General features: G+C 59.4%; 110 protein-coding genes, 7 tRNA genes and 1 pseudogene (1 of these 118 cut by a window edge). 43 read left to right on the top strand and 75 right to left on the bottom strand.

Annotated features, from left to right (window positions below; genetic code table 11):
• Positions 1-43, top strand: partial view of an AraC family transcriptional regulator gene (locus J3A65_RS09075; protein WP_245341501.1) — the 3' portion only. Its footprint begins 773 nt before the window's first position; 43 of the gene's 816 nt are visible here — the last part of the coding sequence; its start codon lies beyond the left edge, outside the window; its stop codon occupies positions 41-43.
• Between the two features lie 21 nt (positions 44-64).
• Complete coding sequence (locus J3A65_RS09070) at positions 65-2,644, top strand: HWE histidine kinase domain-containing protein (protein WP_209900799.1); 2,580 nt, start codon at positions 65-67, stop codon at positions 2,642-2,644.
• Positions 2,645-2,748: 104 nt separating this feature from the next.
• Here J3A65_RS09070 and J3A65_RS09065 read toward each other — a convergent pair whose 3' ends face one another.
• The gene (locus J3A65_RS09065) at positions 2,749-3,012 is read right to left on the bottom strand and encodes a hypothetical protein (RefSeq protein WP_062457099.1); all 264 of its coding nucleotides are present in this window, start codon (positions 3,010-3,012) and stop codon (positions 2,749-2,751) included.
• Between the two features lie 219 nt (positions 3,013-3,231).
• Here J3A65_RS09065 and J3A65_RS09060 point away from each other — a divergent pair, with 219 nt between their 5' ends.
• Entirely contained in the window at positions 3,232-3,918 is a 687-nt protein-coding gene (locus tag J3A65_RS09060; RefSeq protein WP_209900796.1) for a fumarylacetoacetate hydrolase family protein, read from the top strand.
• Between the two features lie 22 nt (positions 3,919-3,940).
• Positions 3,941-4,468 (top strand): gamma carbonic anhydrase family protein, encoded by a 528-nt coding sequence (locus tag J3A65_RS09055; protein WP_209900794.1) that lies wholly within the window; start codon positions 3,941-3,943, stop codon positions 4,466-4,468.
• 9 nt (positions 4,469-4,477) lie between these two features.
• Here the strand turns inward: J3A65_RS09055 and J3A65_RS09050 are convergent, their stop codons facing one another.
• The 3 genes from J3A65_RS09050 to J3A65_RS09040 are packed head-to-tail and all read right to left on the bottom strand — an operon-like array spanning position 4,478 to position 6,649.
• A complete protein-coding gene (locus J3A65_RS09050; protein WP_062457108.1) occupies positions 4,478-4,900 on the bottom strand; it encodes a Fur family transcriptional regulator in 423 nt (140 codons plus the stop codon).
• On the bottom strand, positions 4,897-5,724 hold the full coding sequence (znuB, locus tag J3A65_RS09045; protein WP_209900791.1) for a zinc ABC transporter permease subunit ZnuB: 828 nt from the start codon (positions 5,722-5,724) through the stop codon (positions 4,897-4,899). Before znuB ends, J3A65_RS09050 begins: the two co-directional genes overlap by 4 nt.
• Positions 5,717-6,649 (bottom strand): metal ABC transporter ATP-binding protein, encoded by a 933-nt coding sequence (locus tag J3A65_RS09040; protein ID WP_209900789.1) that lies wholly within the window; start codon positions 6,647-6,649, stop codon positions 5,717-5,719. The genes znuB and J3A65_RS09040 overlap by 8 nt, the downstream gene beginning before the upstream one ends.
• A gap of 151 nt (positions 6,650-6,800) precedes the next feature.
• On the opposite strand from J3A65_RS09040, the gene J3A65_RS09035 reads away from it, so the two are divergent.
• Positions 6,801-7,742: a zinc ABC transporter substrate-binding protein gene (locus tag J3A65_RS09035; RefSeq protein ID WP_245341639.1), complete on the top strand. Its 942-nt coding sequence runs from the start codon at positions 6,801-6,803 to the stop codon at positions 7,740-7,742.
• A 93-nt stretch (positions 7,743-7,835) separates the two neighbouring features.
• On the opposite strand, the gene J3A65_RS09030 is transcribed toward J3A65_RS09035, so the two are convergent.
• The 9 genes and pseudogenes from J3A65_RS09030 to J3A65_RS08990 all read right to left on the bottom strand — a co-directional run bounded on the left by J3A65_RS09030 (position 7,836) and on the right by J3A65_RS08990 (position 17,514).
• Positions 7,836-8,177 (bottom strand): RcnB family protein, encoded by a 342-nt coding sequence (locus tag J3A65_RS09030; RefSeq protein ID WP_209900785.1) that lies wholly within the window; start codon positions 8,175-8,177, stop codon positions 7,836-7,838.
• Positions 8,178-8,319: 142 nt separating this feature from the next.
• Positions 8,320-9,926: pseudogene (locus J3A65_RS09025) on the bottom strand (glycoside hydrolase family 43 protein).
• Between the two features lie 84 nt (positions 9,927-10,010).
• On the bottom strand, positions 10,011-11,057 hold the full coding sequence (gene mgrA / locus J3A65_RS09020) for an L-glyceraldehyde 3-phosphate reductase (RefSeq protein ID WP_209900783.1): 1,047 nt from the start codon (positions 11,055-11,057) through the stop codon (positions 10,011-10,013).
• Positions 11,058-11,124: 67 nt separating this feature from the next.
• The gene (locus J3A65_RS09015; RefSeq protein ID WP_209900781.1) at positions 11,125-12,261 is read right to left on the bottom strand and encodes a Gfo/Idh/MocA family oxidoreductase; all 1,137 of its coding nucleotides are present in this window, start codon (positions 12,259-12,261) and stop codon (positions 11,125-11,127) included.
• A gap of 26 nt (positions 12,262-12,287) precedes the next feature.
• Positions 12,288-13,049 (bottom strand): sugar phosphate isomerase/epimerase, encoded by a 762-nt coding sequence (locus J3A65_RS09010; RefSeq protein WP_209900779.1) that lies wholly within the window; start codon positions 13,047-13,049, stop codon positions 12,288-12,290.
• A gap of 103 nt (positions 13,050-13,152) precedes the next feature.
• Positions 13,153-14,325, bottom strand: a complete 1,173-nt coding sequence (locus tag J3A65_RS09005; protein ID WP_209900777.1) for an ABC transporter ATP-binding protein — start codon at positions 14,323-14,325, stop codon at positions 13,153-13,155.
• Between the two features lie 4 nt (positions 14,326-14,329).
• Positions 14,330-15,238 (bottom strand): carbohydrate ABC transporter permease, encoded by a 909-nt coding sequence (locus tag J3A65_RS09000; protein WP_244476162.1) that lies wholly within the window; start codon positions 15,236-15,238, stop codon positions 14,330-14,332.
• Positions 15,239-15,284: 46 nt separating this feature from the next.
• Positions 15,285-16,187 (bottom strand): sugar ABC transporter permease, encoded by a 903-nt coding sequence (locus J3A65_RS08995; protein ID WP_062457134.1) that lies wholly within the window; start codon positions 16,185-16,187, stop codon positions 15,285-15,287.
• A gap of 97 nt (positions 16,188-16,284) precedes the next feature.
• Positions 16,285-17,514: an ABC transporter substrate-binding protein gene (locus tag J3A65_RS08990; RefSeq protein WP_062457138.1), complete on the bottom strand. Its 1,230-nt coding sequence runs from the start codon at positions 17,512-17,514 to the stop codon at positions 16,285-16,287.
• A 353-nt stretch (positions 17,515-17,867) separates the two neighbouring features.
• Between J3A65_RS08990 and J3A65_RS08985 the strand changes: the two genes are divergently transcribed.
• The gene (locus tag J3A65_RS08985) at positions 17,868-18,911 is read left to right on the top strand and encodes a LacI family transcriptional regulator (RefSeq protein ID WP_209900775.1); all 1,044 of its coding nucleotides are present in this window, start codon (positions 17,868-17,870) and stop codon (positions 18,909-18,911) included.
• Between the two features lie 54 nt (positions 18,912-18,965).
• Here J3A65_RS08985 and gndA read toward each other — a convergent pair whose 3' ends face one another.
• Complete coding sequence (gene gndA / locus J3A65_RS08980; protein ID WP_209900773.1) at positions 18,966-20,399, bottom strand: NADP-dependent phosphogluconate dehydrogenase; 1,434 nt, start codon at positions 20,397-20,399, stop codon at positions 18,966-18,968.
• A 163-nt stretch (positions 20,400-20,562) separates the two neighbouring features.
• Between gndA and J3A65_RS08975 the strand changes: the two genes are divergently transcribed.
• Positions 20,563-20,964 carry a hypothetical protein gene (locus tag J3A65_RS08975; protein ID WP_062580617.1) on the top strand — a complete coding sequence of 134 codons (402 nt, stop codon included), beginning with the start codon at positions 20,563-20,565 and terminating at the stop codon, positions 20,962-20,964.
• Between the two features lie 3 nt (positions 20,965-20,967).
• Here the strand turns inward: J3A65_RS08975 and J3A65_RS08970 are convergent, their stop codons facing one another.
• The 8 genes from J3A65_RS08970 to J3A65_RS08935 all read right to left on the bottom strand — a co-directional run bounded on the left by J3A65_RS08970 (position 20,968) and on the right by J3A65_RS08935 (position 28,388).
• Positions 20,968-21,681 (bottom strand): PAS domain-containing protein, encoded by a 714-nt coding sequence (locus J3A65_RS08970; RefSeq protein WP_162237989.1) that lies wholly within the window; start codon positions 21,679-21,681, stop codon positions 20,968-20,970.
• A gap of 171 nt (positions 21,682-21,852) precedes the next feature.
• Positions 21,853-22,788, bottom strand: coding sequence for a lipid A biosynthesis lauroyl acyltransferase (locus tag J3A65_RS08965; protein WP_209900770.1), 936 nt, complete (start codon positions 22,786-22,788; stop codon positions 21,853-21,855).
• Between the two features lie 6 nt (positions 22,789-22,794).
• Positions 22,795-23,823, bottom strand: a complete 1,029-nt coding sequence (locus J3A65_RS08960; protein ID WP_062457160.1) for a zinc-binding dehydrogenase — start codon at positions 23,821-23,823, stop codon at positions 22,795-22,797.
• A 62-nt stretch (positions 23,824-23,885) separates the two neighbouring features.
• Entirely contained in the window at positions 23,886-25,172 is a 1,287-nt protein-coding gene (locus tag J3A65_RS08955; protein ID WP_062457163.1) for a beta-ketoacyl-ACP synthase, read from the bottom strand.
• Between the two features lie 11 nt (positions 25,173-25,183).
• Entirely contained in the window at positions 25,184-26,380 is a 1,197-nt protein-coding gene (locus J3A65_RS08950) for a beta-ketoacyl-ACP synthase (protein WP_209900768.1), read from the bottom strand.
• 102 nt (positions 26,381-26,482) lie between these two features.
• Positions 26,483-26,956: a 3-hydroxyacyl-ACP dehydratase FabZ family protein gene (locus tag J3A65_RS08945; RefSeq protein ID WP_062457169.1), complete on the bottom strand. Its 474-nt coding sequence runs from the start codon at positions 26,954-26,956 to the stop codon at positions 26,483-26,485.
• A gap of 22 nt (positions 26,957-26,978) precedes the next feature.
• The gene (locus J3A65_RS08940) at positions 26,979-27,263 is read right to left on the bottom strand and encodes an acyl carrier protein (protein ID WP_092662234.1); all 285 of its coding nucleotides are present in this window, start codon (positions 27,261-27,263) and stop codon (positions 26,979-26,981) included.
• Positions 27,264-27,422: 159 nt separating this feature from the next.
• The gene (locus J3A65_RS08935; RefSeq protein ID WP_062457172.1) at positions 27,423-28,388 is read right to left on the bottom strand and encodes a nucleoside hydrolase; all 966 of its coding nucleotides are present in this window, start codon (positions 28,386-28,388) and stop codon (positions 27,423-27,425) included.
• Positions 28,389-28,587: 199 nt separating this feature from the next.
• Here J3A65_RS08935 and J3A65_RS08930 point away from each other — a divergent pair, with 199 nt between their 5' ends.
• On the top strand, positions 28,588-29,373 hold the full coding sequence (locus J3A65_RS08930) for a TSUP family transporter (protein ID WP_062457174.1): 786 nt from the start codon (positions 28,588-28,590) through the stop codon (positions 29,371-29,373).
• Between the two features lie 31 nt (positions 29,374-29,404).
• Here the strand turns inward: J3A65_RS08930 and cobU are convergent, their stop codons facing one another.
• The gene (gene cobU / locus J3A65_RS08925) at positions 29,405-29,926 is read right to left on the bottom strand and encodes a bifunctional adenosylcobinamide kinase/adenosylcobinamide-phosphate guanylyltransferase (protein ID WP_209900766.1); all 522 of its coding nucleotides are present in this window, start codon (positions 29,924-29,926) and stop codon (positions 29,405-29,407) included.
• A 298-nt stretch (positions 29,927-30,224) separates the two neighbouring features.
• Between cobU and J3A65_RS08920 the strand changes: the two genes are divergently transcribed.
• From J3A65_RS08920 to J3A65_RS08900, 5 genes are all read left to right on the top strand, one after another.
• A complete protein-coding gene (locus J3A65_RS08920; protein WP_200933893.1) occupies positions 30,225-30,368 on the top strand; it encodes a hypothetical protein in 144 nt (47 codons plus the stop codon).
• Positions 30,369-31,029: 661 nt separating this feature from the next.
• On the top strand, positions 31,030-32,025 hold the full coding sequence (locus J3A65_RS08915; RefSeq protein ID WP_092662231.1) for an ABC transporter substrate-binding protein: 996 nt from the start codon (positions 31,030-31,032) through the stop codon (positions 32,023-32,025).
• Positions 32,026-32,229: 204 nt separating this feature from the next.
• The gene (locus tag J3A65_RS08910; protein ID WP_062457186.1) at positions 32,230-33,138 is read left to right on the top strand and encodes a proline/glycine betaine ABC transporter permease; all 909 of its coding nucleotides are present in this window, start codon (positions 32,230-32,232) and stop codon (positions 33,136-33,138) included.
• Complete coding sequence (locus J3A65_RS08905) at positions 33,131-34,183, top strand: glycine betaine/L-proline ABC transporter ATP-binding protein (protein WP_209900764.1); 1,053 nt, start codon at positions 33,131-33,133, stop codon at positions 34,181-34,183. The genes J3A65_RS08910 and J3A65_RS08905 overlap by 8 nt, the downstream gene beginning before the upstream one ends.
• A 165-nt stretch (positions 34,184-34,348) precedes the next feature.
• A complete protein-coding gene (locus J3A65_RS08900) occupies positions 34,349-34,699 on the top strand; it encodes a hypothetical protein (RefSeq protein WP_209903405.1) in 351 nt (116 codons plus the stop codon).
• A gap of 132 nt (positions 34,700-34,831) precedes the next feature.
• Here the strand turns inward: J3A65_RS08900 and J3A65_RS08895 are convergent, their stop codons facing one another.
• Complete coding sequence (locus J3A65_RS08895; RefSeq protein WP_062457192.1) at positions 34,832-34,990, bottom strand: entericidin; 159 nt, start codon at positions 34,988-34,990, stop codon at positions 34,832-34,834.
• A gap of 294 nt (positions 34,991-35,284) precedes the next feature.
• Between J3A65_RS08895 and J3A65_RS08890 the strand changes: the two genes are divergently transcribed.
• The gene (locus J3A65_RS08890; protein WP_209900762.1) at positions 35,285-36,061 is read left to right on the top strand and encodes a formyl transferase; all 777 of its coding nucleotides are present in this window, start codon (positions 35,285-35,287) and stop codon (positions 36,059-36,061) included.
• A gap of 21 nt (positions 36,062-36,082) precedes the next feature.
• Here J3A65_RS08890 and J3A65_RS08885 read toward each other — a convergent pair whose 3' ends face one another.
• Positions 36,083-36,976: a LysR family transcriptional regulator gene (locus J3A65_RS08885; protein ID WP_062458089.1), complete on the bottom strand. Its 894-nt coding sequence runs from the start codon at positions 36,974-36,976 to the stop codon at positions 36,083-36,085.
• Between the two features lie 214 nt (positions 36,977-37,190).
• Between J3A65_RS08885 and J3A65_RS08880 the strand changes: the two genes are divergently transcribed.
• A complete protein-coding gene (locus J3A65_RS08880) occupies positions 37,191-37,400 on the top strand; it encodes a hypothetical protein (protein ID WP_209900760.1) in 210 nt (69 codons plus the stop codon).
• 219 nt (positions 37,401-37,619) lie between these two features.
• Entirely contained in the window at positions 37,620-38,648 is a 1,029-nt protein-coding gene (locus J3A65_RS08875; protein WP_062458093.1) for a GlxA family transcriptional regulator, read from the top strand.
• Between the two features lie 71 nt (positions 38,649-38,719).
• Here J3A65_RS08875 and J3A65_RS08870 read toward each other — a convergent pair whose 3' ends face one another.
• On the bottom strand, positions 38,720-39,568 hold the full coding sequence (locus J3A65_RS08870) for a response regulator (protein ID WP_174196706.1): 849 nt from the start codon (positions 39,566-39,568) through the stop codon (positions 38,720-38,722).
• A 173-nt stretch (positions 39,569-39,741) separates the two neighbouring features.
• Positions 39,742-42,330, bottom strand: a complete 2,589-nt coding sequence (locus J3A65_RS08865; protein ID WP_062457201.1) for a mechanosensitive ion channel family protein — start codon at positions 42,328-42,330, stop codon at positions 39,742-39,744.
• A 157-nt stretch (positions 42,331-42,487) separates the two neighbouring features.
• Between J3A65_RS08865 and J3A65_RS08860 the strand changes: the two genes are divergently transcribed.
• Positions 42,488-42,739, top strand: coding sequence for a GlsB/YeaQ/YmgE family stress response membrane protein (locus J3A65_RS08860; protein WP_062457205.1), 252 nt, complete (start codon positions 42,488-42,490; stop codon positions 42,737-42,739).
• 22 nt (positions 42,740-42,761) lie between these two features.
• On the opposite strand, the gene J3A65_RS08855 is transcribed toward J3A65_RS08860, so the two are convergent.
• The gene (locus J3A65_RS08855) at positions 42,762-43,319 is read right to left on the bottom strand and encodes a DUF924 family protein (protein ID WP_062457209.1); all 558 of its coding nucleotides are present in this window, start codon (positions 43,317-43,319) and stop codon (positions 42,762-42,764) included.
• Positions 43,319-43,816, bottom strand: coding sequence for a heme-degrading domain-containing protein (locus J3A65_RS08850; RefSeq protein WP_113166480.1), 498 nt, complete (start codon positions 43,814-43,816; stop codon positions 43,319-43,321). Before J3A65_RS08850 ends, J3A65_RS08855 begins: the two co-directional genes overlap by 1 nt.
• Before the next feature lie 202 nt (positions 43,817-44,018).
• Between J3A65_RS08850 and J3A65_RS08845 the strand changes: the two genes are divergently transcribed.
• The 5 genes from J3A65_RS08845 (at position 44,019) to J3A65_RS08825 (ending at position 49,954) form a co-directional block, all read left to right on the top strand.
• A complete protein-coding gene (locus J3A65_RS08845; RefSeq protein ID WP_092662219.1) occupies positions 44,019-44,639 on the top strand; it encodes a TerC family protein in 621 nt (206 codons plus the stop codon).
• 318 nt (positions 44,640-44,957) lie between these two features.
• The gene (locus tag J3A65_RS08840; RefSeq protein ID WP_192086612.1) at positions 44,958-45,392 is read left to right on the top strand and encodes a hypothetical protein; all 435 of its coding nucleotides are present in this window, start codon (positions 44,958-44,960) and stop codon (positions 45,390-45,392) included.
• Positions 45,393-45,469: 77 nt separating this feature from the next.
• Positions 45,470-48,004, top strand: coding sequence for a protein translocase subunit SecD (gene secD, locus J3A65_RS08835; RefSeq protein WP_209900758.1), 2,535 nt, complete (start codon positions 45,470-45,472; stop codon positions 48,002-48,004).
• A 76-nt stretch (positions 48,005-48,080) separates the two neighbouring features.
• Complete coding sequence (locus J3A65_RS08830) at positions 48,081-48,521, top strand: YqaA family protein (RefSeq protein ID WP_174196710.1); 441 nt, start codon at positions 48,081-48,083, stop codon at positions 48,519-48,521.
• Positions 48,522-48,595: 74 nt separating this feature from the next.
• Complete coding sequence (locus J3A65_RS08825; RefSeq protein WP_092662213.1) at positions 48,596-49,954, top strand: APC family permease; 1,359 nt, start codon at positions 48,596-48,598, stop codon at positions 49,952-49,954.
• Between the two features lie 28 nt (positions 49,955-49,982).
• Here J3A65_RS08825 and J3A65_RS08820 read toward each other — a convergent pair whose 3' ends face one another.
• Positions 49,983-50,663: an HAD-IA family hydrolase gene (locus J3A65_RS08820; RefSeq protein WP_209900756.1), complete on the bottom strand. Its 681-nt coding sequence runs from the start codon at positions 50,661-50,663 to the stop codon at positions 49,983-49,985.
• A 136-nt stretch (positions 50,664-50,799) separates the two neighbouring features.
• Here J3A65_RS08820 and J3A65_RS08815 point away from each other — a divergent pair, with 136 nt between their 5' ends.
• Complete coding sequence (locus J3A65_RS08815; protein ID WP_092662210.1) at positions 50,800-51,570, top strand: SDR family oxidoreductase; 771 nt, start codon at positions 50,800-50,802, stop codon at positions 51,568-51,570.
• Between the two features lie 13 nt (positions 51,571-51,583).
• Here J3A65_RS08815 and J3A65_RS08810 read toward each other — a convergent pair.
• The 4 genes from J3A65_RS08810 to J3A65_RS08795 all read right to left on the bottom strand — a co-directional run bounded on the left by J3A65_RS08810 (position 51,584) and on the right by J3A65_RS08795 (position 57,183).
• Positions 51,584-51,659, bottom strand: a tRNA-Thr gene (locus J3A65_RS08810).
• Between the two features lie 155 nt (positions 51,660-51,814).
• The gene (locus J3A65_RS08805; protein ID WP_209900754.1) at positions 51,815-54,997 is read right to left on the bottom strand and encodes a multidrug efflux RND transporter permease subunit; all 3,183 of its coding nucleotides are present in this window, start codon (positions 54,995-54,997) and stop codon (positions 51,815-51,817) included.
• A gap of 146 nt (positions 54,998-55,143) precedes the next feature.
• Complete coding sequence (locus tag J3A65_RS08800; protein WP_209903403.1) at positions 55,144-56,316, bottom strand: efflux RND transporter periplasmic adaptor subunit; 1,173 nt, start codon at positions 56,314-56,316, stop codon at positions 55,144-55,146.
• 72 nt (positions 56,317-56,388) lie between these two features.
• Positions 56,389-57,183, bottom strand: coding sequence for an alpha/beta hydrolase fold domain-containing protein (locus tag J3A65_RS08795; protein WP_113166473.1), 795 nt, complete (start codon positions 57,181-57,183; stop codon positions 56,389-56,391).
• Between the two features lie 163 nt (positions 57,184-57,346).
• Here J3A65_RS08795 and J3A65_RS08790 point away from each other — a divergent pair, with 163 nt between their 5' ends.
• The gene (locus tag J3A65_RS08790; protein WP_192086618.1) at positions 57,347-58,285 is read left to right on the top strand and encodes a LysR family transcriptional regulator; all 939 of its coding nucleotides are present in this window, start codon (positions 57,347-57,349) and stop codon (positions 58,283-58,285) included.
• An 8-nt stretch (positions 58,286-58,293) separates the two neighbouring features.
• Here the strand turns inward: J3A65_RS08790 and J3A65_RS08785 are convergent, their stop codons facing one another.
• Positions 58,294-59,055, bottom strand: coding sequence for a BA14K family protein (locus J3A65_RS08785; RefSeq protein ID WP_209900752.1), 762 nt, complete (start codon positions 59,053-59,055; stop codon positions 58,294-58,296).
• A gap of 188 nt (positions 59,056-59,243) precedes the next feature.
• On the opposite strand from J3A65_RS08785, the gene J3A65_RS08780 reads away from it, so the two are divergent.
• A complete protein-coding gene (locus J3A65_RS08780; protein WP_209900750.1) occupies positions 59,244-59,528 on the top strand; it encodes a hypothetical protein in 285 nt (94 codons plus the stop codon).
• Between the two features lie 37 nt (positions 59,529-59,565).
• Here the strand turns inward: J3A65_RS08780 and J3A65_RS08775 are convergent.
• From J3A65_RS08775 to J3A65_RS08750, 6 genes are all read right to left on the bottom strand, one after another.
• Positions 59,566-59,641, bottom strand: a tRNA-Lys gene (locus J3A65_RS08775).
• Positions 59,642-59,824: 183 nt separating this feature from the next.
• A complete protein-coding gene (locus J3A65_RS08770; RefSeq protein ID WP_209900748.1) occupies positions 59,825-60,739 on the bottom strand; it encodes a PhzF family phenazine biosynthesis protein in 915 nt (304 codons plus the stop codon).
• Between the two features lie 252 nt (positions 60,740-60,991).
• Entirely contained in the window at positions 60,992-62,236 is a 1,245-nt protein-coding gene (locus J3A65_RS08765; RefSeq protein ID WP_209900746.1) for a PLP-dependent aminotransferase family protein, read from the bottom strand.
• Between the two features lie 170 nt (positions 62,237-62,406).
• Complete coding sequence (gene eno / locus J3A65_RS08760) at positions 62,407-63,681, bottom strand: phosphopyruvate hydratase (protein WP_113110927.1); 1,275 nt, start codon at positions 63,679-63,681, stop codon at positions 62,407-62,409.
• 128 nt (positions 63,682-63,809) lie between these two features.
• The gene (gene kdsA, locus J3A65_RS08755; protein ID WP_209900744.1) at positions 63,810-64,655 is read right to left on the bottom strand and encodes a 3-deoxy-8-phosphooctulonate synthase; all 846 of its coding nucleotides are present in this window, start codon (positions 64,653-64,655) and stop codon (positions 63,810-63,812) included.
• Positions 64,656-64,659: 4 nt separating this feature from the next.
• A complete protein-coding gene (locus tag J3A65_RS08750; RefSeq protein ID WP_245341498.1) occupies positions 64,660-65,700 on the bottom strand; it encodes a VOC family protein in 1,041 nt (346 codons plus the stop codon).
• 27 nt (positions 65,701-65,727) lie between these two features.
• Between J3A65_RS08750 and lexA the strand changes: the two genes are divergently transcribed.
• Positions 65,728-66,447 (top strand): transcriptional repressor LexA, encoded by a 720-nt coding sequence (gene lexA / locus J3A65_RS08745; RefSeq protein ID WP_184655098.1) that lies wholly within the window; start codon positions 65,728-65,730, stop codon positions 66,445-66,447.
• Here lexA and J3A65_RS08740 read toward each other — a convergent pair.
• On the bottom strand, positions 66,428-68,977 hold the full coding sequence (locus J3A65_RS08740; RefSeq protein ID WP_209900741.1) for a ComEC/Rec2 family competence protein: 2,550 nt from the start codon (positions 68,975-68,977) through the stop codon (positions 66,428-66,430). The genes lexA and J3A65_RS08740 overlap by 20 nt on opposite strands.
• Before the next feature lie 293 nt (positions 68,978-69,270).
• Here J3A65_RS08740 and gltA point away from each other — a divergent pair, with 293 nt between their 5' ends.
• Complete coding sequence (gene gltA, locus J3A65_RS08735; protein ID WP_062457278.1) at positions 69,271-70,560, top strand: citrate synthase; 1,290 nt, start codon at positions 69,271-69,273, stop codon at positions 70,558-70,560.
• A 35-nt stretch (positions 70,561-70,595) separates the two neighbouring features.
• Here gltA and lpxB read toward each other — a convergent pair whose 3' ends face one another.
• The 15 genes from lpxB to J3A65_RS08660 form a co-directional block, all read right to left on the bottom strand.
• Positions 70,596-71,774, bottom strand: coding sequence for a lipid-A-disaccharide synthase (lpxB, locus tag J3A65_RS08730; RefSeq protein ID WP_209900740.1), 1,179 nt, complete (start codon positions 71,772-71,774; stop codon positions 70,596-70,598).
• On the bottom strand, positions 71,774-72,661 hold the full coding sequence (locus J3A65_RS08725) for an LpxI family protein (protein WP_209900738.1): 888 nt from the start codon (positions 72,659-72,661) through the stop codon (positions 71,774-71,776). The genes lpxB and J3A65_RS08725 overlap by 1 nt, the downstream gene beginning before the upstream one ends.
• Complete coding sequence (gene lpxA, locus J3A65_RS08720) at positions 72,661-73,476, bottom strand: acyl-ACP--UDP-N-acetylglucosamine O-acyltransferase (protein ID WP_062457287.1); 816 nt, start codon at positions 73,474-73,476, stop codon at positions 72,661-72,663. The genes J3A65_RS08725 and lpxA overlap by 1 nt, the downstream gene beginning before the upstream one ends.
• Complete coding sequence (gene fabZ / locus J3A65_RS08715; RefSeq protein WP_062457291.1) at positions 73,473-73,937, bottom strand: 3-hydroxyacyl-ACP dehydratase FabZ; 465 nt, start codon at positions 73,935-73,937, stop codon at positions 73,473-73,475. The genes lpxA and fabZ overlap by 4 nt, the downstream gene beginning before the upstream one ends.
• Positions 73,927-74,994 carry a UDP-3-O-(3-hydroxymyristoyl)glucosamine N-acyltransferase gene (lpxD, locus tag J3A65_RS08710; protein ID WP_062457294.1) on the bottom strand — a complete coding sequence of 356 codons (1,068 nt, stop codon included), beginning with the start codon at positions 74,992-74,994 and terminating at the stop codon, positions 73,927-73,929. The genes fabZ and lpxD overlap by 11 nt, the downstream gene beginning before the upstream one ends.
• Before the next feature lie 51 nt (positions 74,995-75,045).
• Positions 75,046-77,409 carry an outer membrane protein assembly factor BamA gene (bamA, locus tag J3A65_RS08705; protein WP_062580420.1) on the bottom strand — a complete coding sequence of 788 codons (2,364 nt, stop codon included), beginning with the start codon at positions 77,407-77,409 and terminating at the stop codon, positions 75,046-75,048.
• Positions 77,410-77,605: 196 nt separating this feature from the next.
• The gene (gene rseP, locus J3A65_RS08700) at positions 77,606-78,727 is read right to left on the bottom strand and encodes an RIP metalloprotease RseP (RefSeq protein ID WP_062457300.1); all 1,122 of its coding nucleotides are present in this window, start codon (positions 78,725-78,727) and stop codon (positions 77,606-77,608) included.
• Positions 78,728-78,768: 41 nt separating this feature from the next.
• Positions 78,769-79,602 (bottom strand): phosphatidate cytidylyltransferase, encoded by an 834-nt coding sequence (locus J3A65_RS08695; protein WP_209900735.1) that lies wholly within the window; start codon positions 79,600-79,602, stop codon positions 78,769-78,771.
• Positions 79,602-80,345: an isoprenyl transferase gene (locus tag J3A65_RS08690; RefSeq protein ID WP_062457306.1), complete on the bottom strand. Its 744-nt coding sequence runs from the start codon at positions 80,343-80,345 to the stop codon at positions 79,602-79,604. Before J3A65_RS08690 ends, J3A65_RS08695 begins: the two co-directional genes overlap by 1 nt.
• A gap of 51 nt (positions 80,346-80,396) precedes the next feature.
• Positions 80,397-80,954, bottom strand: coding sequence for a ribosome recycling factor (gene frr, locus J3A65_RS08685; protein WP_062457309.1), 558 nt, complete (start codon positions 80,952-80,954; stop codon positions 80,397-80,399).
• A gap of 54 nt (positions 80,955-81,008) precedes the next feature.
• Positions 81,009-81,728, bottom strand: a complete 720-nt coding sequence (pyrH, locus tag J3A65_RS08680) for a UMP kinase (RefSeq protein ID WP_062580417.1) — start codon at positions 81,726-81,728, stop codon at positions 81,009-81,011.
• A gap of 132 nt (positions 81,729-81,860) precedes the next feature.
• Positions 81,861-82,787 carry a translation elongation factor Ts gene (gene tsf, locus J3A65_RS08675; protein WP_062580415.1) on the bottom strand — a complete coding sequence of 309 codons (927 nt, stop codon included), beginning with the start codon at positions 82,785-82,787 and terminating at the stop codon, positions 81,861-81,863.
• 246 nt (positions 82,788-83,033) lie between these two features.
• Positions 83,034-83,819, bottom strand: coding sequence for a 30S ribosomal protein S2 (gene rpsB / locus J3A65_RS08670; RefSeq protein ID WP_209900733.1), 786 nt, complete (start codon positions 83,817-83,819; stop codon positions 83,034-83,036).
• Positions 83,820-84,023: 204 nt separating this feature from the next.
• Positions 84,024-84,737, bottom strand: a complete 714-nt coding sequence (locus J3A65_RS08665) for a pentapeptide repeat-containing protein (RefSeq protein ID WP_082476302.1) — start codon at positions 84,735-84,737, stop codon at positions 84,024-84,026.
• An 87-nt stretch (positions 84,738-84,824) separates the two neighbouring features.
• Positions 84,825-85,679, bottom strand: coding sequence for a cell envelope integrity EipB family protein (locus J3A65_RS08660; protein WP_062580412.1), 855 nt, complete (start codon positions 85,677-85,679; stop codon positions 84,825-84,827).
• A gap of 110 nt (positions 85,680-85,789) precedes the next feature.
• Between J3A65_RS08660 and J3A65_RS08655 the strand changes: the two genes are divergently transcribed.
• Genes J3A65_RS08655 through J3A65_RS08640 form a run of 4 tightly spaced genes read left to right on the top strand, consistent with a single transcriptional unit; the run spans position 85,790 to position 88,656 of the window.
• Complete coding sequence (locus J3A65_RS08655; RefSeq protein ID WP_209900731.1) at positions 85,790-86,260, top strand: RidA family protein; 471 nt, start codon at positions 85,790-85,792, stop codon at positions 86,258-86,260.
• Entirely contained in the window at positions 86,257-86,985 is a 729-nt protein-coding gene (locus J3A65_RS08650) for a glycerophosphodiester phosphodiesterase (RefSeq protein WP_113110937.1), read from the top strand. Before J3A65_RS08655 ends, J3A65_RS08650 begins: the two co-directional genes overlap by 4 nt.
• 9 nt (positions 86,986-86,994) lie before the next feature.
• Positions 86,995-88,200 (top strand): GNAT family N-acetyltransferase, encoded by a 1,206-nt coding sequence (locus tag J3A65_RS08645; protein ID WP_209900730.1) that lies wholly within the window; start codon positions 86,995-86,997, stop codon positions 88,198-88,200.
• Between the two features lie 24 nt (positions 88,201-88,224).
• Positions 88,225-88,656, top strand: coding sequence for an HIT family protein (locus J3A65_RS08640; protein WP_062580407.1), 432 nt, complete (start codon positions 88,225-88,227; stop codon positions 88,654-88,656).
• Here J3A65_RS08640 and J3A65_RS08635 read toward each other — a convergent pair whose 3' ends face one another.
• From J3A65_RS08635 to J3A65_RS08605, 7 genes are all read right to left on the bottom strand, one after another.
• Positions 88,657-88,998: an AzlD domain-containing protein gene (locus J3A65_RS08635; protein ID WP_062457341.1), complete on the bottom strand. Its 342-nt coding sequence runs from the start codon at positions 88,996-88,998 to the stop codon at positions 88,657-88,659.
• The gene (locus J3A65_RS08630) at positions 88,995-89,738 is read right to left on the bottom strand and encodes an AzlC family ABC transporter permease (protein ID WP_092662170.1); all 744 of its coding nucleotides are present in this window, start codon (positions 89,736-89,738) and stop codon (positions 88,995-88,997) included. Before J3A65_RS08630 ends, J3A65_RS08635 begins: the two co-directional genes overlap by 4 nt.
• Before the next feature lie 92 nt (positions 89,739-89,830).
• Complete coding sequence (gene clpA / locus J3A65_RS08625) at positions 89,831-92,368, bottom strand: ATP-dependent Clp protease ATP-binding subunit ClpA (protein ID WP_209900728.1); 2,538 nt, start codon at positions 92,366-92,368, stop codon at positions 89,831-89,833.
• A gap of 10 nt (positions 92,369-92,378) precedes the next feature.
• On the bottom strand, positions 92,379-92,732 hold the full coding sequence (clpS, locus tag J3A65_RS08620; RefSeq protein ID WP_062457349.1) for an ATP-dependent Clp protease adapter ClpS: 354 nt from the start codon (positions 92,730-92,732) through the stop codon (positions 92,379-92,381).
• Between the two features lie 408 nt (positions 92,733-93,140).
• Positions 93,141-93,344, bottom strand: coding sequence for a DUF3126 family protein (locus J3A65_RS08615; protein WP_062457352.1), 204 nt, complete (start codon positions 93,342-93,344; stop codon positions 93,141-93,143).
• A gap of 134 nt (positions 93,345-93,478) precedes the next feature.
• Positions 93,479-94,321, bottom strand: coding sequence for a serine O-acetyltransferase (gene cysE / locus J3A65_RS08610; protein ID WP_092662168.1), 843 nt, complete (start codon positions 94,319-94,321; stop codon positions 93,479-93,481).
• Between the two features lie 134 nt (positions 94,322-94,455).
• Positions 94,456-95,235: an alpha/beta hydrolase gene (locus J3A65_RS08605; RefSeq protein WP_092662166.1), complete on the bottom strand. Its 780-nt coding sequence runs from the start codon at positions 95,233-95,235 to the stop codon at positions 94,456-94,458.
• Positions 95,236-95,397: 162 nt separating this feature from the next.
• Here J3A65_RS08605 and J3A65_RS08600 point away from each other — a divergent pair, with 162 nt between their 5' ends.
• Both J3A65_RS08600 and J3A65_RS08595 read left to right on the top strand, forming a co-directional pair.
• On the top strand, positions 95,398-95,643 hold the full coding sequence (locus J3A65_RS08600; protein WP_062580399.1) for a zinc-finger domain-containing protein: 246 nt from the start codon (positions 95,398-95,400) through the stop codon (positions 95,641-95,643).
• Positions 95,644-95,656: 13 nt separating this feature from the next.
• Positions 95,657-96,820 (top strand): FAD-dependent monooxygenase, encoded by a 1,164-nt coding sequence (locus J3A65_RS08595; protein ID WP_209900726.1) that lies wholly within the window; start codon positions 95,657-95,659, stop codon positions 96,818-96,820.
• A 16-nt stretch (positions 96,821-96,836) separates the two neighbouring features.
• Here J3A65_RS08595 and J3A65_RS08590 read toward each other — a convergent pair whose 3' ends face one another.
• Complete coding sequence (locus tag J3A65_RS08590) at positions 96,837-98,030, bottom strand: cystathionine beta-lyase (protein ID WP_209900724.1); 1,194 nt, start codon at positions 98,028-98,030, stop codon at positions 96,837-96,839.
• A 350-nt stretch (positions 98,031-98,380) separates the two neighbouring features.
• On the opposite strand from J3A65_RS08590, the gene J3A65_RS08585 reads away from it, so the two are divergent.
• The 4 genes from J3A65_RS08585 (at position 98,381) to J3A65_RS08570 (ending at position 102,665) form a co-directional block, all read left to right on the top strand.
• A complete protein-coding gene (locus J3A65_RS08585) occupies positions 98,381-99,403 on the top strand; it encodes an amino acid ABC transporter substrate-binding protein (RefSeq protein ID WP_062457371.1) in 1,023 nt (340 codons plus the stop codon).
• 119 nt (positions 99,404-99,522) lie between these two features.
• Positions 99,523-100,716: an amino acid ABC transporter permease gene (locus J3A65_RS08580; protein ID WP_062457374.1), complete on the top strand. Its 1,194-nt coding sequence runs from the start codon at positions 99,523-99,525 to the stop codon at positions 100,714-100,716.
• A 3-nt stretch (positions 100,717-100,719) separates the two neighbouring features.
• Positions 100,720-101,877 carry an amino acid ABC transporter permease gene (locus J3A65_RS08575; RefSeq protein WP_062580393.1) on the top strand — a complete coding sequence of 386 codons (1,158 nt, stop codon included), beginning with the start codon at positions 100,720-100,722 and terminating at the stop codon, positions 101,875-101,877.
• Positions 101,878-101,891: 14 nt separating this feature from the next.
• A complete protein-coding gene (locus J3A65_RS08570; protein WP_209900721.1) occupies positions 101,892-102,665 on the top strand; it encodes an amino acid ABC transporter ATP-binding protein in 774 nt (257 codons plus the stop codon).
• Between the two features lie 93 nt (positions 102,666-102,758).
• On the opposite strand, the gene J3A65_RS08565 is transcribed toward J3A65_RS08570, so the two are convergent.
• A complete protein-coding gene (locus J3A65_RS08565; RefSeq protein ID WP_192086634.1) occupies positions 102,759-103,427 on the bottom strand; it encodes a hypothetical protein in 669 nt (222 codons plus the stop codon).
• A 606-nt stretch (positions 103,428-104,033) separates the two neighbouring features.
• Between J3A65_RS08565 and J3A65_RS08560 the strand changes: the two genes are divergently transcribed.
• The gene (locus J3A65_RS08560) at positions 104,034-104,219 is read left to right on the top strand and encodes a Flp family type IVb pilin (RefSeq protein ID WP_062457386.1); all 186 of its coding nucleotides are present in this window, start codon (positions 104,034-104,036) and stop codon (positions 104,217-104,219) included.
• Positions 104,220-104,535: 316 nt separating this feature from the next.
• Here J3A65_RS08560 and J3A65_RS08555 read toward each other — a convergent pair.
• The 5 genes from J3A65_RS08555 to J3A65_RS08535 all read right to left on the bottom strand — a co-directional run bounded on the left by J3A65_RS08555 (position 104,536) and on the right by J3A65_RS08535 (position 106,290).
• Positions 104,536-104,612, bottom strand: a tRNA-Arg gene (locus J3A65_RS08555).
• A gap of 35 nt (positions 104,613-104,647) precedes the next feature.
• Entirely contained in the window at positions 104,648-104,953 is a 306-nt protein-coding gene (locus J3A65_RS08550; protein ID WP_062458113.1) for an ETC complex I subunit, read from the bottom strand.
• Between the two features lie 72 nt (positions 104,954-105,025).
• Positions 105,026-105,102 (bottom strand) — tRNA-Pro (locus tag J3A65_RS08545).
• Positions 105,103-105,217: 115 nt separating this feature from the next.
• The gene (locus J3A65_RS08540; RefSeq protein ID WP_062457420.1) at positions 105,218-105,703 is read right to left on the bottom strand and encodes a DUF192 domain-containing protein; all 486 of its coding nucleotides are present in this window, start codon (positions 105,701-105,703) and stop codon (positions 105,218-105,220) included.
• A gap of 8 nt (positions 105,704-105,711) precedes the next feature.
• Entirely contained in the window at positions 105,712-106,290 is a 579-nt protein-coding gene (locus J3A65_RS08535; protein WP_062457423.1) for a cold-shock protein, read from the bottom strand.
• A 214-nt stretch (positions 106,291-106,504) separates the two neighbouring features.
• Between J3A65_RS08535 and J3A65_RS08530 the strand changes: the two genes are divergently transcribed.
• From J3A65_RS08530 to J3A65_RS08510, 5 genes are all read left to right on the top strand, one after another.
• On the top strand, positions 106,505-106,945 hold the full coding sequence (locus J3A65_RS08530) for a VOC family protein (protein ID WP_209900719.1): 441 nt from the start codon (positions 106,505-106,507) through the stop codon (positions 106,943-106,945).
• 193 nt (positions 106,946-107,138) lie between these two features.
• The gene (locus J3A65_RS08525) at positions 107,139-107,621 is read left to right on the top strand and encodes a hypothetical protein (protein ID WP_209900718.1); all 483 of its coding nucleotides are present in this window, start codon (positions 107,139-107,141) and stop codon (positions 107,619-107,621) included.
• Between the two features lie 177 nt (positions 107,622-107,798).
• Positions 107,799-107,873, top strand: a tRNA-Glu gene (locus J3A65_RS08520).
• A 149-nt stretch (positions 107,874-108,022) separates the two neighbouring features.
• Positions 108,023-108,097: transfer RNA gene (locus tag J3A65_RS08515), tRNA-Glu, on the top strand.
• Positions 108,098-108,248: 151 nt separating this feature from the next.
• A tRNA-Glu gene (locus J3A65_RS08510) sits at positions 108,249-108,323 on the top strand.
• A 40-nt stretch (positions 108,324-108,363) separates the two neighbouring features.
• On the opposite strand, the gene recJ is transcribed toward J3A65_RS08510, so the two are convergent.
• From recJ to J3A65_RS08490, 4 genes are all read right to left on the bottom strand, one after another.
• Positions 108,364-110,211 (bottom strand): single-stranded-DNA-specific exonuclease RecJ, encoded by a 1,848-nt coding sequence (recJ, locus tag J3A65_RS08505; RefSeq protein WP_209900716.1) that lies wholly within the window; start codon positions 110,209-110,211, stop codon positions 108,364-108,366.
• Positions 110,212-110,322: 111 nt separating this feature from the next.
• Complete coding sequence (locus J3A65_RS08500; protein ID WP_209900714.1) at positions 110,323-111,642, bottom strand: homoserine dehydrogenase; 1,320 nt, start codon at positions 111,640-111,642, stop codon at positions 110,323-110,325.
• Positions 111,643-111,737: 95 nt separating this feature from the next.
• Positions 111,738-112,958: an LL-diaminopimelate aminotransferase gene (locus tag J3A65_RS08495; protein ID WP_062457440.1), complete on the bottom strand. Its 1,221-nt coding sequence runs from the start codon at positions 112,956-112,958 to the stop codon at positions 111,738-111,740.
• 129 nt (positions 112,959-113,087) lie between these two features.
• A complete protein-coding gene (locus J3A65_RS08490) occupies positions 113,088-113,492 on the bottom strand; it encodes a hypothetical protein (RefSeq protein ID WP_092662150.1) in 405 nt (134 codons plus the stop codon).
• Positions 113,493-113,578: the final 86 nt, after the last annotated feature.

Raw genomic sequence — 113,578 nt, 5'->3', positions numbered from 1 at the left:
GGTGATGGGGACCTCTCCGCTGAAATATCGTCTGCAACGTTAGGCAAAATGGCGGGGGCCACCAATGGGCTATGAGTACACAGATGCCAGTCTGATCGTCTGCGATAGGGAGCCAATCACGCGACTCGAAGAGATCCAGAATTTCGCGTTCCTCGTTGCGATGTCGAACGACTGGACGATCGTTCGCGTATCCGAGAACTGCGAAACATTCTTCAACGTCAAACCGGAGAAACTCCTGGGCACGCGCTTCGACACGTGGATCAGTGAGACGGCGCTCCACGACATCCGGAACCGGATGGCGATTTTGGCGTCAACGACAGGAGAGAGAATCTTCGACGTGAAGCTGGTGCAGGGATTGCCCAACGTCGATCTGTCGATCCATTTTCAGGGCGATCTTTTGATTGTCGAAGGCGAACGGACACAGAAGACCGAACGGGTGGAGGCGGCTTCGATGGTTCGCGCAATGGCTGCGCGTCTGACCAAAGTTCCTTTAATCGAGAAATTCCACAGAGATGCGGTCCGACAGGTCCTGGCGATCACCGGCTTTGATCGAGTAATGATCTATCGGTTCGACACAGACGGCCATGGCGAAGTCATCGCGGAATCAACACGCGCCGGGGTGGACAGCTTCCTCGGGCTTCATTATCCCGCGTCGGATATCCCACGCCAGGCGCGCGAATTGTACCTGCGCAACCCCTTCCGCATCATAGCCGACGTCGCAGCACCGACCGTGGCGTTATTGCCTCCCGCGGACGCGGTCACGCCACCGCTTGACCTGTCGATGTCAATCAGCCGTGCCGTTTCTCCGGTCCATATCGAATATCTGCGCAACATGGAGGTTGGTGCCTCCCTATCCATTTCGATCGTCGTCGAGGAAAAGCTGTGGGGGCTTATCGCATGCCATGCCAATGGACCGCGCCTGCCAAGCTTCATCATGCGGACCGCATCGGAACTGTTCGGCGCGATGTATTCGATGATGCTGGAGAGCCGTCTGCGGCGCGGCAGCGAGGAGCACGAGCATCGCGCACGTGCTTTGGCTGATCGCGTCATTACGATGATTGCTGGTGATGAATCGTTGATGGAAGATGCTCAGTGGCTGCAGGACATGACGCGCGACATGTTGGATTGCGATGGTGTCGCAATTTACCGTCGCGGCAAAGCTCACCTTCACGGGGCCACTCCGTCGGAACATAATGTCATCTCTCTGGCGCATCATCTGAACGCCGCCTCGCCGAGCCGGGTCTTCACGACCGACAACTTGGCTTCGGTCCATGCGCCGTGCAGCGAAACAGCGGACCGCGCCGCCGGCATGCTGTCGATCCCCATCTCGCGGGTTCCGCGCGACTATATCTTGCTGTTCCGCCGCGAGCGGCTGAGCGAGATCAGGTGGGGTGGCAATCCTGCAAAGCCAGCGGAAGCAGGCACCGAGAGCGAACGCATATCGCCCCGCAAAAGCTTCGCAGCATTCGCCGAACTCGTCCGCGGCAAATCCAACCCTTTTTCCGATCGCGATCAGCGCATCGGCGAAGCGATCAGACAGGCACTGATCGAAGTCATCCTGCGCTATTCGGACGGCGCCAGCGACGAGAGACGACGTGCTTCCGAACGTCAGGAAGTGCTGATTGCCGAACTCAATCACCGCGTCCGCAACATCCTTGCCCTGATCCGCAGTCTCATGACGAAGACAAGCCATACAGCCGTTGATGTCGCGAGCTATGTCGAATCGCTCGGCGGACGGGTGCAGGCGCTCGCACGAGCCCATGACCGCGTCACGCGCCAGAGCTGGGGCCCCGCGCCGCTCGCCGGCATCTTTCAGGATGAGATCGCGGCACATGACGGCGTACGCGGTCGATTTACCTTGAAGGGACCGAACGTACTGCTGCAGCCACAGGCGATGTCGACCATTGCGCTGGTCGTTCATGAACTCGTCACCAACAGCTGCAAGCATGGCGCGCTTTCGGCAAACGGCCGCATAGAGGTGACCGTCGACTCGGTCGACGGCGAAGGCGTCTACATCAAATGGAAGGAAATCGGCGGCCCGGCCGTGGTTGCGCCGACACGGCGAGGGTTTGGTTCTGTCATCGTCGAGAAAACGATTCCGTTCGATCTGAAGGGAACGGCCGAGGTCCGCTTCCTGCTGGCCGGGTTGGAAGCGGATTTCTTCATCCCGCTGAATTATGTGATCATTGCGCCTGAAGACCCGGCGCCGACGCAGACGATGATTGAGCCCGATACCCTGAAAGCTACCAGCGTCCCCCCAAAGCAACTACTGCACGATGCGCAGGTTCTGCTGGTCGAGGACAACATGCTCATCGCACTGGAGGCCGAGGACTTGCTGTACGAGCTGGGCGCGGTTCAGGTTCACCTCGCCTCCACTATTGCCGAAGCCGAACAGTTGCTTGCCAAGCAGAGTTTCCAGTTCGCTATGCTGGACATCAATGTCGGTCGCGGCACAAGTTTCGATCTTGCGACCAAGCTCGGGCAAGCAGGAACGCCGTTTATCTTCGCGACCGGCTACGGCAACGAATTGGCGATCGCGCGCAGAAAGGAAAGTGAGGTCGTCATCCAGAAGCCCTATGAGCGTGATCATCTTGCGCGCGCCGTGCAACAGGTGCTGACGAAAGCGACTGTCGAAGATGGCTGACGAAAGCGCTCGCGCTCTCGTCATTCATCCGCTCTGAAACGACGTTCCCTGCTCCCACTGCGGTCAATGACCTCAACCGGCAGGTTGCCAGCATGACAGCCCGTTCAGTGAACCGACTGTCCGTCGTCCTCTTCGAGGAAGCTTTTGATGCCATCGCGTTCGGCGGTGGCGAGGAATTCTTCCCAGGCGTCCTTGTCGGTCGCGAACGTCTCTTCCCAGCTGGTCACGACTTCCGTCTGGCTGATGACCTCGAGCGTCCAGTCGCCATTGGTATCGGCCGGGCGATAGATATCGACGAGCACGGTGACGCCATCGTCTTCGAACTCACCGGCGAATTCTGAATGTTCGAGTTTGGGCTGTTTCGTCATCGGTGAAGAACCTTCGTTTTCGTGCTGTCTTTAGAGAGACGCCAGCTCAACACGCCGGCCCTAGTTCGGTTGCATGGCCGGCATATTTGCCGAATGCGCTTTCCCTTATAGCAAAGCGAAAATTCGCGCCAGCTGTACGGCTGCGCAGAAATCGGGCTAGGATTGTCGGCCGAATTGGTGGACAAAGGACGCATATTGATGACCGGAGGATTTTTTTCGATGCGCGCTACCGTGATCCCTGCCCCCAAGCCCGTGCTTCTTGATGTCGAGGGCGAGACCGAACAGTTCCCGGTGCGCCGGGTCTATTGCGTCGGCCGCAACTATGCCGACCACGCCATCGAAATGGGCCATGATCCCTCCCGTGAGCCGCCCTTCTTCTTCCAGAAAAATTCCGACAATCTCTATCATGGCGACACCTTTCCCTACCCGCCAGTCTCTTCCGATGTGCATTTCGAAGTCGAGCTGGTGATGGCGCTTTCCGGTGGCGGCGCCGACATTCCGGTCGAAGAGGCCCTGTCCAAGGTCTATGGCTACGGGATCGGCATCGACTTCACGCGGCGCGATGTGCAGGACAAGGCAAAGAAGATGAGCCGGCCGTGGGAAGCGGCAAAGGCGTTCGAACATTCGGCGCCCGTCTCCGCACTCGTCCCGGCCGCCAAGATCGGGCACCCGCAGGAAGGTGCGATCTGGCTTGAGGTCAACGGCGAACGCAAGCAGTCCGGCAACCTCAACCAGATGATCTGGAAGCTGCCGGAAATCATCGCCGAACTGTCGAAGCTCTTCGTGCTTGCGCCCGGTGACGTGATCATGACCGGAACGCCGGCCGGCGTCGGTCCGATCGTCAAGGGCGACACGATCACCTGCAGCGCCGAGGGTGTCGGCAAACTCTCTCTCACGGTGGTTTGAAGCACGAACCGGAGGTCAACAGATGCCGATCTACGCGCTTGGCGAATTCCAGCCAAAACTGCCCGCACCCGACCGCTTCTGGATCGCGCCGGATGCGAACGTAATCGGCAAGGTGGAACTGGGCGAGGATGTCGGCATCTGGTTCGGCGTGACGCTGCGCGGCGACAACGAGCCGATTACTGTCGGTGCGCGGTCGAACATTCAGGAGGGCGTGATGGTGCATACCGATCCCGCCTACCCCGTCGTGATCGGCTCGGACTGTACGATCGGCCACCATGCGATCGTGCATGGCTGCGTGATCGGCGACAATTCGCTTGTTGGCATGGGTGCGACCATCCTGAACGGCGCAAGGATCGGCCGCAACTGCCTGGTGGGCGCGAATGCGCTTGTGACCGAGGGGAAGGAATTCCCCGACAATTCACTGATCGTCGGCTCGCCTGCCAAGGCGATCCGTACGCTGGATGATGACGCTGTCGAACGGCTGCGGCAATCTGCGGCGCGCTATGTGGAGAACTGGAAGCGGTTTTCCCGGGACCTCAGGGCGCTGTGATCAAACGGACTATGCCGCGCATTTCTGGCAGATGCCGCGGATCTCGATCGTCGTCTTTGACGGCTTGAAGCCCTTGCTGGATGCCCAGTCGCTGAGGTGGTGATCGACCTCGTGATCGTGAAATTCCAGCACCTGGCTGCAGCTTTCGCAGATCGCGAAGGCAACCGTACCGTGGCCATGACCTTTTCCGCAGCACGCGCTTTCCCGGTGCGCACAGGCGACGAAGGCGTTGAGGCTTTCCAACCGGTGGACCATGCCGAACTCGGTCAGCTTGTCGAGCGCGCGGTAAACCTGAAGCGGTGCACGGAAGCCGTGGTCGCGCAGTTTGTCAAGGATCGTGTAGGCGCTGAGCGGCCCATCGGCACGGTCCAGTGCCTCAAACACCAGCGACTGGTTCTTGGTCAGGGCCGGATTGACGATCGGGGCGTTCATCCGCGCACTCCTTTATTGGTTACCCGCTCATTCGTTTTGCGGCCGAAGGCGGGAAGCAAACTCATGATGAAAAGTAGGAGTGCGGCCACCACGATGGAAGGGCCGGACGGCGTATCATAGGTCAAAGAGCCGAAAAGACCGCCGACAACAGCTGCAGCGCCGATCAGCGAGGCGAAGACCGCCATCCATTCGGGGCTTGCCGAAAATCGTCTGGCCGTCGCGGCTGGAATGATCAGCAGCGAGGTGATCAGCATGATGCCGACGATCTTCATGGCAATCGCGATGACCAATGCCATCAGAAGCATAAAGAACAGTTTTGCCTGCGCCGGCCGCATGCCCTCGGCTTCCGCCACGTCTTCGCTCACTGTCGATGCGATCAGCGGGCGCCAGAGGAATGCGAGCGCTGCGACGACGACGATCCCGCCACCCCAGATCAGTGCAATATCGGATGGCGTGACCGCCAGGATATCGCCGAACAGGAAGGCGATCAGATCGATCCGGACCCAGGTCATGAAGGCAACGAGGACAAGGCCGATCGCCAGAGCCGAATGCGAGAGGATCCCCAGCAGAGCATCCGCTGAGAGCGACTGGCGACGCTGAAGGAGGAGCAGCAGGCCGGAGACGAGGACGGCGACGCCGAATACCGACAGTAGGAGATTGACCTCGAAAAACAGCGACAAGGCAACGCCGAGCAGCGCAGAATGGGCCATCGTATCGCCGAAATAGGCCATGCGCCGCCACACGACGAAACAGCCGAGCGGTCCGGCTGTCAGCGCCACGCCGACGCCGGCGATCAATGCGCGAGTGAAGAAGTCGTCAAGCATGGGGCTTGCCCTCGCCGTGATGGTGGTGGGCGCGGTCGCCATCGTGGTGATGGTCGTGAGCACCATCGTGATGGTGCTTGTGGTCACCATGCTCGTGATGATGGCCGTCCTCGGGGTGGCAATGCTCCGTGATCGAGCCGTCGCGGTGCTGGACCCGGCCGTCCGGCAGGTGGGTATGGTCGTGATTGTGGCTATAGACGGCGAGCGCACGGCCGTTTGCGCCAAACAGCTTGGCATAGTCCGAACTCTGGCTGACCACTTCCGGCGTGCCACGGCAGCAGATATGACCGTTGAGGCAGATCACCGTGTCGGTTCCCGCCATCACCATGTGCAGATCATGCGAAATCATCAGGATGCCGCAACCGGTCGTGGTGCGGATCTTGCGGATCAGATCGTAGAGCGCTGCCTCACCGGCGAAATCGACGCCCTGCACGGGCTCGTCCAGCACCAGCAGGTCCGGCTTGCGGGCCAGAGCGCGGGCCAGCAAAGCGCGCTGGAATTCGCCGCCCGACAGGTGCCGGACTTCGGCGTCTGCCAGATGCGCGATGCCGGTCGCTTCGAGCGCTGCGATCGTATCCTGATCGGAAATCGAGCTCGTCAGCCGCATCAGGCGACGAACCGAAAGCGGCATCGTCCAGTCGATCGAAAGCTTTTGCGGCACATAGCCGATGCGCAGGTCGCGGCTACGGGTAACGGCACCCTCGTCTGCCTTCAGGACACCAATCGCCATCTTGGCGGTCGTCGACTTGCCGGCGCCATTGGGTCCGATCAGCGTCACCACTTCGCCGCGGGCAATCGACAGATCGACGCCGCGCACCAGCCAGCGATTATCCCGGAAAATGCCGGCATTCGACAGCGATACGAGTTTCGCTGCGGCCTTTGCATGATCTCCAAGCGGCAGGTCGGCCCGGTTTCTCATCAGCATGGTCGTCTAAAAATCCTGTTGTCAGGCCTCTTGCAGACCCTCATGGCACACGTTATAGCATAACGCAATTGATGTAATAACATTACGTCATTTCACAAGGAGCTATCCGATGAAATTTGCCGCAACCCTCCTCCTCTCATGCTCGGCCCTGATGACCGCATCGAACGCATTTGCCGATGCACCCAGCGTCGTGGTCTCGATCAAGCCGATCCATTCGCTGGTCGCCTCGGTCATGAAAGGCGTGGGCGAGCCGAAGCTGATCGTCGAGGGCGCGGCCTCCCCGCATACCTACAACATGCGCCCATCCAACGCGTCGGCCCTGCAGAAAGCCGACCTGATCTTCTGGGTCGGCCATGGCATGGAAGCGTTTCTGGAAAAGCCGCTTGAGGCGCTCGGCGCCAAGGCTGCCGTGGTAAGCCTGGAAGACGCGCCGGGCCTGACCAAACTGAAGTTCCGCGAGGGCGGTGTGTTCGAGCCGGAAGCCGAAGAGGAAGGCCATGATCACGGACATAGCCACGGCAGCGAGGATCAGGCCGCCGCCGCGGAAGATGACGGCGATCACGACCATGACGGCAACGATGTGCATCTGTGGCTCGACCCGATGAATGCCAAGGCGATGGTGGAGGATATTGAAAAGGCGCTTGTGCAGGCCGACCCGGAAAACGCGACGACATATCAGGCGAATGGCGCAGACCTGATGAAGAGGCTCGATGCACTCGATACGGAACTGAAGACCACGCTCGAGCCGGTCAAGGACAAGCCGTTTATCGTCTTCCACGATGCCTATCAGTATTTCGAGAACCGCTACGGCGTGAAGGTTGCGGGCTCGATCACGGTGAGCCCCGAATCCATTCCCGGCGCAGAGCGCGTGAAGGAAATCCACCAGAAGGTGGAGGAGCTTGGCGCCACCTGCGTGTTTGCGGAGCCTCAGTTCGAGCCGAAGCTGGTAAAAGTCGTGACGGAAGGAAGCAAGGCGCGTTCCGGCGTTCTTGATCCGGAAGCCGGCGCACTGACCGAGGGGCCTGATCTCTACTTCGAGTTGATGCGCGGCCTCGCAACGTCGTTGAAGACCTGCCTCTCGCAGGCTTCCTGATCTTCAAGACATTCGCGGTGCTGCGACCTGCAGTGCCGCGTGTTGAGAGAAACAGGTGGGGGACGTCGAACACTCGACGTCCCCCAACTCAATTTATCGGCCGGAAATGATGCTTGCGATCACGCCACTGGTGATGCCGACGAGCAGGAAGTCGTTATCCACCTTCACCCAACGCTGACCGCGCGGCGGGGCCGACAGGCGGTAGCGGCGATAGTCGCGGACTTCCGCCATATGGCGGCGCTCGGCCGGCGTCATGCGGTGACCGCGCACAAACCGCTTCTTGGTGACGACGACTTTCTTCTTCTCGATGACGACATGCTTGCCGGCCGGGCGGTGATGCTCCTGCCCCTTGCGCCAGTCCTGCGCCTGCGCCGTGGAGGCGATCGGGGCGACCAGAACCGTTGCGGCCAGCATGGCAATGATGAACTTCTTCATGGTTGTTTCCTCGTATTGAACACACGAGAGAATTAGAGCCCAACCGATGAACGCGAAATGAATACAAGATTAAACTTACGTAATGATCCTAGTGTCTTGGCGTCTGATCCTAACACCGGAAGTTAAGCGTCTCTCGCGCTTCTCACGCGACGGGCTCGTACGTGAAGTCGTCGAAATCAGCGTGTTGTCCACGACCAGAAGTATCGAAAGCGAACATGCCCACAAAGGCGCCGGTAAAGGATCCATGCTCGCCGCGTCCACCTTCGTCGGAGATCACAGAGGCGTCCAGCTTCGGTCCGACCGGCTCCCAGTCGTTGGCACCGCCAGCGCGCCAGAAGAACTGGAGATCATTGTCATCGACCTCGATCGCCAGATGCACCGGTCCGGCCGGCACCGGCACGCCGCTTCCGGCGGGCCAGACGAGCTTTGCATGCGGGAAGTCGCCGGGGCATGACAGCACCGTGACGACGCGGCCGAGCTTCTCGTGCAGCGTGACGGCGACGGCATGCAGCTTGTGGCGATTGTAGTAATGGGTAAGGCCTGCCACCTGCTGGTAGGTGTCGGGTGAGAAATCGACGACCGTCTCGGCGCGGAAGCGATGGTGCTCCTGCCTGCGGGCGACCAGCGCCTGCTCGAACCAGGAACCGATGCTCTCGCGGCCGATCAGGCGCAGATGGCCGGGACGTTCCGTCAGGCTGAAGATCCGCTCCGGTTCCGGTGTGCGCAGCCACTGGAACTCGCTCGGCAGTACTTCCGTGTCAAACCCGTGCGCGACACGGCCAACGTCCTGTGCCGCCTCGGCGCTGTTCGTTACGGGGACGTCGACGGCGGGAACCACACCGCCATGTTCGAGATAGAGCCAGTCGTCCTTCCAGACGCATTTCTGCAGCGCCGTCTCGCGCCCGAGCGGTGAGCGGCGATGCGGTTCGATCGGTCGGCTGCAGAGGTGGGTGTGATAGACCTCGCCTTCCGGCGTCTCCACATACTGCCCATGGCCGGACCGCTGCAGCTCCGCCTCCGGTGCATCCTTGGACGTGATCAGATGGTTATCGGGATGTAGCTCGTAAGGGCCGCCGATCGTCTTCGACCGGGCCATCGTTACAGCGTGATTATAGCCTGTGCCGCCTTCTGCCGTCGTCAGATAGTACCAGCCATTGCGCTTGAAGAGATGCGGGCCTTCGACAAGGCCGAGAGCGCTGCCCGGAAAGATGTTGCTGATGGGACCCTTCAACGTCTTCGTCTCGGCGTCCCATTCCTGCATGAGGATGCCATCGAACGCGGGCGATTTCGGCGCGCCGCCAAAGCTCTCGGTCCGGTGGTTCCACTGCATGTTCAGGAACCACTTTCGCCGGTCGTCGTCGTGAAACAGCGACGGATCGAAGCCGGAGGAATTGACATAGATCGGGTCCGACCATTCACCTTCAATCGTCGGCGATGTGACAATGTAATTGTGAGCGTCCTTGAAGCTGCCGTCGAACCGTTTCACGTCGGTATAGACCAACCAAAACAATCCATCCGCATGGGAGAGGCACGGTGCCCAGATGCCGCAGCTATCGGGATTGCCGCGCATGTCGAGCTGGCTTTTCCGCTCCAGAGGCCGCCGCACGAGCGTCCAGTTCACAAGGTCGCGGGAGTGGTGGATCTGAACGCCCGGATACCACTCGAATGTGGAGGTCGCGATATAATAGTCCTCGCCGACACGGCAGATCGATGGATCGGGATTGAAACCCCGATCGGATTGCGGATCATAGATTTCCTCCGGTGGTCGTAAAGTCTCAGGGCGCAGACTGCTCTCTCCTCAGTCTGCACCCGTGTCTCCCGCTGTGGGGAGGTTCACTTGCGGGCGGGACCCTCGCGTTCGGCCGACGCTGCCCAGAGGTTGATATCGGCCTCCTTGGCGTAACCGTCGATCTCGGACAGTTCAGCTGCCGTGAATTCCGGGTTCTCGAGCGCCTTGACGCAATCCTCGACCTGTTCCGGACGGCTGGCGCCGATCAGCGCCGTGGTCACGCGGCCGCCGCGCAGAACCCACGCAAGCGCCATCTGCGCCAGCGTCTGACCTCGCCGTTCGGCGATCGCGTTCAGACCTTTGAGGTTCTCGACATTCTTGTCGTTGAGGAAGGCCGGGCGCAGCGACTTGCCCTGGGCGGCACGGCTGTCTTCTGGAATGCCGCCCAGATATTTCGATGTGAGCATGCCCTGAGCCAGCGGCGAAAACACGATCGAGCCGACGCCGAGATCATCCAGCGTGTCGAGCAGACCGTCTTCCTCGACCCAGCGATTGATCATTGAATAGCTCGGCTGGTGGATGAGAACAGGCGTGCCCAGAGCCTTCAGGATCGCCGTAGCTTCCCGCGTGCGCTGCGAATTGTAGGACGAGAGGCCGACGTAGAGCGCCCTGCCCGAGCGAACGATGTGATCCAGCGCGCCGCAGGTCTCTTCCAGCGGCGTATCCGGATCGAAGCGGTGCGAATAGAAGATATCGACATAGGCGAGACCCATGCGCTTCAGGCTCTGGTCGCAGGACGCGATCAGGTACTTGCGGCTGCCCCATTCGCCATAGGGGCCGGGCCACATGTTGTAGCCGGCTTTCGACGAGATGATCAGTTCATCCCGCAGTCCATGAAACTCATCGCGCAGGATCTGGCCGAAGGCCGTTTCGGCGCTGCCAGCCTTCGGGCCGTAATTGTTGGCGAGATCGAAATGGGTGATGCCGAGATCGAAGGCTTTTCTGCAGATATCAACCTTGCGCTGGTGCGGCGTGTCGTCACCGAAATTGTGCCACAGGCCCAGCGAGATTGCCGGAAGTTTGAGGCCGGACCGGCCGCAGCGATTGTATTTCATGGTGTCGTAGCGGTTGTCCGCCGGGTGCCAAGCCATCTCTGAAAATCCTCCGAATGAAAAACGGCGCCGACCTCTTCTTCGGCGCCGTGCACGTCATAGAGTATCAGACAAGAAGCGCCAGCGCTTCATCGATGCCGAGCGCGGCCGGTTGAGTGCAGGTCGTTGTGGTCGCAACGAAATTGCCCTCTTTTCCGGATTTCAGGATCGAGGTCATGACGTCGACGCCATGCAGCGCCCGGTCGATCGAGCAGCGAATGTCGCGCCCTTCGATCAGTGCCATTGCCATGTCGGCCAGACCTGCGGTGCGATAGTTTGCACGCGGACCGTTCGTTGGATGCTCCTGGTTGTTTTTGCTGAAGGGGTGGTCCCATTCTTCGAGCGGCTGGATATCCTTGTCGCGGCCGCTTGCTTCCACCACGCCACCGAAGAAGTTCGGGTCGGGCACGTAGATCGAGCCTTCCGTGCCGTAGAGTTCCATATTGGCATGGCGATGCGACCAGACATCCCAGCTGGCCGAGAGGGTGATCGTGGCGCCTGCCGCGAACTCGAGCAGCGCGTGGATGTTGGTCGGGGTCTCGACCGGGATGCTCTGGCCCTTCAGAGGTTCGCTGGTGATCGTGCGCGTCGGATTGGCCATCGACGTCAATGCCGCGACCCGTTTGACGGGGCCAAGGAAGTTGACGAGGTTGGCGATATAGTACGGTCCGAGGTCGAGGATCGGCCCGCCGCCATTGAGGAAGAAGAAGCCTGGGTTCGGGTGCCACATTTCCATGCCCGGGCTCATGACATGGCATGTGCCCGACGTGATGCGACCAACGCCGCCATCATCGATGTATTTGCGGGCGAGCTGGTGCGCGCCGCCTAAAAACGTGTCCGGCGCGCAACCGATCGCCAGGCCCTTTTCCCGTCCGAGGGCCTGCAGCTGCTTTCCCTCTTCCAGCGTGATGGTCAGCGGTTTTTCGGAATAGACGTGCTTGCCGGCATCGAGAATGGCTTTCGAGACCTCGAAATGCGCGGCCGGGATCGTCAGGTTGACGATCACGTCCAGCTCGTCATTGGCGAGCAGCTCCGGAATGGTCTGCGCCTTGACGCCGTATTCTGTTGCCCGCTGCCGCGCCGCCTCGGGATTGAGGTCGGCGCAGGCCAGAACCTTGATCCCCTTGAACAGCGGAGACAGCGCGAAATAGGTCATGGAAATGTTGCCGCATCCGATGATGCCGACGCCAAGTTCCTTGGTCATGGGAAACTCCGATCCAATATCTGAATTCAGTAGGTCTTGAAGGCGGCCATCGAACGGGACGCGAGCCGCTCGATATCCTTCGGGTTGTCGTGCTCCAGCACGAAGTGCTTGGCGGGTGTCTTTTGCAGCGCCGTCATCAGATCCTTCCACGGCACGGTGCCATGGCCGACATCGGCCCATCCGTCTTCATCGGTATTCTCGCCCGCTGGTGCGATGTCCTTGACGTGAACCGCCGAGATCTTCTTGCCGTAGCTTTCGATCCAGGTGAAGGGATCGGCGCCGCCACGGACGACCCAGGCAATATCCGCTTCCCAGCTCAGGTCAGGACCGCCGGCAAAGATCTGTTCCTGTGGCGTGGAGCCATCCGGCAGCTGCTTGAACTCGAAATCGTGGTTGTGCCAGCCGAATGTATAGCCGGCATCCTGATAGCGCTTTCCGGCTTCCTGCAGGCGCTGACCGAAGGCGAACCAGCCTTCCGCGTCCGTGGGTCGCTGATCGGCTGCAAGATGGGGGCAATAGATGGCGCTGACACCGAGCGTCTTTGCGATCAGCAGTGCCTGGTCAGGCTCCTGTTCGAGGAGGTCGAGACCGAAATGGCCTGTGGGCATCGTGAGTTCGTTGGCATCGAGCTCTGCACGAAACTTCTGAAGACCGGCCTCGTCGAGCGTTCCGTAGAGACCGCCATAGCCCTCGACCTCACGGTAGCCGTGACTGGCCACGAGTTTCAGAACATCGGATAGCGGCGGGAAATTGCGGGCGCTGTAAAGCTGGAAACCGAGCGTCGTCATGTCATTCTCCTTGAAATGAAACTTTGGTCCGCGGAAAGCGAGAATATCGCTCCCACGGCTGGTCACCCTCTTGGGGAGAGGTGAACTGTTGAAAAGCTGCGGATCAGATCCGCTCCTCGGTCGCCGCATCGAAGAGCGACGCCATGGTCATGTCGAAGCCCAGCCGGACCTTCGATCCGACAGCGTAACGACGGGCCCCGCCGACGCGAACGGACAGAGTGTGAGCGGCGAGTTTCAGCCAGATGAGATTGTCTGCACCCATCGGCTCCTCGATGTCGACGATCGCCTCATGGATTTCCTCTCCGGCGATATCGGCATCGGCCTTGATATGCTCCGGACGGACGCCGAGGACGACCTTGCGCCCGGGCGTTAACGGTTCAGACGCGCTGTAACCGTCGAGCAGGAAGCTGACGCCGTTCGTCTTGAACACGGGACGGCCGCCCTCTTCCGCCAGCTCGCCATCCAGGAAATTCATCGAGGGTGAACCGATGAAGCCCGCGACAAACTTGTTCTTCGGTCGGTTGTAGATTGTGACCGGGTCGGCAAGCTGCTGGATGACACCGCTCTTCATGATGGCGATGCGGTCGGCCAGCGTCAGTGCCTCGATCTGGTCGTGGGTCACGTAGATCATCGTGTTCTTGAGCTGCTGATGCAGCCGCTTAATCTCGACGCGCAGCTCGGACCTCAGCTTGGCATCCAGGTTGGAAAGCGGTTCGTCGAACAGGAAGACGTCGACATCGCGCACCAGGGCACGGCCGATCGCCACACGCTGCCGCTGTCCGCCAGAAAGAGCTGCAGGCTTTCGCTGCAGAAGCGGTTCGATCTGCAGGATCGCCGAGGCACGCGCGACGCGTTTGGCGATGTCTTCCTTCGGCAGTCCGGCGACCCGCAGGCCGAAGGACAGGTTCTTTTCCACCGTCATCTGCGGATAAAGCGCATAGGACTGAAACACCATGCCGATGCCGCGATCCTTGGGTTCCTCCCAGGTGACATTGCGGCCCTTGATGAAGATCTGGCCATCGGTCTGCTCCAGCAGGCCGGCGATGCAGTTGAGGAGCGTCGATTTCCCGCAGCCGGAGGACCCGAGCAGAACCAGGAATTCACCATCGTGAATGTCGAGGTTCAGGTCTTCCAGAACCGTGACCGCCCCGAAGGACAGCGACAGGTCGCGGATCGAGACGCTGTGCTCGCCCGATACGGCAGAGGCTTCGGGCAACGAGGTTGCCCCTGGGGGAAATGCGTTGGTGTGTGGTGTCTGGACGGAAAGAGTGGTCATGGGGTCATCCCTTCACTGCGCCAGCGGCGATGCCGCGGACGAAAAGGCGGCCGGATACGAAATAGACGATGAGAGGGACAGCACCCGTCAGAAGCGTCGCCGCCATATTGACGTTGTATTCCTTCACCCCCTGCACGGAGTTGACGATGTTGTTGAGCTGCACCGTCATCGGGTAGCTGTCGGGCCTCGTGAAGACGACGCCGAACAGGAAGTCGTTCCAGATGCCGGTAACCTGCAGGATCATCGCCACCACGAAAATCGGGAGTGCCATGGGCAACATGATGCGCCCGTAGATCTGCCAGAACCCGGCACCGTCGATGCGCGCCGCCTTGAACAGTTCCTCGGGCAGCGAGGTGAAATAGTTGCGGAACAGCAGCGTCAGGATCGGCATGCCGAAGATGGTATGGACGATGATGAGCCCGGTCAGGGTTCCGTAGATCCCGATCTCACGCAGGATGATGACGATCGGATAGATCATGACCTGATACGGGATGAAGGCTCCGATGATCAGGATGGAGAAGAACAGCTCCGACCCTTTGAAGCGCCAGTTGGCGAGCGAGTAGCCGCTGACCGAGGCGATGAAGATCGAGACCACCACAGATGGCAAAAGGATGCGGACGGAGTTCCAGAAGCCGCGTGACAAGCCGTCGCAATTGAGGCCGGTGCAGGCTTCTGCCCATGCCTTTACCCAGGGCTCGAACGTGATCTCCATGGGCGGCGAGAAGACGTTGCCCATCCGTATCTCCGGCATGCCCTTCAGCGATGTCACGACCATCACGTAAAGCGGCAGAAGGTAGTAAAGCGCCGCAAGGCCGAGCGTGCCGTAGAGGATGATGTTGCGGCGTGAGAGCCTGCGCTTTGGTTTGCGACCACTCGGGCCCTCCAGTGCGCGTGACGGTGTTGTCGCCAGCACTGCGGCATCTGTGACGACGGTCGATGTGGTGTCGAAAGTGGAAACGTTAGCCACGCTTGCGCCCTCCGAATTCGAGATAAGCCCATGGGACAATGATGATGGCGACGGTCAGCAGCATCATGGTCGATGCGGCAAAGCCCTGGCCAAGGTTCTGCGCCTGAAACATGTAGTCGTAGACGTATTTCGCGGGCACTTCGGACGCGTTGCCGGGTCCGCCTGAGGTCTGCGCCACGACGAGATCGTAGAGCTTGACGATGCCGCTCGCGATGATGACCAGCGTGGTGATGAAGACCGGACGCATCATAGGGATGACGATGAAGAGGTAGGTCCGCCACATCGGAATGCCGTCGACGCGCGACGCTTTCCAGATATCCTCGTCGATGCCGCGAAGACCTGCGAGCATGAGGCACATGACGAGCCCCGTGCCCTGCCACAGCCCGGCAATCAGGATGCCGTAGATGACGATGTCGGGGTCATAGACCGGATTGAATTCGAAGGTCTCCCAACCGAGCGACCGGACGATGTGCTGGATGCCGAATTCGGGGTTCAAGATCCATTGCCAGACGAGGCCGGTGACGATGAAGGACAGCGCGAACGGATAGAGAAAGATCGTCCGGAAAACGTTTTCGAAGCGGATCTTCTGGTCCATCAGCGCGGCGAGCACAAAGCCGACAACGAGGCTGAAGATCAGCGACAGGATGCCGTAGATCGCGAGATTCTGGATGGAGATCAGCCAACGTGCCGAGCCCCACAAGCGCTCGTACTGATCAAACCCGACGAATGTTGCGCGCGGCAGCAGTCTCGAATTGGTAAAGGAGTAGATGACGGTCCAGACGGAACCGCCGAGGAAAATTACCAGCGCGACGAAGATCATCGGGATGGAGGCAATTTTCGAGTTCAGGTTGCGAAAAAGCTGATTTGGTCTGGCAGATTGATGGGTTTTCGCCATGTGTTGTCCTCGATCGGCTGCAGCGTGAAGGCCGCAGGTTTCCGGGCCGGCCCCGCGCTGATGCGGGGCCGGTCAAGGTCAGCGATTGAAAGCGGTGTCAGTCCGCAGAGCTGATGATATCGACGAAGCGCGCCTGAGCATCCTTCACGGAGATGGAGCTGCTGAAGAACTCCGACATCAGATCTTCCTTCTGTTTCTGCGTATCGGCAGAGACAAGCTGGTCGGTGCTGGTGGCGGTGTTACCCTTGGCGATGATCGCGATACCCTTCTTCATGCAGTCGTTGGCGGCTGCCATGTCGATATCGCCACGGATCGGAACCGATCCCTTTTTCAGGTTGAACGCGACCTGTAACTTGGGATCGACGATCGTTTCGGCGAGAACGTTCTGCGCCTCCGATTTTGCCTCGTCCTTCAGTAATGGGAAATAGATCGCATCGCCGTTGGTGGTGAGCACGTCGTTGATGCCGAGCCCTGGCAGGCAGGTGTAGTCGGTGCCGGCAGTCTTTCCTGCCAACGAGAACTCGCCCTGTGCCCAGTCACCCATGACCTGGCCACCGGCCTTGCCGGTCAGCACCATGTTGGTTGCCTGGTTCCAGTCCTGTACGTTCGAACCCTTGGCGAGTTCGCGTGCCTTGTCGGCTGCTGCAAAGATCTTGGCCATTTCAGGCCCTGCAGCAACCTTTGCGTCCTTGTCCTTGTAGACCTTCTCGTAGAGGTCTTTGCCGCCCAGCGAGATCAGCAAGGTATCGAACAGGCCATTGGCCTGCCACGGCTGACCACCCAGTGCCAAAGGCTGGATACCGGCCTTCTTGAGCGCGGGCGCTGCAGCGACGAACTCGTTCCAGTCCTTCGGAACGGCAACGCCTGCCGTCTTGAAGGCTGCGTTCGAGAGCCACAGCCATTGCCACGAGTGGATGTTGATCGGGGCACAATAGATCTTGCCTTCGAACGTGCAGCTGTCGAGCAGGTTGGCAGGCTTGATAACCTCTTTCCACTTACCCTTCTCAGCCACATCGCTCAGGTCCCGCATGAGACCTGACTGGACCAGTTCTTCCGCCTGTCGGCCGTGGTTGAACTGCGTGGCGCCCATCGGGTCACCACCGGTGATCCGGCTGATCATGATCGGCCGCGCGGTTCCTCCCGAACCTGCGATGGCTCCATCAACCCATTTGTTGCCGGTAGCATTGAAAGCGCCTGCCAGTTCCTTGACAGCTGCAGCCTCTCCCCCCGACGTCCACCAATGGGTGACCTCAAGATCGGCTGCCTGAACAAAGCACGGCAATGCCACGGTGGCAGCCATAACGGCTGCAAAAGCACGGATGCGCATGAGTCTCCTCCCTCACTGAAACGTTGCAGTAAAAGGCTAGGACAAACATCGATGGAGGGCAACCGAAAATCGCGTGAAAGATTTGGAGCAGGTTCGCAGCAATGTCCGACAGCAGCCCGCGTACTTCGTGTTGATGCACTTATCTCGTTACATAACAATGCTTTATAGAATTATCAAATTGATCCTTCTTCGCAGACGCAAAATAATTGTGCGTCTGCGTTGTAACGGGTATATCGACGGCAAGTCGTTGGTTTTCAGCGAAAATAGCACTGTATCGTTGCAGATTTTTACCGTATGAACGGTGCTTGTGGAGAAGGTCGCAGTCGCCGGTAATCTCCGAGAAAGCTGCAGCCATGGATGAAGACAAACGTAGATCCTTCGGGACGATCGGCAATCAACGCCCGACCCTTAAGACAATTGCCTACATGACGGGGCTGGGTATCACGACGGTGTCGCGGGCCCTCAAGGATGCACCCGACATCGGGGCCGACACGAAGGAACGCGTTCGACTTGTGGCCGGCCAGCTCGGCTATCACCCGAACCGGGCGGGCGTCCGGTTGCGCACAGGCAAGACCAATGTGATCGCGCTCGTGCTCAGTATCGAACAGGAACTGATGGGCTTTTCCAGCCAGATGGTTCAGGGCATTTCCGAGGTTCTCGGGGGCACGCAATACCACCTCGTGTTGACGCCCCACTCTTTCGAGAAAGACCCCATGGTGCCGGTGCGCTATATCCTTGATACGGGATCGGCAGATGGCGTGATCATCTCGAGGATCGAGCCGGACGATCCGCGTGTGCGGTTGATGACGGAGCGCAACCTGCCTTTCGTCACCCACGGCCGAACCAGTATGGGGATCGAGCACCCCTACCACGACTTCGACAACACGGCGTTTGCCTATCAGGCGGTCGAGCGGCTCGCCAAGCGAGGCAGGCGGCATATCTGTCTGCTCGCCCCACAGAGCAGGCTTGCCTACTATACCCATAGCCGCATCGGCTTTGAACGGGCGCTTGCCGATTTCGGCGTGAGCGAGGTGCCGATGGGACGGATCACGACGGAGACGTCGCTGGAGGATATCAGAGCCTATTCGGAGAAACTGTCGCGGCTTCCGCAACCGCCTGATGGAATCATTTCGATGAGCGGCTCTGCAACGATCGCGATCGCCTCAGGCCTTGAAGCTTCCGGTCGAAAACTCGGCCGGAATGTCGATATCGTCTCAAAGCAGTCGGCCGAATTTCTCAACTGGATCAGGCCGGAAATCCTTGCCGTAAACGAGGACATCCGTTGGGCGGGACGGGAACTTGCAAAGGCCTTGCTGGCCCGAATCGATGGGGCGGCCCCAGAGCTTTTGCAAAGCGTCAGCCAACCGGAATGGTCGATCAAGTCACCACAGGACTGATCGAATGCAAAAAGCCCGGCGCTTGGCCTGGCTTTCCGTGTTTGCAAGATAGCCTTAGGCGAAGTCGGCGAGCCCGCTGCCCCACGGGCCATGGTGCTTGTCGACGCCATCGAGACGATCGAAACCGTGGGCACCAAAGAAGTCGCGCTGCGCCTGGATGAGGTTCGCTGTCCCGCGACCACGGCGGTAGGCATCGAAGTAGGACAGCGCGGAGGAGAGTGCCGGAACCGGCAGGCCGGACATGACGGCATAGGAGACAACGCGGCGCAGTGCGCCATCGGTGTCTGCGACCATCTGGGCAAATGCCGGTGTCACGATCAGGTTTGCAACATCCGGGTCCTTCGAGAAGGCCGAGGTGATCTCATCGAGGAAGGCCGAACGGATGATGCAGCCATCGCGCCAGATCTTGGCGATCGTCGGCATCGGCAGGTTCCAGCCATACTCCTTGGAGGCGGCAGCCATGACGGCAAAGCCCTGCGCATAGGCGCCGATCTTGGCCGCAAGCAGCGCGTTTTCGAGATCGGCGAGGAACGCCGCGCTGTCTGCCGGCGCATCGATCGCTTTCGGCAGGCCAAACTGCTTTTCTGCGGCGAGGCGCTCGGTGCGCTGAGACGACAGAACACGCCCGGCGACGGCGGCCTCGATCGCGGTTGCCGCGACACCCATGTTCTGGGCTTCGATGACCGACCACTTGCCGGTGCCCTTCTGGCCGGCGGAATCAACGATCACGTCGACCATCGGCTTGCCGGAGATCGGGTCCTTTGCCTTCAGGACCTTTTCCGAAATCTCGATCAGGTACGAATTCAGGCTGCCGGTATTCCACTTGCCGAAGACGTCGCCGATTTCTGTGGCGCCCATGCCGAGACCATCGCGCAGGATGCCGTAGATTTCGGCAATCATCTGCATGTCAGCATATTCGATGCCGTTATGGATCGTTTTCACGAAATGGCCGGCGCCGTTTTCGCCGAGCCAGGCGACGCAGGGTTCATCATGGAATTTTGCGGAGATCGAGGTCAGCACCTTCTCGACGCGCTTCCAGCTTTCCTCAGCACCGCCGACCATGATCGACGGTCCATGGCGTGCGCCTTCTTCCCCACCGGATACGCCCATGCCGATAAAGGTCAGGCCGGAACCTTCGAGGTTTTCGAAACGGCGCATCGTATCGCGGAAGTTGGCGTTGCCGGCATCGATCATGATGTCGCCCTGCGAAAGATAGGGCTTCAGTAGCTCCATCTGCTGATCGACCGGATCGCCGGCCTTGATCATGATGATGATCGGGCGTGGGGGCCGGATTGCAGCGATGAATTCTTCCAAGGTCTCGCAAGGAACGATCTGGCCTTGCAACGCGCCCGCCTCGGCGTAGAATTTCTTGGTAACTTCCGCTGTCCGGTTGAAGACGGCGATCTTGTTGCCTTTTTCCGCGATGTTGAGCGCGAGGTTTGCACCCATAACGCCAAGACCGATAAGACCGATTTCTGCCTGTTCCACGGATATGCCTCCAGTTTTAATTTGACGCTGTTTTGGCATCCTCGTTTCCAAACGGCAAGGCTAAGACGAAAGCGAGCCCGTTTATTCGCGGATGCGCCGGCTCGTGCGATCAAGAGCATTTCCGAGTGACATGCCACTCGGCCTAGAACCCAAGGAGGCATTCATGACGGTCATGCCCGCACGCGTGATCCACCTCTCGATCGAGCGGAACTGGAGGGATGTCTACGCATTTGCAAGGCGTCCGGAAAACATGGCAAGCTGGGCTTCCGGCCTTGCCGCAGACCTGCGCGCCGAAGGTGAAGACTGGATCGGCGATGGCGGTCCGGTTGGAACAATCCGTGTTCGCTTCGCTCCCGACAACGACTTCGGCGTGATCGATCACAGGGTCACGTTGGAAAACGGGATGTCGATGGACAACGCGCTGCGTATCATACCGAACGGTGATGGAGCTGAAGTTCTGTTCACTCTTTTGCGCCAACCCGGTACCGACGATGCGGCGCACGAAGCGGATGCCGCGCATGTCCTCAAGGATCTGCAGTCGTTGAGGGCAATCATGGAACGCTGAGCGTCAGGCCGCAGGCCTCTTCCGCCGATCGGCGGTCTCTTGAATGACCAGGAGAACACCGATCATCGTTGAAGACCGCTGGAACGGCGACATGCGGCAGCGAAGCACAAGCGTCTCGCCTCCGACTTGATCTGCATAGGTGACCGACGTGCTTTCGCCTTCGAAGCAGCGGTCCAGGTTCGGCTTGAACTCGTTTCGAAATCGATGGAGACCGACAAATTCCCCGATATGCCGGCCGACGAGTTCCTCACGGGGAATGTTCAGCCGCTGCGCGTTCGTCTCGTTGGAATAGAGAATGCGATAACCGGGAGCGACGACAAGAATGCGGTCCGAAAGCTGGTTCAGGAGGGAATCGTCGAGAATGCCGCTGGAGACGGCTTGGTCGATCGGCGACGATTGGTCCTGCCCCTCACCGGGAGCTCCCGGCGCTTCCGCACAGGTCGTCTGCGGTGCAAGATACCGCTCGACCAGGGTCTGCAGGAGGTGAGCGTTGCGCCTAACGCAGCTGCGATCGTCCGCTTCCTCGTTCAGGAGGTCGAGCGCAAAACGAAACTGGGCTTGAATGCTGCCGGCATCGGATTCGGCGCTGCCAAAGATCGCCAGGAGCAAAGGATCAAGTTCGCGGTCGAGACTGGCTGTCAAAGCCTCGTCTTCGCGGTCGATCGCCTGCTGTAGCTCTCCATATTTCGACCAGAAAAGATCGATCAATGCTTGCAAGACAATGCCCTCTCCACACGAGCCTCACGTCAGCCGTGGCCCTCTGAGACGACTGCGTCCAATCTCGTATAATACATCACACGTTAAATGTAGTCTCAAAAACGGCCCCTAAAAATGGCCGGTAAATACCCGTAGACGCTTGCAACCCACGAGAATTGTGGCCTCAGGAAATCAATCTGTGACCGTTTTCTTGATGTGCCAGCGGTCGTGATACCACAGCCACTGTTCAGGGTATTCCCGCACCCAGGATTCGACCTTGTCGTTCAGGACCTGAGACGTGCCCTGAATGTCGAGATTGCCGCGTTCGTCGCGCGGAAGTTCGATGCGAGGCTCTATCTCAAGGCGAAAACGGTTGTTCGGGAGACGGATGCAGCGGGCCGGATAGACATCCGCATCAAACTGACGCACGAGCTTGGCAAGAAGCGGGTTCGTCTTAACCGGGCGTCCGAAGAAATTGGTCGACAAGCCTTTTCTGAACTTCTGGTCGACGAGGACACCCACCCCCCCGCCCGCGTCCAGGCGCCTTGCCAGCGAGAACGATGACCCCGCATGCGACGGCACGAGCTGCCCCATGCGGGCACTGCGGAACGAGAAGACCTTATCGGCGATGTAAGGGTTGTTCGGCGGACGGAACAACACCATGACCTCGAGACCAAAGGCCTTGCCGGCGACAGGCAGGAGCTCGAAATTGCCGGTGTGGGCGGTAAAGACAATAAACGGACGTGGGTTGTCGCGCAGGTCCAGGAAGATCGGGGTGCCCGAGACTTCCACCCTGCCCGGCTCTGCCTGTTCGGGGTCGAAATCGAACAGCCGGTCGAGGAAGACATATTCGGCGGCGAGCCTGCCCATATGTCCCCAGCTGGCGACAGCGATCTCCTGAAGCTCCGCCTCACCCTTTTCCGGAAAGGCGTTGCGCAGATTGGTCATCATCAGCTTGTGACGCCAGAATTTCGGCCCGATGTAGCGAGCGAAGCGATCGGCAAACCGGATCGCCGGATCCGCCGGAAAGATCTTCAGGAAATTCAGCAGCCCGAACGTGAGCTGCGCCACCAGCCACTGGCGGAAGTGGATCAGCGACAGAACGATCCGGGTGATGACCATCTTCATCCGTGGTCAGTCCATCCTCAGGACGATCTTGCCGAAGATCTGGCGGCTTTCCATGCGGGCAAGTGCCTTGTGGATTTCATCGAACGTGACTTCTGTGTCGATCACCGGATGAACGATGCCCTGGGCCATCTTTTGCATGGCATCGGCCATGTTCTCCATGCGGCAGCCAAACGAGCCGATGAGCTTCAACTGCTGCTGGAACAGCATCATCAGATTGAGGTCGGTGGAAACACCCGAGGTGGAGCCGCAAGTGACGAGGCGTCCGCCGCGCTTCATGCACAGCATGGAACCCGCCCAGGTATCCTTGCCGACATGTTCGAAGACGACATCAACGCCCTTCTTCTTGGTCAGCTTGCGCACGACGCCTTCAAACCGATCGACGCGGTAGTTGATGACATGATCGGCGCCGAGGGCCTTGGCCTTCTCGATCTTGTCGTCCGAACCCACAGTGGTAATAACCGTGCAGCCCATTTTCTTTGCCAGCTGGATGGCGGCAGATCCGATGCCCGAGCCACCGGCGTGAATGAGGATCGTCTCGCCGGGCTGGAGCTTGGCGTTGTCGAACAGCATATGCTCGACCGTGCCGAATGTGACAGGCGCGAGTGCTGCTGCAACGGCATCGACGCCCGGAGGTGCCGGAACGAGAAGACGGGCCGGAAGATTGGCCTTTTCCTGCGCGAAGCCATCGAGATGGAAGCCATGAACACCCGAGACATTTTCGCAAAGGTTGTCGCGCTTTTCGCGGCACGCCTTGCAGAGACCACAGGTACGGGCGCCGTAAATCGACACAAGCTGGCCGGGCAGAACATTCGAAACACCGGGACCGATGGCTTCCACGACGCCGGAGGCCTCGGCGCCGATCGTCAGCGGCATCTTGCGCTTGGCGAATGCCATACCGCGCCAGCCCCAGACGTCGATGTGATTGAGTGCTACGGCCTTGACACGCAACGTGACTTCGCCAGGACCCGGCGCCTCTGGCTCGGGAATGTCGACGGCTTCGAGCTTGCGGTCATCAATCAGTTGCAGCGCGCGCATAACAGGTCATCCTCCGCCCGTTTGGGCGTTCAAAAGTCTATCAAATCTCTTGGGGGCTCGCCTTACGCCGGTTCAAGCGTCATGACAAGGCTGGCGTTCTGGCCGCCGAAGCCGAAGGAATTGGACAGAACCGCCCTCGGCGCACCGTCCCGCTTCACATTCGGCACCACATCCAGCTCGATCGTCGGATCGGGATTGGTGTAGTTGATGGTCGGCGGCAGAGTGCCGGTCAGCATCGTCTGGATCGAGAATACGGCTTCGACAGCGCCGGCTGCCGTCAGCGTGTGACCGATCATCGACTTGTTCGACGACACCGGAATACCCTTCAAACCTTCGCCAAATACGGCCAGCATGGAGCTATATTCCATCTTGTCGTTTTCCGGGGTCGATGTGCCGTGGGCGTTGATATAGCCGATGCCGCTTTCGTCCATGCCCGCATCTTCAAGCGCCGCCCGGATCGTGGCGATCGCCGGGCCGCCGTCCGGGGACGAGCGCGTGCGGTGGAAGTGATCGGCCTTTTCGCCGAGACCCTTGACGATGCCGAGCACCTTGGCGCCGCGGGCAATGGCCGACTGCAGCGATTCCAGCACCAGCGTTGCCGCACCTTCCGCGATGACAAAGCCGTCACGATCCTTGCTGAACGGCTTGGACGCCTTTTCCGGCGGATCATTTTGCGTCGAAAGCGCAGACAGAAGCGAGAAGCGCACGAGTGCCTCGACGCTGACAGAACCGTCGGTCGCAGCGACCAGAGCCTTGTCGGTACGACCCTGACGGATCGCTTCGACGCCGAGCTGGATCGCGGTTGCACCAGAGGCGCAGGCGGTGGAAAGCGTTACGGGCAGGCCACGGGTACCAAACTTGTCGGCCAGGCGCTCCGAAATCGAACCGAACTGGACGGCTTCGAGAAAGACAGGATCAGGACGCTCGCGCATGGCCGTCAGAAAGCGATCGTAGGCATCGCCCTGCTGCGTCGATGGCGGTGCACGGTCTGCAAGCGCGAAACGGTCGGACCATTCCGGCTCGACTGGCGGAGCGGCCAGAAACAGCGGTCCGTCGAAATCACCGGACAAGCCGGCTTGGGCCAACGCTTCCGCCGTTGTCTCGCGGGCGAAGGCAAACGAGCGCTCGACCGAGTTTTCGGCTGGAACCTTGATGAAGTCCACCGTGCCACTGATGCGGGTCGAAAGGCCTTCGGTCGGAAAACGGGTGATCTTGTGGATGCCCGACGTGCCAGAGGTCAGCGCTGACCAGTTGTCATCAAGACCCTGTCCGAGCGAGGTGATGACGCCCATGCCGGTGACCGCGACGATGGGCCGGCCGAGATGATCCGTGAAGCGGTTGTCACTCATGACTGTCTCCTTCACGCTTCAGCAGAGAGGACAGCAATCCCCTCGCCGCGTGTATATCCAACTGTAGTGACAATCGCCTGCTTTGCCGGGGACGCCATCGGCGTCTCGTTTGCGGCGTCGAAGGCCGGGACCTTGGCAGTCGATTCGAGCGTCAGCGCTGCAAGGGCGATGCCGAGCGGGAACTGCGCTTCCATCGCGTGGCCCGTAACGCCGCCAAAGCCGCGGATCGCGGAACCCGGGAAAGCCTGCTCGAGCGCTGTCTTTTCGCGCTTCGCGAGATCGACCATGCCGCTCGCGCCGGAGAACACGACAGTTTCCGCCCCTTGCGTGCCGTGGGCGGTGAGCCGCGACATGCGCTTCTCGAGCCCGCCATCGTCGCGGGTGCCGCGATCGCCTTCGACGGCATCGATCGTTGCATAGATCCGTGCACCACGCGCCTGCGCGTAGCCGCGGGATTCGAGCACCAGGAAGGCGCCCACCGAACCGGTGATCATTCCGCCGCCATTGTCCGGCGAGCGAGACCACAATGGCTGCCAGCCGCCTGTCGCGTGGGCACGGATGCCCTCGACCAGCAGAAGAATATCAGCCCGTTCCGCCACGAAGGCGCCACCGACGAGACTGTGGCTCGACTGGCCCGCCTTGATGCGGTGGAAGGCGGTTTCGATGGCCGAGATACCGGCCGATTCTTCGCCCATGAAGGTGCGGGACGAGCCGGTGACCTTGTGGACGATCGAGATATTGCCCGCCATCAGGTTCGAAAGCTGGGCGAGAAACAGGGTGGGACGCAGCTCTGTCGTCAGCTTCTCATTGAGCACCATGTCGCGGTCGTTGCGCTTCAGGGCTTCGTCGACAATCAGCGAGTCGACCTTGATGTCGCGCTCACCGCCGCCGGCTGCAACGATCATATCCATCGAGGCGCAGGCATCCGCATCCGTCTTCAGCCCGGCGTCGTCGAGAGCGAGCCCCGCGGCAAACACGCCGAGACGCTGCCAGTTCTCCATCTGGCGCTGATCGCCGCGCTTGGCGATCTGTGCGGACCAGTCGATCTCAGGCATGGGATGGACAGGATAGGGTTTGAAACGCTCCGTTTCGACCTTGGGCTCGTCGATGGACGATCCCGTCAGAAACGCGACATGCGGCTCGATGCCGACGCCGAGCGAGGTCACGATGCCGACCCCGGTAATCACCACATCATTGTCAGACTTCATAACTGTCCTCTTTGCGCGGCCATTGACCAGCGACGACATCAGGCACGACGGGACACTTTAGAACCGGTCCGTCCGGGCCGCATTATTCCCGAAGGCTTTGCGTCAGGTGCCGGCTTGCATCGCCGCAATGAGGCCGATCTCTTCGGCGCGCTTGCGCACGATCGGCGCCAGCGGAACTTCACTGAAAGGCATGGTCCGCAGCTTGAGCTGCGCATCGCACACCTTCTTGCCGCCCGACGTAATCTTTGCCTTTGTCACCATGTAGCCGGAACCCTCATGCTCCAGAAACGCCTCGATGTCGAGCACGGCGTTCGGCTCGACAAACGCACGCATCTTGGCACTGTCCACCGACATCAGAAATGGCATCGCGGCGAAATCGGTCGCCGCAAGTACCAGCATTCCGGATGCCTGCGCCATGGTTTCGATCAAAAGCACGCCCGGCACGAGCGGCATTCCCGGAAAGTGCCCTTCGAAAACAGGGCTCTTTTCAGGAACGACCGAGCGTGCAGTCAGCGTCTTTCCCGCGAGATCAAGCGTTTCCACCCGATCGATCATCTGGAAATATTCAAGCAGCATGAACTTGCGTCGGCTTTGGGCTTTAGCCCTTTGCCGCCTTCAGTTCGTCGATCTTGGCGCAGAGGTTCTTCAGAACGAAGTATTCCTCCGTCGAGACCTTGCCCTCGTTCACTTCCTGGGTCCACTGCTCGAGCGGAATCTTGATCCCGAATTCCTTGTCGATCGCGAAAACGATGTCGAGGAAGTCCAGGCTGTCGATGCCAAGATCGTCGATCGTGTGGCTCTCCGGCGTGATCGTCTCGCGGTCGATCTCGCTGGTTTCAGCGATGATGTCGGCAACTTTGTCGAATGTAGCAGTCACGCCCATGTCCTTTTAAAAAGTCTGTATTCGGTGTTCCACATAAGGAAACCAATCGAAAATGCCAATGGGTTCCAACAAGACGGCGCCAATTTGCCGCTACATTGTTGCCTAAACATCGATTGCCGATCGGTCAGAATGCCAAACCACCCTCAAATTCGAAGAGGGCTAGGCCGGCCGACCTGCCGTCAGCGCGACACGGATAACGTCCAGGACCTTTTCGGGTTGGACACCGACCGCGACCTTCTGGCTTGGCTGACCATCCCAAGGACTATCGACGAACCGTCGGCCTGTGTCAGGCGCCTGGATCGTCTCGCCATCGGCAATGCCGCCGCAGACCACGCGGACAGGGCCGCTGCGGAGTTTGAACAGATCGGGCGCCACCAGATAGACGCAGGCACAGCTGTCGTGGATTGCCATTCCATCGAGACCCGCGCCCTGGCGGTAGAAATCGATATAGAACTGCGAAAGGTCGGACAGGAGTGTTAGCGCCTTATCGCCACCCTTGGCCAACTCAGCCATATCATCTGACGACATCATCGTCTTCATGGTGACGTCGAGGCCGAAAGCAATGACGTTCCACGGCGCGGTAAAGACGATATCGGCGGCATCCGGATCGCCGTGAATATTTGCTTCGGCTGCTGGCGTCACATTGCCATTGACGTCGAAAGCGCCGCCCATGATCACCACCTGCTTGGTCAGGCCTGCGATCTCCGGATCAGCCTGCAGCGCCAAAGCCAGGTTGGTCATGCGACCGACCGCGACAATGGTGATTTCGCCGGGATTGGCCCTGATCGTATCGATGATGAATTGCGATGCCTCGCGCGGATCGAGCGGCCAATCGATTTCGAGAGGCACGCCGATATTGCCGAGGCCATCCTCGCCGTGCACGATCGTTGGCGAGTGTTGCTCGACCCGCGACGGATCAAGCGTCTTGCCCGCCCCTTTGGCGATGGGCGCGTCGATGCCCCACTCCTTGTGCAGGAACTGGGCGTTGCGCGTGGTCAGTTCGATCGAGGCATTTCCGAACACCGTTGTCACGCCGAGAAGATCAATATCCGGATGGCGATGCAGAAACAGCAGCGCCATGGCGTCGTCTACGCCGGGGTCAGTATCGAATATGACTTTTTGCATGCGAATACCTTGAAATGCTCGCCGCCTGCCAGCGGCCGTTCATCGCGCAACATAGCGCCGCAACGGTTTACTGCAATGCAGCCGCAATCTGCAACCGCTGCCAGCGCCCCTCCTATTGCCGGATCACCGATTCGGTGCCACAAGCCGGCGCGCATCCCTTCGCCATTTCCCCTCCTCTCCTTCACGCAGAGCGCCAGCCTTGAGCGACATTGCATTTCAGCTGCTTTTTCTTCTTTTCCTCGCAGCCATCTTCGCGGGGTTCGTTGATTCGATTGCGGGTGGCGGCGGGCTGATCACCATCCCCGTCTTGCTCATTGCCGGCATTCCGCCGCTGGAATCGATCGCGACGAACAAGCTGCAATCCCAGTTCGGCTCGGCATCGGCAACAATCGCCTATGCGCGCAAGGGCCATGTGAAGCTGAAAGAGCAGCTGCCGATGGCAGCCATGGCGGCGCTCGGCGGCGCCATCGGTGCGCTGCTTGCCTCCATCGTTCCAGCCGAATTCCTGACGACCGCGATCCCCTTTCTGCTCGTGGCAATCGCAATCTTCTTTGCGATCAAACCCAATCTCGGCGATCTGGAAAGTCACCGACGGGTGACGCCGTTCGTTTTCGGGCTGACCGCCGTGCCGATCGTCGGGCTCTACGATGGCGTCTTCGGGCCAGGCGCCGGATCATTCTACATGCTGGGCTTCGTTCTGCTCGCCGGCTTCGGACTGCTCAAGGCGACCGCCCACACGAAGCTCATCAATCTCGGCTCCAACTTCGGGTCGTTTCTGGTGTTTGCAGCGTCGGGATCGGTGCTCTGGAAGATCGGCCTGATGATGGGCGTTGGCCAATTCATCGGTGCGCAGATTGGGTCGCGACTGGCGATGCGGAACGGTGCGAAGATCATCAAGCCGCTGCTGGTGATCTCATGCATTGCGCTTGCGACCAAACTGATCGCCAATCCGGCTCATCCGGTTCGTATCTGGCTGGGGTTCTAGATTATCTCCCGACCGAAACCAGTATAGCCCGTCACCCCTTCATCTTCAGCGGTAAGCCGGCGGCCACGAGAAATACATCGTCTGCCACGGCTGCGATTGCCTGATGCAGGCGGCCGGCATGATCGCGGAAGTCTCGCGCCATGCGATTGTCCGGCACGATACCGAGACCGACTTCATTCGACACGAGGATGACGGTCGAAGCAGTATCCCTCAGATAAGACAGAAGTCCTTGAGAGGCTAAGGCAATGTCTGCCTCCGCCATCATCAGGTTCGTCACCCACAGCGTGAGGCAGTCGACGAGGATGACGACATCATCAGAGTCTATGCTGCGAAGGTTGGCTGCGAGGTTCAACGGTGTTTCGTGGGTGATCCAGCCCGTGCCACGGTCGGCTTGATGGCGCAGAATGCGTTCTTCCATCTCGGCGTCATAGGCGCGGCCTGTGGCAATGTAGTGCCTGTTGAGACCGGTTTCGCCGCTAAGTTTTTCAGCGAAGGATGACTTGCCGGATCTGGCGCCGCCAAGGACAAGGACGACGCGCCCGGAGCGGGTCATGGCAGCAGGCCGATCGCAGAGAAAGGGACCGGACGATTCGTAGATGAGGAAGGCGTCCGGCCCTGCTGGTGTTTGCTCTGGATTTGCATTGCAGCGCCATGTTGACTCGTTGAAGGTCGCCCGTCAATCCCATGCGGGTTAGACATTTCGGGGCGCGATCTCACAACTTTCTCAATGGGCATTCTGTTTGCGACATGCGCTGCCGACTTGTTGCGTTGAAACGCGCTGGTTCGCCGCGTATCTGAGCGCATATGAAAACGACATGGCTTCGGTCTACGAAGCCTCTGAGGAAACAACGATGCTTTACATCTTCAAGAACAATGATGGCGTTCAGATTGCCTGGAATTCGAGCCTTCCGCGTCGTGATCGTCAGACCCGCGCCATGGAACTCGACACGCGCTTTTCGCTGCTCGGTTTCATCCGTACGTTCAGCGCTGGCTGATGTAAAATCAGAACCCAAAAGTCGACATTGACGCAACCATAGCGCGATCTTTCATTTCGAGATCGCTTGCGTCACTGCAAAATGGTTATGGCGTCCGGTACGCACTACCTGATCCGGCGCCAAGTCGTTCGAGGACGACCATGGCGGCAACATCTACGCGTACATTCTTACCGTATGGTTATTAGCGCGTTACCAATGCCTGCAGTTTCAATTTTTTCCCCACACTGCGTGATTTTTTCTTTGCGACAGCGAGGGCGCTAATCAGCCACTAAACGTCAAATATCGGACGTGACAAAGTGCCGACTGCATGAACGGGCTGCTGCTGGTTGCAGAGTTTGCTTAGTTATTGCCGGCGATGGCGCTTTTGTCGTCACAAAAGACGCGAACACGATATCTTACAAGGGCTTGGTGATATGCCCGTTATTGTGCGGTTACTCGCGGACAGTTGATTTCTGCTTCGGAAAACGTAGGCTGATACTGCTGACCCATTATTGCGCAACGCCTGTGACATCATTCGCTGGCGTATAAAAGACGCATGAGGCCAGCTGGCCGGTGCAATCACATCTACCGGTTGATCGCACAAAGCCGCAGTCATCGGGTGCCGGCTATCGGCGCCTCCAGAGTTGAACACTGTCACGAATAAGACTGGGAGGTCTTACACATGAAGAAACTCCTCACTTCCGCAGCCTTCGCCGCCGGTCTTTACGCTTTTGCCGGCACGGCCCATGCCGACTGCGGTTCGGTATCAATCGCAGAGATGAACTGGGCGTCCGCAGGGGTTGCCGCTCATATCGACAAGATCATTCTCGAAAACGGGTATGGCTGCTCGGTGGAAATGGTGACCGGCGACACGATGCCGACCTTCACATCGATGAACGAAAAAGGTCAGCCTGACCTTGCACCCGAATTCTGGGTCAACGCGGTGCGCACCCCGCTCGACGCAGCGGTCAAGGAAGGACGGCTCGTCATTGCAGCGGAAATCCTTGCCGACGGCGCTGTCGAAGGATGGTGGATCCCCAAATTCCTCGCTGACGCGCATCCGGATATCAAGACCGTGCAGCAGGCGCTTGCTCATCCCGAACTCTTCCCGGCACCGGAAGACAAATCCAAGGGCGCGGTCACCAACTGCCCGTCCGGCTGGAACTGCCAGACATCGACCGCCAACCTCTACAAGGCTCTCGGCGCAAGCGAAAAAGGCTTTGAACTGGTCGATACCGGCTCTGCTGCCGGGCTCGACGGCTCAATTGCCGGCGCATTCGAGAAGAAGACCGGCTGGCTCGGCTATTACTGGGCTCCGACCGCGATTCTCGGCAAGTACGAGATGGTGAAGCTGTCCTTCGATACGCCGCATGACAAGGCCAACTGGGATGCCTGCACGGCGGTCCCGGATTGCCCGAACCCAAAGGTCAACTCCTATCCGAGTTCGGAAGCCTTCACGGTCGTAACGAAGAAGTTCGCCGACAAGGCCGGCGTCGCGATGGATTACATCAAGGCCCGCAAATGGGGCAACGCCACGATCAACAGCGTTCTCGCCTGGCAGACCGACAACCAGGGCACCAATGAAGACGCAGCCAAGCACTTCCTTACAACCAGCCCGGAAATCTGGAGCAAGTGGGTCAGTGCCGACGTCGCTGAAAAGGTGAAGGCCGCTCTCTGAGCCTAGCCTCGCCAATGAGGGAAGCCGATCTGCGGCTTCCCGCTCAAGGCGCGTGAGAAGTCGCGACAGGCCGTCCACCGCTGACGGTAGCGCGAACCCGACGCCTTATCCATAGCAGACGTGCATGACGCTGATTTGGTCAGGAAGGCGCTCGGGCAGCCATGCCGGGTTACGCCAAAAATCCAACCTATAAAGGGGAACATCATGGCAACCTGCAACTTTCTGCCGAACGCTCTCTGTAGCTTTCCGGCGATCAGCGACGCTTCCATCCGTGAAGCGCGCAAGGTCATCGATGAGGGGTTCAAGAGCCTTGTTCGCGAATATACCGGCTTTATCGATACGATCGTCCAGCCCCTGCAATGGTTCCTGAACTTCCTGGAAAGGCTGTTCACCAACTCGCCGTGGATCATCGTTCTCGCCGTCATCCTCACCATCGTCTATCTCGGCAGCCGCAGCATCCGCATCACCATCGGTACCGCGCTCGGAATGTCGTTCATCGGCTTTATCGGCCTTTGGAACGATGCGATGATCACGCTCGCGATCACCACGGTCGCAACTCTCATCTCCATCATCGTCGGCATCCCTATCGGCATCCTGATGGCGCGGTCCGACCGCGCGCAGGCAAGCGTCAACCCGGTTCTCGACGTGATGCAGACCCTGCCGAGCTTTGTCTACCTCATCCCCGTGGTGATGATTTTCGGTATCGGCAAAGTTCCGGGACTGATTGCGGTGGTCATCTATGCGGTCCCGCCAATGATCCGCCTGACCAATCTCGGCATCCGGCTTGTCGACAAGGAAGTGCTCGAAGCTGCAGATGCGTTCGGTTCGTCGCCAAGCCAGAAGCTGAAGAACGTGCAGATGCCGCTGGCCCTGCCGACAATCATGGCCGGGATCAACCAGACGATCATGATGTCGCTGGCGATGGTCGTAGTCGCATCCATGGTCGGCGTCGGCGGGCTTGGCCGCAACACGCTGCAGGCGATCAACAACCAGTTCTTTACGTTCGGCATCATGAACGGTTTCGCGCTTGTTGCGATCGCCATCATTTTCGACCGAACAAGCCAGGCATTCGGCAAGCGCCTGCAAAAACATTCGGAGGTGGTCCATGGCTAGTCACGGCATCGAGATCAAAGGTCTCTACAAAATCTTCGGCGCGAACGGTCGCCAGTATATCGACGCCATCAAGGCGGGCATGACGAAGACCGAGCTCAACAAGAACCACGGTCATGTGCTCGGCCTCAAAGACATCAACATATCCATGCCGGCGGGCGGCATCACGGTCGTCATGGGATTGTCGGGTTCCGGCAAATCGACGCTGATCCGCCATATCAACCGGCTGATCGACCCGACCTACGGCGAAGTCGTCTATGACGGCATCGACGTGTGCACCATGAGCGAGAACGATCTTCGGGAATTCCGTCGGCACAAGACGGCGATGGTGTTTCAGAAATTCGCGCTTCTGCCGCATCGGACCGTGATCGAAAACACGGTCTACGGACTGGATATCCAGGGCGTGCCTCGCGCGGAAAGCTTCAAGAAAGGCCAGTACTGGATCGAGCGGGTCGGCCTCTCCGGCTTCGAGAATCACTACCCGAATCAGCTTTCCGGCGGCATGCAGCAACGCGTCGGCCTCGCACGGGCGCTGACCAACGATGCCGACATTCTTTTGATGGACGAGGCCTATTCCGCGCTCGATCCGCTAATCCGCGTGGATATGCAGACCGTGCTTCTCGATCTCCAGGCAGAGCTCAAGAAGACCGTCGTATTCATCACCCATGATCTCGACGAGGCCCTGAGGCTGGGCGACAAGATCGCCATTCTGCGCGATGGCGAAGTGGTGCAGCAGGGAACCGGCCAAGATATCGTCCTGTCACCGGCTGATGACTACATCACCGCCTTCGTCAAGGAGGTGAACCGAGGGCGTGTGTTGCAGGCAAAAACCGTTATGAAACCGTTCGACGGTCTGACTGACGGCATCAGGCTTGCGGGCAACACGACGATCGAAGCCGCTGCGAGAGCGATCTGCGAGGCGAGCCTGACACGGGCAACGGTTACAGATCCGACTGGAGCGCCTGTCGGGACGCTCGACCTGCACACCATCATTTCTGCCATGGTAAGCCCTGCATCATCCGAGGAGGCACGGATCGCTGCGGAATGACAGGGCTCGGCGTCGGACCGTTCTGACGCCAACCCGCCATATGCCGACGTCCTTATCGACAAGGTCGACATGTTGGGCGATAAGATCGACAAAGGTCAGGACGGCGCTCGCTACGGTATGGAGGCGCGGATCTGGCGTGAAACGATCACGGTAAAGGATGAAGACGTGAGCAACATTTCGCCAATTGGCAGTCGCGAGACCGTTGCCGAGAGTTTCGAGAACCTGTCGGCCGAACAGCAGTCCTGGCTTGTCCTGTTAATGGAGAGCCCGTCGAGCGATGACCTTCTCCTGTCGGGTCTGCATCTCTACCTGGATAAAGCGAGCGAAGGACGGTTTCTCAACTCTTTGAAACTGGAAAAATCTGGTGGATGGCTTGGCAATGCAGCGCCGGCGCGGATGCAAATCCGGATTGCGGAAGCGGCGAAATCCAGCCAGCACCCGGCTTATCAGGCGTTCAAGAAGGGTCTTGATCAGTCAGGCGGCTTCGAGCGCGCCTATCCAAAGGCTCGAGTCTGATCAAGTCGAGCAAAGCGCATCGAAACTGGCGGTAGCTTGTAGGCCAAGACCGCCCTGCCCCTCGCTGCGGGGCACCTCAGCAGCCTCGCTGCCGGCACGTGATGGCCGACAGCGGAGCTGGGGAGTAACTAATTACTGTGCAGCCTTGCCAACGCGGTGGCCGGCGTCCTGGGTGGCGTTCACGGTGTTCGCCGTGTCCTGGCCTACGCCGCGGATCGTGTTGCCACACGAGCTGAGCGAAGCTGCCGTTACGAAAAGTGCGGCGATAACCGTGACTGTCTTTGCCGTCATGTTAGAAAACTCCCTGGATGAAGATCAAATCGTTCGGAAAATCAATTTCCGGCACAGGAACGTTCCAGCTCGGAAAAAGTTCACGTGATCAAATGTGATGTGTCTGTTAGCGACCGCTGTGATGCTTTTTGGCAACAGCCCAATCGCGCCCGATGACCCCACCGCCGGTCCCAGCACAATGATACAGACAAATCGGTTGTCGCAGCGCGCGAACCGAGAGGTCGGTGTGAATTTGCCAATCTTTCCCCGTTACTGTGAGCGCGCACGCTACGCGGTCAATTACGGGGCAAGCCCATGACGGAACATTCATCTTCTCGGGTTTTGATCATGACTGCTGGCGGCATAAACCCGCAGGTGATGATCAATGCCATCCATCGGGAGTTTTCTGATCTCCACGTTATCCAGGAGGAAGCGGAACCGAAATCGGTGCTTCTGAAGCGGCGCGCGAAGCGGTTTGGATGGATGCATGCGCTTGCTCAGCTGGCTACGATGATTGCGTCACGGCTCGGCAAAGGCATCGCAGCGAGACGGTCTGAAGAGATCATTCACGAGCACGGGTTGATAGCGGCTCCCAACCCGGCAGTTCCTGTGACAGCCGTATCGTCCCTGAATGACGCTTCGTGTCACGCTGCGGTAAGTGCAATCCGACCGGCAGTCGTCTTCACGATATCCTGCCGTATCCTGTCATCCCGAACGCTTGCCGCGATCCCCTGCCCCGTGATCAACTTCCACGCCGGCATCAACCCGATGTATCGTGGCCAGATGGGCGGGTACTGGGCTCTCGTGGAAGGCGATGCGCAGAATTTCGGGGCAACCGTCCATCTCGTTGACAACGGGGTCGATACCGGCGGAACGCTTTACGAGAAACGGATATCTCCGGCCCGTTCCGACACGATGGCAACCTATCCGCTCCTGATGACGGCATCCGCGACGGATATCGCAATCAAAGCAATCCAGGATGCGATCACGGGCAATCTGAAGCCGTATGAACCAGCCGGGCCATCAGCCCTGCGCTTTCCGCCGCCGATCTGGACATGGCTTTATCACGGCATCACCAAGAAGATCTGGTGATGCTAACGGAAATGCCCGAGTTCAGGCCGCCGTTGCCAGCGCGCCGAACGCTTCCCTCATGCTTTCCGCGACAGCCTTGGCCGGGGCCGAGAGATGGGGCGCGGTTAGAAGCCGAATGTCGAAGCTGATGAGTTCTGGCAGCCCTTCCTTGGCGCCCAGAACCTGCATGTCGCTCGTGACATAGGAAAGCGGGAATGGTGCGATCGCAAGGTCGGACACGACTGCTGCGCGCTGCGCCATCGTATGGGAGCTCGCATAGGCGATACGATAGGAGCGCTTGTGGCGATCGAGCTGAGAGATCGCATCCTGCCGCCACACGCACCCATCCTCCCAGACGGAGATCGGTAGCGGATCACGCAAGTAGGCATTGCCGCATTTAGCACCGGCCCATACGAGCCGTTCGGAATGGATCACTTCACCGGTGGTCGGGAACGGCCTTGTCGCGCAGTTGATCAGGGTGAGATCCAGCCGCTGCTCATCCATCCGCCGGCGTAACTGCAGGCTCTGGTCAACGGTGACATCGACCATGATCCCCGGAAAGCTCTCTCCGAAATCCTTCAGGAGCTTTGGAAGTAACCGCTCGGCGATATCATCGGGAGCGCCCAGCCTCACGACGCCCGCTAGATCGGGCATGACGAATCGCGAGACCGCTTCGTTCGATAGAGCGAGCATCCGGCGCGCATAGGACAAAAGCATTTCGCCATTCTGCGTCAACGACACCGAGCGCGCGTCCCGCAGGAACAGCGTCGTCTTCAACTGTTCTTCGAGCTTCTTGATCTGCATGGACACGGCCGACGGTGTTCGCAGAACCGCTTCTGCCGCAGTCGAAAAATTGCCCGTCTCGGCAATGGCAACAAAGGTTCTCAGGATGTCGATATCGAGCAATGGAAGAGGCGGTCGAAACGGAACGGTCATCGTCATCACCATCAATTAAATTGAACCTAAGCACCATATCATTTCGTTTGATTGAAAGTCAAACAGGTCGCACCCTTGGAAACACGACACGCCATCTCAAAACAAAACGAATCTTGATGGGATGGATCATTTTAATTCTCTTTTTTGATGACTGACCGCAGTTCACTTTGAATCGGCGTCCAGTGCTCGAACGAGAGCCCCAAGGAGAAAATCGATGAGCATCATGACCTATCGTGAGAGCGTACAGCCACGAACATCGCAGTCGTCGTTTGCGACATACTTCGGGCTTGCCCTGAGCACCGTTTCAAACCTGCGGGACGCATGGCGCCGCCGTCAAAATGAACAGGTCCTTGAGGGCCTGCCACCAGAAATCCGCAAGGATATCGGTTGGCCATCCACCGACAACGACCTCAGGCGCCAATGATGCGCAATACTCATGGCCTGCATGCGACATGCAGGCAGGTCTTGAGGCTGCGTCTTTTTTGATCGCCTGTTAACCAGATTATAGTGTGTGCGACCTTTGGACGTCGCAAATTTGACATTTCGCCGTCGTCAAATGTCCTTCTCCGTCACCGCCTTCCGTGTCAATGTCGCTTTTAAAGAAACGACCGGATTAACGGCGGCCAGCGAAGGGAACAGCGACATGGATATAACAAACCGTGGGCACGCGAAGAAACGCGCGCTCGTTTTCTTTCTTGTGCCGCATTTTACTATGCTGCCCTTTGCAGCTGCCGTCGAGACCCTGCGGATCGCAAACCGTATGCTTGGCTACGCCGCCTATACCTGGCGCCTCTGTTCCGTCGATGGCGAGAAGGTCTACTCGTCCAGTGGTATCGGTCTCGAAGTCAATTCCTCTCTTGCAGACGAACGCCGTCACCTGAGCGGTGAGCATCGCCCCAGCATGGTGCTGATGTGTTCCGGCATCTATGTGGAGGAGTTCAACAACAAGTCTGTCAACGCCTGGCTGCGCGAGACCTATAACCGCGGCACGGCTGTCGGAAGCCTTTGCACCGGCGCGCATATTCTGGCGCAGGCGGGGCTCCTGAACGGCAAGCGCTGCGCGATCCACTGGGAGAACCTCCCGGGTTTTGCCGAAGCGTTTCCACAGGCGGAAGTCTATGCGGATCTCTACGAGGTCGACTCCAACCTCTATACCTGCGCTGGCGGCACCGCGTCACTCGACATGATGCTGAACCTGATCGGCCAGGATTTCGGCGACAATCTTGTCAACCGGGTCTGCGAACAGCAGCTGACAGATCGCGTCCGCAACCCGCATGACCGCCAGCGTCTTCCCTTGCGCGCGAGGCTCGGGGTCCAGAACTCCAAGGTTCTGCAGATCATTGAGCTGATGGAAAACAATCTGGCCGAGCCGCTGTCACTGGTCGAAATCGCCGACGATGTCGGCCTGTCCCGCCGCCAGATTGAGCGGCTGTTCCGGCAGGAGATGGGGCGATCCCCTGCCCGCTACTATCTCGAGATCCGCCTTGACCGCGCCCGGCATCTGCTGGTGCAGTCCTCGATGCCGGTCGTCGAGGTTGCGGTCGCCTGCGGGTTCGTGTCGGCGTCTCATTTTTCCAAGTGTTACCGCGAGGTCTACAACCGCTCACCCCAGCAGGAACGCGCAGAGCGCAAGCTTTCGCTCAACACCGCACGCACCGGGGTCGTGGTGTAAGTTTTTTAAAGAGCGGCACCCCATCGATATGAGGTGCTGCTCGCTTTGCACACTCAGCAGCTCTCAAGAAATCAGGCAACGTTCCTGACGTCGGCTGCTGGAGCCTTCGAGCGCATCGTGCGGATCTGGATCAGCGTATCCAGGTTCTGGTTGACGCGGCAGTAGAACTCCTCGTCGATGAAGGGCCGCAACATGAAGTCATTGCCGCCGGCCTTCAAGAACCGGGCGGAAAGCAGCCGGTCCGACGACGAAGACACGCCGATCACGCGCAGTTCGTGGGAACCGCGAACCGAGCGGATGCGGCGCGTCAGTTCGAAACCATCGATATCGGGCATGTTGTAGTCGGTGACGACGAGACCGATATCGGGGCTCTTCTTCAGGATCTCGAGGGCCTTGGCGCCGTTCTCGGCGACACTGACCCTAAAGTTATAGCGCTTCAGACGACTCGACAGCAATGCGCGGGCGGTCATGCTATCATCGACGATCAGGACGTGATGGCGGTGGTTGGTCAGGAACCGGCAAACCGATTCCGCCAGCATGTCGACCGCAAAGACGTTGTCCTTCAGGATATAATCCACGATATCCTTGGCCAGTAGCCTATCGCGTGTTTCCTGCTGGAAGGTGCCGGTAAAGACGATGGTCGGGATCGACAGATCGATCAGGTATTCCAGCGCCTCTCCGTTTTCAGCACCCGGGAGGTTGATGTTGGAGATCGCAAGCGTGACAGGCTCGGTGGAGCGATCGTAAGCAAGCTGCAGATCTTCGAAGTTACGGCAGATCTCAATCTCGATGCCGAACAGTTCTTTCAGTCGGGTCCCGACCATCGACGTAAATACGTTGGAATCTTCCGCAAGCAATATGCGCGCATTCGCCAAAGATTCGCCGGAATATTGCATGCCGGAAATGCCGAGAAATGTCATGGTACCCTTTTAACCCCGATCCTTGCCCCATTTGTTTAACTCTATGCGAAGCAATTTTCAGAAGCGTTAATTAGGCAGTACTTTCACATCTTGAGCGCAGCGGTCATCGAGTTACCGCTGCCTAAAGTGAATGATGTATTATTCCGGTACCTTACCATTCTCGGCGTGTGGCTTTACGCGCCACCCGCCGTATCTCCCTCATCCGGCAGGACCGGCTTTCCGCGGTGGAAGACGATCTCCTGCTGCGGGAACGGAATCTCGATGCCCTCCGCGCGGAAGCGCTGCAGAATGGCGATCCTGAGGTTGTTCCGGATGCGAAGACCATCGCCCATGTCAGCGAGATGGAAACGAAGCTCGAAATTCAGCGACGACGGCCCGAATGTCAGGAACTCGACGTGAGGTTCCGGATTCCGCAGCACTTCGGGGATCTGGTCGACGAGTTCCAGCAGAATGTCCATCACCCGTTGCGGGTCAGCGTTGTAGCTGACAGCGATCGGAATTTCCGAACGGCCGATCTTGTTGCGATGCGTCCAGTTGCCGACCGCGGCGTTGATCAGGTCGGAGTTCGGCACGATGATAGATTGTTTGCGGAAGGTCTCGATCTCGGTCGCACGTACAGAAATCCGCTTGACGATGCCTTCGTTTGCACCCGTCACCACGTGGTCACCCACCTTGAACGGACGTTCCACAAGCAGAATCAGTCCCGAAACAAAGTTCGATACGATGTTCTGCAGGCCGAAACCGATACCGACCGACAGTGCAGACGCGACAAGAGCAAAGCTTGAGAGGTCAATGCCCGCAGCCGACACGCCGACGATGACGGCAAGTCCGACGCCGAGATAGCCGATGCCCGTCTTCACCGAGTTTCGGACACCGAGATCCACCTGGCTTCGAGCAAGAACGTTGTTGTCGATCCACTTCTGAACCCAGTGGGTGACGACAAAGCCTAATCCGAACAGAAGGATGCCGCCGAAAATGCCGACGATCGAGATTGAGACGTTACCGATCCGAATTTCGGTGAAGAAATTGTAGATCCATGCCTCGATATCGGTGGTCTGGAAGCCCCAGGTCAGAAGGATGAGCGGGATGCCGAGAAACAGGGCGAACGCATAGATGCCGAGGCCGGCAACAAGCCCTGTCTGGTCGAGCGCGACCTCGCCAAAATTGCGGCGCTCCGCCAGCTGCCGACCGGCGCCGGTGTTCTTGAACGCACCCTGCTTGGAGATCGCCTTGCCCGACAGGAAGCCCAGATAGACCAGGACGACAACCGCGCCGGTCAGCACGATCTGTGTCGCGACAAAACGAGCAAGACCAATATAGCCCGTCAGGACAGCAAGCAGAAGCAGCCCGCCCATGATCTTCAACAGACCGGAGAAAAACCGCGGCCAGGGATGGCCGGTACTGCCGCCACGATCCTCGCCCTCGGCAACGCGCGGCCGAACAAAGGAAATGGCGATCAGGATGAGACCAACGATGACAGCGGCGAAAAGGCTCTTGACGATCGTCAGAACCAGCGGCGAGTTCAATGCTTCGCTGATCGCGCCGAGAAGGTAATCCAGTCCGTTGACCACCGCCATAACGAGCACGGCCAATGTCAGCAGCCGCGCGCCCTTGTCGGTGATGCGCACCAGTCGCCATGCCGGCTCTCCCGGCGCCATTACGCCATAGGTGAGCTTCCAGACAAACGAGACGAACCAGATGAAGCCGAACAGCGAAGCAATGATCGGCGCCACATCGGGTCTGAGAACATTGAACCCATCGAGGAAGAGATAGGAGGTCACCAGAAAGGCCGCGATCGAGACCGTCTGGATCACGGTCGACCAGAAGGCGACCGAAAGACGCTTGATGTAGGATGGATCTTCCTGACCGTTGCGACGAATGAAGCGGCCGAAAATGCGGTAGCCGCCCCAGAGGAATAGGGCCGCAGCACCGATGGACAGCGCGATGGCGCTCAGAAGCTGAAGCAGCTTGAAGCGGATGACAAAGCCGATCCAACTGCCAAGCGTCGCGTTGAAGTTGTGCACTTCAGTTACGAAGGCATTGCCCGCCTCGATGAATAGATCGGCGTTCAATTCCGTATGACGAAACAGCGTCTGCGCGAACAGGGCACGGCGCAGGTTGGTGATCGTGTTGGCGAGATTTGTCGCGCTGTTGGCCAGGTTGTTGGCATCATCGACGATGAGGTTCAGCTCGGAACGCTCATTGACCAGCTTGCCGCGCTCCTCGGCGACGGCCGGCGCTTCCTGCGGCTGCCCTTCGGCCGGTGGTTCTCCGAGGCTCGTCAACCTGGACTGGATCTGCGTGACACGTGCCTTCAGCGTGTCAGACGCGCTGCGCATCTGTTCGACGATCTCTTCCGCCTGCAGGCGAAGCTCGGCCAGTCGGCCGTCGTCGGTCGTATCCTGCCTGACCTGATCGTTGAACGTGGTCAGCCGGCCGCGAAGGCTGTCCAATGTCTCCTTCATTTCATGATTGATCGAGTCGACCGTCACCATCGACTGTGGGTTTTGCTGAGCAGATGCCTGCGGTTGCCCGGCCTGCCCGGGGGCTGCCTGGCCCGGCGCGGTCTGGGCTGGTGCCGCTTGGGTCGGTGCAGCCGGGGTTGGCGCAGCCGGGGTCGGTGCAGCCTGGGTTGACGTCGTACCGTTTTGCGGAGCCTGCGCATTGGCCGTAAACGCTGCTGCGGTCACAAGCAGGACGATCATGGATGCGCGGATCGTTCGCGTCATCAGCGACAAGGGATCGAAGGAGTTCACGCGCACCGGTCTCTACTCTTCTCAGGACAATCGGAATCGCAGGCACGAATAGAGGCACTTCAAGGCGAAGAAAAGGACGTCCTGCACAGCTTGAAAATTCCTTGGGAACTTTGGAACATTCTGCTGCGTTACCAATCGCAAATTCAAAACGTGAGGGTAAGACATGGAAGAAGCAGGCATCGGCTGGATCGCAGCCATCATCATCGGCGGCATTGCAGGCTGGCTGGCAGAACAGTTCATGAAGAGCAATATGGGCGTCTTCATGAACATCCTTCTCGGCATCGTCGGCGCGATCATCGCCAACGCCATTCTCGGCTTCTTCGGCGTTGTGCTGGGCGGCTGGATTGGCTACCTCATCGCCGGCTTTATCGGCGCCTGCATACTTATTGCAGTTGCGCGCGCGTTTAGACGCTAAGCGCTGGTTAGATCAGGTCTGATCAAAAACCCGACCCCGGCAGAGCAAGATACTCGAGCTCTTCCGGGGTCGAATTGCGTCCGAGCAAAGCATTTCGATGCGGGAAGCGGCCGAACTGACGGATCACCTCCCGGTGCTTGACCGCGTAGTCGTGATATCGTTCGTCGCCGAGGAGAGCAAAAAGCTCGACTGCGCGATCCTGGTCTTCAAGCGCTTCCGAATGCTCGAAGGGCAGATACAGGAAGCACCGCTCATGCAGACCGGCGCCCGTATCGACACCTTCGTCAACTGCCAGCCTCGCCTCCCGCAACGCGATCCAATCTGTTGCGAACGCCAGCGGTGTGCCCCGATAGATATTGCGAGAAAACTGGTCGAGCACGATGATGGCCGCGAGATGCCCCTCGCGTGAACCTCGCCACGTATCCAGATCTCCATGCGCCAGAAACAGGTGAGTCGCCGCGAAATGCTTCGAGATTGCGACGTCCAGCGCAGGGTTCTTTTCGAACCATTTCTCCGGTCCCAGTTCGACGAACCAGAAATTCAGCACGTCTTCAGGGGGACGAACCGCTTCAGAACTCATCAAGCTTGCTCCAGTTGAACACCGTCGGACGCCTTGCCCATCATCACCAGCAGAGCCTCCACGACAAGCCTGTGATCGTCTCGCTGCGGGAGACCCGATACGGTGACTGCGCCGATACAGCCCGCCCCGTCCACCTTTACCGGAAAACTGCCGCCATGCGGTGCATAGTCGGCAATAGGAAGCGAGAACTTTGCCTCGAGTGTTGTCTCCTGCCTGGTCATTTTCAGACCCATTCCATAGCTCGACTGAAAGAAGCGCAGGACGACATTGCTCTTGCGCCGAACCCAGTCTTCGTTGTCAGGCATCGACCCCGGCAACGCCGTGTAAAAGAGTGGCATCGAGTGAAGCCGGATACCGATCGCGACTGGCAGCCCCTTCTCGATCGCCATGTCGCGCAGCAAAGAACCGAGTCGCCAGGCTTCGTCTGGACCAAAGCGGTCGAAGATCAGGGCCGCTTCCTGCTCGGCGATCCTGGCGATATCCTGTTCAAGCGTCATGGTATTTCCCCGTTTGTAGCCTCATTGATGACGGTGGAATTGGGGAATGTAAATATCCTGCCCGCCAGCGCCGTTGCTGATCTTCCGGCAGACCATCCGTTACGAGGTTTGCGGAAAGACAATTGTAAATTGCTTGTGCGCAACCGCGAAGAAGCGGATAGAGGAAATTACCTCCAATCCTTCCCATTCAGGCCTCCCTATCATGGATCTATTTACCGCTGCTGGCTTGGCTGCCCTCGTCGAGGTCATTGCCATCAATCTCGTGCTGTCCGGCGACAACGCGATCGTTATCGGTCTTGCCGCTGCCGGCCTTCCGGCGGACATGCGCAAGAAGGCAATCCTGTTCGGCATCGCGGCCGCAACCGTGCTTCGTCTGATCTTTGCAGCGGTCACCTCATACCTTCTCGGCATCGTCGGGCTGCAGCTTGTCGGCGGCCTGTTGCTCGCCTGGGTGTGCTGGAAAATGTGGAGCGAACTGCGTGCCCACGATACGGCAGACGCCGACGCGCTCAACGCTGCGGCCGCCAACCAACCGCAAAAGACGTTTTTTCAAGCGGCAATGCAGATCGTCGTCGCTGATGTGTCCATGTCACTGGACAACGTCCTTGCCGTTGCCGGAGCTGCTCAGGAGCATTCCGCAGTCCTGATCATCGGTCTCGTCGTGTCGATTGCGATGATGGGTATCGCTGCCAATTTCGTGGCGAACCTGCTCAACCGCTACCGCTGGATCGCCTATCTCGGCCTCGCCGTAATCGTCTATGTCGCAATCACCATGATCTATCACGGCACGATCGAAGTCTTGCCGCTGATCCAGTCTGCATAGTCTTTTCGGCTCGTTTTGAAACAGCGGTTTAAACGCTCATTATTATACAATCGAGATTGACCGTCGAATCAGAGCGCTGCCATTGAAGCAGGCCGGCTAGCAACGTTAGGTGGTCGCAGCCGGCAATAACCGGTCAGGGGCTCGCGGACCCCCAGCTCGAAAGTGCTGGTGAGCCCCGTCCAATCGTTGACTAAGGTCAAGGCCGGTTCGCGCCCGACGCGAGGCGGGTCAAACTTCGGTTATCCCCTGGCGTGATGCGATTGACCGTACCAGCACTCTCCTTTAGAAGCGGCATTCTTCCGAAGCAGGCTCTTCGGTGTGACGAATATTCCGGAGTTGGAACGGATGGCGGTGTTTCCGGCAGGAACACGAGAGACGGCCCGGTGCGCGCAGGACAAGCTCCCGTCGCAATGGGCAGTCTTTGTCGCGGCACTGCTGATCGCCTTCGTCGCTCTGGTTTCCGGCGGACTTCGCGATAGCCAGGCGATCCTGCGCATCGCGCATTCCAGCGAAAAGAGCTCGGAGACGCCACAAGCCAGCAAGCGCGATCCTATTCGCACGCTGGCGACTGCCGACCGCAGGGAGGCTGGTCCCAGCCAGTGGAGCGGCGCAGACGGCGCTTTGGCTTTCACCGCCTCGACACTGACGATTCCGGAATTTGCTCAGGCGATTGCATCCGCACTCACCGATGCCAACCCTATCGGCACGCATTGGCCGGCTCCGCTGCCGCGCGCACCGCCCGTCGTCTCCTGAGCGCGATAGTCGAACCTCACACGCATACGGCCCCTTGCTGCGAAACGCGCAACCGGGGCGAAGCAGGATCTTAAAACATGAGAAATTCACCCTGGCTGGTGGCGAGCTATATCCTCGTCATCGTGTTCGGCTTCCTGGTGGCGATGCCGAACATTTTGCCGCAATCGGTCCTCGACCGCGTGCCGTCCTTCCTGCCTCACAGCCGCGTATCGCTCGGTCTCGACCTTCGCGGCGGTTCGCATCTGGTGCTGGAAGTGGACCGCGCTGATCTCATCAACGAGCGTGTCCAGGGCCTGATCCAGGATGCACGCCGCGTTCTGCGCGAAAAGAACCTCGCAACATCGGCTATCCGTCGCTCGGGCGAGGCTGTGCTAGTTACGCTTCGCGATCCAGCGCAGCGCGATCAGGCCGTCACCGAGTTGCAGACGCTCGCGAACCCGATCGGGCTTGGCACGACGGTTGGTGGCAGCGACCTTTCCATCACCAGCCAGGGCGACAACACGATTTCCATCGCTCAGACGGATGCGGGGATCACCTCCCATATCAACGCTGCCGTTGAGCAAAGCCTTGAGATCATCCGCCAGCGCGTTGACCAGGTCGGCGTCGCCGAGCCGACGATCCAGCGTGTGGGTTCGGACCGCGTTCTCGTCCAGCTTCCAGGCGAACAGGACCCTTCGCGCCTGCGCCAGCTTCTCGGCTCGACCGCCAAGATGAGCTTCCACCTTCTCGGTGACCAGGGCCAGCCGGGCGTAACCATGATCGCAGACGAGAGCGGTCAGCAGTATCCGGTGCTCGACCGCGTCGAACTCTCCGGTGACCGCCTGACCGATGCCCGCGCGGCGTTCGACCAGCAGAGCCGCCAGCCGATCGTCACCTTCCGTTTCGACAGTGCCGGTGCAGCCCGCTTTGCCCAGATCACACAGGCCAATGTGGGCCGTCCGTTTGCGATCGTGCTCGACAACAAGGTGCTCAGTGCACCCGTTATCCAGACGCCGATCACCGGCGGTTCCGGTCAGATTTCGGGCAGCTTCACGCCTGAGGACGCGACCACCCTTTCCGCGCTGCTGCGCGCCGGCTCCCTGCCCGCCAAGCTCACTGTCATCGAAGAACGCACCGTCGGCGCCGACCTTGGCTCCGATGCGATCGAGATGGGCATCTTCACCGGCCTCATCGGCTTCGTCCTCGTCGTCTGCTTTATCTTCTTCCTCTACGGAAGCTGGGGCATTCTTGCCAACGCTGCGCTTCTTATCAACGTCGTTCTGACCTTTGCGGGCCTCACCTTGATCGGGTCGACACTCACCCTGCCTGGCATCGCCGGCGTGGTGCTCGGCATTGGTCTTGCAGTCGATGCGAACGTTCTGATCAACGAGCGCATCAAGGAAGAAACCCGCAAGGGCAAGAGCGCGTTTGCGGCAATCGACTCGGGCTTTGCCCGCGCATACTCGACCATCGTCGACAGTAACGTCACGGCGCTGATCGCGACCGTCCTTCTGTTCTGGTTCGGCTCTGGGCCTGTCCGCGGCTTCGCGGTCACCATGGGCCTCGGCATCATGATCTCGATGTTCACCGCCGTGTCGGTCGTTCGCGTCGCGATGATCTACATTGCCGCTCAGCGCAAGCTGAAGAAGATCGAGATCAAGCCGCTTCTACCGATCAATCTCGTTCCAGATGGTACGCGTATCCCGTTCATGAAGGGTCGCTTCATCGGTATCGGCGTGTCGGTTCTCCTGTCGATCGCCTCGCTCGTGCTGTTCGTAACGCCGGGCCTCAACTACGGCGTCGACTTCCGCGGCGGTATCCAGATGGAAGTCGTAACCGCCAACGAAGCGGATCTCGCGTCCTTCCGTTCGGGCCTGAACGAGCTCGGTCTCGGCGAAGTGGCACTGCAGGAATTCGGTGCCCACAACAGGCTCCTGGTCCGTGTCGAACGCCAGCCGGGCGGCGAGATTGCCCAGACGGAGGCTGTCGAGAAGCTCAAGGCCGAAGTCCTGAAGATCGACCAGACTGCCAAGGTCGAGCGTACTGAAGTCGTCGGTCCGAAGGTATCGGGCGAACTTGCAACGGCCGGCTTCCTGTCGGTCCTGCTCGCCTCGATTGCCATGATGATCTACATCTGGGTGCGGTTCGAATGGCCATTCGCCGTCGGTGCCATCGCGACCCTCGTGCTCGATGTGACAAAGACGATCGGCTTCTTCGCGATCACCGGTCTCGACTTCAACCTGACAGCGATTGCCGCGCTGCTGACGCTGGTCGGTTACTCTGTCAACGACAAGGTCGTGGTCTATGACCGCATGCGCGAGAACATGCGCCTCTACAAGAAGATGCCGTTGCGCGACGTGATCGACCTGTCGATCAACGAGACGCTCGCACGAAGCCTCTACACCTCGGCGACAGCGTTTCTTTCGCTTCTGCCGATGGCGATCTGGGGCGGTAGCGCCGTGTCCAGCTTCGCGATCCCGATGGTGTTCGGCATTCTCGTCGCCGCCCTCTCGTCGGTCTTCATCGCGGCGCCCATCCTGCTCTTCCTCGGCGACTGGCGTACCCGCCATCAGGCTCAGAAGCCTGTTGCAGACGACACAGCCATCGATTCCAAGCAGATCGGCAACGTCTGAGACGTTCTACCATCCAGACAAAAGGGCGGGTCGTTTCCCGCCCTTTTTCATATCCACGTTTTAAACCCGGTTTTCCATGGTCGATCTTGCCGCCTATGCGGGCCTGTTCTTTGCTGCATTCATCGCTGCCACGATCTTTCCGATGCAGTCGGAAGCGGTCCTTGTCGGCCTCATCCTGTCGGATCGCTATGCGCTTGCGGCCCTCGTGCTCACGGCATCCGTCGGCAACACGCTCGGCTCGGTGGTCAACTGGCTGATGGGAATGGGCGTGGAGCGGTTCCGGGACCGACGCTGGTTCCCCGTCAAGCCTGACAAGCTTGAGAAGGCAAAGACCTGGTATCGGAAATACGGAAAGTGGTCGTTGCTCCTGAGCTGGCTACCGATCGGCGGCGATGCCATCACCGTGGTCGCGGGTGTTCTTAAAGAACCGCTGCCAACGTTCCTTGTTTTGGTCTTCATCGGCAAGACGCTTCGCTATGGCGTCGTCGCGGCTGTGACGCTCGGCGTGATTGGTTAAACAATACCAAACATGGAACAATCGTGTGATGTTCCCATTAGTGTTGCCATGTAGGACTATGTTGGGAGGCAGTCATGGCAGAGGCGTTCGGCGCGAAAGAAGAAACACCTGAACTCAAGCGCGTGATGGGCCCCGGGCTGCTGCTGCTGTTCATCGTTGGCGATATTCTCGGAACGGGGATCTACGCGCTGACCGGACAAGTGGCCGCTGAAGTTGGAGGCGTTGTCTGGCTTCCATTCCTCATCGCTTTTCTTGTCGCCCTGCTCACCGCCTGCTCCTATCTCGAACTCGTCACCAAATATCCGCAGGCAGCTGGTGCTGCGCTCTACACCCATAAAGCCTTCGGCGTCCATTTCGTCACGTTCCTCGTCGCCTTCGCCGTGATGTCATCAGGCATCACGTCTGCAGCGACGGCATCGCGGGCGTTTGCTGCCAACTTCTCGACGTCGCTCGGGCTCGATCTTGGGGTCTGGGGCGTACCACTGATCGCTGTCGGCTTCATTGCGCTGGTGGCGGCGGTCAATTTCCGCGGTGTCGGTGAAAGCGTAAAGCTCAACGTCGTGCTGACCGTTGTGGAACTCACTGGCCTTCTCATCATCATCGGCATCGGCCTCTGGGCGATTGCTGGTGGCGAGGGCGATGTGTCGCGTGCCTGGACGTTCGCCACACCGGAAGGCAGCGGAACTTTCTGGCCAGTCGTCGCCGCAACCGGTCTTGCCTTCTTCGCGATGGTCGGGTTCGAGGACTCGGTCAACATGGCCGAAGAGTGCAAGGAGCCAAGCCGTCTCTTCCCGAAAGTGCTGCTGACCGGTCTCGCGATCACCGGCGTGATCTACATTCTCGTGGCAATTTCAGCGATTACTCTGGTGCCGGCGAACGAACTGGGCGAAGGGGAGACACCGCTTCTGAAAGTCATCCAGGCCGGCGCGCCCGCGTTCCCGATCAGCATCTTTGCGATCATCACGATGTTTGCCGTCGCCAATTCGGCGCTGATCAATATGATGATGGCAAGCCGGCTTATCTACGGCATGGCTCGCGAAAATGTGCTGCCCGCCATGCTCGGCAAGGTGCACGCAACGCGCCGCACGCCGTATATCGCAATCGTTTTCACATCGCTTCTCGCCGTCTGTCTGATTCTCTTTGCCGGCGGCGTGCCCGCTCTTGGCGGGACGACTGCACTACTGTTGCTTTGCGTCTTTGCGATCGTCAATGTCGCCGTGCTGGTGCTGCGCAAAGACAAGGTCGATCACAAGCACTTCCGGACACCAACGATCTTGCCGGTTCTTGGTGTGATCTCCTGCGTTTTTCTGGCGGGTCCCTGGGCCGGTCGCGATCCGGTCCAGTATGCCATTGCCGCCGCCCTGCTTGGCCTCGGCGTCATACTGTGGATCGCCACCGTCCAGTTCATGAAAACATCCAGCAGGGCTGCCTGACCGGTACTAGAAGACCGGCGTCAGCCTCTCACGCTCTGGACTGAAAGGTGATGACGCCGTCGTTGGCGACGCTTACGGAAACCCCGGTGTAATCCGGGATCCGGAAGTGCCCCCCTTCGACGTCGTGGGTATGGGTGGCGGTGATCACCATGACATCGGCACCCGCCGCCTCGCCTGCCTTGATGCCGGCAGGGACGTCCTCGAACACCATCACGTTGGAAGGGTCTGCGCCAAGCCGTTTCGCGCCGAGCCTGTAGCCCTGCGGGTCCGGTTTGCCGATCGTGACGTTCTCGGCAGTGACCAGCATGGACGGTATCGCAAGGCCAGCTGCGGCAAGTCTTGCCTTTGCGAGTTCCAGCGGCGACGACGTCACGACACCCCATTGGCCCGCGGGCAGGCTTGCCAAGAATTCAGCAGCGCCCGGAATCTGAACGATACCCTCGACATCGTCGATCTCGCCGCGCAGAACCTTCTCCGCTTCCACTGCCGGATCAAGACCCGGCAGGTTGAGGCTGGTGATCGTATCGATGCCGCGCTTGCCGTGCATGAAGGGCAGGAATTTCTCCACGTCGAGCCCCTGCTCTGCCGCCCAGCGTCCCCAGACACGTTCGGCAGAAGCAATCGAATTGAGGATCGTTCCGTCCATGTCGAAGAGAAAGCCGCGATAACCTCTGGTCGGCAGGACGATGACGTTTTGGGAGACTGACAATGCGGAATTCCTTTTGGAGAGACTGACGGGATTTGCAGGACCGGATACGCATCCGGACTACAGATAGGAGGGAGCCGGCGCAATTGACGGCGAGGTTCGAAGCGTTAGAACTGAGAATGGGAATGGAGAAAACCCTATGAATGAGGATTTGATGGGGCACGCGGATCTGCGCGGCCGCGGCGTGCTGATCACGGGCGGCGGATCCGGCATTGGAGCGGCGCTTGTCGAGGGATTCGCGGCCCATGGCGCGAAGGTCTCGTTTATCGACATTGCCGACGAACCCAGCACAGCACTGGCGGACCGGCTTTCCGCGATCAACGATCATCCAGTCCAATATATAAGGGCGGACTTGCGCGATACCGACGCCATCAAACATGCGGTCGATGATGCGGCAGCAAGCCTCGGGTCACTCTCGGTGCTCGTGAACAATGCCGCCTGGGACGATCGCCGGGATCTCGATGATATCACCGAAGATTACTGGGACCTCAGCCAGGCGATCAATTTGAAGCAGGTGTTCTTCACATCGCAAGCCGCCGTGCCGCATATGCGGTTGGCGGGCGGTGGTGCGATCGTCAATTTCTCATCGATCGCCTGGATGCTCAACATGGGTGGCATGCCATCCTACACAACCGCCAAGGCCGGTATCGTCGGTCTGACAAAAAGCCTCGCCGGCAGGCTTGGGCCGGAAAATATCCGGGTCAATGCCATCCTGCCCGGCATGATCGTCACCGAGCGGCAAAAGGACCTGTGGCTGAAGGATGAGGACATCGCCGCGATGATTGGGCGCCAGTGCCTCAAACGCAGCCTGGTGGCGCAGGATGTCGTGGGCCCGTGTCTGTTTCTCGCGTCGAGCGCCGCGGCTGCCATAACTGCGCAGACACTGGTGATCGATGGTGGCGCGATCTAGCGAGAAAGGAAGATGGTGCCCCTGCCGAGGAATTGAACCTGGATCGGCTGCAAACGAAGCAGCTGCTCTGGCTTTGAGCTACGAGGGGCGTGCGAACTGATTGCCACCGATTGGTAAGCAGCGCAATCACAGCCTTTACCGATGGTTACGGGGTAAGGTTAACCCTGGCCCATTATGGCTTGGCACAATTGAAAATGCCCTGCGGATCCTTCCAGAGGAAGAACCCGCAGGGCCTGGAGGCCAGCTACTCCGCTGGAGAGAGAGCGGGCGGCGCCTCCAAACCGTGCTGCCGCAGGGGCCGCATTCCGGTCATCAGGCGCGCCAGCATATAGAAGACCGGCGTCATGAAGATGCCGAAGAAGGTCACCCCGATCATGCCGGAGAATACCGCGATACCCATGGCGACGCGCATTTCCGCACCGGCACCGGTGGACACGACCAGCGGCACCACGCCCATGATAAAGGCCATCGACGTCATCAGGATCGGGCGAAGGCGAAGGCGGCTGGATTCGACTGCAGCCTCGAACGGCGTTCGGCCTTCGAACTCCAGCTCGCGGGCGAATTCCACGATCAGGATCGCGTTCTTCGCTGACAGTCCGACCAGCACCACCAACCCAATCTGGGTGAAGATGTTGTTGTCGCCTCCCGTCAGCCAGACACCCGTCAGTGCCGCCAGCACGCCCATCGGCACGATCATGATGATCGCAATCGGCAGCGTCAGGCTTTCGTACTGCGCCGCCAGCACAAGATAGACCAGCAGCAGGGCGAGCGGAAACACGATGATGCTCGAATTGCCGGCAAGGATCTGCTGGTAGGTGAGATCGGTCCACTCGAAGGCGACGCCTGACGGCAGTGTTTCGTCGAGGATCTTAGTGATCGCCGCTTCCGCCTGACCGGAGGAGAAGCCAGGTGCCGGCGCTCCGTTGATATCGGCGGCGAGGAAGCCGTTGTAGCGCGTCGTGCGTTCCGGACCCGTCTGGGCGTCCACCTTGAGGAGCGCCGAAAGCGGGATCATCTGGCCCGATTGCGAACGCACTTTCAATGCACCGATATCCTCGGGCTTGGCGCGGAACTGCGCATCCGCCTGCACCCTCACGCTGTAGGTACGGCCAAACGCGTTGAAGTCGTTGACATAGAGCGAGCCGAGATAGATCTGCAGCGTCTCGAACACGTCGGTGACGGATACGCCCAGCTGTTCGGCCTTGGCGCGGTCGAGATCGGCGAACAGCTGCGGGACGTTGATCTGGAAGCTGGAGAAGATGCCCGCCAGTTCCGGAGCCTGCATTGCCTTGGCGATGACTGCCTTGGTTGCATCGTCCAGTGCCTTGTAGCCGTAGCCTGCGCGGTCTTCGAGCTGCAGCTTGAAGCCGCCCGTAGTGCCGAGACCGTTGACCGGCGGCGGCGGAAACATGGCGATGAAAGCATCCTGGATACCGGCGAACTTCTGGTTCAGTGCCATGGCGATGGCGCCGCCCGAAAGCTCCGGCGTCGTCCGGTTCTCGAAGTCGTCAAGCACCGCAAAGACGATGCCTGAATTCGAGCCGATCGTGAAGCCGTTGATCGACAGGCCCGGGAATGCGATCGCATGCTCGACGCCCGGCTGCTCCAGGGCGATGTCGCTCATGCGCTTGATCACGTCTTCGGTACGGTCGAGCGTTGCGCCGTCCGGCAACTGTGCAAAGCCGATCAGATACTGCTTGTCCTGCGCCGGCACAAAGCCGCCCGGCACCGCGTTGAACACGCTGTAGGTTGCACCGATCAGGGCAAGATAGATCACCATGACGATGCTCTTGCGCGACAAAAGCCCGCCCACCGTGCGGCCATAACCGTTCGAGGCGGAACCGAAGACGCGGTTGAAGCCGCGGAAGAACCAGCCGAACAGCCAGTCCATGCCACGCGTCAGCCGGTCCTTCGGGGCATGATGCCCCTTGAGCAGAAGAGCTGCCAGTGCCGGCGACAGGGTCAGCGAGTTGATCGCCGAGATCACCGTCGAGATGGCGATGGTGAGCGCGAACTGGCGGTAGAACTGGCCGGACAAGCCCGAGATGAAGGCGAGCGGCACGAACACGGCGACGAGAACGAGCGCGATCGCGATGATCGGTCCGGAGACTTCGCGCATTGCCTTGTAGGTGGCGTCGCGCGGATTGAGACCGTTTTCGATATTGCGCTCGACATTCTCGACGACGACGATCGCGTCATCCACGACAATACCGATCGCTAGCACGAGGCCGAACAGCGTCAGCGCGTTGATCGAGAAGCCCAGCGCATACATCACGGCAAACGTGCCGATGATGGAGACCGGAACTGCGATCAGCGGAATGATCGAGGCACGCCAGGTCTGCAGGAAGACGATGACGACGATGACGACCAGCGCAATGGCTTCGAGAAGCGTATCGACGACCTTTTCGATCGACGAGCGGACGAACTGCGTGGTGTCGTAGACGATCTCGTATTTGACGCCTTCCGGCATCGCCAGCTGGAGCTGATCCATGGTCGCGCGGACCGTATCGGCGATCTCGATCGCATTCGAGCCAGGAGCCTGCAGGACGGGAATGGCAACGGCCGGGCGTCCGTCTAGAAGCGACCGCAGCGTATAGTCGGCCGCGCCCATTTCGACGCGTGCGACGTCGCGGAGCCTTGTGATCTCCCCATTGGCGCCGCTCTTGACGATGATGTTGGCGAACTCTTCGGGCGACTGCAAACGTCCCTGGGCATTGACGTTGAGCTGGAGGTCGGTGCCCGGCAGGTTCGGCGAGGCGCCGATAATGCCGGCTGCGGCTTGGACGTTCTGCGCGCGGATCGCGTCCGTCACATCGCTTGCCGCGAGATTGTGCTCGGCAGCCTTTTGCGGATCGATCCAGACGCGCATGGAATAGTCGCCGGCACCGAAAACCTGCACCTGGCCGACGCCTTCGATCCGTGCCAGCCGATCCTTGACGTTCAGCGTCGCGTAGTTGCGAAGGTAGGTGAGGTCATAACGGTCACTATCCGAGACAAGGTTGACGACCATGATGAAGTCGGGCGAACTTTTGATCGTGGTGATGCCGAGCGCCCTCACCTCGGATGGCAAGCGCGGTTCAGCCTGGCTGACGCGGTTTTGCACCAGCTGCTGCGCCTTGTCCGGATCTGTGCCGAGCTTAAAGGTCACCGTCAGCGTCATGACGCCGTCCGATGTGGCCTGGCTCGACATGTAGAGCATGTCTTCGACGCCGTTGATCTGCTCTTCTAGCGGCGTCGCAACCGTCTCGGCAATCACGACCGGATTGGCGCCGGGATAGGTCGCTTTCACCACGACCGAAGGCGGAACCACGTTCGGATATTCGGAAATCGGAAGTGCGCGCATGCCAAGCAGGCCGGCGACCACAATCAGGATCGACAGGACGCCAGCAAAAACCGGTCTGTCGATGAAAAATCTTGAAATATTCATTGTCTAAGCCCTCTCTCCAGGGTCGAACAGAAACAACAGGCTCCCCTCTCGCGGCCTGTGCAGGCCGCGAGTGCTTACCGTGTCTCGCAATTGTAGTTGTGGTTGCGGCCCGCCCCTCCAGTTAGGGAGAAGCAGACCGCATCAAGTCACTTGCTGGCGACTTCGTCCTGCGGCGCCACGATCGCGCCCGGGCGGATGCGCTGTAGCCCGCTGACGACGACACGATCGCCGGCAGAAAGGCCCTTTTCGACGATCCGCTGACCATCGATCACCGATCCGAGCTGAACCTGCCGGTAGCCGACCTTGTCGCCCGCCTCGACAACCAGCACGAACTTCTTGTCCTGATCGGTCCCGATGGCCTTTTCGCTGACCAGAAGGCGATCTTCGGCCTTGGGTTCACCCATGCGGACCCGCACGAACTGACCGGGGATCAAGCGCCCGCCCGGATTGTCGAAGACGGCGCGGACGCGGATCGTGCCGCTTGCCGCGTTGACCTCGTTGTCGATCAGCTGCAGCTTGCCGCGGACAGGCGTCGTTGACGCGAGCGTGCTGGCCTCAACCGGAACGTCGCCAATCGCCGGCACGCCGTCCTTGACGTCGACCTGGGCCAGTGTGCGGGCCACCAGTTCTTCGGCTGCATCAAAGCTTGCGTAGATCGGGCTGCTCGACACGAGCGTCGTCAGCACCGCCGAGGCAGAGCCTGCCGCCACGAGATTGCCGACGGTGACTTCAATGCGACCTGCACGCCCGGAGATCGGGGCACGAATCTGGGTATGATCCAGATTGATCTGCGCCGATTTCAGCGTTGCCCTTGCTGCTTGGACATTGGCAATCGCTTCGGCGCGGGCGCTCTGACGCTGCGAAAGATCGCTCTGCGAAATGGTGTTGCGCGAGGCGAGCGTCTTGCCCCGTTCGAGCTCGGTCTCGGCATAATCGAGCCTTGCCTGGGCGGATGCCATCTGTCCCTCCGCCTGAGCGACGGCTGCCTTGTAGGGCTCGGGATCGATCGAGACCAGAAGATCGCCTTCCTTTACGAGACCGCCTTCACGGAAATGCACGGACAGGATTGCGCCGGCCACCCTTGGGCGAACCTCGACGCGATCAACAGCTTCCAGACGGCCGGAAAACTCTTGCCAGGTGGTGACGTTCTTCGGCTGCACGGCGGCAACCGTGACCGGCACCGCCGGCTGAGCCGCCGCTTCCGCGGGCGCCGCATGGGCGCCTGTCGGCGTATCGATAGAGAGCGAAGCGCCTGCAATGAGCGCAGCAACACTTATTCCGGCGCCCCACGGGGCCCAGTTTTTGATCTTCAACATAATCATAATCTCCTGACGGTCCTGCCCCAGGGAGGAGGAGAAAACCGTTGTCAAACGCTAGAAATCGACGTCTGCTTATTCACTCAACGTTTCGACGAAGCCTTTGAACTCGGCGGATAGACCCGCCATCCAGTTCCCCTGCCCGCCCTTGTAGACACCCGTCCAGCCTGCGCCTTTCGGGAATATTTTCTGCCTGACCGAGACGCCCGAGGCTTCGAGCCGGTCCGCATAGTTGACAACCTCGTCATGCAGCGGATCGTCTTCCGAGCTCACGACCAGAGCCGGCGCAAGACCGGATAGCCGCGAACACAGACAGGGCGCAGCATAGGGATGCTGGAAACCGCAGGCCGAACGCAGATAATGGCTCCAACCGTCGGACCATTTCTCGCGCATGCCGATCTCGTCGGCTCGACGAAACGATTTCGAGGCCATCATCGGATCGATCATCGGCGACAGAAGGATCTGTCCCCGAAGCTCGCCCGGCAATTGGTCTCGCGCCTTCAAAGCCACACCCGCCGCCACGTTGCCGCCTGCCTCATCGCCCGCAACGAAAAGCGGGGAACGGGCGGACCCGAAGCGCTTGCGGTTGCTGCTGAGATAGGCCAACGCCGCGAAGGCGCATTCCATTGCCTGCGGAAACAGGTTGCCCGAGGCGGCACCATAATCCGCCTCGACAACGATCGAACCCGCCTCCGAGAAGACTTTTCCGATCGGCACTTCACGATCCCGCAGGCCACCTTGCTGGAATGCGGATCCGCGCAGATAGAGTATAATCGGCGCGACTTTGGCTGCCGGCTGGCCTTCGTAACGGTGTATGGAAACGGGCAGGCCTGCCCATTCGATATCCGCGTTCTTGTTCCAGTCCGTCATCCAGTCCTCCTCGCTATGGAGCCAAAAAGCCACATTGGCGAAAGGCATCTTGCCGAATAACTTGACCCTGATATTATTGTTCCTGACAGAACTCACAAGTCGCTGATATCGGCAACACTGTTCCGGATAGGCGAATAATACAACTTTTCGAACGGGATCAACGATGGACCAGCTTTCCTCTATGCGCGTCTTCGTGCGCGTCGTCGAAACGGGCAACTTCACGCGTGCTGCCGCGACCCTCAATATTCCCAAGACCACGGCCACCAACATGGTCCAGGGTCTGGAGGCGCATCTGCGCACGAAGCTCCTCAACCGCACGACACGTCGGGTGATGGTCACGACCGATGGAGCACTCTACTACGAGCGCGCCGTACAGATCCTGTCGGAGCTTGAAGAACTCGACGGCACGATGTCGAAATCGCAGAACCAGCCCACGGGCCGACTGCGTGTCGAGATGGCAGGGGCGTTCGCCGACCTCGTGGTGATCCCTAACCTGTGCGAATTCTACCAGCGCTACCCGCAGATCCAGCTGGATATCGGGGTCGGCGACCGGCTGGTCGATTACATTGCTGAAAATGTCGACTGTGCTCTTCGAGGCGGCACGCCCAAGGACCAGTCGCTGATTGCGCGCAAAGTCGGCGAGCTTCGCATGCGCAATTACCTATCCCCGAACTATCTTGAGCGATTCGGTATGCCGACCCATCCGCGAGATCTGGAGACCGACCATTTCTCTGTCGGTTACCTCAACGCGACGGCCGGCCGGATCATGACATTCGACTTTTGCAAAGAGGATGAGACTCTGGAGATCATGCCGCGTTACGTCGTCTCGGTGAATGATGCGCGCTCCTACGTCAACGCGGCGGTCGCGGGTCTCGGGATCGCACAGGCAGCGCGGTTCATGGTCCAGGAGCACGTGAAGAGGGGCGAACTCATCGAGATCTTCGCCGAATGGGAGTGCGAACCGCTGCCGCTCTACATCGTCTACCCGCAAACCCGGCACCTTTCCAACAAGGTCCGGGTCTTCGTGGATTGGCTCGCCAAACTGGTTCAAGGCTTGAAGGAAGACGAACAGCCGACGGTCACATTGCTGAAAACGGGCTGAGTTAGGTCTCAGCCGTAGGGGGACTGACACGTGCGGCGCATGCCGCCGTAGGACGTGTAGCTGTTGTCGTTGGCGCGGTATGAACGATATCGCGACAGGCACCACTCCTCGTGCGCCGGGTTCCCCATGGATGTTGCGTCGTATGAGGCGTTTTGCGGCGAAGACGAGCGGTCAGTTTCACGCACAAGACGGCTGTCTTGACCACGCCCGATCATCGTGCTCGTGGCGCTGACCTGCTGAACCAGCCCCTGGCCTTCGATGCCGGTGTCCTCGTTGCCAGAAACAATGTTGTCCTGACCATGCGACATTGCGACCGGTGACTGGCAAGCCCGACGCTGGCCACCCCTGTAAGGCTGGTAGGTGTTGTCCTCGAGCCTGTAGGAACGGTAGCGCGCGAAGCACCAGTCGGCATGCGCCTGGTTAACCGATGCATCGGACGCAGGGTCTACCGACGCCTGGTCTGTCTCATCCAATGAAGCCGTCTGGACGCCGTCCACCGCATCCGTCGCCTGGTCCTGGGCAGCTACGGGCTGCCCCTGCGCATCCGACGCTGGCAAATCGATCTTTGCGGTCACAGCAGCAATCCGCTCGTAACGCTGATCGCCGCTGCTCACGACCACGGGTGTCGAGGTCCAAAGATCAGGATGGTCAACGTTGGAAAAGCGATGAGGCGCCGGCTCGGCAATGAGATAGGCCGTGGCCGCAACGCCACTCAAGAAGACCGTGACGGCCAAGACAAGCCCGCTCAGAAGTAGAAGGATCGCTTTCACGACGAGGATGCTCCGCAGATTTTCAACATGCGGACAAAATGCATGCGCGCGCAGAGGGTTCCGAACGAATTGCAACCTCGCCCGAGACAAATGCAGGGTGGTACAAAAAAGCCGACATTTGCTCGGCAGGAAGCCCCAGAGTTGCGCTATTCAGATTGTGATAGACTATCATACGGGAGGAGATTCCGATGAGAACCCTGATCGCTGCCTTTGCGGTCACGCTCGCCGCCTTGCCGGCTGAAGCACAGCAGTTTCGCAATACCGAAATTCAGCCGGATGGGACGGGCGGATATTACGGCACCTATGGAAACGAGAATTTTGAAGGAAGGCCACAAGGCGATGGCGTCTCGGGACATATGGGTGGACGCAGACCCGGTGTCATCGAGGAACGGCCCTCACCACGACCCGGAAGCGTCGGCGCGACGCAGCGAAACTGCGTCGTCGACGGCAACGGAAACGCCATTTGCCGGTGAAACCGGCATTTGAACATTTCAATGTAAAGGATTGATTTGGTGGGTGATGTAGGGCTCGAACCTACGACCCGCTGATTAAGAGTCAGCTGCTCTACCAACTGAGCTAATCACCCGTAACCGGTTTGGCGAAGCGTCGTTTCCGCCGGTGTGAGGGCCGTATAAAGAGGAAGTTTGGGCTTGTCCAGCACCTCCCGCGAAATTTGTTGGATCAGCGGCGTCTTTTTTGCGCCAGCGAACTGGCTTTGCGAGGATATCCGGACTTATGGTAACAAAATCAACGGTTTGAAAAATATCGCCTAGATTTCGATAACGCCTTCGGCAAGGCGGATCGCTTGTCCGCCAATCCGGGCTTTTGCAATGGCCCCTTCCTGCACATCGATGTGGAGATGGATAAAGGACGGCCGTCCCATCTCGACGCCTTGCTCGATGAGAAGAGGGTGATGCCCATCCGGCAGGCCGTCGAAATGATGGATCGCGCCGGACAATGCCGCTACCGCCCCACCCGTGGCCGGGTCTTCAGCGATGCCCATATCCGGCGAGAACATCCGGGCATGAAATTTCGCCTGATGATGGACGCCGCCGCGGCAATAGACATAGGCCGAAGCGAGCGCACCCTCGACGAAGGGAGCGACCTTCTCCCAAAGCGGCGCATCGAATTCCATGTCCTGGACAGTTGCAAGATTGTGCAGCGGGATCATCAGGAAAGGCACACCGGCGCTCCAGATCGACGCGACGTGGTTTTCGAACCCGATATCCGTCAACTCGACGCCGAGCGCGTCAGAGATGCCCTGACGGTTCAAAGCGAGGTCGATCCGCTGCGACTTCTTCGGCAGATCGAACTCGGCGAACCCCACCTCCCCCTGGCGCAAACGCACGGCGCACCGAACCGGACCGACCGCCTCTTCAAGGACGCAGACCAGATCTAGATCGCTGTCGCGCCCGTGGGTGCGCTCGGCAAGGGCGATGGCCGTCCCGACCGTCGGATGTCCCGCGAACGGAAGCTCCCGGCCCGGTGTGAAGATTCGCAGCTTTGCCGAATGGGTGGTGTTTGTCGACGACTGGACGAACACCGTCTCCGAGAGGTTCATTTCCTTGGCAATGGCCTGCATCGCGCCATCGTCGAGACCATCTGCATCGAAGATGACCGCAAGCGGGTTGCCGGAAAGCTTAGCGTCGGTGAAAACGTCATAGATGCTGTAGGGACGCGCCAATGCAAACTCCTCCTCATATACCGGGCGCAAAACTGCCCGACGGCGTCCCGTGGCGCAACCCCTGATCAACGTCACCGCCTGGTGATTTAATTGGCGTCGGTTACGGTCGGGCGTGCTGGGCGCCTCGGAGAAGGCCGCGTCGGCACGATAGGCGGCGCCCCAAGCCGAGCGTCACCTGCAGGTGAACAGGTCGCCAACAGTATGTGAGAAAGGCGAGCCATCGCTGGTTCGCCTTTCTCAGTACACCGATATTCAGATGATCGGGAGCGCTTCGTGCTCGCGGGTCTCGGCATTGCCGATCAGTCTTCCGAGCCGCTTGATACCCTCGTCGATCATCTCGTCGTTGGCGCAGGAGAAGCTGATGCGCAGCGTGTTGGCGTTGCTGCCGTCGGCGTAGAACGCCTTGCCGGGCACGAAGGCGACCTTTTCGGTTGCCAGCGACTTCGCCAGAAGCTCGGCACCGTCCATGCCCTCCGGCAGCGTCAGCCACACGAACATACCGCCTTCGGGCTTTGTCCATGTCGTTCCCTTCGGCATGTATTTCGCGAGTGCCGCCAGCATGGAATCGCGGCGACCGCTATAGACCCGCTTGATCTTGGCAACCTGTTCATCGAAACCGCGCGAAGCGACATGCTCGACGGCGATCTGGTTGATCGTCGACGAGTGCAGGTCGGCCGCCTGTTTCAACAACACCAGTTTGCGGATGACCGGCATCGCTCCGACGACGAAGCCGACGCGCAGACCGGGTGCGAGCGTCTTGGAAAAGCTGCCGCTGTAAATCGTGCGGGTCTTTTCGATACCGCCGCTGCGGGCAATGTCGAGCGCAAGGATCGGCGAAACCGGTTCGCCATCGAAGCGCAGGTTCTGGTATGCGGCATCTTCGAGAATCGCGATATCGAGTTCGTCTGCCAGTGCCAGAAGCTTTTCGCGGCCTGCGAGATCGATCGTCTCGCCGGTCGGATTGGAGAAGTCGGCGGACAGATAGGCAAACTTCACCGAGCCACCGGCTTTCGACGCCGTCTCGCGATAGGCTTCCGGCGTGCGGTTGCCGTTGACCGAGAGCTGATCGTAGGTCGGCTCATAGGCATTGAACGCGGAGAGCGCACCGAGATAGGTCGGCCACGTGACGAGCGCCGTATCGTTCGGCGACAGAAACAGTTTGCCGAGGTAATCGAGCGCCTGCTGGGAGCCTGACGTGATGAAGACGTTGTCGGCGGTACAGTCGATACCGATCTTGGCGACATCGGCCACGATCCAGTCGCGCAACGGCTTGTAGCCTTCGCTGACGGAATACTGCAGCGCCGAGTTCACTTGAGCGCCTGAGAAGATATCCGCATAGGCCTTCTGGAATTCCTCGGCCGGAAACAGTGCCGGATCCGGAATGCCGCCGGCGAACGAAATGATGTCCGGCTGCTCCAGCAGCTTCAGCAATTCGCGGATTTCGGAGGCTTTCATGCGGCTGGAGCGCGTCGCGAAAATATGGTCCCAATCAAGCACGGGCGTTTCCTTTTATTTCAATATTCTTGGCTTCGGTTTACATAAGTTCCGACAGGTCAACAATACTGACCTATCGGTTTTTGGTACGGTGTGATCACGAATTGTAAAACGCAAAAGCCCGCGCAAGTGGCGCGGGCTCTCGAATATTTTGCCTCAGTCGACCGGAATTATCAGGCCTTGAGGATCGAGCGGCCCGCGTAGGCAGCCTGAGGACCCAGCATTTCCTCGATGCGGATGAGCTGGTTGTACTTGGCCAGACGATCCGAGCGCGACAGCGAACCGGTCTTGATCTGTCCGCAGTTGGTGGCAACTGCGAGATCGGCAATTGTCGAGTCTTCCGTCTCACCCGAACGGTGCGACATGACGGCCGTGTAGCTTGCCTTGTGCGCTGTTTCGACAGCATCGAGCGTTTCGGTGAGCGAGCCGATCTGGTTGACCTTGACGAGGATCGAGTTGGCTGTGCCCTGACGGATCCCATCGCGCAGACGGGCCGAGTTGGTCACGAACAGGTCGTCGCCGACCAGTTGCACCTTGGAGCCAATCTTGTCAGTCAGATACTTCCAGCCGGTCCAGTCGTCTTCCGACATGCCGTCTTCGATCGAGATGATCGGGTACTTGCCGGCAAGTTCTGCCAGGTAATCGGCCATTGCTTCCGGCTCGAGCGAACGGCCTTCGCCTTCCAGCTCATACTTGCCGTTCTTGAAGAACTCGGTGGCTGCGCAATCAAGCGCCAGGTGAACGTCGTCGCCCGGGCGGTAGCCAGCCTTTTCGACCGATTTCATGATGAAATCGAGCGCTTCCGGAGCGCTCTTCAGGCCCGGTGCGAAACCGCCTTCGTCGCCGACATTGGTGTTGTGACCCTGCGCTGCCAGTTCCTTCTTGAGGACGTGGAAGATTTCCGCGCCCATGCGCACGGCATCCTTCAGCGTCTCGGCGCCGACGGGCATGATCATGAATTCCTGGAAATCGATCGGGTTGTCGGCGTGAGCGCCGCCATTGATGATGTTCATCATCGGGACCGGCAGGAGATGGGCAGAGGCGCCGCCGATATAGCGATAGAGCGGCAGGCCGGACGATTCGGCTGCGGCCTTGGCAACGGCAAGCGAGACGCCGAGAATGGCGTTTGCACCCAGGCGCGACTTGTTCGGGGTGCCGTCGAGCGCGATCAGGGTCTTGTCGATGTGGATCTGGCTTTCGGCATCGAAGCCGCCGATCGCGTCGAAGATCTCGGTGTTGACGGCTTCGACAGCCTTTTCGACGCCCTTGCCACCATAGCGCTTGCCACCATCGCGAAGTTCGACGGCTTCATGCGCGCCCGTGGAGGCGCCCGACGGAACGGCGGCGCGGCCCATCGAGCCGTCTTCCAGATAAACATCCACCTCGACGGTCGGATTGCCACGGCTGTCCAGAATTTCGCGAGCGATGATGTCGGTAATGGCGGTCAAGGGTCTCTCCTCGGTTGATGTGCGAGCCTGAATTCGCAGGCTCAGCGAACAGGCGTGTCATCGACATTGTGCGATCGTCGATGACACGCGGATTACAATCCAGTCAATTCGGCGGTTTTTCGACGCCGTCAGCCTTTTGCGATGGCGTCGAAGGCCAGCAGCTTTTCCAGAAGGCGCGGCATGTCCTTCAGGTGGACCATGTTCGGGCCGTCAGACGGCGCATTGTCAGGGTCTTCGTGGGTTTCGATAAAGACGCCAGCAACGCCGACTGCGACGGCTGCACGGGCAAGCGTTTCGACAAACTCGCGCTGGCCGCCGGAAGAGCCGCCCTGGCCGCCTGGCTGCTGGACGGAATGGGTTGCGTCAAAAATAACAGGGCTTCCGAGCGACGCCATGATCGGCAGCGAACGCATGTCGGAAACGAGAGTGTTGTAGCCGAACGACGCACCGCGCTCGCAGAGCATCACATTGGGATTGCCGCTTTCGAGGAACTTCGCCTGAACATTCTTCATGTCCCAGGGTGCCAGGAACTGCCCCTTCTTGACGTTGATCGCGCAACCCGTCTTTGCAGCCGCGACCAGCAAGTCGGTCTGACGCGACAGGAAGGCGGGGATCTGCAGGATATCGATCGTGTCGGCCACGAGGCCGCACTGCTCTTCCGTGTGGATGTCGGTCAGAACCGGAAAGCCGTATTCCTTCTTGAGATCGGCAAAGATTGCCATCGCGTTGTCCAGGCCGATGCCGCGCTTGCCGGAGATCGACGTGCGATTGGCCTTGTCGAAGGAGGATTTGTAGACGAGGCCGATGCCGAGCTTCTTGCAGAGTTCGACAAGCGTGCCGGCGATCATGAACGCATGATCACGGCTTTCCATCTGACAGGGACCGGCAATCAGCGAGAGCTTTGCCGTGTTTGAGAAAACGACTTTCGAACTCCCCTCGCCCACGGACACTTCAGAATTGGCGGAGACTGTCATTTCACTATTCCTCGAAACCGAATACCACACCTTGCCCCGGGGCTGCCGACACGATCACGCGGCCATCCCTGCGGATGAATGCGACGTCATTAGCAGCAAGGGTGATCTCTGTCACGGCGAGATCGGCGGTCTTGAAGATGATCCCGCGCGCAGCGAGGCGCGACGATAACAAGGGCTTCATCGAAGACCGGAACTCGTCGCTGAACGTGTCGTTGGATTGAATGCGGATGCTGGCATTGGCAGCTTCGATCCGCAGACCGTCTTTCCCTTGCTCGGGTTGCGTCTCGAACACGGTTTCGAAAAGCGGAAGAAACTCCAGCGGGTCATCTGCAGAAAAGACGATCTCTCGAAGGCCTGTAACGGCGTTTGCGTGCTCATCAAGACCACCGCGATCTGCCGGTAATGCGGCCATGCGCTGGCAGGAAAACAGCAAGATGTCATCGACCTCGGGAACTGCCGCGAACGCCAGACGGAATGAGACTTCGCTCTCCCCACCATCGGGCAACTGCATCGGGCGGGAGAATTGAAGCATCTCGCCCGCAGACATGTGCCCGTCCACAAAACGGCTATGATCGGCCGCTGCATCCTGCGTCCCGACGACCACCGCCGATAGACCTTCCCTTTTCCGCTGGCCGCGGAAGCGGATGTCGCGATCGGTGAACACGTTGCCTCGTTTTGCCGCAAGCGAGGCTTGCCGACGGTTCACAATGCCCAGCGGCTCGAGATACGAGCCATCCGCGAAGAATATGCAGGCATTAGCTGTGCCGAAAGGGTGAACACCTTCAGGTGCCACAGTAAAGCCGAGAGCGGTCAACCTCCCCCGCGCTGACGCCAGATCTGCAACGGGCAGAACCAAATGATCGACTGACTTGTTACCCACTAACACCCCCAAAGTCTTATTCCGCAGAACATTGGCTATCGCGGGAAACTCGGCAAGTGCTGCGCACGAACTGAATACGTGATCGAACGCTGAAATGAGACTATTCTTGAGCAAAAATTTGGGGCTTGCGGAACACAGATAGAACATATAGCGTCCGTTCTGCATTTGTTTCCAATTCTGAGGGTCCCGTCCATGCTGACACGCAAGCAACAGGAGTTACTTCTGTTCATCCACGAGCGGATGAAAGAATCAGGCGTGCCGCCGTCGTTTGACGAAATGAAGGACGCTCTCGACCTTGCATCGAAGTCCGGCATCCATAGGCTGATCACCGCGCTCGAGGAGCGTGGCTTTATTCGCCGTCTGCCGAACAGAGCACGCGCGCTCGAAGTGATCAAGCTGCCTGACGCCTATGTGGCGAACCTTCATCCGCGACGGGGTTTTTCTCCCAGTGTCATCGAGGGAAGCCTCGGCAAAACGCAACCGGTCGTCGCTCAGAAGCCGGCGCCGGTCATGGCGGACAATCCGTTCTCGACAAACATCCCGGTCATGGGTCGAATCGCTGCCGGCGTGCCGATCTCCGCGATCCAGAACAACACCCACGACATCGCCGTTCCGATCGAGATGCTGGGTTCCGGCGATCATTACGCGCTCGAAGTGAAGGGCGATTCGATGATCGATGCCGGCATCCTCGATGGTGATACCGTCATCATCAAGAATGCCAGCACCGCAAGTCCGGGCGATATCATCGTTGCCCTGGTCGATGAGGAAGAAGCGACCCTGAAGCGGTTCCGCCGCAAGGGTGCATCGATCGCGCTGGAAGCGGCGAACCCCGCTTACGAGACCCGCATCTTCCCGCCCGACCGGGTGAAGGTCCAGGGCAAGCTTGTCGGCCTTATTCGCCGCTATCATTAAGAACGCTGTTATCCCGGAGATGCGCAGCAACAGCCTCCGGGATGCCAAAGTCGAATTGTCGCGTTCGCCAGTCATAGAACCGGTGGACGGTCCACGGACGGCTTGAGGTCTGTGCGCTGTCTCGCATCGCCGCCGTAATCTTGATGTCTGGCGCTGTCGCGTTCGGAATAATGGTGATTTCCAGTGCGCCAGTCCGGCGCAACGTCCGCCCGCTGAGAAGCAAGGCGCCGGAGCGGCAAGTATCGAAGCGTGCGCCGGGCGAGACGATGATCCGACCGAAATCGCAGGCAAGACCGGTGTATCGGTTGTCTTCGACAGTGACGATCCGGATGTCCTGAGCAGTCTGCGCCGCGCACAGGATTTTCGGCAGACAGGCAAATCGTCCGGGCGTGAATGCTTGAAGAAAGCCCCTGACATATTCGATTTCCCGGCGCGTCAAATCCGGTCGCGAATGTGGTCTAGGTCGTCTGTCATCACTTTTCGCAAGGCTGGCACCTCGCGCTGGTTCCGAAGAGGCAAGAACCGGCAAGGCGAGCGGTTGTTCTCCGGTCTCAAGCACCAGCGCTCGCCGCCATTGATCGTAGATAAATCCCGGCGGCCGGGTTCGATTGAGGGTGATCTTGTCATCCTGTATCAGTCCCACTGACGCGCCGTCTTCGGATATGACGATATCAGGCCTCGGCGCCGAGCCTGAGCGGACCGCAAAGAGCAAAGCCACCGCCATGAACAGCGCGCCTGTCAGCCTCAGCGGCGTGCGCAGCAGCGTCAGAAGCAGAAAGCCTGCCGTCGCCAGCGGCAGGAAAAGCGGGTTCTGCCGGCCGATGGCAATATCGCCGCCCCATGCGGCAACGATCTCGGCAATGCGAATGACGATCCGCAGCCCCTCGCCCATGATGAACAGAAAGGGAGCATCCAGCCCGAACGGCATCAGCAACATGCCAACAAGCCCTGCCGGCATCACCACGAAGGAAATGATCGGCATGGCCGCGAGATTGGCCGCGAGGCCGTAGGTGGTCAGATGGTGGAAATGCTCGATCGAATAGATCGACGTCGAAGTACTGCCGATCAGCGACGTCACCACGATCCCGGCAATGAAATGGAACGTCGCCGCGACACCCGTTATCCACCGGTTGCTACCTTTTGTATCCTCCCTACCTTTCGCGAAATATCGCGTCCAGAGGGCGAACCCTGCCACCAGTGCCGCGGTTGCCGCAAACGACATCTGGAAACTCGGACCCAAAATCTCCGACGGCGAGATGGCGAGGATAATGATTGCCGAAAGGGCGACGTTGCGAAGGCTGATGGAGGGTCGATCGACGAGCACGGCGACCAGCATCACCGCCATCATGATATAGGCCCGCTCGGCGGAAACCCCGAACCCGGAAATCAGGTAATAGGCGGTCGCCATGACAAGCGCACCGAACGCGGCAAACTTCTTGATCGGATAGGCCTGCGCAAAGCCTGGAAACAGCGACAGGACGGAGCGGACGCCGACGAAGAAGATACCGGCTGCCAGCGCCATGTTCAGGCCTGAGATCGCGACGATATGGGCCAGCCCGGACAGACGAAGCGCCTCGGTCGTCTCACGGGAAATTGCACGGCGCTCGTCGGTCACGATTGCGGCAGCAAAAGCGCCCGCATCCCCCTTGACCGTATCGCGGATGCGATTGCCGATTGCGCTGCGAAGCGCAAAAAGCCCTCGCTGCATGTCCGACCATAACCCGGGTTGGTCATCGATCGCGGGTTGTACGCTAGGCGCGCCGTAAAAGAAGCCAACGGCCCCGATTTGATCGAAGTAGGAGGAGAAGGCGAAATCGTTCAATCCGGGAAGCGCCGGGCCAGAGGGTGGCGACAGACGGGCACGGCCGGAAACGCGCTCTCCGATGTCTGCAGGTTCGTGTTGGCTTCTGGCAAGAAGCGACACCCGCTGCGGGGGACGACCGAGCGTGGGCTCAGATGTCTGCTCGATCCTCACGATATAGCGCCAGCGGCGCTGTGCATCCGCTTCGCGTCGTTCGACAATCCCGCTGATGGTCGTCGTGACGGGCGAATCGAGCACGACCGTCGAACACCGCCAGGTTTCGAGCGCTGCCAGCGCAGAACCGGAGAGAAGCATGCAGAGTACAAGGTTGGCACGAGACAGCTGATGCGCGCGATACCGTGTCAGCCCTGCGGTCACCATCGAGATCGCAAGCATGGTTGCGAGAATGAATGGCGATGGCGTCCAAGGAAGTGCGAACCAGATCGCAGCGCCGGCACCCAGCAAGACAGGCAGGAAGAGGAACCCATGACCGTGGGAAACCTCCTCGCTCAACGACGTGCACAGCCATTTGGAAACGGGCCGGTCTCTGACCACGTATACCCTGAAAACATCCTCGGAATGATGGTCGTTTCGACCATCATTCCGGACTTCCGCGGGCATTGTCTGCGATGCCGATTCGGGCATCCAGAGTGCGATTGCGTGGGGTGTCGAAGCAAGCATCACCGGCTTGCTGCTGGCTGCCTCAAAAATCGCTCCGCCATTCGCCATGATGGTTTATCCCGCCGGCTCCGCTGCAGAGACGGTGATTGATAAACGCAACCTGCGCGTTTATATTCTCCTCGTCAACACATTCGCCAAGCTGCGGTTTTCCTTCACGTTACGGCCTCTTACACCATGAGGTTGGGCATCTTTTAAACGTGGCCTGCCTAAATTATTTTCGCGCTGCACAAAATGTCGCAGGAGCGCTTGGCATCACCTTTAGGATCATATAGCTAACTTGCGACGCTTAACTCTTATGGCGCTTTCTGGGCGCCATGCCGCCAACAGGTTGGAGGATCAGAATGACGGAACAAAGCGCAAATCTCGTACTTGGTGATAAGACAGTCGACCTCTCGGTGCGATCGGGCACCATTGGGCCGGATGTTATCGATATCGCAGCCCTGTACAAGCAAACCGGTGCCTTCACCTACGACCCCGGCTTCACGTCGACTGCATCCTGTGAATCCAAGATCACCTATATCGACGGCGACAAGGGTGTTCTCCTGCACCGCGGCTACCCGATCGAGCAGCTTGCTGAACAGGGTGACTTTCTGGAAACCTGCTATCTGCTTCTCTACGGAGAACTGCCGACGGCTGCCCAGAAGAAGGACTTCGATCATCGCGTAACCATGCACACCATGGTTCACGAGCAGATGAGCCGCTTCTTCACCGGCTTCCGCCGCGATGCGCATCCTATGGCCGTCATGTGCGGTTGCGTGGGCGCTCTCTCGGCCTTCTATCACGATTCCACCGACATCACCGATCCGCACCAGCGGATGGTTGCGTCGCTGCGCATGATCGCCAAGATGCCGACGCTCGCCGCCATGGCCTACAAGTACCATATCGGCCAGCCCTTCGTGTATCCGCAGAACGACCTGGATTACGCCTCCAACTTCCTGCGCATGTGCTTTGCCGTGCCGTGTGAAGAATACAAGGTGAACCCGGTCCTGTCGCGCGCCATGGATCGCATCTTCATCCTGCATGCGGATCACGAACAGAACGCGTCGACCTCGACGGTTCGCCTTGCAGGTTCCTCGGGTGCAAACCCGTTCGCGTGTATCGCTGCCGGCATTGCCTGCCTCTGGGGCCCCGCTCACGGCGGCGCCAACGAAGCAGCGCTCAACATGCTGACCGAGATCGGGACCGTCGACAAGATCCCGGAATACATCGCCCGTGCCAAGGACAAGAACGATCCGTTCCGTCTGATGGGCTTTGGTCACCGCGTCTACAAGAACTACGATCCGCGCGCCAAGATCATGCAGAAGACCACGCATGAAGTGCTGGCGGAACTCGGTCACAAGGACGATCCGCTTCTGCAGGTCGCCATGGAACTCGAGAAGATTGCTCTGACGGACCCCTACTTCATCGAAAAGAAGCTGTACCCGAACATCGACTTCTATTCGGGCATCACCTTGAAGGCGATGGGCTTCCCCACGACGATGTTCACCGTTCTGTTCGCGCTTGCGCGTACCGTCGGCTGGATCGCCCAGTGGGCCGAAATGATCGAAGATCCGCAGCAGCGTATCGGTCGTCCGCGCCAGCTCTATACCGGCGAAGCGCAGCGTGACTACACGCCCGTTTCGAAGCGCTAGGCGCTGAATTAGGCTTTGCGAAAAGAAAAACCCGTTCAGCGATGAACGGGTTTTTTGTTGTCTAACAGTTCGAGTACCGCACCTGCTGCGGCCTCTCCAGGCGGAACAGGGACGTCCAGTCTCTGCCAGGCAAGTGCGAACCCGTCGAGCATCGCACGGCGCTCCGGCGTGTCGGCGGACAGACGTTCCGCCCAGCGGCTGAGGCTTCCGGGTCGCACGACCTCGTTGACATACTCGGGAACGACCGGGTAGTCGGCGATCAGGTTCGGAAGCGCGCCGGTCCAGATCTTGATGCGGCCGGCCAGAAGCTTGATCAGCCAGTCCGTCTTGTAGGCTGAGACAACGGGAACCGTCGCAAGCCCCAGTTCCAGGATAACCGTCCCTGAAGCCGCCAGCGCCACGTCCGCCTCTGCGAAGGCAGCCCATTTTCCGGCTGTATCCGTGGTAATCTCGACATGAACCGGCAGATCTGCGGCCATCTTACGCACCAGTTCTTCCCGGCGCGGTACCGTCGGAAGCAGGAACCGGGTCTCACCATTGCGATCCGCAAACTCGCGCGCAGCCTCGCCGAACACGGGTAGGAGTGCCTTGATTTCGGCTGACCGGGAGCCCGGAAGCAAGAGGATCGTCTTCTTGTCGGCGGAGGTCTTGACCGGCCTCTCGGCGCGCGCAGCACGGACCCTCAGGAGATCCGCATCATTGGTCAGCCGGTGACCGACGAACACTGTCTTCGGACCCTCCAGCCGTCGCATCGCTTCCGGCTCGAAGGGAAGGACGGCAAGAACGAGGTCGACATAGGAGAGCATCGCCTTGGCACGATATTCCTTCCAGGCCCAGACGCTCGGGCAGACATAATCAACGATCGGCAGATCCGGCAGTGCCGCCCTCACCTTTCTTGCCACTCGGTGGGTAAAGTCAGGGCTATCGACGATGACAAGCACATCGGGCTTTGCGGCGACGATCGCAGCCGCCGTCTGGTTGATGCGACGGATCAGGTTGGGAAGACGCGCGAGCACCTGGGTGATGCCCATGATCGACAATTCGGAGAAATCGAACAGCGACTGAAGGCCTTGGGCCGACAGTGCATCACCGCCCACCCCGATCAGTTCGACGGGACCGCCGTAGGACGCCTTCAGTGCTGCGATGAGGTCTGCCCCTAAGAGATCGCCCGACACTTCGCCGGCGATGATCGCAACCTTCAAACCTTGGTTCATCACAATCCTCTCGACGGAAGGGCCTGATCGATGCCGCAGACGAAAATGCCGTGGGCGTCAGCAGCTTTGATCAGCTTTGCTTCTTCCAGCACCAGCGCCCTGCCCGCTTCCACGGCAATGCCCGCCAGCCCGGCCGCGACGGCATGTTCGACGGTGGATGGCCCGATGGTGGGCAGGTCCGCGCGCATATCCTGGTGGAGCTTGCAGAGCTTGACAAGCACGCCCTTGCGGCGCGTGGAGATACGCCCCTCGGCGCGCAGTTCGGCAACGCGCTGCATCATCCGGTCGGTTCCCTCGACACCTTCGAGTGCCACAACGCGGCCGCCGACGCTGACAGCGCCCTGGCCGATATCGAGATTGCCGAGTGCGCTCGCAGCCTCGACACCGCGTTCGATGTCACGCAGATCGTCACCGCCTGGAGACACTTGGCCAAGCGGACCGACCTTCGCCAGCAGGCCCGGCGCGATGTCGTGGGCACCCAGAACTTCGCAACCCATGGCCTCGATCAACTTGATCACCATCTGCAGCACTGCGTCATCGCCGGCTGATAGCAGTGTGCGCACGACGGAGGGCAATTTGATCAGGGTCTTGAAGGTTGGATGAATGTCGCGCCATTCGGGGCGCCTTGCGACGCCGCCCGACATCACTACGCGACGGATGCCTCTTTCGCGAAAACTCTTCTCGATCCCTGAGAGATCGCCGACGCCCAGCGACACATGGTCGAACCCGTCAAAGCGATGATCCGCCTCATCCTTCAGCTGGATGATGAACGGATCTTCGCCTGCAACACGTGCGGCATCCGCCAGGTAGGCTGGCAAAAAGCCTTTACCGGCGATAATCGCCAGCCGGCCCTCTCGCGCTTGGCCAGGGGCGCCGGCCGCGACCATCAGCCCTTCCTGCGGAAAGGCGATGAGATCGCGCGGTCACTATCGGCTGTGATGAAATCGATGATTTCCATGGCCTCCGGGCAATCGGCAAACTCGTCGCGGATCGCTGCGGCATTGGCGCGAACGTTTGCCTCGCCTTCGAAGATCTTCTTGAATGCGCGACGAACGATATGGATCGTTGCGCGATCAATGCCGGCGCGGGTCATGCCGACGACGTTCAGGCCACCCAGAAGACCGGGATTGCCGTTCAGCATGCCAAACGGAATGACGTCGTAGTTGACGGCGGAAAGCCCACCGATGAAGGCTTGCCGACCAATGCGGGTAAACTGGTGAACGGCGCAGCCACCGCCCAGGATCGCACGATCGGCGACCTGCACGTGACCAGCCAGCATCACGTTGTTGGACATGATGATATGGCTGCCGAGCTGGCAATCATGCGCGACGTGCGAATTTGCAAGGAAGAGGCAATTGTCACCAACGACCGTCTTGCCACCACCGCCCGTCGTACCGGTGTTCATCGTCACGCCTTCGCGCATCGTGCAGTTGTCGCCAATGGTCAGGCTCGAATCCTCACCAGCTTCGTGAAGGCTCTGCGACACACCACCGATGACCGCCATCGGGAAAATCCGACATCCCTTGCCGATCTCGGTTTTGCCACTGACGACCGCATGCGAGATGAGCTCGACATTGTCCTTCAGCACCACGCGCGGGCCGACATGGGAGAACGGTCCAACGACGACGTTCTCGCCAATCACGGCGCCATCCTCGACCACGGCCGAAGGGTGGATGCGCGCGCTGGCCGAGATCATGCTCATTCGCTTTCCTTGCGCATCATGGCGCCGATATCGGCTTCCGCAACCAGCTGACCATCGACCTTGGCGTCACAATGAAACTTCCAGATATTGCCGCGCTGCTTCTGCTTGACGACATGAAATTCCACGCGGTCACCCGGCACGACCGGCTTGCGGAAACGCGCGTTGTCGATCGTCATGAAGTAGACGAGATTGCCGGCCCCACCCTGCTTGCGCGCACAGATCGCGCCGGCAGTCTGTGCCATACCCTCGACGAGAAGAACGCCCGGCATAATCGGCTGCTCGGGAAAATGACCGGTGAAATGCGGCTCGTTTGCCGTCACGTTCTTGATGCCAACAGCCGAGCTGTCGCCATCGATCTCGATGATCTTGTCGACCAGGAGAAACGGGTAGCGATGCGGCAGAAGGCGCATGATTTCCTGAATGTCGGCCGCGCCGAGCTCCGGCTTGGTCTCATCCGTCATTTTTCTTATCTCCTCGGCGTTTCGCCCGGTCATCGGAACGCGACATGATCTCCGCCATGTCTCTCAAAAAGTCTTTTATCGGCCGCGCCGGAATTCCGCCATAGGTCTGCCCGGCCGGGATATCGGCGACCACGCCGCTCATTGCTGCGATCTGCACGCCATCACCGATCGAGATGTGACCGTTAACGCCGCTCGCACCACCGATCATCACGCCATTGCCGATACGGGTCGATCCGGCAATGCCGACGCCCGACACGATACCGCAATGGCGACCGATGCGGACGTTATGGCCGACCTGAACCTGATTGTCGATCTTGGTGCCCTCGCCGATCACAGTGTCATCCATCGTGCCGCGGTCGATCGTCGTATTGGCGCCGATCTCGACATGATCCTGGATGATGACGCGCCCGACCTGCACGATCTTGAGCATGCCTTTCGGACCGGGCGCATAACCGAAGCCGTCCTGACCGATGCGCGCGCCATTGTGGATGATGACGTTGTTGCCGATCAGTGCCGACAGCACGCTGGCGCCAGAGGCGATCGTGCAGTCGCGGCCGATCTTCACGTCAGCACCGATCACGGCGCCGGCAGCAATCCGTGTGCCGCTGCCGATTTCGACACGCGCACCGATCACCGCCATGGGCTCGATCTCGACACCAGGCTCGAGTCTCGCCGTCGGATCGACAAAGGCCGCGGGAGAAATGCCGGACTGCGATGTTACCGGAGATGGACGAAGCGCTATGGGATGCAGAAGCGCGCCGGCCTCTGCGAAAGCCGTATGCGGCTTCTTCGTCGCAAGCACCGGAATGTGATCTGGAATGATGGATTTCAGGCTTGGATCGCAAAGGATAGCCGACGCTTCGCAGGTCTCGAGATCGGCGCGGCTTTTCCTGGAGAGGATGTAGCAGATATCGCCTTTGCGCGCACGCGCGACGGGCGAGACAGACCGTACCAGTTCGTCACCGGCACGCTCGTCAAGCAGTTCAACCCCAAGATGGGCGGCCAGCTCGCGCAGGCTCACGCCATCATGAGGCGGGAAAAATTCGTTATGGTCCATGAACCCTGAGCTCCAGAACAGGTTTCCGGCCGCTTTCGCGGCCGGAGACGATCAGAACTGGTTCGCCATGCTGAAGCGGAACTGCTGCTTCTCGTCGAAGTCTTCCTTGACGACCGGCTCGGCGTAATCGACGCGCAGGTTGCCGAAAGGCGAAGCCCACATGACACCAACGCCGACCGAGGCGCGGATCGACATGTCGGTGCCGTTGACCTTGTCACCGAAAGTCTTGGTTTCATTGCCGAACAGCGAACCGGCGTCAGCAAAGACAGCGGCACGGAAACCGACATCTTCCGGGATGAGCGGCATCGGCATCGTCATTTCAGCCGAGGCATTGAAGTAGCTTGTGCCACCGAGAGCATCGCCGTGGTCGTCCGTGCGCGGACCGATACCGTCGTTCTTGAAGCCACGGATCTGACGACCGCCGATCGTGAACTGATCGAAGACGTTCAGATCATCACCGGTCTTGAACACATGACCACCACCGACGGCAATCGAACCAACCAGATCGGCTTCGGTCGAAAGAAGGTGGAAGTAACGGGCGCGGGCTGTGACCTTGTAGAAGTCGGAGTCGCCACCGAGGCCGGCATATTCATGCGTGAAGGATGCAAACAGACCTTCACGTGGAAGCGTCTGGCTGTCCAGCGAGTTGTAGACCAGCGACTGCGACACTGACGACTGCGTATACTTGCCTTCGTCGATCAGGTTCGCGTAGGTCTGCGACACCTTGTCATCAAGCGTAAACGGCAGGCCGTCACCACCAAAAGCACCGTCTTCTTCGTACTTGATCGTCTTGTAGGTGTAGCGGAACGTCGTCGCCAGCTCTTCAGTGATCGGCGCCGTTACGCGCAGGGTGATGCCCTGTTCGCTATAGTCGTAGTAATCGTTCGAAGAGGTCGTGCTCTTGAAGATGTCGAAGCCTGCAGCAAGACGGTAACCGAGGAAGTAAGGCTCGGTGAACGAGATGCTGTAGCTGCGCGCGTCGTCCGTACCGGCACCTGCCGCAACGCGGATGTACTGGCCACGACCGAGGAAGTTCTTTTCTTCGATGGATGCTTCGAGAAGGAAGCCGTCACCGCCAGCAGCGTAACCTGCACCGATACCGAACGAACCGGTTGGCTGATCTTCGACGTCCACGATCACGACGACACGGTCGGCAGAGCTGCCCTGCTGCGTCGTCACGTTGACGGTGGTGAAGTAGCCAAGCGCCTCAAGACGCTTCTTGGCGCGGGCAATCATCCCCTGATTGAACGCATCGCCTTCGGAGAAGTCGAACTCGCGGCGAATAACATAGTCGCGGGTGCGGGTGTTGCCGCGAACCTCGATACGCTCGACATAGGCGCGCTCGCCCTGGTCGACCATGTAGGAGACGCCGATCGTGTGGTTTTCAAAGTTGCGATCGCCGCGTGGCGTGACACGCGCAAACGGATAGCCGGCAGACGAGACGCGCTTCGAAATCGCATCCATCGTCTTCTGGATTTCACGGGCATCGTAGGTGCTGCCGGAATTTGTCTCGACGAGACCCTCCAGGTCCTGACCGGAGATGCCTTCTACCGTCGATTCAACGGCAATGTTGCCGTACTGGTAGCGAGCACCTTCCTCAACCGTGAAGGTGATGTTGTACTGGTTAGTCGACTCATCAAGAACCGCCTGCGACGACACGACCCGGAAATCCGGATAGCCGTGATTGTAGTAGAACTGGCGGAGCGTGTCTTCGTCGGCGCGCAGCTTGTCTTCGCTGTAGACATCCTTGCGGGTCAGGAAAGACAGAGGACCCGATTCTTTGGTGATGATCGTCGACTTCAGACGACCGTCGCCATAGGCCTGGTTTCCAACAAAGGTGATGTTGGCAATCTTGGTGCGGTCACCTTCGTTGATGACGAAGGCAAGGTTGACGCGGCCCTGGCCGACATCGGCGGTCTGCGTCGTGACTTCAACGTCGCTACGACCAATCGCGCGATACGATTCGCGGATGCGCTCGATGTCGGCGTTGATCATGGACTGGTTGTAAGGGCCAAGTGGCTGCGTCTGAACGGCGCCAGCGAGCTTGTCGTCCTTGATCTTGCGGTTGCCGTTGAAGACGACCTGGTTGATCAGCTTGTTTTCGCTGACGGTAACGACAAGCGCGCTACCGGAAACGCTGATGCGGACATCGGAGAAAAATCCGGTCGCATAGAGACGCTTCACAGACTCGTCGATGTCGCTCGCGGCGAATGCAACGCCGGGACGGATTGTAAGGTTCGAACGGACAGCTTCTTCGCCGGCGCGCTGAGCGCCGCGGACCTGTACGCTACGAATGGTAGCTGCCTCGGCAGCGGGAGCAGAGGCAAGCACCAGCACACCGGCGCCCGACGCAACAACACTAGCAGACAGCGCAACCGCCGACACTGCGTTCAAGAACTTTGAACCAGCCTTCATTTTCACTTCTTACCTTTTCCCGTTGTCCCTTGGCGGGTGAACCCGACTCCGGCCACGTGTGTCGTTTTACCTGCTTTTGCCCTACAAGCAAGATATCGCGTTAATTTCTATTTACTTCCTTTCGATGCGTGGCCATATCGCCACGCACCACATGCAAACATGGTAAATAAAGGGTTATTTCAACGATCTCACGGGGTTAACCGATGAGATTACTGATGTCGTTGAATGTCGCAAACACCATCAGGCTGAGCACCATGGCCAGTCCGATCCGGAATGCGATCTCCTGAGCACCAGACCCCAGCGGCTTGCCTCTGATGGCCTCGATTGCATAAAATACCAGATGCCCTCCGTCCAGAACAGGAACCGGCATCAGGTTCAACAATCCAATGGAAACTGACAGTACGGCTGCCAGCTGAACAACGGCGGCAAAGCCGAGGCTCGCCATCTGGCCAGATGCCTGCGCGACCCTGACAGGACCGCCCAGCTGATCAGCCTTCATGCGACCCGTCACGAGGTTGCCGATGTAGCGGAATGTGCCGGTGACGATATTTCCGGTTTCCTTGACCCCTTCCGCCACTGCCTCGAGGGGCGAGAAGGTTTCGGTCCTGAAATTGCCCAGCTGTTCGTTGGTGACGATGCCGATCAGGCCGAGCTCGACCTTGTTGCCGAACTGGTCGGTGATCTCACTGCGCTTTGGCACCATAGGCAGGTCGATGTCCTGCCCGTTGCGTTCAACGGTGACGGTGATCGGGGTTTCCGGACGCACGCTGACATAGCGGCGGACGTCGTCGAACGTCTTGATGCGACTGCCATCGAGCGCGACCAGACGGTCCCCCGTCTGCACACCGGCTTCTGCAGCGGCGCTGTCAGGCCTCACTTCGGCGACGACGGGATCGGCGATGACCTTTCCGTAAACGCTGAACAGGACGGCGAAGATCGCGATCGCCAGAATGAAATTGGCAATCGGTCCGGCAGCCACGGTCGCCGCGCGTTTCCACAGCTTGGCCCCGGCCAGCGTGTGAGCCTTGTCCGCCTCGGTCATATGCGAGACGCTTTTGGCATCGGGCATGCTCGCGACATCGTCGTCGCCAAAGAATTTCACATACCCACCAAGCGGAATCGCAGAGATCTTCCAGCGTGTGCCGCGTTTGTCCGTAAACCCGATCAGTTCCGGTCCGAAGCCGACGGAAAACGCAGTCGAGCGGATGCCGCACCAGCGGCCGACAAGATAGTGGCCCATTTCGTGCACGAAGACGAGCAGCGACAGGACGAGGATGAAGGGGATGATGTAACCTGTAACGAAGGTCAGGATGGCCATTTCAGTTTCCGGTTTCCAGCGGTCGCAAGGACCGACATTTATCAGAGGCCGAAAAGATAGGCCGCGACGCTTGCGTCAACATGGCTTGTCCAGGCGGCGTGCGCAAGTGTGAGAAGAAACGCCGCGAAACAGGCAAAAACGAGACCGTCGACGCGATCCATCACACCACCGTGGCCGGGGATGAGATGACTGGAATCCTTCACGCCGAATCGGCGCTTGATGAAGGATTCGAAGAGATCGCCGATCTGGCTCGCGACAGACAGGATGAGCGCCATGAACGCCGTCCACAGCGAGAAGTCCGAGAACACAACACCACTCAGCGCAGATCCCGCGATAACGGCGGAAACGGTACCGCCGATCGCTCCGGACCATGTCTTGCCGGGCGAGATCCGGGGCGCGAGTTTTGGCCCCTTCAGTTTGCGGCCGATGAAATAAGCGAGAATGTCCGTGGACCAGACGACGGCGAACAGAAACAGCATCGCCATCAGGCCGATCTGGTTTTCACCCCGGATCGCGGCAATGGCGATCGTACTCAAGCCTGCGTAGAGGATGCCTGATGGCAGCCACCAGCTACGCTTGCGCAGAACGACAAACAGCATGGCTGTTATCACGCCGCCGCCAAGGAGCGGCATCGACATCTGGTCGTCACCGCCGAGAACATTCAACGCGACAAGGACGACGATCAGCCAACCGAAGGCGTTGCCTTGGAAATCCACGTCCTTCAATCGAGTGATCGTGGACCATTCGTAATAGACGAGTACGCCGATCACGGCTGCGACGGCCCGGAATGGGAGACCACCTGCCCAGGTCGCGGCCAGGACCACGATGGCAAGCACGATTGCCGACAGAAGACGCTTCTTCAGTTCTCTCGACATCAACCGACGACCGCGGTGGGAGTGGCCGAGACGGCGCCGAACCGGCGGTCGCGAGAGGCGTAGACCTTAAGGGCCTGGAAGAAGAGCTGCTTGTCGAAATCCGGCCAGTATTCGGGAATGAACAGGAACTCGGAATAGGCTGCCTGCCAAAGCAGGAAGTTCGAAAGCCTCTCCTCGCCGCTGGTGCGGATGATCAGGTCCGGGTCTGGAATATCGGCGGTGTCCAGACGCCCGCAAATCATCGCCGCATCGATCGCCTCTGGATCGAGAAGGCCTGCGCGCACGTCCTTTGCAAGGCTCACCGTCGCACGGACGATCTCGTCACGCGAGCCATAATTGAACGCGATCACAAGTGTCAGCGCCGTGTTGTTGCGCGTCGTCTCCTCGGCCTCCAGAAGCAGAGGAAGAAGATCGCCGCGCAGCTTGACGCGGTCGCCGATGATGCGGATGCGAACATTGGAATGATGCAGTTCGGCGAGGTCGCGACGGATGAAGCGGCGCAGAAGCCCCATCAGGTCGTTCACCTCGGCTTCCGGACGGCTCCAGTTCTCCGACGAAAAGGCGAAAAGGGTGAGATACTCCACACCCGCCTCGCCTGCCGCCTTCACCGTTTCGCGAACGGCTTCCATCCCTTTGCTGTGACCAACGGTACGGGGAAGCCCACGCTTGTTGGCCCACCGTCCGTTGCCATCCATGATGATGGCGACATGCCGAGGGATGATCGCAAGTTCGGGGGTCGCCATAATCGATGCCGTTCCTTTCGCAGCCGCAACGTTGCGGCGTCGCGGAGCAGGTTATACCTGCATGATTTCCTTTTCCTTGTCGGCAAGCAAGCGGTCGACTTCGGAAATCGTATCATCCGTCATCTTCTGCACTTTTTCCGACTGGGCGCGACTTTCGTCCTGGCCGATGGAACCGTCCTTCTCAGCCTTCTTGAGCCCGTCCATACCGTCACGACGGACATGGCGAGCCGCAACCTTGGCTTTTTCGCCGTATTCGTGGGCAAGCTTCACCAGCGACTTGCGGCGCTCTTCGTTGAGCTCCGGCAAAGGAATACGCAGGTTCTGGCCATCGACGATCGGGTTGAGGCCGAGATTCGATTCGCGGATTGCACGATCGACGGCACCCACCATTGACTTGTCCCAGATCGAGACGCCCAGCATGCGCGGCTCGGGAACCGTCACGTTTGCAACCTGGTTGAGCGGCACGCGCGAACCATAGGCTTCGACCGTGACAGGGTCGAGGATGTTTGCGGAAGCACGGCCCGTGCGCAGCGATGAGATGTCGCTCTTGAAGGCCGTGATCGCGCCGTCCATACGGCGCTTGATGTCGTTGAGATCTACTCCACTCATCAGCAGGAACTCCCTATTGTTCTTGGCGGTCGGTTCTTGGCAACGAACCGCGTGTCAGTTGTCGGATACGATGGTCTTGCGACCGCCGCCGGTCAAGATTTGTGCGAAACCGCCCTTCTCGTGGATCGAGAAGACGACGATCGGAATGGAATTTTCACGCGCCAGCGCAACGGCTGCGACGTCCATGACGGCAAGACCCTTGTCGAGCACTTCACTGTGGGTGAGCGTTTCGAAACGGGTCGCGGTCGGGTCCTTCTTCGGGTCTGCGGAATAGATGCCGTCGACCTGCGTGCCCTTGAATATCGCTTCTGCGCCGATCTCGGCAGCACGCAGCGCCGCAGCAGAATCGGTGGTGAAGAACGGGTTGCCGGTACCGCCGGCAAAGATCACCACACGGCCCTGCGCCATATGATGCAGCGTGCGACGCTGCGAGAAGCTTTCGCAGATCTCCGGCATGGCGACAGCCGACAGGACGACCGTCTCGATGTCGAGCTTGCGCAGCGAGGTTGCGAGCGCCAGTGCGTTGATGACGGTGCCGAGCATGCCCATGTGGTCGCCGGTCACCCGGTCGCCACCCTTGGAGGCTACGGCCACGCCACGAAAAATGTTGCCGCCGCCGACAACCACACCGACTTCGACGCCCATGGCGCAGGCGTCGGCGATATCGGAGGCGATCCGGTCGGCAACTTCGACGTCGATGCCGAAGCCCTGACTTCCCATCAGTGCTTCACCGGAGGCCTTGAGCAGAACACGCTTGTAGATCGGTTGCGACATGGTGGCTCCTTGAAAGCGAAACGGACGGAGTGATCAAACGGGATGCGGATACACGAAGGGCACCGGCTTGTCACCGGTGCCCTTCAGGTTTTCAACGACTACGGCGCCTTGCAATGCGCGTGAAGGCAGCAATCAGCCCTTGGCGACTGCTGCAACTTCTGCTGCGAAATCGCTTTCTTCCTTTTCGACGCCTTCACCGAGGAGAAGACGTGCCATGCCGGTGACTTCGATCGGCGCGCCGACTTCCTTCTCGGCAGCCTTGACGGCGTCACCGACGGTGAGGTCAGGATTGATGACGAAAGCCTGCGACAGAAGAGCAACTTCTTCGAAGAACTTGCGCATGCGGCCGTCGACCATCTTTTCGATGATGGCTTCCGGCTTGCCGGATTCGCGGGCCTGTTCGATGAAGACGTTGCGCTCGCGCTCGGCGACAGCGGCATCGACTTCTTCCGAACGGATGGCGAGCGGGTTGGTCGCAGCGATGTGCATGGCAACCTGGCGGCCGATGGCGTTCAGGGCTTCCTTGTTGCCGGTCGACTTCAGGGCAACGAGAACGCCGAGCTTTCCGAGACGGTCAGCCGCTGCGTTGTGGATGTAAGTCGCAACAACGCCGTCCTCGACGGACAGAAGCGCGGAGCGGCGCAGGTTCATGTTCTCGCCGATCGTGGCAATCGTATCCTTGATCGTGTCGGAGACCGTCTTGCCGGTAGCCGGATAGATTGCTGCGCTGACGCCGTCGACGGTACCGTCGGTGGTCAGGGCAACATCGGCAATGCCGCGAACCATGGTCTGGAACGCATCGTTGCGCGCTACGAAGTCGGTTTCGGAGTTCACTTCGACAACGACAGCGGACGTGCCGTTGGAGGCGACGCCGATCAGGCCTTCGGCTGCGGTGCGGCCGGACTTCTTGTCAGCCTTGGCGATACCCTTGGCGCGCAGCCAGTCGATCGCAGCTTCGATGTCGCCGTTGTTTTCGGCAAGCGCGCGCTTGCAATCCATCATGCCCGCGCCGGACTTTTCGCGCAGTTCCTTCACCAGTGCAGCGGTGATTTCAGCCATTTTCGTGCCTCTTGTCGGTTCAAGTTGCGTGTCGCCGGAAAACCGTCGGCGATACCAAAGATTGGGACGAATGTACCCGGAAATATGACATCGTGATGAAGCCATCACGGTTGCGACCGTCTCCACGTCCACCTGACGGTAGACGGCGACGTATCGTCTTAAACGACCAAGGCCAGGGATTGATATCTCTGGCCTTGGTCGAATTCGAAAAGACGGAGCGTCTCAGAACGCTCCAGACTCAGACAATTAAGCCTGAGCTTCCGTTTCGGCTGCGGCTTCAGCTTCGAGAGCAGGCTCTTCAGGAGCCTCCATCATCGCGCCGAGGTCACGGCCCGAAGCGCCCTGCTGACGGGCAATGCCGTCGATGGCAGCGCGTGCCATCAGGTCGCAGTAGAGAGCGATGGCGCGCGAAGCGTCGTCGTTGCCGGGGATCGGGAAGTCGATCAGGTCCGGATCGCAGTTCGAGTCGATGATGGCGACGACCGGGATGCCCAGGCGCTTCGCTTCGTCGATTGCGATCTTTTCCTTGTTGGTGTCGATGATGAACATCAGGTCCGGAACGCCGCCCATGTCACGGATACCGCCAAGAGCCTTGTCCAGCTTTTCGCGTTCGCGCTCGAGGTTCAGACGCTCCTTCTTGGAGTAGCCGGAAGCTTCCGAGTTCAGGATCTCGTCGAGCTTGCGCAGACGGGCGATCGAGTTCGAAATGGTCTTCCAGTTGGTCATCATGCCGCCGAGCCAGCGGGAGTTGACGTAGTACTGGGCCGAACGCTTGGCGGAGTCAGCGATAAGCTCGGAAGCCTGACGCTTGGTGCCAACGAACAGAACGCGGCCGCCACGAGCAACGGTGTCGGACACGACCTGAAGGGCGCGCGACAGCATCGGAACGGTCTGAGCCAGATCGATGATGTGGATGTTGTTACGATCGCCGAAGATGTACGGCTTCATCTTCGGGTTCCAGCGGTGTGTCTGGTGGCCGAAGTGGGTGCCTGCTTCGAGAAGCTGGCGCATAGAGAAATCGGGCAATGCCATGCCTAGTTATCCTTTTCCGGTTGAACCTCCGCAAGACGAACAGCAACCTCGTCGAGGCTGCCACCGGGCGGAACGGACCGGATTTCTCCCGGACCATCCCATGCCTTGCGTGTGGAATGCCGGTGCCCATACTAGGCATCGGCCACAAAGGCAAGCGTTTTTCGACGCTGCCCGTCTTTGGGAAGAGCGGGACTGGCCGAAGCCCTAGTCCATTTCGCGGTCGCCGCAGGGCCAGCTTTCCGGCAGTGTCAGGCCGGCCGGCAGTTTCGTGCGCCGGTCGCCGCAGGCCACGTTCAGCTGGTGCTGATCGAGCCCGATCGAAGACGACAGGTCCACTCCTTCGATGCGCGTCAGAAAGAAGAAGGCGCTCTGGAAATTGAGGGGACCTTTGAATTCGGCCTTCGTCAGGTCGGCGCGTGCCAGGTTTGCGAAGGCGAAACTTGCGCCGGTCAGGACGGCCCCGTCGAAGTTCGACCTGCCGAGTTCGGCTTTCTCGAAGCGTGCGTTGTTCAACTCCGCTTTCGAGAAATTGGACCTCTCCAACTCCGCGCTCGTGAAATTCGCGTCGTTGGCGCGTACTTTCTGGAAGTCGGACCGATACGCTTCGACCTTTGAAAAATTCGCCCCCTCGGCGTTGCTGCCTGCCATCCAGGTGCGGATGAGCTTCGCCTTGGTGAGATTGGTACCGGCAAAATTCGAATCGCGCAGATCGGTAAAGCTTAAGTCCGCCTCCGCAAGACTACCCTTGGAGAAATCGGATCCGCTCAGCATCAGATTGCGCTTGGCGCAACTCGACCAGTTGATCCCCGGATAGGGATCGGTACGGCACTCCTGCGCCGAGACCGTCGTCGGCGCGAGTGTCAGCGCGGCGGCTCCTGTCAGGATCGCGACAGAAAGAATGGTACCAATCGAACTCATAGACACCGCTCCTCTCCACGCCTCGGTGGACGTGCATACTCAACTACCGCTTATATAGAGAAGGACGGCAGCAAATTCATCCCGTCGTCACCTGGTAACGGGTCGTTGATCTGCCTGGCAGTCGCTCTTTTGCAAAAGCTCAAGCTTGCTCAGGCTTCCGCTAAGCACGAAGTCGCCGTAGTCCATGGTCAGGTCGCGCGTGATGCCGTTCTCATAGAGCTTGAACGACATGTTGTAGACGGGCGTCGGATCGCCCGCGGCTGCCTCGTTGAAATAGGCAATGGTCACAGGCCAATACGCGGCCTTGGAGAACTCGCCGGCTTTGGCTGCATCAAGATCTTCCTTCTGCGGGTCCTGCTGCTTTCCGATGACTGTCGTGGTCAGAAGCGACTTGTCGCCATCCTCGGAACCGTCGAACACGCGTGCCTCGAAAAACCGGTTGCCATCCTTCGCATTCTTGATCACTTCAAGCATGTGATTGGTAGGGAACGCGCTGGCTGGAAGGTCGACTTCGCGCCCCTCGGGACCGGTCAGGTCCACTTTGACGCCGGTTTCGCCGGTTGTCGCGTCACCGGCGACCTCCTTGTCCAACTGTTCGTCGGTAAACGACTTGGTCTCGAAGTGAAACTGCTGCGCCGATACATCCTCGAACGTGTTGGTCTGCTGGTCGCTGACGCGGGTTTGCTCGCCGGTATCTATCTTTGTGACGAGACGGAAGTTGGTCGTGAACCCCGTGCAGGCCGAGCCGGTAAACTCGTAGACCATTCGTCCGACCATCCCTTCGATTCCGGACCGCTCGGACGCATCCTTGAGTTTCAGGTCGTAGACGGCGCGATGCGGAATGAGCAGGCGGGCCGCCGTATCGGCGCTCATCGGGGCAGCGGAGGCCGCTGGCACGCTCATCACGCCGGCAAGGAACATCCCAAGGCTCGTGCGCAGCATTCACATTCTCCTATTGGACTCAATGCATGATGTTGTAAGAACGCCATCAGCCGAGGTTACGACCTTGATGCAGGATTTTTGGGCAATTTACAATAAAACCGGAGACCGAAATGTCGAACCCGATCGAGACGCGCCTGCAGGAACTGGACATCGTTCTGCCTGAGGCAGCAGCGCCTGCCGCCAACTATGTGTCCTACGTGATCAGCGGCAACATGCTCTATATCTCCGGTCAGTTGCCGACCGAAAACGGCAAGATTGCGGTCAGTGGCCTGGTCGGTGCCGATGTCGACGTCCCGGCAGCGCAGCGCGCCGCAGAACTCTGCGCCATCAACATTCTGTCGCAGGCGAAGGCTGCTCTTGGCGGAGATCTCACCAGGATCAAGCGCGTCGTCAAGCTGTCGAGCTTCGTTGCGTCTGCACCGGGCTTCGCGGAACAGCACATCGTCACCAATGGCGCTTCGAACCTGATTGCGAACGTGCTCGGGGAAGCCGGCAAGCACGCCCGCGCTGCCGTCGGCATGGCAGCACTTCCACTCAACGCCGCGGTCGAGATCGAGGCTATCATCGAGATCTCCGCATGACATCTGCAGACTGGATCAAGGACGTTCCGGTCGCGCATCGCGGCTATCACGACATGAACAAGACGGTCTGGGAAAATACGCTGTCAGCGTTTTCCCGGGCCATTGATGCGGGTTTCGCGATCGAATGCGACATACAGCTGTCCGCAGACAGCGTCCCGGTCGTGTTCCACGACAACAAGCTGGAGCGCCTTTGCGGCATCAAGGGCGACGTTCGCGAACGGACCGCGGCCGAACTCGGAATGCTTTCGATTGGTGGCACCGCGGACAAGATACCGACGCTCAAGCAGATGCTCACGCTCGTCGCCGGTCGCGTTCCTCTTGTCATCGAGATCAAGGGTCGCCAAGCGGATGAGGACGACGGCTTCGTTGACGACGTTCTCGACGTATTGGAAGGGTATGAGGGCAAGGTTGCCCTGATGAGCTTCGACTACCACATCCTGCGTGCACTGAAGCAGGCCGAGGCGCCCTACCCGCTGGGCCTCACCGCGGAAGGCTCAAAGCCGGAGGAGTTCTTCAATCACGACGAAGCGATGCAGCTCGGCCTTGATTTCATCTCCTATCACTGGGCGCATCTGCCCAACTCATTCGTCACTGCGCAGGCTGATGCCGGAATTCCGATCATTACCTGGACGGTGAGGGATGCAAAGGCCGTCGAACATACCTATAAATATGCAAAGCAGATGACCTTCGAAGGGTTCGACCCACGGGAGAACCCTGCCGCATAATTGGATCCAATGACCGGCAACCTGACAATCCGCATCGAAAAATCCATTGCCGCAATCAGCCCACAAAGCTGGTCGCGGCTTTCCGGCGCCTCCAAGGAGGCCGATCCGTTAGGGTCGTCTTCCGTTCCCTACAATCCGTTCCTGTCACATGCCTTCCTGTCCGCACTGGAGGAATCCGGTTCGGCAACGGCAAAAACAGGCTGGCACGGCCAGCATCTCCTGCTGGAAGATGACAAGGGTAAACTGATCGGCGCCGTGCCGGGCTATCTCAAGAGCCATAGTCAGGGCGAATACGTGTTCGACCATGGCTGGGCCGACGCCTTCGAGCGCGCCGGCGGCCGTTACTACCCCAAACTGCAGTGTGCGGTCCCATTTACACCCGCGACCGGTCCGCGCCTTCTTGTTGCCTCGGGCTATGATCGCGACATGGTACAGACCACGCTTGCGGAAGGTCTCCAGGAAGTGACACGGCAGCTCGGCATATCGTCTGCGCATGTCACCTTCGTGCCGGATGATGAAGTCATCGCTTTCGAAGAGGCTGAATATCTGCACCGAACCGACAAGCAGTTCCACTTCATCAACGACGGTTATGCCGATCACGATGCGTTTCTGGAAACGCTCGCGTCTCGCAAGCGCAAGGCGTTGAAGAAGGAACGGCGAGCCGCGCTCGAGAACGGTATCACGATCGACTGGCTGACAGGCACGGACCTGACCGAGGACATCTGGGACCAGTTCTACACGTTCTACATGGATACGGGCGGGCGCAAATGGGGCCGGCCGTATCTTACCCGTGCCTTCTATTCGCTGATCGGCGAACGCATGGCAGACGACATTCTTCTGGTCATGGCGAAGCGCGAAGGGCGATACGTCGCGGGTGCGATCAACTTCATTGGCGGCGACGCGCTTTACGGGCGCCACTGGGGCTGTATCGAAGACCATCCCTTCCTGCATTTCGAGGTGTGCTACCATCAGGCGATCGACTATGCGCTTGCCCATGGGCTAAAGCGGGTCGAGGCGGGCGCACAGGGCGAGCACAAGCTTGCGCGCGGTTACCTGCCCGTCACCACCCACTCGATGCATTACATCGCCCATCCCGGCCTTCGCAGCGCGATTGCTGACTACCTGAAGCGAGAGCGGGAGGATGTGGAATACATGAACGAGTACCTCTCCGAGCACAGCCCTTTCCGCAAGGGTGAACGGCAAGAACAAGACTGAGCAGCAGAAAGGGAGACGCCACCGATGACCGGTCACGACTACGATCCGAACAACATCTTCGCCAAGATCCTCAAAGGCGAAATTCCCTGCCACCGCGTCTACGAGGACGACGACACGCTCGCCTTCATGGATGTGATGCCGCAGACGCCGGGTCACGTTCTGGTGGTTCCGAAAGCGCCCTCACGCAACCTGCTGGATGCGGATGCGGCCGTGCTTTCGAAGGTCATTCCGGTGGTGCAGAAGCTGGCGCGGGCCGTCAAGGATGCGTTTGATGCTGATGGAATTACCATCACGCAGTTCAACGAAGCGCCGGCCGGCCAAACCGTCTTTCACCTGCATTTCCACGTCATTCCGCGCTACGAGAATCAGCCGTTGAAGCCGCATACGGGCAAGATGGAGGACAAGGAAGTCCTCGCTGCCAATGCCGAGAAGATCATCGGCGAACTTGGGTTCTGATCAGGGTTGAAGCAGGAGTAGTCCTGCGACGAGAATGGCGATCGGTGTCAGCACGCCGATCGCGACCCGCTTGCCGGTCAGGAGAAACACGGCAAAGCCGATACCAGCCGCCGCAAGCCTGAGCCAGAGGGGCGAGAGCGCCAGTGTTCCCGTCGGGAATACGATCAGCTTTGCCGTCACCGCCATGACCAATGCCGTGGCAACCGCCCTCACCCAGTAGAGCGTCTCGGAATCCTCTTTCAGCCGGTGGCCTGCGATCACACCGAGCCAGCGCCAGATATCGGTTGCGAGAAAACCCGCGACAGCGATGACGATATAGGTCCAGTACCCATCGAACATCATGCGGCACCCCGATCAGATCCGCGCTTGCGGCGATAGCGGTCGATCAGGTAGGCCACCGTGCCACCGCCGATCCCAGCCAGAAGCACGTCGAACTGCGGCGCTACCAGCGCCAGCGCCGGTCCTGAGACGATGCCGATCACGAAGGCGATCCGGACGACCGGCTGCGCGGCACTCGCCCAGATCGAGGATATGAAATAGACCGGGGTCAGCATGAACAAGGCACCCGCCACAACAGGCGGAAACTGAGACACGACACCAAAGCTGACGCCGACGATCAACGCATTGGTGCAGGTCAGCGTGATGCCAAAACCTGCAAAGAAGGCAACCCGGCGCTCTCTCGGCACATGGCGGAGATTGAGGCTCGCAAAGACCCAGGACGTGATGGCGATGAAATGCGAGAGAAACAGGAGAACCGGCAGCGGTGTCTTCTTCGTGCGCATCTCCGGCATGATCGACGCCACCATCGGCATCATCCGGATCGACGACAGCGTCACGGCCAGGAAGGACGCGGCGATGTTGGCGCCGCCCAACATCGAACCCACCAGGATCATCTGTGCCGGCAGGGCCCAGATACCGAGCGTCATCGCGACAGCCTGACCTCGTGTCAGGCCGGCTTCGACCGCAAATGCGCTGAAACCGACATAGGACGTCATCAGGATCAGAGCCGGCAAGGAGAAGATGCCGCGCATGCCCTTAAGAAACCACGCAAGGCCGCTGCGCTCGGAGCTTTCGGTGGTCATTGGCATGCCCGTAAATGGTTGACGTTACGGGACCTACAAAAACGACGATGCCGGGACAAGCCCGGCATCGATTTCTCGGATGGAAAAGAGCGCTACTTGCTCTTTGGAACGCGTGGAACGGTGCTACCCTTGCGGGGCGCGGACTTTGCCGGAGCTTCCTCGGCAATCACGTCGCCGTCGTCGACGACATTTGCCTTGGCGGAACCGCCGTCCTTGTCCTTGGCCTTCGGCGCAGACTTCTTCGAAGGCTTTGACTTCGTCGTCTTGGCCTTGATCTCGTCGGCAGCCTCTTCCACTTCCGCTTCAGGCTTTGGCTTTACCCGGGCCGTTTCCGAAATGGACTCCAGAAGAAGACCGTCGGTGCCATCGTCCTTTTTGCCGGCCGTGACGCGGACGATGCCACCCTTGCGAAGCTTGCCAAAGAGGATCTCGTTGGCGAGCGGCTTCTTGATGTATTCCTGGATCACGCGAGACAGAGGTCTTGCGCCCATCTTCTCGTCATAACCCTTTTCCGCCAGCCAGGCGATCGCGTCCTCATGCAGATCGAACGTCACGTTACGCTCCGACAGCTGGCTTTCCAGCTGCATCACGAACTTTTGGACGACCTGGTGGATAACCGTGGTCGGCAGCGGTGCGAACGGAATGATCGCATCGAGACGGTTGCGGAATTCCGGTGTGAACAGGCGATTGATCGCCTCCTCATCTTCGCCGGTGCGTCTTGATGATCCAAAGCCGATCGCAGACTTGGCCATCTCGGATGCACCCGCATTCGTCGTCATGATCAAGATGACGTTGCGGAAGTCGATTTTCTTGCCGTTGTGATCGGTCAGCGATCCATGGTCCATCACCTGCAACAGGATGTTGTAGATATCCGGATGCGCCTTCTCGATTTCGTCGAGCAGAACCACGCTGTGCGGGTGCTGATCAACACCATCGGTCAGGAGACCGCCCTGGTCGAAGCCGACATAGCCGGGAGGTGCGCCAAGCAGTCGCGAGACCGTGTGGCGTTCCATATATTCCGACATGTCGAAACGCAGCATCTCGACGCCGAGCGAGGCGGCAAGCTGCTTTGCGACTTCGGTCTTGCCGACGCCGGTTGGACCGGAGAAGACATAGGAGCCGATCGGCTTGTTCGGCTCGCGCAGACCTGCACGTGCCAGCTTGATCGCCGTCGACAGCGCGTCGATCGCGACGTCCTGGCCGTATACGACGGAACGCAGTTCCTTCTCGAGGTTGGCGAGAACCATCTCGTCATCCTTGGAAACCGTTTTCGCCGGGATGCGGGCCATCGTGGCGATTGTCGCCTCGATTTCCTTTTCCGTGATCAGCTTGCGACGCTTGGAAGCGGGCAGCAGCATCTGGGCTGCACCGGTCTCGTCGATCACGTCGATCGCCTTGTCCGGCAGCTTGCGGTCGGAGATATACCGTGCTGACAGTTCCACCGCCGACTTGATCGCGTCGTTGGTGTAGCGCAGCTTGTGATACTCTTCGAAATACGGCTTCAAGCCCTTCATGATTTCGATCGCATCATCGATCGACGGCTCATTGACGTCGATTTTCTGGAAGCGTCGAACCAGAGCCCGGTCCTTTTCGAAGAACTGGCGGTATTCCTTGTAGGTCGTCGAACCGATGCAGCGGATCTGGCCAGAGGACAGAGCCGGCTTCAGCAGGTTGGACGCATCCATGGCACCGCCCGACGTTGCACCCGCACCGATGACGGTGTGGATTTCGTCGATGAACAGGACAGCACCTGGAAAATCTTCCAGTTCCTTGACGACCTGCTTCAGACGTTCCTCGAAGTCGCCGCGATAGCGGGTGCCTGCAAGCAGGGTGCCCATATCGAGCGAGAAGATCGTGGCATCGGCCAGCGCTTCGGGCACCTTGCCCTCGACGATGCGCTTTGCCAGTCCCTCGGCGATCGCAGTTTTGCCAACGCCCGGATCGCCCACGTAAAGCGGGTTGTTCTTGGAGCGGCGGCACAGGACCTGGATCGTGCGGTTGACCTCGGAATGACGACCGATCAACGGATCGATACGGCCATTCTTGGCCTTTTCGTTCAGATTGACACAGTATGCCTTGAGGGCATCCTGCTGCTTCTTGCCGGGACCTTCCTCCTCGTTGCGCGAAACAGGCTTGGCGTCTGAATCGGGCTCATCAGCACCACGCGGGGTCCGGGCCTGGGAGGAACCCGGACGCTTGCCGATGCCGTGAGAGATATAGTTGACCGCGTCGTAGCGGGTCATTTCCTGCTCCTGCAGGAAGAAGGCTGCGTGGCTCTCACGTTCTGCGAAGATTGCGACGAGCACGTTTGCTCCGGTCACTTCTTCACGACCGGAGGATTGGACGTGGATCACAGCGCGCTGGATGACGCGTTGAAAGCCGGATGTCGGTTTGGAGTCCTCGTCATAGCCTGTCACCAGGTTTGCGAGTTCATTGTCGACATATTCAGACACGGTTTTGCGGAGCGTATCCAGGTTGACGCTGCATGCTCCCATGACCGCCGCCGCATCGGCGTCGTCGATCAACGCCAGAAGCAGATGTTCGAGTGTGGCATATTCGTGATGCCGCTCGTTCGCGAAGGTCAGTGCCTGGTGCAGAGCCTTTTCAAGACTAGGCGAAAATGTTGGCACGTCGGGTTCCTCACTTCTTTTCCATGACACATTGCAGCGGATGCTGGTGTTGCCGGGCGAAGTCCATGACCTGGGACACCTTGGTTTCCGCTACTTCATAGGTGAAAATTCCGCATTCTCCGACGCCATGGTTATGGACGTGGAGCATGATAATCGTTGCCGCATCGCGGTCCTTCTGGAAAAAACGCTCCAGAATATGGATGACGAACTCCATTGGCGTGTAGTCGTCATTCAGAAGGAGAACGCGGTACAGGTTAGGCCGTTTGGTTTTCGGTTTCGTTCGCGTGATGACGGAGGTTCCGCGGCCCGCGTTGTCTCCGTCGCCGTTCTTTTCATTTTCCATCAAGATCGGCAGTGCGATCATCGTCTTTCATTCCCTAGTCATCCAGCGGCGGTATAGCGAACAACCGGTCGACAGGACTTCAGTCTTGCTAAAGGTAGTTCTTTGGGAAAGGATTTTAAGCCCCCTTTCCCGCTGTGCAATCACTATTCCGCCGAGAGGGGCTCACGACGAGCCAAAAGTACCACATTCGGCAACTCAAATTCTGCCGCCATACTGACCCAAAAGGCGGGCGGCATCATGGCCATAGCCTCAGACGCTGCAGCTTCATGCGTACGGATCCGACGCGCGAACGGCGATCGCCTGTCGCTCAAAATTCCGTCGAAGAGTAGATGCTAATGAAGCTTGCATGCTCGAGGCTTACGTCCAAAACAAAAGAGGCCCACGAAGGGCCTCTCGACAACTTTCTTAAAAACCAGTCGGATCCTGCGATCAAAGATCGACGTCAAGGATCGCCATGGAGAAATTGTAGGAACGCTCGCCATCTTCGTCATCCAGATAGACGACGCCGAGAAATTCATCACCAAGATAGACTTCGGCAGAATCGTTCTTGCGGGGACGCGCCTTGACGACGATCTGGGGGTTCAGAAGGCGCTTGAAATAGTCGTCGATCTTCTTGATTTCGTCGGGGTTCACGATCTTCTCCGTCAGATTTTGCGATCAAATCGATGCGCTTTTGGCACGGGAGAAAGGCGAAAGTAAAGCCGCCGTTCTCTACACCGCACGACCCTGCCCCGAGTTTTCCTGGAACAAGTAGGTCCGGGCGCGGACTAGTCCTCGGCGCGCAGAAGCTGGTCCATCAGGCGTGCCGGCTCGGAGCAACCCGCGGTCCCGACGACCTTTGCCGGAACACCGGCGACGGTGGATTTCTCCGGAACAGCTTTGAGGACGACGGAGCCCGCCGCCACACGCGAGCAGGCACCAACCTCGATATTGCCGAGGATCTTTGCGCCTGCGCCGATCAGCACGCCGTTGCCGATCTTTGGGTGACGATCTGCGCCCTCCTTACCGGTGCCACCGAGAGTGACCCCATGCAGGATGGAGACATTGTCCCCGATGATCGCGGTTTCGCCGACGACAAGCCCGGTCGCGTGGTCGAGGAAGATCCCCTTACCGATCTGAGCCGCCGGATTGATGTCTGTCTGGAAGACACTTGAGGCGCGGCTTTGCAGATAGAGCGCGAAGTCGCGACGGCCGCGGTAAAACAGCCAGTGCGCCAAGCGATGCGTCTGGATGGCGTGAAATCCCTTGAAGTAGAGGACTGGCTCGACGAAACGCAGGCAGGCAGGGTCGCGGTCATAGACGGCCTGGATATCGACGCGCAGAATAGCACCCCAATCCGGCCATTCGTCCAGCATTTCCATGAATGTCTGCCGCAGCAGGACGGCCTGCAGATCGGGATGATCGAGCCGTTCGCAGATCCGATGAACGACGCATTCTTCCAGCGAACGGTGGTTCAGGACGGTTGAATAGAGGAAGGCGGCCAGCAACGGGTCCTGGTCGATTGCGACCCGTGCTTCCTGCCGCAGCGTGTCCCATATGGGGTCGACGCTAGCGACACTATCGGTCTGGCGAATGTCCTCGGTCTGGCGAACTTCGGTTCTCGCGGCCATGGCCGTCTCCTCTTTGGCGTAAGCCACGATATATAGATTAGATTTACGACAACACCAACGCCGGCGAAATCGCATTTCGTTGATCGTTAATTCAAGGAAACATGAAGTCTTGCCAATCCGTGGCGGAGCCGGGCTCAGGCCTGCGCCGCGTAAAACTCCAGTACCGCTTTCTTGAAAACTCTGTCGCCGACCGCAAGCATGTGGTCACGACCGGGAATATCGAGCGCTGTCGCATTCGGCATCAGATCGGCCAGATCCTGCGGTGAACCCGCGATATCGTCCTTCGTCCCAACGCCGATCAGCGTGGGAACGTCGATCTTGCCCATATCGCTGCGTTCGACCAGATCGCGCGAACCGCGGATACAGGCGGCGAGTGCCTGCTTGTCGCTTTTCGTCTGGTCGGCAAAGGCGCGGAACATACGGCCGCGATCATGGCTGACGCTCTCAAGCGAGGGCGCCAAGAGCGCATCCGCGATCGGATCCCAGTCACCGACCCCGTCCGTCATGCCGATTCCGAGACCGCCGAGCACCAGCGACCGGACCCTGTCCGGATCGTTGAGCGCTGCAAACACCGAGATGCGCGCGCCCATCGAATAGCCGAACAGATGCGCTGCCGGGATGCGCAGGTGATCGAGCAGAGCAACCGAATCCGCTGCCATCACCCAAGGGCGATAGGCGTCCGGATCGGTCGGCTTGTCACTGCCGCCATGGCCGCGGTTGTCCATGGCGATCACCCTGTAACCGGCATCGCCGAGCGTCTTCACCCATCCCGGATGCACCCAGTTCACCGTCGCGCTGGAAGCGAAACCGTGGATGAGCAGGACAGGATCGCCTGCCGGATTCCCCTCATCCAAATAGGAGAGGCTCAGTCCGTCATGGCTGAAGGTGGAAAAGGCCGGGGCATTGAGGTTCATCTGGGATATCCTGTTTTGGCGGCGGACCATAAGATATCGGTGCTTGCGATTGAACCCTGAAAGACACCTCGCATCGCGGTTTTTGCACTACACTTTTGAATGCGGCGGCGGTAATGTCCGCGCCAAATCAGACGTGCCCTATTGTACGCATTGGAGACGACCATGGCCGGCCACAGCATTCCCCATTTCCAGAACGACGGCGGTTTCCCGTCGATCCAGATCGGCGTGAAGGAATTCATGTGCACTGGTGCATCCGTTCCTTACGATCATCCGCACATCTTTATCGACATGGGCGACGAAGTCGAAAAAGTCTGCTCCTACTGTTCCACTCTGTACAAATACAACCCTACCCTGAAGGCCGAACAGACCGACCCTCCGGGCTGCGTCTTCAACGTCAAGGCCGCCTGATCGGCAGCCAGAAATGGCTGTCGAGACAGTAGCGATCGTGGGTGCGGGCATGGCGGGTCTCACCGCTGCGCTCGCGTTTGCGCGCCATGGCATCACCTGCGACATCTTCGAGCAGGCGCCTTCCCTTCAGGAAGTCGGCGCTGGGCTCCAGCTGTCGCCGAACGCTTCGCGCGTGCTGAGCAAGCTTGGCGTACTCGGCGATCTGGAACGGTTGTGGACAGAACCTGACGAAGTGCAGCTCGTTTCGGGCCGTTCGCTGCAGCGGCGAGCCTATGTGCCATCCGGCCGGTTCGCCCGCGAGCGGTGGGGATCGCCCTATGGCGTCCTCCATAGGGCAACGCTGCAAGACGCGCTTCTCCACGCCGTGAACGCCAACCCGCTCTGCACGCTTCGGCTGGGCTCGAAGATTGGGAGCGCCGTTCGAGACGAACTGGCGGAGATCTCCGGACGCCACCATGACCTGATCGTCGCCGCAGATGGAGTCTGGTCTGGCATTCGCTCCGCAATTTCCAAAAATCCGGAAGCCGTTTTTTCCAACAGTGTCGCCTGGCGCTTCATGGTTTCCAAGAGCGCGGCACCTTCCTGGCTGAAGCCGAATGCCGTCAGTGCATTTCTCGGACCTTCGGCACACATTGTGGCCTATCCGCTCAAGGAGAAGGATAGTTTCAACATCGTCGCCATCGCGTCCGGCGGCAACACCGGCAATTGCTGGAATACGGAAGCGAGCGCCGCCCAGAAAGACCTGCTGCTGCGTCATTTCAAGGGGTGGCATCCGAGCATAGCCGAAACACTGGCCGCATCCGACAAGCCGACCTTCTGGCCGCTCTATCAGGTGACACCGGGCCGTTGGCACAATGGCCGCGATCTTGTTCTGATCGGCGACGCCGCCCATGCGATGCTGCCCTTTGCGGCCCAAGGCGCGGCGATGGCGATCGAAGACGCGTTCATCCTGGCAAACCGCGTGGCCGCCCTGCCCTCGCTCACACAGGCGCTATCAGCCTACGAGACCGAACGGGCCGGTCGCGTCGCCAAGGTGCGAGCACGCGGGGAATTCAACCGCTTTGCCTATCATGCGCGCGGCCCGCTGAAGCTCGGTCGCAACTTCGTTCTCTCAATGCGTCCGCCGCAATCGCTCGCGGCGGATCTGGATTGGCTCTACGGTTTCGACGCCGGGTAGCGTCGAGGTTGAGCGATCAGACCGCGGCCGCCGCGGCAAACCCCGCTTCAAGATCTTTCTTGAGATCAGGCACGTCTTCGAGACCGATCTGAAGCCTGATGACCGGACCTTCAGTCGGCTGCGTGCGGATGGTGCGGTCTGACAGATTGACCACGAGAGCAAGGCTCTCATATCCGCCCCAGGAGTAACCGAGGCCGAAAAAGCTCAGGGCATCGAGGAAGGCGTGCGCCTTGGCCTTCGCCCTCTCAGGCTCGGCCTGCAGCACGAAGGAGAAGATCCCGCTCGATCCCTTGAAGTCACGCTTCCAGATCTCGTGGCCAGGAAAGCTTGGCAATGCTGGGTGCAGGACGCGCGCAACGCCGTCGCGGCCTTCCAGCCACTGGGCGATTTCAAGGGCGCTTTTTTGATGCTGGTCCAGCCGCAGACCCATCGTTCTCAAGCCACGCAGGATCAGATAGGAATCTTCCGGCGCACCGCAGATGCCCATTGCAATCCGCGCCGCCTCGAGTGCCGGAAAATGCTTCGCATTGGCCGACACCGAACCCATGACGATATCCGAATGCCCCGACGGGTACTTCGTGGTCGCATGGATCGAAACGTCGGCGCCGAAGTCGAGCGGACGAAAATAAAGCGGTGTCGCCCAGGTGTTGTCCAGCGTCACCACGACGTCTGCGGAATAGGCGTGCACAGCGTCCGTGATTGCGCGGATGTCCTGCATCTCGAACGTATTCGAGCCGGGCGCTTCCGTATGAACGAGTTTGGTGTTCGGCCTCATCAGCTTGGTGATGTCTGCCCCGATCTCCGGATCATAGTACTCGACGTCGATCCCCAGTCTCGTGAGCATCGTGTCACAGAAAGTCCGGCAGGGCGTGTAGACCGAGTCGACGATCAGCGCGTGATCGCCAGATGACAGGTAAGCCAGGAACGGGATTGAGATCGCAGCCAGTCCCGATGGAACGAGGATCGTACCCGCAGAACCCTCGAGTTGGTCGAACGCAGCGCACAGGGCGTCCGTCGTCGGGGTCGCGCGGGTTCCATAGGTGTATGGCTGGCTGCGCTTTTCCATCGCTTCGGCATTCGGGAAAAGGACCGTGGAACCTTTGACGACAGGCGGGTTGACGAAGCCATGATACGCGCGTGGATCGTTTCCGATATGCGCAAGGCGCGTATTCTGACCCGCTTCGTCGATCAGTTTATCTTTCTGGGACATGTCCGGAATGCACTTTCGTTGACAATGGCGCCAGTTTTGCCGCCGCCCTCCAGGCTGGTCAACCCCGCTGCTCAATTCCCAGTACCGGTGCAATATTAGCATGCTCGTTCGGTATAAAAACCGGCACAACTCGCACACGACTTGAGCATTTGCCCAGCGCGTAGGCGGTAAAGTCTAATACACCGTAATTTGGACGCAATTTGAACGAGTGGCCCTTGACCCTGCCTTCGTTTCCGAATGAGATATAAACACCCGCGCCGGGAGGTCAGCGGGGGACCGGTCGTATTCATAAAATCAGGGGAACGGCCTGTGTCGAGAGATCACACAAAACAACAGATAAGGTTGGGAAAATGAAAAAGACGCTTTTGTCTGCCGCGTTTGGCGCAGCGGTCCTTGGCTTTGCCTCGGCAGCTTCCGCGGCCACGCTTGATGATGTCAAGGCGAAGGGCTTCGTTCAGTGCGGCGTCAACACCGGTCTGGCCGGCTTCGCGCAGCCGGATTCGGCCGGCGCTTGGAAAGGCTTCGACGTCGATTTCTGCAAGGCCGTCGCAGCTGCGGTTTTCGGTGATGCAACGAAGGTGAAGTACACGCCGACCACGGCCCAGAGCCGCTTCACGGCACTGCAGTCGGGTGAAGTCGACGTGCTCGCACGTAACACCACCTGGACCATCAGCCGCGATACCGCGCTCGGTTTCAACTTCCGCTACGTCAACTACTACGACGGCCAGGGCTTCATGGTTCCGAAGAGCCTGAACGTGAAGTCGGCGCTTGAACTGTCCGGCGCTGCCGTCTGCGTTCAGTCGGGCACGACAACCGAACTCAACCTCGCCGACTACTTCAAGTCCAACAACCTCCAGTACAACCCGGTCGTCTTCGAAAAGCTCGAAGAAGTAAACGCCGCCTACCAGGCCGGCCGTTGCGACGTCTACACGACGGACCAGTCGGGCCTTTATGCAACGCGTCTCGCGCTGTCGAACCCTGACGAACACGTCATTCTTCCGGAAATCATCTCCAAGGAGCCGCTTGGCCCAGCCGTTCGCCAGGGCGACGACAAGTGGTTCGATATCGTTTCGTGGACAGGCTACGCCCTGGTTCAGGCCGAAGAATTCGGCATCACCCAGGCCAATATCGACGAGATGAAGAACTCGACCAACCCGGATATCCGCCGCTTCCTCGGCACCGAGAAGGACACCAAGGTCGGTACCGATCTCGGCCTGACCAACGAATGGGCCTACAACATCGTCAAGGGCGTCGGCAACTACGGCGACGTCTTCGAGCGCAATATCGGTTCCGGCAGCCCGCTGAAGATCGCACGTGGCCTGAATGCTCTGTGGAGCAAGGGTGGCCTGCAGTTCGCACCGCCGATCCGTTAATCGACTGATAGACTGACGTCTCGCAGGGTGGCTCCGTCCGCCCTGCTAGACATTCTCCACGATCAATAAGAATCAAAAACAATAAGGGCCCACAACGGGTCACAGGGGATTGGCAAAGCATGACGGACAACTCGATCCGTGCGCCTGCAACCAAGCGCGCGTCCACGTCACTCATTTACGATCCAAAAGCGCGGAGCATCTTCTTCCAAGTGCTGACGCTGGTCATTCTCGTTGCGCTCGTCTGGTCGATCGCACACAATGTCAGTGTCAATCTTGCCCGCAGCAACACCGCCACAGGATTTGGCTTCCTCGCTGGTCGCTCAGGCTTCGATATCGGGCAATCCCTGATCGCCTACACGAGCGACTCGACCTATGGCAGGGCGATCCTGGTCGGCTTCCTGAACACGATGATGGTCGCCGTCACCGGCATCATCACGGCAACCATCGTCGGCTTCATCATCGGTATCGGTCGCCTGTCGAAAAACTGGCTGATCGCCAAGCTCTGCACCGTCTATGTCGAGGTGTTCAGAAACATTCCGCCGCTGCTGGTCATTTTCTTCTGGTATTCCGGCGTTCTCGCCATTCTGCCGCAGCCGCGTGATGCTATCCAGGGCCCGCTCTCGACCTTCCTCAGCAACCGTGGCCTCACCTTTCCGGCAACGATCTGGGGCGAAGGCGCGTGGATCCTTCCGGTTGCCATTCTCGTCGGCATCGTTGTCGCGTTCGTCTTCCGCACGTGGTCGGTCAAGCGCCAGATGGCAACCGGGCAGCAATTGCCCAACGGCTGGATCTCCGCCGCCATCATCATCGGTCTGCCGCTTCTCGGATTCATCGCCATGGGTTCGCCGCTGACCTTCGACTATCCCGTCGAAGGTCGTTTCAATCTTTCCGGCGGCGCCAATATTCGTCCGGAATTCGTGGCTCTCTATCTGGCGCTTTCGCTCTACACGGCAGCGTTTATTGCGGAAATCATCCGAGCCGGCATCAAGGGCGTCGGCAAGGGACAGACGGAAGCCGCCGCTGCACTCGGCGTCCAGCCGGGCAAGATCACCAGACTGGTTGTCGTACCGCAGGCTTTCCGCATCATCATTCCACCGCTGACAAGCCAGTATCTCAACCTGACCAAAAACTCGTCTCTCGGCGTTGCGATCGGGTTTCCCGAGCTGTTTTCGACCGGAAGCACCTCACTCAACCAGACCGGTCAGGCTGTCGAGATGATCACGATCATGCTCACCATCTATCTCAGCATCAGCATCGCGACATCGCTGTTCATGAACTGGTTCAACGCCAAGATGGCTCTGGTGGAGAGATAAGACATGTCTACACACAAGCTCTCTTACGTTCGCAATGACATGATCGCGCCGGAACCGCCGCCGGTCAGCGCCAGTTCGGCAAGTGGCTGGATCCGGACCAATCTCCTGGCAACGCCAAAGGATGTGGTGCTGACCATCGTCGCCATCGCATTGCTGGCTTTCGCCTTGCCCGGCATCATCAACTGGCTGTTCATCAATGCAAGCTGGGTCGGTGCCGATCGCTCGGTCTGCGCCACCGTCGTCCAGGGCGGCACCCAGCCGGATGGCTGGAAAGGCGCATGCTGGGCGTTTGTCGGTGACCGGTTCCAGCAGTTCATGTTCGGCCGCTACCCGATCGAGGAGCGCTGGCGCGTCATGCTGGTCGGGTTCATGCTGATCGTGCTGCTCGTGCCTCTCCTCATTCCGAAACTGCCGTACAAGGCGCTGAACGCCGTTCTGCTGTTTCTCGTCTACCCGGTCGTCTCGTTCTTCCTCATGCATGGCAATGTTCTTGGCCTGCAGCGGGTCGAGACCCCGCTCTGGGGCGGCATGATGGTGACGCTGATCCTCTCCTTCGTCGGCATCGCGGTCTCTTTCCCCGTCGGCATCCTTTTGGCGCTCGGACGGCGTTCCAACATGCGCGTATTGAAGACGCTCTGCGTCGTCTTCATCGAGGTGATCCGCGGCGTACCGCTTGTCATGGTTCTCTTCATGGCAAACGTGATGCTGCCGCTGTTCCTGCCCACCGGCTGGAGCATCGACAACTTCCTGCGCGCCGTGATCGGTGTGTCGCTGTTTGCCTCCGCCTATATGGCGGAAGTCATTCGTGGCGGCCTGCAGGCTATTCCGAAAGGTCAGGGCGAAGGTGCCGATTCGCTCGGGCTCAGCTACTGGCAGAAAACCCGCCTGATCGTCCTTCCACAGGCGATCAAGCTCGTGATCCCTGGCATCGTCAACACCTTCATCGGGCTGTTCAAGGATACGTCGCTCGTTGCCATCATCGGCATGTTCGACCTCCTGAACATCATCCGGCTCAACTTTACCGATACGACCTGGATCACGCCCATGACGCCGCTTACCGGCCTCGTGTTCGCTGGTCTTATCTACTGGATTTTCTGCTTCGGCATGTCACGCTATTCCGCCTTTATGGAACGGCATCTCGATACCGGCCACAAGCGATAACAAGGGGAAAAACAATGGCTGACGCCCAACCCAAAAACCTCACCGTCTCCTCCACGGATGTCGCTGTCGAGATCATCGGCATGAACAAGTGGTATGGCGATTTTCACGTGCTGCGCGACATCAATCTCAAGGTGATGAAAGGCGAACGCATCGTCATCGCCGGGCCGTCAGGCTCCGGAAAATCGACGATGATCCGCTGTATCAACCGCCTCGAGGAACATCAGTCGGGCAGCATTGTCGTCGACAATATCGAACTCACCAACGATCTGAAAAAGATCGACGAAGTGCGGCGAGAAGTCGGCATGGTGTTCCAGCACTTCAACCTCTTCCCGCACCTGACGATCCTTGAGAACTGCACGCTTGCACCGATCTGGGTTCGCAAGATGCCGAAGAAGGAAGCCGAGGAAGTGGCGATGCACTACCTCAAGCGTGTCAAGATCCCGGAACAGGCCCTTAAGTATCCGGGCCAGCTCTCCGGCGGTCAGCAGCAGCGCGTGGCGATTGCCCGATCGCTGTGCATGAAGCCGAAGATCATGCTGTTCGATGAACCGACCTCGGCTCTCGATCCTGAAATGGTCAAGGAAGTGCTCGATACGATGGTTGGCCTTGCCGAAGAAGGCATGACCATGATGTGCGTCACCCATGAAATGGGCTTTGCCCGCCAGGTCGCCAACCGGGTGATCTTCATGGACCAGGGACAGATCGTGGAAGAGAATTCGCCGGCGGAGTTCTTCGACAATCCGCAGCACGAGCGCACCAGACTGTTCCTTAGCCAGATCCTGCACTAGGCAGACTGCGCCGACGGGAATGACCTGCAAAAGAAAAGGGGCGCCGCGAGCGCCCCTTTTCCGTTTCCCGTCGAAACAATCGTCAGGGCGCCATCACCACTGGAATGAATAGCGGGCATTGACGCTGGTTACTGCTGCGGTCGCGTCCGAATAGCGATCGACGGAGCCGCTGAGTGTCAGGCTGTCACCCAGTTTCTGCTCGAGTCCCAGCCCCGCGCCGCCGATGCGAAACGTATCGATCGCCGTTGCGCGGACGACCACGGCTGTGCCCGTGTTTGCCCGGGACAGCCTGAGGGTCTGGTTGGCGTCGAGGCCACTCCAGTCCTGATTGAGCCCGTCGTAGCGCATGACATAGCTCGCATTGCGCTCGACATCGATCGTCGACGTGACGATCTGCGTTTGGTGGTAGTTCATGCTGACGGCGGCCGTTTCGGCCAATCCGTCGTAATCGATCCCGATCTTGCGTTCGACCTCGTAAGCGGGCCTCTGGATCGACTTCATCTTCATGCTGCCCCACAGCCGAAGCGGCGTGTTCATCGACCCGTCCTTCTTCGCATCGACACCGACGTTGAAGCCCGCCTCGGGCTCCAGCTCTGTCGGCAACCTGAAGCCGAGCTTGACGGAATAGCTTCTGTCCGAATTCTTGACGGGCTGCCAGATCAGCGGCCTGTCCGCCGCATGGGCGCTGGATGCCAAAAACGGGCCAACCGCAAAGATTGCCGCAAACAGCGCGACGCCGCCGGCCAATAGACTTCTGTTCATTTGATCCCCACTCGAAGGCTCAAGACAATGTTGAGGCGCGAGCGACCGCGAGGTCACCTGGAAAACCCGTTTCAATGCGATGGAGGCGAGTTTGTCAGACCCAATGGTCCGTTTTCGCCACGTGCCTTCCCCTGCCGATGCAACGGAACTGACCGCCGCGAATATACCCTTGAATGAGGCAGCTTCGAATCGATTTTGCGGCTGAAATGCGATTGCGGGATCACGATCAGTTTCCCGAAGATGTGAACTCCCGCTGTTGCTGCGTCGCAACATGACGTGGTGAGGCTGGGTACGCGGAGGAATGAATGGTAGGTCCTACCCCAATGCAACGCTCTGGCACCACGAGTACCGGTGGCAGCATGCTAGGCCCGGTTTGGTCATGAGCACGCGTTATCCTACAATGAAAGGATCAAGTTCGACCGGATCGCCGGCGGGCGATGAGCACACGTGGGGATTCACGAAAACCACTTCTTAACCATTCAGAACTCACATTAGCCAATAGGAACATATTAACCGATCCTGTTAACGCAACACTCTTTTGACGTTCGGTAAAAGAACAACACGTAGGGACGCCTTGTCCCACGGCACGAATCAAGGAGGATTTGCATGTCGGTTTTTGCACGCTTTATGAAGGACGAGTCTGGCGCCACTGCCATCGAATACGGGCTCATCGCCGCTCTTATCTCTGTCGCGCTGATCGCTGGTGCACAGACGCTCGGCGGTGCACTAAGCACGCAATTCACGAACCTCAGCAAGAAGTTGAACTGCGGCGGCGCTGCTACCACTTGCTGATCGCTGGCATTGCGAGATGCAATCAAGTCGGGTCATGAGGTAACGTCGTTGCACGATTGGCCCGCAGGTATTCTCACTCAAGTATTCGCCTGAGGTCTTCACTCCAGGTTAACATCCAGATCGTACCCAAAAGCTCGGACGCCATCTCTTGGTTCCAGCACTCAACTCGCCGAACAATGGGACCTCCATTGTTCGGTTTTTTTGTTGCCGTCACGCCAGAGATTCTTGGTCTCTATATCCAGCTCCGAAGCAGCGCTTTGCTCAAGGCGATATTCCTCCGCTCAAGCGGCAGTCGCAATTTTTTGGGAGATGGTTTTGGCGACCCCTGCAGGATTCGAACCTGCGACCACCTGCTTAGAAGGCAGGTGCTCTATCCAGCTGAGCTAAGGGGCCTGCTAAGACGCTTCTAACAGAACGCAGACAGGAAGTCAGTGCGTCCAGGGCTGCGAGCGATTGAAGCGGAAATTGTCGGTGTAGGAAGCAGCTTGACGCGCAGGTTCTTTCGGCTGGACGACGCGGTATTCGATGCCTTCACGCTTGGCGTAGGCTTCGGCAAGTTCCTGACTTTCAAAGGTCAGGCGCACCTGCTGCTTCATGTCTCCGGAAGATGTATAGCCAAGGATCGGATCGATCCGGCGTGGCTCTTCCTGGTCGAATTCGAGGAGCCAGAGATGCGTCTTGGCTTTGCCAGATTGCATTGCAGTTTTTGCGGGACGATAGATCTTGGCCGTCATGAACTGAAACATCCGACTTTTGCTAGCGTGACGCTTCGGCAACTGCTGAGCGCGACGCTCTTTTGAAGGCAATGGTCGGAGTGGAGAGATTCGAACTCCCGACCCTCTGGTCCCAAACCAGATGCGCTACCAGACTGCGCTACACTCCGTTCCTTACAAGAATGCGAGATACACGGTTCCCTACCAGCCCGCAACTGCAAAAAGTGGATTTTCCCAATTGTTCGAACTGTCTAGCGAACTAACTGTGGGAAAGCGGCCAAACACCTATCCTGCGTTGCCGATCCGTTTGGAAACCACCTTGTCACCAACCTTGATTCCGAGCGCTTTCGTCCGACCGGCATTCAGTTCGAGGACAAATTTTACCGGTCCCCGCGAATCGATCACGTCACGAGAGTAAGGAACCGCATTTTCGCGGATATGAGAGACCGTCCCGTCGCCCTCGATAAACAGCATATCGAGCGGCAGGATGGTGTTTTCCATCCACATGGAAACACGGCGTGTCTCGCCGAAGTCGAACAGCATGCCGTGATCGTCAGGCATTTCCTTGCGGTACATCAGGCCCTGCGAGCGCTGCTGGTCCGTCAGAGCGAGCTCAATCACAAAGGCATGGGTCTTGCCCGCTGCCGTGCGGATCGACAGCTCGTCCTTTGGAAAGATGACCTGCTGGGCTGCGGCAGCGTAGGCGACAAACAGAAAAAGCGCCGCAAGGGCGCCTTTTGCAAAGGGCGTGATCCGCCCGAATGACTGCATTCTCAACATCAATGTGACCGGCTTACAGGGTTGGGATTGTCGGGATGAATTTCGGCTGCCATCAAGCCCTTGTCGCCAGGTCCGAACCGGACCAGAACGGTCTGGCCGGGACGGAGCTCTGTCAGTCCGTAGCGGCGCAGCGTTTCCATGTGGACGAAGATATCTTCGGTCCCCTCACCGCGGCTCAGGAATCCAAAGCCCTTGGTGCGGTTGAACCATTTCACCAGTGCCCGTTCCAGGCCGCTCGTTGGCGTGACCTGAACATGGGTGCGAACCGGCGGCAACTGCGAGGGATGAACTGCGGTCGACTGATCCATGGAAAGAATGCGGAAGGCCTGATAGCCGCGGTCGCGCTTCTGGATCATCGCGACGATACGGGTTCCTTCAAGGATGGTCTGGTATCCATCGCGCCTCAGGCAGGTCACATGCAGAAGCACATCCTGCATACCGTTGTCGGGCACAATGAAGCCGAACCCCTTCGCAACATCGAACCACTTGACCACACCCGTAATTTCGATGAGCTCGACCGGATCGCCCGCGAATTCCTCGTATTCGGCTACGCCTTTCAACGATATCCTGTCTGCCATATCCTATCGGCCCCTCGATTACGCGTTACGACATGACGGTGGAAGTGATTCTTCGCGCCTAGATTAACATCCCGTTAACCCTCCAGTGCAAGTCCCCGTCTGGACTTTATCAGCATCTTTCTACGGCTGACGGCTTGCCCCAGGCTTGCTGACCTCCTGCAATGCACCATATCCGCTCGACAGTTTGCCAACGACATCGCGGAGCTTGCGACACATGCGCTATCTACACACAATGGTTCGGGTCAAGGATCTCGACGCGTCTTTCCATTTCTACAAGACACTGATGGGTTTGGAGGAGATCCGCCGCATCGAAAATGACAAGGGCCGCTTCACGCTGGTCTTTCTGGCTGCACGCGACGACGTTTCGCAGGCTAAGGAAAATATGGCGCCGTGCATCGAGCTTACCTACAATTGGGACAGCGAGGATTACACGGGCGGACGCAATTTCGGCCACCTCGCCTATGAGGTCGACGACGTCTATGCATTCTGCCAGCACCTGCAGGACAATGGCATCGTGATCAACCGTCCGCCTCGCGAAGGTCGGATGGCCTTCGTACTTTCGCCGGACGGCATTTCCTTCGAGATCCTGCAGAAGGGCGACAACCTGCCGGTCGCCGAGCCGTGGGCATCGATGCCGAATACCGGCAGCTGGTAATCGAGGCTTGCGTCGGCCTGACCAAGGCCAACGCCCCTCTCTTGCCGAGCGAAACAGGACACGTGATGCTCATCTCCATGATTCGCGACAGAGTGTCCGCGACGCACATGAAGGGCATACCGTGCCGGTTTCGCCAGCAAGATCGATCTCAAGGCCGAGTTTTCCGCTCCTCGCAGTGGCGATAGCAGCTTTAATGATGACCAGTTGCTCGATGACCCGCAAGGTTGCCGACGCCGAACCGGTGTCCGCAGAGGCAGTGGCCGCGGAACAACCGGACGGCGCAGCTAAACCGCTTGCCAAAGGCGGCACGAGCGGCGCCAGCCTCTATGTCGATCCCCTCGTCTCTACGAAGGCGCAACAGGCCAAATCCACGCCAGCAGCAACGTCTGCTGCGCCGGGCGCCAACGCTGACCCAGGCGCGTTCCCCCCTGCGCCGGAGCAGCCGTCGAACTCCATCGCTGGGCTCGTCACGCAACCGACTGGCGTGCGCGCGAGCAGCTACAGCATCTTTTCGTCCAACGCATCGCCATTCCCATCGGCAACGACGGTACCTGCTGCTGCTGCTGACGGGCAGACAGCCGTCGCCGCTCCGGCCGGCGGCATCAATGCAGCACATGGCAGCGTCTTCACCCCCCGCCAGCCGCTGCCGGACCCGTCACAACAGGCGCAGCTCTAACCATAAGCCTTAAGCAGGAGCGAAAAGAGCGAGTTGGTCAAATCGGATAAGCCGCTGATTTCGCATGGCTTTACGCTTACCGAAGCCGCAGTTTCCGCGCATCTAATTTTTCGCAAAAAACATCGTTTTTGCGCTTGCGGTAACGAAATCACGCCTCTATAAGGGCGCTCACTGTACGCGCCCTTCGTCTATCGGTTAGGACGTCAGATTTTCATTCTGAAAAGAGGGGTTCGACTCCCCTAGGGCGTACCAGTACCTTCCTTCAAACTGTTGATTATGCACATGAACCTCTAAGTTTTCTTGGAGCATCCCGCCGCGCAATTTTCTCTGTTTATCTTCCGAAAAATACCGTTTTTTGGCTTGTCTGTTTGAAAAAGCGTCCCTATAAGACGCTCCTGTACGCGCCCTTCGTCTATCGGTTAGGACGTCAGATTTTCATTCTGAAAAGAGGGGTTCGACTCCCCTAGGGCGTACCACTTCCCCCTTCTTCCATATCGTCAGGCTTGTTCGCTCGCGCGTTTTCCCGCGGCACGCCTTGGCTTGGATTATTTCATTTAAAAACAGAGAAATATCGATTTTCCTACTTGCCGGATCGGGCAAGCCTGACTATACGAGCGCTCACTGTACGCGCCCTTCGTCTATCGGTTAGGACGTCAGATTTTCATTCTGAAAAGAGGGGTTCGACTCCCCTAGGGCGTACCAGTTTCCCCTTCTGCCAATCCCTGATTTTACATTGCGGCTTTCACCGCGACTCGACCGCGTCGAGAAGCCTGAGCTGGATCCGTCGATTTCCCTGCCACTGGTCGGCCGTGAGGCATCCCGCGGCATGGATCTGCTTTCCGCGGGAGTTGAGCAGCATCTGGCCGAGCGGCGTTTCGGCCGCCCTGAACGCAATCCCGTCCAGACGCGTGCCATCGAGTGATTCCAGCGTGATCTTCACATGCGCGGTGCCGACAAGCCGCACGTCTCTCAGACGATGGGCGGGAATGGCAAAGACGGGCTGCGCGTGGCCAGACCCGTAGGGACCCGCAAGTTCCAGCTGGTCGAACAGCGCAATCGTGGCCCCTGATGCCGATAATGCGCCATCGATCTTCAGCACGTGGTTGGCAACAAGCGCCGGAACGCCCTCAGCCGCCACTTCCTCGAAATAGGCGCGCAGCTTGCCGAGGTTGGCGCGCTCGACGGTCAGTCCCGCCGCCATGGCGTGACCGCCACCTTTTAGCAGAAGCCCTGATTCGACTGCGCCGCGAACCATCCGGCCCATGTCGAAACCGTTGATCGAACGGCCGGAACCGGTGCCCTTGCCGGACGGGTCGAAAGCGATCGCGAAGGCAGGCCGACGGAATTTCTCCTTCAGTCTCGCAGCCAGAAGACCGACGATGCCCGGATGCCATTTCTCATGCGCCGTGACGATGACGGACGCGCCCTCGGCGTCACCGTATTCGCCAAGAACTTCGGCTTCGGCTTCCGCCAGCATGGCGGCTTCCATGGCCTGCCGCTCGCGGTTCAGATCGTCCAACCGGCCGGCAATTTCCTCCGCCTTGATATCGTCTTCCAATGTCAGCAAGCGGCTGCCGAGTGCTGCATCGCCGATTCGCCCGCCGGCATTGATACGTGGGCCGATCATGAAGCCGAAATGATAGGGCGTCACCGGTCCGCCAAGACCCGCCTTTCGAAACAACGCCGTGAGTCCCGGATTGACCATGTGACGGGCGGCGATCAGCCCCTTCACCACGTAGGCCCGGTTCAGCCCCTTTAGTGGCACGACATCGCAGACGGTTGCCAGCGCCACCAGATCCAGCAGACCGAGCAGATCGAGAGACTGTGCGCGGCTATCGCCACCTTCGCGCAACTGCTTCAGGGTCGCGACCATGACCAGAAACACGACTCCCGCCGCGCAGAGATGCCCCTGCCCCGAGAGATCGTCCTGGCGGTTGGGATTGACGAGCGCCACACAGGGCGGCAGCACGTGACCGACCTGGTGGTGGTCGATGACAACCACATCGCAGCCCTCGTCCCTGGCCGCTGTCAGCGCGTCCAGGCTCGTCGAGCCGCAGTCGACCGTGACGATCAGCTGCGCGCCGTTCGCCACCAGTTGACGGATCGCATTGGGGTTCGGTCCGTAGCCTTCGAAGATGCGATCCGGAATATAGATCTCGGCCTCGACACCGAAATGCGTCAGGAAACGATAGAGCAACGCGGAAGAGGCCGCGCCATCCACATCGTAATCGCCGAAGATCGCAACCCGCTCCCGTCGGTTGATCGCCGCAACCAGTCTTGCTGCAGCCTTGTCGCAATCCGTCAGCGTCAACGGATCGGGCATCAGTGACCGGATGGTCGGATCAAGGAAGGCCGGGGCATCGTCGAGCGTCACGCCGCGGCCGGCAAGCACGCGGGCGACCAGTTCGGGAATGCCATGGATCTGGCTGATGGCGAGCGCACGGTTCTGCGCCGCCTGGTCGAGCCGCGATACCCACCGCTGGCCACTAACCGATTGCTCGACGTTTAGAAAAGCGCGGGGCACGGGATCGACTGGAGACGTCGTCTGGGAAAGGCTGCTGGCGATTGATGTGGTCGATTGGGTGGTCATGCAGCCGTTTTAGCGCATCGGCGCATCTACAGTAATCTGTTTTCGGCAAAGGACGTGGCCTCGGCGAAAAAACACCGGGGCCAGTCTAGTGCGGCTCGACGGCTGCGTGGGTCACATGTCCTTGGGACGTTCGATGCGGATCACTTGCGGCTCGCCGACCAGATAGCTCTCGGCCTTGATGGCATCGACTGCCTTGCGGACCGAATTCTCCATCGTCGCATGCGTGACGAGGATGATCGTCTTCGACATCGCCGACGAATCGGGCTTCGAGCGCTGGACGATCGATTCGAGCGAGATGGCGTTCTCGGCCATGCGGGCAGCGATCGAGGCGAAGACGCCGGTCCGGTCGGCAACGGTCAGCCGGATGAAATAACCACCTTCGTGGCTCTGCATCTGGGCGCGCTTGTAAGGTGCCAGCGAAGCCGCCGGTGTGCCGAGAACCGGAACCTGCTGCGCGCCCGGGCGGCTCTTGGCGATGTCGGCGATATCGCCGAGCACCGAGGATGCCGTTGCATTGCCGCCCGCACCCGGGCCGACCATCAGCAGTTCGCCGAGGATGTCGGATTCGATCGCCACGGCATTCGTCACGCCATCGACCTGCGCGATAACCGAATCACGGGGCACCATGGTCGGGTGAACGCGCTGCTCGATGCCTGTTTCGGTGCGCTGCGCGACGCCGAGAAGCTTGATGCGGTAGCCGAGATCGGCGGCCGCGTGGATATCGTCGATAGAGATATTGGTGATGCCTTCGAGATAGATCTCGTCGGGCGCGATCTGGGTCCCGAACGCAAGCGTCGTCAGGATTGCCAGCTTGTGTGCCGTGTCGTTGCCCTCGATATCGAAGGCCGGATCGGCTTCGGCATAGCCCAGCCGCTGCGCTTCCTTGAGGCAGTCGGCAAAGGACAGGCCCTCCTTCTCCATCCGGGTCAGGATGTAATTGCAGGTGCCGTTCATGATGCCGTAGACACGCGAAATCGTGTTGCCGGTCAGGGACTCGCGAAGGGCCTTGATGACCGGGATACCACCGGCAACGGCCGCCTCGAAATTGAGGAGTGCGCCGTTTTCTTCGGCGATCCTTGCGAGTTCGACGCCGGATGCGGCGAGCAGCGCCTTGTTGGCTGTCACCACGTGGAGACCGCGCCGCAAGGCTGCGCGCACGGAGTCAGCAGCCGCCCCTTCGGCACCGCCCATCAGTTCCACGAACACGTCGATCTCAGCGTTTGCTGCCAGTTCTTCGGCGCTGTCGAACCAGGTCACGGCAGAGATATCGATCCCGCGGTCGCGGGTGCGGTCTCTCGCCGTCACGGCGGCAATCTCGATCGGGCGTCCGCAGGTGACCGCGAGTTCGTTGGCACGGGTCTGGATGATGCGAACGAGCGAGGCACCGACAGTGCCAAGACCCGCAATGCCGACTCTGAGGGCATCTGCCATGATAGTTTTCCTGGTATTTTGGGAGACTAGTATTTGGGAGAATGGGGCGGTCGAACGGCCGCCCCTCAAATCGTGATCGGCGGCCCGGTTCGCGGTCAGCGACGCGTGTTGAGCGTAATCACGTTGTGCATCGTATCGTCTGCCGTCGACAGAAACTTCTTGATGCTGCGGGCGGCCTGGCGAATGCGATGCTCGTTTTCGACCAGTGCGAGGCGAACGTAGTCGTCGCCCATCTCACCGAAACCGACACCGGGTGCGACGGCAACGTGCGCCTTCTCGACGAGAAGCTTGGAGAATTCCAGACTCCCGAGATGGCGGAACTTTTCCGGAATTTTCGCCCAGGCAAACATGGTCGCCGGTGGTGGCGGTACGTCGAAACCGGCCTTGCCGAAGCTCTCGACCATCACGTCACGGCGACGCTTGTAGACGCTGCGCACTTCCGCGATATCGGCACCGTCACCGTTCAGCGCGTGGGCTGCAGCCACCTGGATCGGCGTGAACGCGCCATAATCAAGGTAGGATTTGACGCGCGTCAGCGCTGCGATCAGCCGCTCGTTGCCGACAGCAAAGCCCATGCGCCAGCCGGGCATGGAGAAGGTTTTCGACATCGAGGTGAACTCGACGGCCACATCCATCGCACCCGGCACTTCGAGAACCGAAGGTGGCGGGTTGTTGTCGTCGAAGTAGATCTCCGAATAGGCAAGATCGGAGAGCACGATGATCTCGTGCTTCTTCGCAAACGCGATCACTTCCCTATAGAAATCCAGCGACGCGATATGCGCGGTCGGGTTGGATGGGTAATTGATGATGAGTGCCAGCGGCTTCGGGATCGAATGCTTCACCGCGCGTTCCAGCGGCGGAAAGAAGCTATCGTCCGGCTCGACAGACATGGAGCGGATCACGCCGCCCGCCATCAGGAAGCCGAAGGCGTGGATAGGGTATGTCGGATTGGGGCAGAGGATGACGTCACCGGGCGCGGTGATCGCCTGCGCCATGTTGGCGAAGCCTTCCTTAGAGCCGAGCGTTGCCACGACCTGCGTATCCGGGTTCAGCTTCACACCAAACCGGCGTGCATAGTAAGCAGCCTGCGCGCGGCGAAGGCCCGGAATGCCCTTGGAGGAGGAGTAGCGGTGCGTGCGCGGATCCTGGACCACTTCGCAGAGCTTGTCGACGATCGCCTGCGGAGTAGGTAGATCGGGATTGCCCATGCCGAGATCGATAATGTCCGCGCCACCCGCTCGCGCGCTTGCTTTCAAACGGTTCACCTGTTCGAAAACGTAGGGCGGCAGACGCCGGACTTTATGAAACTCTTCCATGTTGTTCCTCAAGGATGAAATCGAAGCAGAGCTCGTCCCGCTGCTCGAGCCTCACTTTATGCCATTTTTGCTTTGCGGCCAAATGTCCTCAAACGCAATAGCAATATCCGGCCGGATCGGCTCGTCGCCCTATTGGCCGGAAATACCGGCCTGGGCATCCTTGCCATGATCGGTGGCGAGCTTGCGGTACTCGACCACACGACGCTGATACTCCGCTTCGGAGATGGTGCCGGACTTGCGGGCTCGGGCAAGCGATGCCATGCGCGGCTCGGTCTTCTGGTAATCTGCATCTTCGATCTGCTCGTTGGCAGCGCGAAGCGTATAGTCGAATGTGGGATATGTGCCGGTGTCGCGCTTGACGATCGGACCCGGAGGCGGTGCCGTCCTGGTCTGCGTGATGACGGCCGGTGGCGGCGTATTGGGAATACCATCATCCAGCGCAAAGCTGTTGCTGTTGCAGCCGGACACAAGAGGCATGGCGCCGATACCGATGAAAAGCGGTAACCAGCCGATGCGACGCCTCAGTTTTTCCATGTCCGTACCCATTTTCTGTCGCCGGGGCCATCTACCCGGCAGCCTAGCCGCTGGCACTTGTATTCGGTTTCAGCCACAATGTACAA

The sequence above is a fragment of the Rhizobium sp. PvP014 genome, assembly GCF_017876855.1.
Classification (GTDB): Bacteria; Pseudomonadota; Alphaproteobacteria; order Rhizobiales; family Rhizobiaceae; genus Neorhizobium; species Neorhizobium soli.
This window is presented reverse-complemented; position numbering and strand designations above follow the sequence as displayed.

Excerpts from the sequence above, each read along its gene's own strand:
- lpxB (WP_209900740.1), bottom strand. The coding sequence starts at position 71,774 with ATGAACCAAGGTTTGAAGGTTGCGATCATCGCCGGCGAAGTGTCGGGC.
- bamA (WP_062580420.1), bottom strand. The coding sequence starts at position 77,409 with ATGAAGGCTGGTTCAAAGTTCTTGAACGCAGTGTCGGCGGTTGCGCTG.
- rpsB (WP_209900733.1), bottom strand. The coding sequence starts at position 83,819 with ATGGCATTGCCCGATTTCTCTATGCGCCAGCTTCTCGAAGCAGGCACC.
- J3A65_RS09030 (WP_209900785.1), bottom strand. The coding sequence starts at position 8,177 with ATGAAGAAGTTCATCATTGCCATGCTGGCCGCAACGGTTCTGGTCGCC.
- J3A65_RS08585 (WP_062457371.1), top strand. The coding sequence starts at position 98,381 with ATGAAAAAGACGCTTTTGTCTGCCGCGTTTGGCGCAGCGGTCCTTGGC.
- J3A65_RS08955 (WP_062457163.1), bottom strand. The coding sequence starts at position 25,172 with ATGAGTGACAACCGCTTCACGGATCATCTCGGCCGGCCCATCGTCGCG.
- J3A65_RS08855 (WP_062457209.1), bottom strand. The coding sequence starts at position 43,319 with ATGAGTTCTGAAGCGGTTCGTCCCCCTGAAGACGTGCTGAATTTCTGG.
- J3A65_RS08915 (WP_092662231.1), top strand. The coding sequence starts at position 31,030 with ATGAAGAAACTCCTCACTTCCGCAGCCTTCGCCGCCGGTCTTTACGCT.
- J3A65_RS08535 (WP_062457423.1), bottom strand. The coding sequence starts at position 106,290 with ATGGCAGACAGGATATCGTTGAAAGGCGTAGCCGAATACGAGGAATTC.
- J3A65_RS08935 (WP_062457172.1), bottom strand. The coding sequence starts at position 28,388 with ATGCAAAAAGTCATATTCGATACTGACCCCGGCGTAGACGACGCCATG.
- J3A65_RS08645 (WP_209900730.1), top strand. The coding sequence starts at position 86,995 with ATGACCGGCAACCTGACAATCCGCATCGAAAAATCCATTGCCGCAATC.
- frr (WP_062457309.1), bottom strand. The coding sequence starts at position 80,954 with ATGAGTGGAGTAGATCTCAACGACATCAAGCGCCGTATGGACGGCGCG.
- mgrA (WP_209900783.1), bottom strand. The coding sequence starts at position 11,057 with ATGGCTTGGCACCCGGCGGACAACCGCTACGACACCATGAAATACAAT.
- J3A65_RS09015 (WP_209900781.1), bottom strand. The coding sequence starts at position 12,261 with ATGACCAAGGAACTTGGCGTCGGCATCATCGGATGCGGCAACATTTCC.
- J3A65_RS09060 (WP_209900796.1), top strand. The coding sequence starts at position 3,232 with ATGCGCGCTACCGTGATCCCTGCCCCCAAGCCCGTGCTTCTTGATGTC.
- clpS (WP_062457349.1), bottom strand. The coding sequence starts at position 92,732 with ATGATCGCACTGCCGATCTTGATGGAAAATGAAAAGAACGGCGACGGA.
- J3A65_RS08665 (WP_082476302.1), bottom strand. The coding sequence starts at position 84,737 with ATGAGTTCGATTGGTACCATTCTTTCTGTCGCGATCCTGACAGGAGCC.
- J3A65_RS09040 (WP_209900789.1), bottom strand. The coding sequence starts at position 6,649 with ATGCTGATGAGAAACCGGGCCGACCTGCCGCTTGGAGATCATGCAAAG.
- J3A65_RS09035 (WP_245341639.1), top strand. The coding sequence starts at position 6,801 with ATGACCGCATCGAACGCATTTGCCGATGCACCCAGCGTCGTGGTCTCG.
- J3A65_RS08580 (WP_062457374.1), top strand. The coding sequence starts at position 99,523 with ATGACGGACAACTCGATCCGTGCGCCTGCAACCAAGCGCGCGTCCACG.
- J3A65_RS08780 (WP_209900750.1), top strand. The coding sequence starts at position 59,244 with ATGAGAACCCTGATCGCTGCCTTTGCGGTCACGCTCGCCGCCTTGCCG.
- J3A65_RS08790 (WP_192086618.1), top strand. The coding sequence starts at position 57,347 with ATGGACCAGCTTTCCTCTATGCGCGTCTTCGTGCGCGTCGTCGAAACG.
- kdsA (WP_209900744.1), bottom strand. The coding sequence starts at position 64,655 with ATGACAGTCTCCGCCAATTCTGAAGTGTCCGTGGGCGAGGGGAGTTCG.
- J3A65_RS08690 (WP_062457306.1), bottom strand. The coding sequence starts at position 80,345 with ATGGCGACCCCCGAACTTGCGATCATCCCTCGGCATGTCGCCATCATC.
- J3A65_RS08650 (WP_113110937.1), top strand. The coding sequence starts at position 86,257 with ATGACATCTGCAGACTGGATCAAGGACGTTCCGGTCGCGCATCGCGGC.
- tsf (WP_062580415.1), bottom strand. The coding sequence starts at position 82,787 with ATGGCTGAAATCACCGCTGCACTGGTGAAGGAACTGCGCGAAAAGTCC.
- J3A65_RS08725 (WP_209900738.1), bottom strand. The coding sequence starts at position 72,661 with ATGGTCGCGGCCGGCGCCCCTGGCCAAGCGCGAGAGGGCCGGCTGGCG.
- J3A65_RS08905 (WP_209900764.1), top strand. The coding sequence starts at position 33,131 with ATGGCTAGTCACGGCATCGAGATCAAAGGTCTCTACAAAATCTTCGGC.
- J3A65_RS08635 (WP_062457341.1), bottom strand. The coding sequence starts at position 88,998 with ATGATGTTCGATGGGTACTGGACCTATATCGTCATCGCTGTCGCGGGT.
- J3A65_RS08995 (WP_062457134.1), bottom strand. The coding sequence starts at position 16,187 with ATGGCGAAAACCCATCAATCTGCCAGACCAAATCAGCTTTTTCGCAAC.
- pyrH (WP_062580417.1), bottom strand. The coding sequence starts at position 81,728 with ATGTCGCAACCGATCTACAAGCGTGTTCTGCTCAAGGCCTCCGGTGAA.
- J3A65_RS08880 (WP_209900760.1), top strand. The coding sequence starts at position 37,191 with ATGAGCATCATGACCTATCGTGAGAGCGTACAGCCACGAACATCGCAG.
- J3A65_RS08860 (WP_062457205.1), top strand. The coding sequence starts at position 42,488 with ATGGAAGAAGCAGGCATCGGCTGGATCGCAGCCATCATCATCGGCGGC.
- J3A65_RS08885 (WP_062458089.1), bottom strand. The coding sequence starts at position 36,976 with ATGACCGTTCCGTTTCGACCGCCTCTTCCATTGCTCGATATCGACATC.
- J3A65_RS08850 (WP_113166480.1), bottom strand. The coding sequence starts at position 43,816 with ATGACGCTTGAACAGGATATCGCCAGGATCGCCGAGCAGGAAGCGGCC.
- J3A65_RS08550 (WP_062458113.1), bottom strand. The coding sequence starts at position 104,953 with ATGACGGCCAAGATCTATCGTCCCGCAAAAACTGCAATGCAATCTGGC.
- J3A65_RS09010 (WP_209900779.1), bottom strand. The coding sequence starts at position 13,049 with ATGACGACGCTCGGTTTCCAGCTTTACAGCGCCCGCAATTTCCCGCCG.
- J3A65_RS08870 (WP_174196706.1), bottom strand. The coding sequence starts at position 39,568 with ATGACATTTCTCGGCATTTCCGGCATGCAATATTCCGGCGAATCTTTG.
- J3A65_RS08950 (WP_209900768.1), bottom strand. The coding sequence starts at position 26,380 with ATGAAGTCTGACAATGATGTGGTGATTACCGGGGTCGGCATCGTGACC.
- J3A65_RS08695 (WP_209900735.1), bottom strand. The coding sequence starts at position 79,602 with ATGTCGAGAGAACTGAAGAAGCGTCTTCTGTCGGCAATCGTGCTTGCC.
- lpxA (WP_062457287.1), bottom strand. The coding sequence starts at position 73,476 with ATGAGCATGATCTCGGCCAGCGCGCGCATCCACCCTTCGGCCGTGGTC.
- fabZ (WP_062457291.1), bottom strand. The coding sequence starts at position 73,937 with ATGACGGATGAGACCAAGCCGGAGCTCGGCGCGGCCGACATTCAGGAA.
- J3A65_RS08740 (WP_209900741.1), bottom strand. The coding sequence starts at position 68,977 with ATGGCGAATGGCGGAGCGATTTTTGAGGCAGCCAGCAGCAAGCCGGTG.
- J3A65_RS08805 (WP_209900754.1), bottom strand. The coding sequence starts at position 54,997 with ATGAATATTTCAAGATTTTTCATCGACAGACCGGTTTTTGCTGGCGTC.
- J3A65_RS08570 (WP_209900721.1), top strand. The coding sequence starts at position 101,892 with ATGGCTGACGCCCAACCCAAAAACCTCACCGTCTCCTCCACGGATGTC.
- J3A65_RS08590 (WP_209900724.1), bottom strand. The coding sequence starts at position 98,030 with ATGTCCCAGAAAGATAAACTGATCGACGAAGCGGGTCAGAATACGCGC.
- J3A65_RS08890 (WP_209900762.1), top strand. The coding sequence starts at position 35,285 with ATGACGGAACATTCATCTTCTCGGGTTTTGATCATGACTGCTGGCGGC.
- J3A65_RS08985 (WP_209900775.1), top strand. The coding sequence starts at position 17,868 with ATGGATGAAGACAAACGTAGATCCTTCGGGACGATCGGCAATCAACGC.
- J3A65_RS08640 (WP_062580407.1), top strand. The coding sequence starts at position 88,225 with ATGACCGGTCACGACTACGATCCGAACAACATCTTCGCCAAGATCCTC.
- J3A65_RS08960 (WP_062457160.1), bottom strand. The coding sequence starts at position 23,823 with ATGCGCGCGCTGCAACTGATTGATGACCGCAAGCTCGAAGCCGTCGAC.
- J3A65_RS08660 (WP_062580412.1), bottom strand. The coding sequence starts at position 85,679 with ATGCTGCGCACGAGCCTTGGGATGTTCCTTGCCGGCGTGATGAGCGTG.
- J3A65_RS08830 (WP_174196710.1), top strand. The coding sequence starts at position 48,081 with ATGGTCGATCTTGCCGCCTATGCGGGCCTGTTCTTTGCTGCATTCATC.
- J3A65_RS09050 (WP_062457108.1), bottom strand. The coding sequence starts at position 4,900 with ATGAACGCCCCGATCGTCAATCCGGCCCTGACCAAGAACCAGTCGCTG.
- J3A65_RS09070 (WP_209900799.1), top strand. The coding sequence starts at position 65 with ATGGGCTATGAGTACACAGATGCCAGTCTGATCGTCTGCGATAGGGAG.
- J3A65_RS09065 (WP_062457099.1), bottom strand. The coding sequence starts at position 3,012 with ATGACGAAACAGCCCAAACTCGAACATTCAGAATTCGCCGGTGAGTTC.
- recJ (WP_209900716.1), bottom strand. The coding sequence starts at position 110,211 with ATGACCACCCAATCGACCACATCAATCGCCAGCAGCCTTTCCCAGACG.
- znuB (WP_209900791.1), bottom strand. The coding sequence starts at position 5,724 with ATGCTTGACGACTTCTTCACTCGCGCATTGATCGCCGGCGTCGGCGTG.
- J3A65_RS08525 (WP_209900718.1), top strand. The coding sequence starts at position 107,139 with ATGATGACCAGTTGCTCGATGACCCGCAAGGTTGCCGACGCCGAACCG.
- J3A65_RS08875 (WP_062458093.1), top strand. The coding sequence starts at position 37,620 with ATGGATATAACAAACCGTGGGCACGCGAAGAAACGCGCGCTCGTTTTC.
- J3A65_RS08530 (WP_209900719.1), top strand. The coding sequence starts at position 106,505 with ATGCGCTATCTACACACAATGGTTCGGGTCAAGGATCTCGACGCGTCT.
- cysE (WP_092662168.1), bottom strand. The coding sequence starts at position 94,321 with ATGGCCGCGAGAACCGAAGTTCGCCAGACCGAGGACATTCGCCAGACC.
- J3A65_RS08845 (WP_092662219.1), top strand. The coding sequence starts at position 44,019 with ATGGATCTATTTACCGCTGCTGGCTTGGCTGCCCTCGTCGAGGTCATT.
- J3A65_RS08605 (WP_092662166.1), bottom strand. The coding sequence starts at position 95,235 with ATGAACCTCAATGCCCCGGCCTTTTCCACCTTCAGCCATGACGGACTG.
- J3A65_RS08815 (WP_092662210.1), top strand. The coding sequence starts at position 50,800 with ATGAATGAGGATTTGATGGGGCACGCGGATCTGCGCGGCCGCGGCGTG.
- J3A65_RS08965 (WP_209900770.1), bottom strand. The coding sequence starts at position 22,788 with ATGAAGATGGTCATCACCCGGATCGTTCTGTCGCTGATCCACTTCCGC.
- J3A65_RS08990 (WP_062457138.1), bottom strand. The coding sequence starts at position 17,514 with ATGCGCATCCGTGCTTTTGCAGCCGTTATGGCTGCCACCGTGGCATTG.
- secD (WP_209900758.1), top strand. The coding sequence starts at position 45,470 with ATGAGAAATTCACCCTGGCTGGTGGCGAGCTATATCCTCGTCATCGTG.
- J3A65_RS08575 (WP_062580393.1), top strand. The coding sequence starts at position 100,720 with ATGTCTACACACAAGCTCTCTTACGTTCGCAATGACATGATCGCGCCG.
- J3A65_RS08490 (WP_092662150.1), bottom strand. The coding sequence starts at position 113,492 with ATGGAAAAACTGAGGCGTCGCATCGGCTGGTTACCGCTTTTCATCGGT.
- J3A65_RS08895 (WP_062457192.1), bottom strand. The coding sequence starts at position 34,990 with ATGACGGCAAAGACAGTCACGGTTATCGCCGCACTTTTCGTAACGGCA.
- J3A65_RS08940 (WP_092662234.1), bottom strand. The coding sequence starts at position 27,263 with ATGGGCGTGACTGCTACATTCGACAAAGTTGCCGACATCATCGCTGAA.
- J3A65_RS08565 (WP_192086634.1), bottom strand. The coding sequence starts at position 103,427 with ATGAACAGAAGTCTATTGGCCGGCGGCGTCGCGCTGTTTGCGGCAATC.
- J3A65_RS08910 (WP_062457186.1), top strand. The coding sequence starts at position 32,230 with ATGGCAACCTGCAACTTTCTGCCGAACGCTCTCTGTAGCTTTCCGGCG.
- J3A65_RS08750 (WP_245341498.1), bottom strand. The coding sequence starts at position 65,700 with ATGCAGAACGGACGCTATATGTTCTATCTGTGTTCCGCAAGCCCCAAA.
- J3A65_RS09005 (WP_209900777.1), bottom strand. The coding sequence starts at position 14,325 with ATGACCACTCTTTCCGTCCAGACACCACACACCAACGCATTTCCCCCA.
- J3A65_RS08945 (WP_062457169.1), bottom strand. The coding sequence starts at position 26,956 with ATGCTGCTTGAATATTTCCAGATGATCGATCGGGTGGAAACGCTTGAT.
- cobU (WP_209900766.1), bottom strand. The coding sequence starts at position 29,926 with ATGACCCGCTCCGGGCGCGTCGTCCTTGTCCTTGGCGGCGCCAGATCC.
- gltA (WP_062457278.1), top strand. The coding sequence starts at position 69,271 with ATGACGGAACAAAGCGCAAATCTCGTACTTGGTGATAAGACAGTCGAC.
- J3A65_RS08600 (WP_062580399.1), top strand. The coding sequence starts at position 95,398 with ATGGCCGGCCACAGCATTCCCCATTTCCAGAACGACGGCGGTTTCCCG.
- J3A65_RS08540 (WP_062457420.1), bottom strand. The coding sequence starts at position 105,703 with ATGCAGTCATTCGGGCGGATCACGCCCTTTGCAAAAGGCGCCCTTGCG.
- J3A65_RS08825 (WP_092662213.1), top strand. The coding sequence starts at position 48,596 with ATGGCAGAGGCGTTCGGCGCGAAAGAAGAAACACCTGAACTCAAGCGC.
- J3A65_RS08495 (WP_062457440.1), bottom strand. The coding sequence starts at position 112,958 with ATGGAAGAGTTTCATAAAGTCCGGCGTCTGCCGCCCTACGTTTTCGAA.
- lexA (WP_184655098.1), top strand. The coding sequence starts at position 65,728 with ATGCTGACACGCAAGCAACAGGAGTTACTTCTGTTCATCCACGAGCGG.
- J3A65_RS08630 (WP_092662170.1), bottom strand. The coding sequence starts at position 89,738 with ATGACCACCGAAAGCTCCGAGCGCAGCGGCCTTGCGTGGTTTCTTAAG.
- J3A65_RS09055 (WP_209900794.1), top strand. The coding sequence starts at position 3,941 with ATGCCGATCTACGCGCTTGGCGAATTCCAGCCAAAACTGCCCGCACCC.
- J3A65_RS08975 (WP_062580617.1), top strand. The coding sequence starts at position 20,563 with ATGACGGTCATGCCCGCACGCGTGATCCACCTCTCGATCGAGCGGAAC.
- J3A65_RS08920 (WP_200933893.1), top strand. The coding sequence starts at position 30,225 with ATGCTTTACATCTTCAAGAACAATGATGGCGTTCAGATTGCCTGGAAT.
- J3A65_RS08500 (WP_209900714.1), bottom strand. The coding sequence starts at position 111,642 with ATGGCAGATGCCCTCAGAGTCGGCATTGCGGGTCTTGGCACTGTCGGT.
- J3A65_RS08560 (WP_062457386.1), top strand. The coding sequence starts at position 104,034 with ATGTCGGTTTTTGCACGCTTTATGAAGGACGAGTCTGGCGCCACTGCC.
- J3A65_RS08595 (WP_209900726.1), top strand. The coding sequence starts at position 95,657 with ATGGCTGTCGAGACAGTAGCGATCGTGGGTGCGGGCATGGCGGGTCTC.
- rseP (WP_062457300.1), bottom strand. The coding sequence starts at position 78,727 with ATGGCCATCCTGACCTTCGTTACAGGTTACATCATCCCCTTCATCCTC.
- lpxD (WP_062457294.1), bottom strand. The coding sequence starts at position 74,994 with ATGGACCATAACGAATTTTTCCCGCCTCATGATGGCGTGAGCCTGCGC.
- J3A65_RS08655 (WP_209900731.1), top strand. The coding sequence starts at position 85,790 with ATGTCGAACCCGATCGAGACGCGCCTGCAGGAACTGGACATCGTTCTG.
- J3A65_RS08795 (WP_113166473.1), bottom strand. The coding sequence starts at position 57,183 with ATGACGGACTGGAACAAGAACGCGGATATCGAATGGGCAGGCCTGCCC.